Raw genomic sequence first — 115,343 nt, 5'->3', positions numbered from 1 at the left:
TTCCGCTTTTTGTATCGTAAATATATAATTCAAATGGAGTTTTACGTTCTTTCAGAGCATGTGGCATAAAAGTGGAAACTCTCGAATCATTTGAATTTAAATCAATTGCTTCCTGTGCATTCAAATTGTAATCTTCAGATAGAGTAATTCTTTTCTGTTCAACAACGGCACAACCATTTTGATCTTTTGCAGATGCAGAAACGCTGATTTCTTTTCCTTTATACGGATGAACAATTAATGTACCGTCTTCACTTTCAAAAGCATGCTTTTCAACGGTCCAATGAACAGGTGAATGATTTCCGGAAACCGTGAATCGAATTGCAGGAACCCCATCTTCATACAATAAAGTAGGATCAACGCTGATGTACAGGTCAGAGCTTGGTTTACTAACAGAAATCGTTTGTTTTTGATTTCCAACAACCAGGTCAATAGTGCCTTCATTGCTTGCTGCAAAGACTTTTTTAGTCCCTGGTTTTACAATGAGAATAGTTCTATTGTTTTGGATAACAGAAACCGATGAGTTGTCATTTGGATTTGCAATTTCAATCTCGTCACCAATACAATACCTGGTTTTGTTTGTGTTTGCTGGTAAGTAATTTGTTTTTTGAGCACCGCCATCATCAGAAGGGTTTTTTAAAGAACCTTGAGAGTTTTGCGTTGCCGAATTGGCTTCTCCTTTTGATGTTTGAACCAAATGATTTTCATTGTTTTGGTTATTGCCATTTTCAACAGGAGCTGACTGAGTGCCGTTTGACACTTGTTTTTCAGTCTGATGTGTATTTGTTTGAGGGCTTGTATACTCATTTTTATCCAAACGACCTTCCAGATGATTGTTCGTTTGTTCAGCAGTTGTATTTTGACTGATTACAGGTGCATTCTCTTTTGTTCGAGCAGATTCTGACTGAGAGTTCAGTGCGAAAAACAGTGCGGACCCTACAAGTACGGTACCAACTGAAGCTGCAACCCACCATTTACGGTAGAAAGGAGAAGGAGTTGTCCCGTCTAATCTTTTAGACAGAGATTCCCATGCAGCCTCGTTGTAGGGCAACTCATGGTTTTCAAGGGACTTTTTTATGATCTGTTCAATGTTCTTCATTGAGCGATTTTTGTAAATTTTTGTTTCAAATAATTTTGAAGGTTCATTTTGGCTTTTGCTAAATTAGATTTCGACGTTCCCTCACTGATTTCGAGGATTTCCGCAATTTCCCTGTGTGTAAATTCTTCCATCACATACAAGTTGAAAACTGCTTTGTAGGCTGGAGAAAGCTTGTTAATGGCTTCCATGGCAACTTCAGCTTTTAATGTTGTGATTTCCCATTCTTCCCCGAGTTCATCTTCTTCCGGGATGTATTTGAAATCATTGTCATTATCGCTAAGCAACCAATCTTTTTTAGATTTTCGAATCGAATCAATTGCACAATTCACAATAATTCTTCTCATCCAACCTTCAAAAGATCCTTTCTTGTCGTAACCTTTAATATGTTCAAAGACCTTAATGAAACCTTCCTGTAAAACTTCTTGGGCTGAATCTTTATCGCGAATGTACCGTTGACAAACAACAAGCATTTTCCCGTAAAACTTCTTGAATAATTGCTCTTGTGCCCTCCTGTCGGACGACTTACAGCCTTCAATTATATCTTCTAATTCCCAATTCTGTTTCACTGTCTCTTTTCAATAACGAAGGATTGTCAATAGGGTTGCCTCTTTAAAGGAATTCAAAATGTAAAATTCAAAATGATGAAGTGAAAACGGCCATCCGGATAATAGCCGCGCACTTGTTTTTGAATTTTGAATTCACAATTTTGGATTTTTAATAACCTGTTTACAAATAACGTGATTTCTGCACAAAATTTACAGTAGGAGCAAAGTTTTATTCTTAAATTCGTGGCGCTTTAAAGAAATAGATTTATCATTTAATTATAAAACAATGAAAGTAACAGTAGTAGGTGCAGGAGCTGTAGGAGCAAGCTGTGCAGAATATATTGCAATGAAAAACTTCTGTTCAGAAGTAGTGTTAGTAGACATTAAAGAAGGATTTGCCGAAGGTAAAGCAATGGATTTAATGCAAACAGCATCGCTTAACGGGTTCGATACGCAAATTACTGGAACAACAGGAGATTACAGCAAAACTGCAGGTTCTCACGTCGCTGTAATTACTTCAGGTATTCCCAGAAAACCAGGAATGACACGTGAAGAATTGATCGGGATCAATGCCGGTATTGTAAAGGATGTTACTGCAAACCTGGTAAAACATTCTCCGGAAGTTATCATTATCGTTGTTTCCAACCCAATGGATACAATGGCTTATTTGGTGCACAAAACTTCAGGTCTTCCAAGACATAAGATTATCGGAATGGGTGGAGCGTTGGATTCTGCAAGATTCAAATACCGCTTGGCAGAAGCATTGGGAAGCCCGATCTCTGATGTAGACGGTATGGTAATCGCTGCACACAGTGATACAGGAATGCTTCCATTATTGAGCAAAGCAACAAGAAATGGTGTTCCGGTAACGGAGTTCCTAAATGCTGAGCAACAAAAATACGTAGTTGAAGAAACGAAAGTAGGAGGAGCTACGCTTACAAAATTATTGGGTACTTCAGCATGGTATGCACCGGGAGCTGCTGTTTCGGTAATGGTTCAGGCAATTGCTTGTGATCAGAAGAAAATGATTCCTTGTTCATTGATGCTTGAAGGTGAATACGGTCAAAGTGACATCTGTTTAGGTGTTCCTGCAATTATCGGGAAGAACGGAGTAGAAAAGATCGTAGATATTACACTTACTGCAGATGAGCAGGCGAAGTTTGTTGAAGCTGCTAATGCCGTAAGAGAATGCTATATCTACGTTATGTCCCTCGGCATTCCGTCTTGTGAGACGGAGCCTCAGTCTTCGTCCGCTAGCGCTGACTCTCATTCATGCTTGAAAGACGGAGTACCTATGCTACAACTACGTTATGTCCCTCGGCTTTTCCGTCTTGACCAAAGCAGATCAAACAAATGATCGCTTCGGGTCGAGTGAGACAGAGCCTCAGTCTTCGTCCGCCACGGCGGACTCTTATCTATGCTTTATCTGTGGAGTATCTATGCTTTATCTATAGAGTATCCATGCTTTATCTATGGAATATAGTAGCTATATCCCGCGGCTTTCCGTCCGTCATCTGACCGACAGAACCACAGTCTTCGTCCGCCACGGCGGACTCTTGTTAAAATCTAGTACAATTATCGAGATAAGTACGGCATATACCCGGGATAACTACCTTGTAAAGTCGCTTGAATTACCGGGAGACAAGGATCAACTTTCCTGCTGAAGTATCAGCTCAGGGTTCCCAAGAAGTTTTACCAGCTAAAAAATGAAAAAATTAATAATTTATAGCTCCGATATCAGGATTATTCAGGTCAGGTCTTGGATAACCATTGATATCGAATGCTACTGTTGAAGGATTTCCGGTATTGTTTAAACTGGACGCTCCGTAGAACTTAAAATTGTCTTCACTGGGATTTATGAACAGAGGATTTGCTGCAGTACAATTTTCAAACATCGGGTTATTGAAACTGCTTTTCAGGATCACACATTTCCGAAAGTGAAAATTAAGGGTCAATCCTCCGGGCTGGATGGTATCAATGGCTAAATGCTGGCCACTACTTCCGTAAATGACACAGTTATTGAAATTGGCATTTGGAATATCAGCTACGACATTATTATAATAATTCGCAATTCCAACCGCAGGAGTTGTTCCTTCACCTGAACCATAACCCAAGAAGTCACAGTGATTGAAAGTGAAATCTGCACCTTGAATAACTAATAAAGAGTGAACACCCGTACTGTGAACCAATACATTTTCACCGTAAACTTTCGGTCCGTCGAATAAGAACAAACCATAACTTGCCGCATTCTTAATTTCGGTATTGGAGATGGTCAGGGTGGTTTGTGTAAATGTTGCATCACGCGAATCGACGTGCACTCCGGCTGTTGCATTTTTAATGATCGCATTATCAATCATGGAAGGCCTGGCTTCCTGGAAGTAGATTCCATAATATTGTCCGGCAACATCCTGGTAAGAGGCTTCGAGGCGATCACCCTGGATAATTACTTTGTTGTTATAATCCCCGTCGATATTCAGAGTGCCTTTGTAATTCCATAGAATAGAGTTTTTATGGAGATAAATTTTCGTGCCGCCAATAATATTGAGTGTTTTAGCAGAATCTACGAACGCAGCACCATAAATTACATGGGGTTTGTCGTTCTGCCAGGTTCCTTCATTCGTATCAAAGATTCCCATTCCGGTGTTGGAATAATGGTAATACATATCTTGTCCCCAGGCTACTAATTTTACATACTGATCTTCATCATTTGTTGTAAACCGCACCGAATCTTCTACCACGACGGGTAAATTCTGACCATTTACGCTCAATTTCACCTCTACAAAACAAAATAAACTGTCTCCGGAAGGAATTTCAAGATCTGAAAAACTGGTTCCCTGGAGTCCGTCGAGATTTAATTTAAATTTGGAGGCGGTTCCGCCCATTAACTGGACCTGGCTAATTTTTAGTGCTTTATTCTGATGATTGTAAATCTTGAAATACTTTGTAGTTGAGCCGATTGTGGTGAAAACGGTATCAAAAACCAGGGTGTCGTTCGAAAAGCTCAGATTGCCTTCTCCAAACAGGTTTTTCTTTTTACAAGCCGAATTACTGAACACAAGAGAGGCAAAAATTGCTGCTCCGAGAATGAGTTTAATTAGTTTCATCATGACAAAAGTAACGAAAGTGTAATAGCTTTTATTTTTTTTGTTGTGAATTAAAAAGTTTGATTATCTTTGCAAACCAATTTTCGAATAAGAACAAAATTAAGAATAACAACATATGAAAGCAGGTATTCACCCGGAAGATTATAGATTAGTAGTGTTTAAAGACATGACAAATGAGTATGCATTTTTGTGTCACTCTTCTGCTAATACTTCAGAAACAGTTACTTGGGAGGATGGAAATGAATATCCATTGGTAAAATTAGATATCTCTCACAAGTCTCACCCGTTCTTTACTGGTATTGTACAGTTCGTGGATACTGCAGGTCGTATCGATAAATTCAACAATCGTTACAGTAAGTATAAAAAGTAATTTCAACTACGAAATAGTAGCCCTGACACTAAATGTCGGGGCTTTTTTTTTGCTTTTTTTTGACCTTTTCGGTCGCATTTGAATTACCTTTAGTTAGGAGTTGGTTATATTTGTATCATGAGTTCACTGCATATTAAAGTTTTAGTTCTATTTATTTTTTGTGTCTTTAACCGGGTTTACGCAGGTTCAATCGACGAAGCATTCAAAGCCTTAAGTCAGTTCAATTATTTTGAAGCAAAGAAGCAATTTGAAAAATCGATCAAATCAAATGAGTCTGCGGCAAATTACGGACTCGCAGTTATATATTCCCGCACAGACAATCCGTTCCATCAATTGGATTCAGCATACGTTCGAATCGTTCGATCTGAAAAGGCATACGGTGCAATGAAGGACAAGCAAAAGGAGTCCCTCAAAAAATACAATTTCGACTATCTGGCAATTGAAAACCTGAGAAAGGAAATATCGAGCGGTTTGTTTAAAACCGTTTTAAAAAATCCTTCCGAAGAAGCATATGACCAATTCCAAAAGAAGAATCCCTGGGCAGCTGAGCAAACCAAAGCGATCTACGCCCGCGATTCAATTGCTTATCAGAAGGCAAAAGCAGGAAACACTTCGGCAGCTTTTGATCTTTTCCTGAAAAGATATCCCGAATCCGACTTTAAGAAAGAAGCTCTAAATAATTTTCACCGCTTGCAGTACAAGGAAAATACCGATGGAAAGACCATTTCCTCTTTCCTTGGATTTGAAAAACAGTTCCCGGGCAATCCCTATATTGCAGATGCACAAGACCAGGTTTATAACTTGAGTACAGTCCGGAACCAGGTGAAAGATTATGAACTATTCATAAAGACCTATCCGAAAAACAGGAATGTGGAAAATGCCTGGAGAAAACTTTACCAGCTTTACATGGCAGATTATTCGCTGGAGCGTTTGGAAAAATTTCAAAAGGAATACCCGGATTATCCCTACAAGGCTGAAATCACAAAAGACAAAGAGTTAAGCACGCAGCAAATCATTCCTTATAAGCATGCCGGACAATTCGGTTGGATGGACTTGAACGGGAAAATCATTATTCCGGCTCAGTACAGTACAGTTGGTTTCTTTAAGGAAGGTTTAGCCTGGGCTGAAAAGAGCGGGAAGTATGGTTTTGTAAACAAAGCCAATGAAGTTGTGGTCCCGTTTAAATTTTCGAGCTGTAATGATTTTGACAAGGGAAGAGCGATTGTACAGTTAGATACCCTGTTCGGAATCATTGACCGTTCGGGAGCGTACATTATTGAGCCTCAATACAAGGATATCGGACAATTTTCCGAAGGATTGATCTATGCGATCAAAGACAGTTTATACGGTTATTTTGATGGCTTGGGTTATCCGCGGATCCCGGAGCAATACGAAGAAGCATTTTCGTTTTCGGGAGGAATGGCTAAGGTTACCTTTAAAGGACTGGAGGGCTATATTGATGCCTTTGGTTCTTTCAAAGTAAAGCCCTTGTATGAATCTATTAATTTATTTGGTGATTCGGCGATTGTTATTGAGGGAGATGAAAGTTACAAGCTGGCGACTTTCCAGGGGAATGAGATCAAAACTATTCCAATAGAAGAAATCGGCATGCTTGTTTCTGACCGTGCGCTGGTTATATCGGAAGATAAAATAGGTTATTTGAATAAAAAAGGACAGACAGTCATTCCTGCAACCTTTGATTATTTCACCAATGCACGCTCAGAAGGAGAATTTGTTGGGATGTATGCGAAAGTTTCAAAAGCAAACAAATTCGGAATAATCGATCGTTTCGGGAAGCCAATGATTCCGTTTTCTTACTCTAAGCTGGGAGGAGTTTCCTCACTTATCTCCTTTGAGAAAGCCGGGAAATGGGGGTATATTGATTTGCAGAACAAGGTGATTGTTCCTCCTATGTATGAAGCGGCAGAAAGTTTTAAATCCGGTTTGGGGGTTGTTCAGTTATTGACTTTAAAAGGAGCAATAAATGCAAAGGGAGAAACTGTAATTCCTGTAGAACATACCACAATAAAGGCACTTGATGAATCACATTTCCTGGTTTCACTAGGGGCTTTTTATGGGATTTACACCAATAAGGGAAAACTTGTTGTTCCCCTCGAATATGTCAATATCCGCAAAGTTCAGGATGATTTTTATATCCTCACCAAAGGAACCGAATTGCACTATTTTTATGTTCCGGAGAACAAACTGATCAAACCTATTTTGGATTAAGGATGTCCGGATTAAAGAATTTCATTCGCTCGATCGTTCCAACTAAATTGTTGAACGCTTACCGGGAAAGGAAGAAGGATAAACAGCGGAAATCTATTCAGCAGCAAGCCGAAAAGGGTGAAGGACTTAGCCTGGAACAGTTAATCCGGGAGCTCAAGGAATGTGGGATCAGAGAGGGCGATTCCGTTTTGGTTCACAGCAGCTTTTCAAAGATCGGTTTTGTAGCAGGAGGTCCTAAAACTTTTGTAGACGGATTACTGGCAGTTATCGGAACAAGCGGAAATTTATTGATGCCCAGTTCTCCGAATGCAGGATACCAGCTGGATTATATTCGGAATTTAAGCGTGTTTGATGTACAAAACGATCCATCAAAAATGGGTGCGATCACAGAATATTTCCGGATGCTTCCCGGGGTGAAGCGCTCAGGAAGTCCGACAGAACCTGTTTGTTGTTTCGGACCAAACGCAGATTGGTTTACGAGCGGGCATTTGGGAGAATTAACTCCATATACCAAGAACAGTCCTTTCGCCCGTCTAGCTGAGGCTAAGGGAAAAATACTTTATATAGGGGTTACCCTGGATAATGCGGGAACTTCCCTGCATGTTTTGGAAGATGCGGTGGAAGATTTTAAATTTCCGGTCTACTTTCCGGAAGTATTTCGTGTTTCGGTGAAGCAGACAGACGGAACGCTTGTTCCCGTAAATGTGAAAGTTCACAACCCGGAGCAATCAGCAAAGCGCAGGTGTGACGAATTACTCCCGATGTTTGAAGCGGAAGGAGTTATGAAACGAGCAACTATCGGTAAAGCCAAAACATTGGTGTTTGACGCGGCTAAAATGCTGGAAGTGATGATAGATGAATATCAAACAAAGGGTGTAAGCATGTATACGCCAACCGGAGGGGAATTAAAGAAATAAGAGTTGTTAACATGCTTTGCGACTTTTGCTTCTAGCGGTTAAATATGCAAGTTTTTTAACCGCATAGAAAATGAGAACGCAAAGAACATGTTATTTTATGCAAGCATTGCTATTTTTGTAAAACCAAAAAAACAGAACATGTCAAACAGAAACTGGACAAGTATCAAGTCCTACACAGATATCAAATTCGAATTCTTTGATGGAATCGGGAAGATTACCATTAACAGGCCAAAAGTGTACAATGCATTCCGTCCGGAAACAAATATGGAAATGCTGGACGCTTTGGAAATCTGTCGTGAAAGACAAGATATCGGTGTAGTGGTTTTGACCGGAGAAGGAGATAAAGCATTTTGTTCCGGCGGAGACCAAAACGTGAAAGGAGTAGGAGGATATATTTCTGAAAACGGGGTTCCGCGATTGAATGTACTGGATGTACATAAAGCAATACGTGCATTGCCTAAACCGGTTATTGCAATGGTAAACGGGTATGCAATCGGCGGGGGACACGTTCTTCACGTAGTTTGTGATATCACGATCGCTTCCGAGAATGCGCGTTTCGGACAAACAGGACCAAAGGTTGGGAGTTTTGATGCCGGTTTCGGGTCTTCGTTTTTAGCGAGTCATGTAGGACAGAAAAAAGCACGTGAAATTTGGTTTTTATGTGAGCAATATACAGCTGATGAAGCAGAAAAAATGGGGATGGTAAATAAGGTAGTTCCTTTGAAAGACCTGGAAGATACAACCGTTCAATGGTGTCAGACCATTATGAAGCGCTCACCATTGGCTATCCGAATGATCAAACGCGGTTTGAATGCCGAGTTAGACGGACAAAGAGGATTGATGGAGTTTGCAGGTGATGCTACTTTGATGTACTATTTGATGGAAGAAGCACAGGAAGGAAAACGAGCGTTCTTAGAAAAAAGAGAACCGAATTTCCAGCAATTCCCTAAATTCCCGTAATTAAAAAAGAGGCTTCGACTCCGCTCGGCCTCCTTTTCGAAAATTAACAGCCGGTGACTGAGCGGAGTCGAAGGCACCGCGAATTCATTAAAAATGGCATTACTAGATATTGATGCTGATTTTCAGCGCATTTTTGGATTTAGTTTAAACGAAGGGAAGCAGTGGCTGGTCAAATCGGGTACCAACCTGATTTTTGCTGCAATTATTCTCTTCGTAGGATTCTGGATCGCTAAATGGACAGGCCGTTTGGTGGTGAAGATCCTGACAAGAGGGAAAGTAGACATCGGTTTGGTCACCTTTCTATCCAGTTTAGCCACGATCATTCTTAAAATACTGGTTGTCGTAACGGCAATCACCCAATTGGGAATCGAAATGACCTCCTTTGTGGCAATCCTCGGTGCTGCAGGTTTGGCAATCGGTATGGCATTTTCAGGAACACTTTCCAATTTTGCCGGCGGAGTCATGATCTTATTATTTAAGCCTTTCAAAGTAGGAGATACTATTTTGACGCAAACTTTACAGGGAACAGTAAAAGAGATCCAGATTTTCTACACTTACCTGCATACTTCTGATAACAAGGTGATTGTGATTCCGAATGGTCCAATCGCAAATGGTCCCCTTACTAACTTTACAAGAGCAAATGTAAGAAGAGTGGATTGGAGTATTCCGATTTCTTATGGAGATGATTTTGTGAAAGCGCATCAATTAATACTGAAGTATTTGTCGGAAGACAAGAAAGTAAAGAAAGATCCGGCTCCTTTTGTGGCGCTTGGGGAATTGGGTGCTTCCGTAATGATAACAGTTAGAGCCTGGGCTAAAACAGACGATTACTGGACCGTGTACTATGAATTGAACAGAAGGATCTACGAAGAATTTGAAAAAGAAGGATTGAATTTAACCTCTCCACAGGAACACGTGGTTCAAATGCAACAACCGAAAGCATGACAGATTTAAAACAGCATCCGATCATTCAGCAGTATATCATTTGGAATCGCTTTGGTGAACTGCTGGGAATGGATTTTGATGTGCAATCAAAAGGGCATGTGTTGTATAAAATGATGGTGAAAGAAAACCATTTGGCAACCCCTTTTGCAGCGCACGGAGGATCGGTTGCAGCATTAATAGACGCGGCGCTTGGAGTAGCGTGCTTAACAGAAGTTTGTGAGGATTTAAAAGTGGTATCGACCGTAAATCTGACCATTTCCTTTTTAAATCCGGCTCATAAAGACGATGTGTTATCTGCAGATGCTCGGGTAACCAAATCAGGAAAGCGGATTCTTTTTGTGGAAGGGAAAGTAACGAATCAAAAAGGAGAGTTGGTTGCTACAGCTTCTGCGACAATGAATGCTTACCCGGTTTCGAAGATCAGCGAGAAGGTTTTTTAGAATAATTATCAATGATTTAATTATCAATTATCAAGAGGAGGGATGCCTTTCTCGATAACTAACTATTCATAATTGATAAATTCCCATTCTGATTTTTTTCCAAATTTTCACCACCTCAACAGCTTCTTTTACATCGTGAACGCGTAGAATTGAAGCGCCTTTATCCAAAGCCATTGTATTCAACACGCTAGTTCCATTTAAAGAATCAGCTGCTTCGATACCGAGTGTTTTATAGATCATTGATTTTCTCGAAATACCTACTAAAACGGGGCAGTCGAACAATTGAAAAGCTTCCAGATGAGAAAACAATTCTAAATTCTGTTCGCTGTTCTTTGCAAAGCCGAATCCGGGATCGATAATCAGATCTTTAATTCCTGCAGCGCGTGCTTTTTCGATCTGAGTTCCCAGTTCGAGTATCACTTCCTGAAGCAGGTTGTTATACCTGTTTAACTGTGCCATATTTTGAGGTGTTCCGCGCATATGCATCAGAACGTAGGGGACCTGGTGGGATGCCACGAGCGAAAAGATCTCCGGATTAATTAATCCGCCACTGATATCATTGATCAGGTGAACTCCTTGTCCCAAGACATAATCCGCAACCCCGGATTGAAAAGTATCAACACTTATTTTGATCTCCGGGTAATATTCCAAAGCATAGGAAACGGCAAATTTAATGCGTTCGATTTCTTCTTTCTCTGAAATGTGCTCTGCTCCCGGGCGTGTTGAGTAACCTCCTATATCTAACCATGTTGCACCGTTTTTCACATGCAGATCAATCAGTTTTTGTTGTGTTTCAGGCGTTGAACTCTGGCTTCCGGCATAGAAAGAATCAGGTGTGCAATTGACAATTCCCATCACCTGCGGATCGGAAATAGTGAATAACTTACCACGGATGTTTAGCGCCCATTCTCGCGAATAATTTGTATTTTCAGACCTTAAAAATTCCATACTTACATAGATGATACAAACATCGGAACAATATCAACACATCGTACAGGGTTGTAGAGAAATTTTCCTGAAAAAGACTAAAGATTACGGAACTTCCTGGCGAATTGCCCGGGCAAGTAGTCTGACAGATCAGATCTTCATTAAAGCAAACAGAATCCGCACACTCCAGGAAACTACCGAGAACAAAGTTGGTGAAAGTATAGAAGGTGAGTTCGGTGCAATGGTGAACTATTGTATCATGGCAATTATCCAAACAAGATCAAATGAGCAATTGGGTCTTGAACTGTCGCAGGAACAGGCTTTAGCGCTTTACAACGAAGTGGCACAGGAAGCTTTTGAACTGATGGAAAAGAAAAACCATGATTACGGAGAGGCCTGGAGAGATATGCGTGTCAGTTCATTAACTGATATGATCCTGATGAAATTGCTGCGAATTAAACAAATTGAGGATAATGGCGGTCAAACGATCGCCTCCGAAGGAATTGAATCGAATTATTTTGACATTTTGAATTACTCTATTTTTGCTTTAATACACCTCACACTTTAACTCTCGGTTTTTATGAAAACTACCCGCACAATTTCAGGACATTCACTACCACTCAATGTCCTGTTTGTAATTTTAAACCTTGCCGGTCTGACGCTGACAACGATGGGTTTTCACGACCATTTTGAAGCTCAAAAATTACTTTTTGCAAGCATTGGAATTGTCCTGATGTTATTTTCAGCGGTAGCACTTATCTTTTTCAAGGGAAGACTGATGATCGCAACCGTTTCACGCGTTATTGTCGGAAGTTTGTTCATTGTTTCGGGTTTGATCAAGGCAAACGATCCGCTCGGGTTTTCCTATAAGCTGGAAGAATACTTTGAAGATGGTGCACTGGCTTACCGGATCAAGGAATTATTCGGTGCTCCGGGGTTTTCACTGGAATATTTCATTCAGCATGCACTGGTACTTTCCGTGATCATTTGTATTGCAGAGATTGTTTTAGGAGTACTGGTGATAATCGGCGGGAAAACACGCCTGGTAAGCTGGTTGCTGGTAATCATGATGTTGTTCTTCACCTTCCTGACCTGGCATACTTCAACTTGTGACTCGAAACGGAAATTTACAGACAGAGATACCTATTCATTAGTCGATGCAAAAGAATCGCAGCTCGCCGACAGTAAAATTGAAGAAGCCAAAACGAATAAAGATATCAAGATCATTTCCAGCAACTCGAAAGAAGTAGTTGTTGAAGAAATGAAAACTCCTCAGTGTGTTACGGATTGCGGGTGTTTCGGAGATGCAATGAAAGGTTCTGTGGGAAGATCCCTGACTCCGAAAGAATCACTTTGGAAAGATATCATTTTGCTTTACCTTGTAATCTGGATCTTTGCGGCTCAAAGAATGGTCCATGCAAATAATGTACGCCAGAACTGGATCTTTATCCCGCTATCGATGTTGCTAATTTCTGGGTTATCCTGGGTTTTTGACTGGTACTTCCCAATCATTTTCTCCTTGATTGCTATTCTTGCTGCATTGTGGGTTTACAGGATCAGGAATAAATTTATCGGGAATCATTATGGTTCGGCATTGATCGTGACACTTTTATGCGGGATTTTTATCTGGTATGTACTGAAATACGACCCTCTGCGGGATTACAGGTCCTATGCAGTTGGAAATTACCTGCCCGACCTGACTAAAAACGGTGATCCCGGAAAATACCAGAGCCTTTTGGTTTACAAGAATATCAAAACAGGTGAGAAGCGGGAATACGATGGTTCAAGCAAGGAATTCATGAACTCCAAAATTTGGGAGAAGACCAAAGAATGGAAATATGAAACGATGGTGAATAAAGAAATCATCCCGATGAGATTACCGTCTATTGACACGGCACAGTTCAATCCTTCCCGCAATATCAGAAATCTTTCCGAAGACGAACTGCAATTGGGGGCTGTGAAAAAACAACTCAAAAACCGGAAAGTAACAGGCTTGCGTTTACAAGACAATGTAACCAAAGAACGAATAGATATCCCCGAGTTTGAATACAATGTGGAATCTTATCCGACAGATACCTACACGGTAATGGATACCATCCAGGTTGAAAATCCGGAGTTATCTGATGTAAGTATCCGTGAGTTTTTGTTTACTGCACCGAAAGTTATCGTTGTTTTCTCTAAGAATTTGAAGGAATTTGACCTGGATCACTTAGGGGAGATCAAATCAGTTGCGGCAAAAGCGAAAAAAGCAGGGATTCCTTTCGTGCTGGTTGTAGGATCGGGAGATGAGGAGATTGCGGCATTTAAAAAGAAGCACAATTTACACGTTCCGGTATTTATCAATGACGGAATCGAATTAAAAGCAATCTCCAGGGCTAATCCGGCTCTGATGGTCTTGAGATACGGCCGTGTAAAAGGAAAATATACCGGTAATTCGTTACCGACATTTAATTGGATTCAAACTAATTTATTGGCAAAATAATGCGCTCAAAAATTGTAGCAGGAAACTGGAAAATGAATTTGTCTCAAAGCGAGGCAAAGCAACTGTGTAAAGAAGTAAATAACATGAACATCGGTTCGGGAATAGAAGTATATATTTTTCCGCCGATGCTTTATGTAAGTGATTGTAAGAGCTCATCAACTGTGGTGAAAGTAGGGGCACAGAATGCCTATCCGAAAGATTCGGGTGCTTATACGGGTGAGGTGAGCATGTGGCAATTAAAAGAAGCCGGAATCGATGCCGTATTGATCGGTCATTCCGAACGAAGAGAGTATTTTAACGAAGATCATACACTTTTGAAACAAAAACTGGATGCAGCCCTTTTTCATGGAGTTAAGCCATTCTTTTGCTGTGGGGAACCTCTGGAAATCAGACAAGACGGTTCTTTTTTGAAGTATGTAAAGAATCAACTGGAGGAAAGTGTGTTCCATCTTTCTGCAAATGATTTTGAAAAAGTGGTACTGGCATATGAGCCTATTTGGGCGATCGGTACCGGGCAAACCGCAAGTACGGAACAGGCTGAAGAGATGCATGCTGCCATCAGATCGTGGGTTGAAGAGAAGTACGGGAATACAATAGCAGAAAATACTTCGATTTTATACGGGGGAAGTTGTAACCCTGGTAATGCTCAAGCGTTATTCGCTTGCGAAAATGTAGATGGAGGATTGATCGGAGGTGCGTCTTTAAAAGCTGCAGATTTTTCCGTTTTAGTAGCTGAAGAAACATGGACTATTTTGAATTAACAGTAAATATCGAGCCAAGAGATCCCTGGTCAGATATTCTCGTAGCAGAACTTGCCGAACTTGGTTTTGAAAGTTTTGTAGAGACCGATTTGGGAATCCAGGCTTATGCACCTGTTCAAATTGGTGATGTTTCATCCATTTTGAAAGAAACCTGCATTCATAACAATGCCGAGATACAGGTGGATTGGAAACTGGAAGAGATTCCGCATCAAAACTGGAATGCAAGCTGGGAAGAATCGTTCGACCCGGTTTTGGTAGATTCGCGTTTGGCGATCATTGCTCCCTTTCATGAGGTAAGCGATTTTCCCGACAGGGAACTTATTGTGATCCAGCCACAAATGTCCTTTGGAACCGGGCACCACCAAACAACCTATTTAATGTCACAATTCGTGATGGACCTGGAAGAAATGCCTGCACGGGTTTTGGATATGGGAACCGGAACGGGAGTACTGGCAATCCTGGCTGAGAAAAAAGGTGCAACGGATATACTGGCTGTCGATATTGAATCCTGGTCAGTGGAAAACACCATAGAAAATGCGGCCCGTAACGGATGTACAAAGATCCGCGGGCTTTTGGGTGATATTGATTCCATTGAAGAAAAAGATTTCGGCGTGATACTTGCTAACATCAACAAAAATGTTTTGAAACGACATTTACCGGATTACGCAAAACTTTGTTCAAATAATGGCTTGCTTTTTTTAAGCGGGTTTTTCACTTCGGATGTTTCCGAACTGGAAGATGCTGCAAAACAGGCAGGCTTTGAATTATTGGAAGTCAGAGAGAAAGAAACATGGGCATCCATGAAACTTAAAAAAGTAGAAATATGAAAAAATGGGGATTCATTTTAATTGCAGTTTTGAGCGCTACCAACTTGTTTTCACAGTCTTATCCCGAAGACAGAGAAAAATTCGTGAAAGCAATTACTTCATTGACAAGTGATTATCTGGATAAGGAACAAAAAGACTTTTTGAAAGATGAGTTTTCTGTTACTTTACTGAAATCGACTGATTTTCCGGATAAATATTTCACCAAAATGGTTGCAACGGCTAATTTGATGGAAAGCAAACGTCTGAAAGCTTACCCGGAGATCTACAATTATGTGTTTTCCGTTTATTCATTCGTAAAAAACAAACAACCGGAAGCATCTTTCACTGCATGGCACAATACGGTGGATAAGTTACTGGATGCCAAGAATATCAATAAATTTAAAGACTTCATCGAAATGTCTGCCGGCTTCTTCTCCAAAGGAATGCTAGCAAGCTCATCCAATGAAGAATGGTATTTCTACGGAGCCTATGTTTTCGAATATACAGACAAACCCATCATTAAATTTACAAATGGAAGGCTGGTGTGCGGTTTCCCGAATAAAGGTGCAAAAAGAGACGAACCCCGTTTCCTGGATTCATTGGTTGTCTATAATACGGACGGAACCTACGATCCGGTATTAAAAAAATGGATCGGTAAAGGAGGAAAGGTAAACTGGGTGAAAGTTGGCTTGAAAGAGAATGAAACGTTTGCAGAATTGGGCAATTACGATGCTTCGATGAAATCCAACTTTATTAAGGCGGATACTGTTGCTTTGACAAGTCCGTTTTTCCCCGGAAAGAAAATAAAAGGAACATTGAATGAGCGTGCCTTCCGGATTATCCGTGAGGCCGACCGGAATTACCCGCAATTTATTTCCTTTGAGCGTAAACTGTCAATCAGCAATGTGCTTCCGGATATGGATTATGTGGGAGGTTTTTCATTGCAAGGGGCAAGTGTTATCGGAATTGGTAATGCTACAGAACTCGCCCAGTTGACCATTAAACGGAACGGAAAAAAATTCCTTGTGGCTAAAACTCAGTACATCGCTATTGAACCGGCTAAAATTGTTTCGAATGTTACCCAAACCACACTTTATATCGGAGAGAAGGATTCGATTACACATCCGGGAGTAGGTTTTATCTATACGAAGGATTCGAACATGGTTGAATTGAGCAGGGGGAAATCAGGAGTTCTGCAATCGCCATTTACCGATTCATATCACCAATTGGAATGGTATGTTCAAAAGGTGTCCTGGAAAAGAAGCGGAACAGACCTGTTTTTTACTTACGATTTTGGAACGAGCCAGGAACAGCGGATTGCGCGTTTTGAGTCAATGAATTTCTATGACGGAAGATTGTTCGACCGTCTCCAGGGAATGGATCAGACACATCCGTTGGCTGCATTGTACAACTATTGTTATAAGTTCGATGAATTCACTATCTCTGAAGGAAAGGCTGCAACGGCGCTTGGTAAAACTGTAGAGCAGGTTAAAACACAGCTTCTTGACCTGGCTTCTTACGGATTTATCAGCTACGATACGGAAAATAAGATCGTGAAAGTGAACCAAAAAACAAAGGTGTTTATTGAGGCAAGATCCGGGAAACGCGATTACGATAACCTGATCTTTGTTTCCGATATGCGACCGAAACCGAAGTTTTCACCGGAACAGTTAAAGGACAATCCGAATCTGCAAAAAATTGCAACCCAGGATTCCATTCTTGCTATTAAAAGAAGATCCATGCCGAATTTCGGAAGCATGAACTTGGGGACAATGGAAATCGTGCTTGAAGCGGTTGACCGTGTAACAATTTCAGATGCACAGGGTTCATTCGTTTTACCGGACAAAGCACAGGTTAAAGTGAGCAAAAACAGAGACTTTAAGTTCACGGGCTGGGCTTCGTCAGGGAAGTTTGAGGTGCATACTTTGGAAGCAAATTATGTGTATGATGCAAATAAAATTAACCTGATCAAAACGGATAAAAGTTACTTCCGTGTAAAACCGCTTTCACAGGCCGACGGGAACAAATCGATAGCTTTGGGTTCCCCGGTAAATGGAATTGTGGGTGAAATCGTCATTGATGACCCTACGAACCGTGCCGGAATGAAAAAGGAGATCACGAAATACCCGATCCTCAAATCAGTTAAACCATCCAGAGTATATTACAACCAGGATGAACTATTCAACGGAGCATACGATTCCGCACGATTCTATTACACCTGTGTCCCGTTTGAAATGGACAGTCTGGATAATTTCTCTGAGAAATCATTCCGATTGAAAGGTGAATTGGTTTCGGCAGGAATCTTCCCGGTGATCAAAGAAGATTTGAAGATCATGGCCGATTATTCCCTTGGATTCAGTACAGTTGCTCCGCCTGAAGGACATGTGTTTTACGGTACAAAGGCAATGTATAAGAACAAGATTGTTTTGTCCAATAACGGATTGCAAGGTTCCGGAATTATTAACTTCATCCATTCCACCTCGGATTCAAAAGCATTTACCTTCTTACCGGATTCGACCCTGGGATATGCCAAGTTTGAAAACAAACCGATTGAAGCAGGTGTTCAATTTCCGGATGTTACTTCTCCGGATGCATACATTACGTATGTTCCAAGACAAAATGTCCTGAAAGCATCTTCCACGCAGGAAAACGAATTGACATTCTTTGGCGGAGAAGCTAAAATGAAAGGAACAGCGATCATCCAGCCAACGGGAATGACCGGGTATGGAATTATTTCCATGCAAAAGGCAAATTTGGGTTCCGATGCATTTAAATTTAAACGTCACGATATTTATTCGGATACCTCGGTCTTTAATCTGAAGAATCCGTATCCTGAAGAAGGAGAAAGTCCCTTGGCCTTCTCTTCAAACAATGTAAATGCACACATTTCATTCAAAGACCGCAAAGGAGATTTTAAGTCCAATGACGGGGAAGAACTGAAGATTTTCCCTGTTATCAAATATGCGGCGAAAGTCGACATCTTTACCTGGTTAATGGACCAGGATGAAATGGAGTTGTCCAAAAAAGGAAGCTCTTCAGGAGATATTAATATTAACACGGATTTGAACCTGGCTCAGCCAAACATGTTCTCGATCCACCCGGATCAGGATTCATTGCAGTTTGCAGCTCCGAAGGTGAAGTTTTCCATGAAGAAAAAAATATTGTATTGTTCGAATACAACATTCATTGACGTGGCAGATGCCCGTATTTACCCGGATAGTGCGAAGGTGACGATCCATAAAAACGCTGTAATGGAGCCATTGCTGAATTCAAAAGTAGTAGCCAATTATGTGACCAAATACCATACATTCCTGAACGCAAACACAACAATTTCTGCCAGAAGAAAATACACTTCAGAAGGTGATTATCCTTATTATGATGCAGATTCTACCAAGACGCTGATTCATATGGACAAGATCGGTGTCGATTCAACCTACCAAACATTTGCAAAAGGAACAGTAAAAAGCGAATCAGGATTTAAGCTGAACAAGTATTTTGATTACTACGGTTCAATGAATGTGAAAGCAGCGAATCCATTGATCAGCTTTACGGGGGCAACCCGGATCAATCACAATTGTGAGAAGTTTGCAAAAAGCTGGATGTCGTTTACGGCGGAAATTGATCCGAAGAACATTCAGATTCCGGTTACGCCAAATATGAAAACACTGGATGGACAGGCTATTGCAGCAGGTATTGTGTGGAGGGATTCGCGTCAGAAAGACTCGATCCGTTTGTATCCGACCTTCCTTTCTTCCCTGGAAGATCCGAACGATCCGATCTTTATTACCGCTTCGGGAGTACTGCAGTATGATTTCTCTTCCAAGGAATTCCAGATCGGGCCAAAAGAGAAGCTATTGAACCGGAATGAACCAGGAAACTTTATCTCGTTGCATACGGAAAGCTGTTCCATGAATGCCGAAGGGAATATCAATATGGGAATGGATTACGGCGATATCACTGTAGATGCTATTGGAATGGTTTCTTATAACCAGCAAAGCGGACAGACCGATGTAAATGCTACACTGAAGCTGAATCTGCCGCTTGACCGGGGTGTTTTTGAAAGTGTGGGGCAACGTATTGTAGACTATGAAGGGTCAAAACCATTATCGTTTGAAACTACGAACATCGAACAAGCCTTACTGATGTGGGGAGATCGTAAAACGGCTGATAAGATCAAGTCGGATTACACCCTTTCCGAAGACAAGAAAGTAAAACGCTTGCCGGATGAAATGGAAAAATCGATTGTGATCACCGGAGTTCATTTGAAAAACATACCGATGACGAAAGATATCCGCGGTTTGATGTCGAGTCTTGAAGGTGCTGCAATTGTGAACTTGTATGGAAAACCGGTTATGAGACAGGTTGTATTCCGTGCTGCATTTGAACAGATCTACTCTTCAAACGGCGATCATTTTACGATGATGATGCAGGTTCCGGGCGGACCGGATTACTTGTTTGATTACTCGATGCTGAAACGCGACGGAACCCTGAATATCATCACAAGTGATTCAGAACTTGCGAATTCCATCAACGGGATCAAAGAAGACAAGCGCAAATCAAAAAACTTCTTATACCAAATCTCAACAAATAGCGTGTATTTAGGCAAACTAAATGCTATTTTTGAATAATGAACTGGACTGATTTTTTATGGGCTCTACCTGCATATTTTTTAGGATCAATACCAACAGCAGTTTGGGTAGGCCGTGCAAAATACGATTTAGATGTAAGAGAACACGGAAGTAAGAATGCGGGAGCCACAAATACCTTCCGCGTACTTGGAAAAAAAGCAGGCAGAGTTGTTCTGACTATTGATATTTTAAAAGGAATGCTGGCAGTACTGATACCTTATTTTGTACTGCCGGTAGACTTTTCTTCCCCACATTTAACACACATCCAGTTGGTGGCTTCCTTTATGGCGGTTTTAGGACATGTGTTTCCGGTCTTTGCAGGATTTAAAGGCGGAAAGGGTGTTGCAACTTCTCTTGGAGTAATTGTCGGACTACAGCCTTTAGCGGCAGGAATTTGTCTACTGGTATTTTTAATTGTCTTCATTACTACACAATATGTGTCTTTGGGATCAATAAGCGCAGCAATCGTATTTTCAGGTTGTTTGTGGTTATTTCCGATAAATACGTACGCTTTGCCTATCTTTGGTTCTTTGTTGGCGTTCATTGTGATTTTTGCCCATCGTAAAAACATCAAACGTTTAATCGATGGAACGGAAAGCAAAATGAACCTTTTTAAGAAATAAGCGTATTGCCTCTAAAACAAGATGTTGAGTTTGAAGTCATTTAGACTAATAAATGGTTGGTTACTACTATTTCTGTTTATCCAAACAGCTAAATGTTCCTTTGCTCAAGAAACCGAGGCCGATTTAAAGCTAAAAGCCGATAAACTCTTCAATGCAAAACAATTTGTTGAGGCAACACCGAACTTTCTGCATCTGATCGCACTCAATCCGCGATCCACAGATTACAACTACAAATACGGGACTTGTTTACTTTTTAATTCGCATAAAAAACAGGATGCATTCAAGTACCTGAATTTTAGTATCACAGATCCTGCTATTGCCCCCGAAGCTTATTTTTATCTTGGAAAAGCATATCACTTAAATTTCCAGTTCAACGAAGCAATTAAGAATTACAATATTTATATTCAAAAAAGTGCCGGCAAACCGAATCCCGAATTTGATACCCAGCACCAAATTGAAATGTGTCAGCATGGAAAGAAGTTACTGACAACGATCTCGGACCTGGTGGTTTTGGAAAAAAAGGAGATCGAATACAAATCCTTCTTCCGATTGTATAATCTGTCGCATATTGGCGGAGCTATCCTGATTACTGCAGATTACCAGTCTAAGGTCGATAAGAAGAAGAATCACACCCCATTGATCCACTTTCCGGATAAAGCGCAAACCATTTATTATTCTTCCTATGGTGATTCGGACAAAGGAAGTATGGATATTTATTGCCGCAAGAGACTTCCGGATGGGACTTGGGGACTTCCGGCCTTGGTTCCGGGAAATGTAAATACGAAGTTCGACGAAGACTTTCCGTATTTAAGCCCGAACGGAGAATACTTGTATTTCTGTTCCAAAGGACATAATTCCATGGGAGGATTTGATGTTTTCCGTTCGAAGTTCGATCCTGAAACCAGTTCGTTCGGCGCGCCTGAAAATATGGACTTCGCGATCTCTTCGCCCGATAATGACCTGTTTTATGTAGTGGATTCATTGGAGAAAAATGCCTATTTCGCTTCTGCACGTCAAAGTGAAAACGGGAAGATCCATGTATATAAAGTTCGCGTAGACCGCGTTCCCCTGCAGCTGGCCATTATTAAAGGAGAATTTACTTCATCTATTAACCCGGAAAACAAAAGAATAGCGATCAAGGTAGTGGAAACAGCTTCGGGAAATGAGATTGGTCTTTTTAAATCAAACGATAAAGGGAATTACCTGATCACACTTCCGAAAGGAGGAAAGTACACCTACGAAATGACGGTTGAAGGGAGTACAAGTGTACATAAGTCACAGGTTTCTGTCCCGTTTTTAAAGGAATTCAGACCTTTAAAGCAGAAAATACAGGAAGAACTGCTGAATAAGGAAGATGTTGTGCGGATTGTTGACCAATTCAGCGAAGAAGTGGAAGATGCACAGGGAATCCTGGCTGAAGTTATCCGTTCGCGTGCAGAATTGAATGTCAATGCGGGTAATTTCGATATCAATGAATTGGATGCCCAGAAAGAGAACAAAAAAGTATTGGCGGATATCGGTTTGGAAGGAGCCTCCAACCAGGAGATCATTTCCAAGTTTGAAAGTATTCAGCAAAAGCAGGAACAAAAACTCGACGGCTTAGTGCGTTTGGAGACGGGTTCACTGGTTGCTATTGTGGATAAAGCTATTCAGGCAGAGGCCCTACAGGCGGAGGTTAAAAAGGATGTTGCAAAAGCGAATGCAGCCGATACAAAAGAAGAAAAGAATGATATTTTATTGGCTGCGAATGATAAAGTGGCTAAGATCCTGGAGTTGAAAGAGGAAATTCAGCGGATCGACGCATTCGTTGACAGTATTTCCAAACTCATCCCGAAAGAACAGGAAAAACTGAAAGGTATTACGGAACTCAAGGAAGCCGTGAGCAAAGCAGTGGTTGATGAGAAGTACGACCAATTAAAAGAAGCGGTGGTTGCCAAAGCCGATTTGGTGAAAAGCATTGAGAGTGCAAAGGAGCCGAATCCTGTTGACAACCTGCTTGCCCAAAACGAAGGAATCGGCAAACAGTCCGAGCAGCTTAAGAAGCAATTGAACTCCTATAGAGAAAGCAGTGCTCAATTAGATAAGGAAATTGAGCAGCTTAAAACAGAACTGGCTTCTGCCAAAGCAAAAGACCAGCCGGCAATCCAGTCTAAAATCGATTCAAAAGAATCCGAAAGACAACTGGTGGCTGAAGAAGTAAAGCGCCTGGATGGAAAAGTGGCAGAACTTCACAAGAAAGAAGTTGGAAATACCAAGGAGATTACCTTTATCAATAATTTGCAGCATACGAATGAAAACCGGACTGCAACCCGGGCAGAGGCTGACACCAAAGTGGAAGCCATCAACTCCAACAATGTCCGCTCCCTGGAAGCCTACGTGAAAGAACAAATTAAAGCCATTGAGACGAGCCAGGTTACAGCCAGAACAAATGATGTGCTTACCCAGGAATCAAAAACACGTGTGGAAGGTTTTGAAAGCGATTATTCCATGGCCCAGGATGCGGTGGACAAGCAAACGGATCTGACTCACGAGGAAAAAGTAGCATTGAAGGTTAAAAACAATGAGCAACTGGATAAAAAGCTGACACAAGAATTGACGAAGATCGAAGAAGGATTGGTTAAAAATCCGGATGACGAAAAACTGAACGAGCAGAAGAATAAAGTACTGGCCCTCAAAACTGAAAATGCAAAAAACAAGGAAGTCATTCTTTCGGAATCACAACTTCCTGTCAATGCTTCAACAAACCCGGCTAAAGAACTCGCGGCTTTGATGCCCAATTATGATACGGAATTAAAAAACGCCGGGAATAATTCCAATACGGAAGAGCGTTTAAAAGCCCAGAATAAAGTGGACGAAGCCTTGCTTGACCAGGTTGATAAAGAGTTGGAGCAGGTATACGAGGCTTTAACGAAAGATCCTTTGAACCAAAAACTACAGGATAAAAAAGAGGCTTTAAGTACTTTGAAAAAAGACAAAGAAGGCGTGGTGAAGGAGCGCCAGGAAAAACTGGATGAACTGGAATCGGATCAGAACGAACAAATTGCTGCAATAAGCATTGAAAAGGAATTAAACCAGGTAGCTCCGGATTACGAGGAAGAAAAGAAAGCAATCGGCGACAAGAACGGAGTACCTGAGCTGAAAGCCCTGAATCAACTGGAGACCAAAACTATTGAATCGATTGAAAAGGAATTGGCTGTTTTGAATCCGAAGACAGATGCTGTGAGTACAAAACGCAAGGAAGTATTGCAGGATCTCAAGAAACAGTTCGAGGAAAACATTGTTTCCAGGAACGAAGAAATTAAAATATTGGATACAGCACTAGCTGTTGAACCGAAAAATACGGATGAGAAAAGTCTGGTGAAAGAAGTCCGGCCTGCTTATGAAGAAACGCTTGCAAAGATCGAAGCCAGCACTGCCCCGGCTGAGGAAAAATCCAAACTGATCATCGACGAAGAAACAAAGTTGCTGAGTGCAATTCAAACGGAACAGGACAAGGTAAAGAAGATTGTAGGGAATAATCCGACTGACTCCGTTGCCATCAACAAGTTGATAGGTCTGAATGAGTTGGAAACGATTCATGAATCCAAATTAGATGAGCAAAAGCAAACAGCTGTTTCACAGGCGAAAGGGAAACTGAAAGAAGAGCAGGTGCGTCAGGATGTGATGCCAGCTTATCAAACTTTGAGTACGGATGAAATTCAGGATCTGAGTAAGGAAGAGGCCCTGGAGAAGTTAGCAGAAGAAAAGAAATTACAGGCTGCGATCGAAAAGCAAATCGTGTCAAACAATAAAACAATCCAAAAAGGGTTTTCGGCTGAAAAAATTGCAGAGAACCAGGTTCTGACCGACTTGCTGCAACAGTCAAAAGAAACGGAGGAAGAATTAAAAGCTTCTGCGAATAAAACACCTGTTACTGTTAAAACAAGTACGGAAGTAGCCAGTTTGGAAAAAGTATTGGGAAGTGAATTTGCCTTTGCAATGACACAAAAACCAAGCAGTAAGGAGGAAGCAGGAAAACAACTGCAGATCTTAAACGAATTATCGGAAAGTATCGAATCTCAAATAGACGAGGAAAAACGTTCGGAGGCACCTGATTCGAAGAAAATTGAACAACTGGAAAAGCAACTGGACGAAATAAAAACCCGCAAGGGAATTATTGAACTCGAAACTCCGGAACCGGTGGCTGTTAAAACCCTTGTTTCCGGGAATCCGGAAGCTGACCTGGCGAAACTGAAAGAGGAGGAAGGGCAATTGAAAGCTCAGTTAACTGCCGCTTCTGCGAAAGAAAAAACGGAAATTGAAAAGAAGCTGACTGAAAATAAGGAAGCTCAGCAGCAAAGGGAAACTGCTATCCAGGAAAAGACGCTGATTACTCTTGGAACTACCAGGGAAGAGAAAAAACAGGCACTGGAGTCGGTTCCCGGTTCGGATCCTTTGAAAAATGTGGTTTTGAACCGGATTTCAGCAACAGATAAGCAGCAAGACCCGGTTTTGGAGAAGACAAGCCAGATCACTTTACTGGATGCAGCGACGGAATATTTGATCAGTGAGAAGATTTTTGAGGAAAGTACTCAGGTAGTTCAGTCGGAAGCGGCTTTAAAAGAGCAAAAGCGACGTTTTTCCATTGAGATCGGTGAAATTGAAAGCCTGCTTCAAAAGGCTGGACTTGATCCGGACAAGGAAAAGGAATTAAAGAATCAAAAACAGGTGCTGGAGGATGCTGTTGCGAAAATTGACGTTCAGCTGGCAGCGATCGGAAACGAGAAGAAATACGACGCGATTAATGATCCGGCTTTGAAGAAAACAGTTTCGGTTGAGGAGGAACAGCTTATTGCTTCAAACAAGGAGTATCCGAAACTGCGTGAGCAGCAACAGGAAATTAACCGATTGAAAGAAGCGGTGAATCAGGAGAAGAACAAACTGGAGGAGAAGCGCAGGGAATACGTTGCAGCGAAAGATCCGGCAGAGCGAACTGAAATTCAGACTCAGATCGGGCAATTGTCCAACGAGCTGAAAGCCAAAAACCAGGAAATTTCACAGAAGGAAAGTGCTTTGGATCTCGCTTTGAACGCGGTTGAAGGAGACAAAGAAGTATGGAAAAATGTACTGACACGCGAGGTTCAGCCTAAATCCGCAATTTCAACAACTATTGCAGATGTATTGGCACCGGAAGTTGGAACCGGATTTGAGATCAAGAAAGAAACCGCAATTGAACCGCGAGTTATTAAGAAAGCCATCCCGGTAGGAGTGAAGGCACCGACAGGCTTGGTATATCGCGTCCAGGTTGGAGCATTTGCCAAACCGATCCGGGAAGATTTGTTCAAGGAATTTACCCCGGTGACAGGTGAGAAACTCGATAATGGAATTACACGCTACCTGGCCGGTTACTTCGGAAATCGTCAGAAAGTGCTGGATGCACAGCAGGATATCCGCGCTTTGGGTTACAAAGATGCCTTTGTGGTTGCGTACTGTGATGGAAAGCGCATATCCCTGGCAGAAGCCCGGCAATTGGAAGAACAAGGCCTGTGCAAACCAATGCGCCAGGATTCGATCGTGATGGAAGTGATTCAAAACACCATTGCCCAGCTTCCTTCGGATACACTAGCGAAATACAAAACAGAACCGAAAGTAAGCGATTACAATAAGGCTCCGGGAGCTGTTACAGCTATGGCTATTGAGGAGATCAAAGGATTGTTCTATACCGTTCAGGTTGGTGTTTACAATCGTCCTGCAACGAAAGAACAGTTACACGATATTAATCCGTTGGTGACCCGCCGATTGGAAAATGGTCAGATCCGTTATTCCACGGGAACCTTCCGCTCCGTAGATGACGCCCGACCAAAGAAAGCAGAAGCCGTAGAAAAAGGTGTTTCGGATGCCTTCATTACAGCTTATTTCAATGGGGAGCGTATTTCACTGCAGGAAGCAAAGAAACTATTGGCAGACCAGGGAGAAGCAATCCTATTTAAAGAGCAGGAATTGCCGAAGATGCAGGAAGCTCCTGTAAGCGATCAGCTTGCAAAAGAGTACGCGAAGGAAAATCCGGTAAGAGATAAACCTGTTTTAAATCAGTATGTCTTGATCTCCAAAGAATCCTATTCGGAATATCCGCGGAAGATCATGAACCAGTTGCGCGTCCAGGGAGATTTCTATTTTGATCAGACAGACCTGCGCATTAAGACTCAGGCGGATGAAGCATTGCCGCGTTTGGTAAACACCACTGTTTTGTTTGATACCCTGGTGCAAATTCCATCTAAGGAAGCTGAATTGAATGAACCAAATACGAAGTTGGTTGTAGGAATATGGGACTTTAAGGAAATTCCGGGCTCATGGGCAAATTGGTTATTGCGATTGACGCTTCCGTACGAAATAAAAGCCAGTTCATCTGCCATTGAGGTTTCGATGAACGTAGAGGACGAAGAGCAGCGCAAACAGGTTGAGGCACTTTTTACTTCTCACGGAGCCCGTTTAAAATTGGAATGATCCCTTAGTTATTCGGACAAAAAAGTACTAACTTTGTAAAACAAACAAAACAGATGCAAACGCTTGAACAAAACGAAACAGAAGTCTTAGAATTACTCGTAGACCAGAAAGACCTAGTGGTATTCAACGACGATTATAATACATTCGATCACGTCATTGAATCATTGATCAAAGTATGTAAACACGAAGTAGAACAAGCAGAGCAGTGTACCTGGATCATTCATTTCAATGGAAAGTGCCAGGTAAAACGCGGTGAATACGAAAAATTAGAGCCAATGTGTACTGCGCTGTTAGAAAGAGGAATAAGTGCTGAAATCCAGTAAGAAAGAGTCGAAAGGCTGTTGATAATAAAGCAAACGGTAGAGCAGCTTTGAAAAAAAGCTTCAAGAATACTTGCAAAAACGAAAAAAGCACCTATCTTTGCACCCGCAATCGGTCATTGATCGAAAGCAAAAAAGGCTTCGTAGCTCAACTGAATAGAGCACCACATTACGGCTGTGGAGGTTTCAGGTTTGAATCCTGACGAGGTCACAAAGGGAAACAGAAATGTTTCCCTTTTTTTATGATATTTGAAAAATGAATAAAACGAAAACAACTCATAGTCTCCTTTGGATCTTCCTTATTACCGTGATCTTTCTCTTATGTGCATCTATGCTGTTTTTTTTGATTTCAATTTCAATTTTGATTTTCTATCAAGAAAAAGACTATGGGCCTCTAATTCCAATCCTAATTCCTTTTCCAATATTAATAATGCTTTATAGTCAACATTCGAGTCAGTGCTCATTCGTAACTGTAATGGAAGAAGGACTCAAGATACGTCAGCCTTTGAAGTTTCGAGTAATCCGTCTATCTTGGGAAGATATTCATGGTTATTCTACTTCCGTGATTCGGTATGGGACAGCTTTATCATCCTGGCCGTCACCGTCCCAATCGAAATCAGTTGTGATTTATCCAAAAAAAAGTCCGCCAATTGAACTCCTGCAACTCTACAATTTTAACTTGAATAAAACCTTCGGGTCTTTCAGAAGTCGTATGAAAAGTTTGGGTGGGGAACCTTTTGATATGGGCTTTTTTAAACGTAATTATCGATTTAGGGTAGATAAATTCTGATTTTCCAATTATTTAATTCAATCTTTTATTCTTAAAGTAGTGTTCTTTCTAACTTTTCACATTGTAAAACTCGTTCCAAATCTTCCATCAAAAAGTTTGACATTTTTCCGCAAGAGGTCACGAATGCATCTATTTGTCAAGATCACTGATTTTGAACCTGATCACCTGTAATGAACGCTCATTATGTCAATCACAAAAAGTGAAAACCTTGGATATATTTCCTAATATTACCTTATTTGCAAACTTAAAATCAACAATGGGACATCACATAGACGCAATAATTGGAAGGAAGGCTGAAACAAATATTGACGTAATAAAGAAATATCAGTTAGCTGCTGCATTTGAAAAAGAGTATACTATTATTATCCTTTTTGACGATTCGATGTATCATTGGTCACATATATTGGGTTGTGGTATTGAATCCGAAAGTGAAAATTTGAATTGGGCGAGCCCGATTGTATTTCAGATTGCGGAAGAAATTGGTTTTGAAAAATATGCAATCATTCAAACGAATTATTTTGGTGGTATGGGTGATCAACTCGCATCCCTTTATGAACATGGAACATGCCTGTTAAAAGAAACAGAAATAAATCATGTTTTGAAAGAGTTAGGGGTTGTGACAACAGGAAGAAATGATGAGTTTGACGAGCTAAATTTGGGTGAATACAGAGCTGCGGAATATTATTACTGGGATGAAAATAACTTCGCAGATGAGAGGCCAAATATGATAGCAGGAAAAGTTCCTGAGGATTATAAATATAAATTCAGGTAAAAAGCCAATAGTTGACTATAGAAATCATTGGGGTTCTAGCTTAAGCATCTCAAAATCCATGTCTTCAAGTTTTAAAACCCGTTCCAAATCCTCTATCAAAAAGTTTGACATTTCCCCGCAAGAGGTCACAAAAAGAAAAAGCGAATTACGAAAGTAGTTCGCTTTTTCTTTTGCCCTCAATCCTCGCTCTCACACTTTTTGAGTGCTATCCTTCGGCCTTTCTGTCTTGTAAGACAGAGCCTCAGTCTTCGTCAGCCATGGCTGACTCTTCTTTCAGAGTGAGTGTGAGGATTGAGAGTGGATGAGAAGTAGTAATGAATTCGGATTATCTCATAATTTGGAAAAACTCTCTATATTCATCAATAAATAAGCTTGACAATACCGTGAAAACACCATCCGAAATTAACCAACTAATAATTGAATTTGAAATTCGTGAAGAAATGGAAAGTTCATTTAAAGCAATACTTGAAAATCATACGAGCGAAGATTTAGATATTGAAAACAAAAATATATCAATCGAATCTGAAAAAATCGAGTATACTATAACCGAGTTTGGTTATCATAAATTCAAAGTGCAAATACTGGACGAGCGAAATATTGAAATAGGATATTTTGCTTTGGTAATATCAAAAAGCAACGAACGAATTGATGAGTTTTTTGTGATTTACTAATGTATGAGTCAGAATTCAATTAGTAATTTCTTATTTCATCATTCTCATTCTGTCTTTTCGGCTTTCCGTCTTACGAGCAGTGACGGGAATCCTTATCAGCTTTATCTTAAACAATTTAACTTATATTAATTTTAAATAATCTTATTGATAATCAATTGTTTATAGATTTAATTCAAGATTCACGAAAAAGTTTATTTGGAAAAATGAACAATGTTCATTTTATTTGCATTCAAATTATCTAACAATGAGTAGTGCAGATCGCAAAGCAAAGAAAAAGGAAGAACTGAAAGCCCTAATACTTGAAGCATCTATGAAGCTTTTTGTTGAAAAAGGCATTGAACAGACTACTATCCGCAATATTGCAGATGCCATTGATTACAGTATCGGCACTGTATATATTTATTTTAAGGATAAGAATGCCATTTTTCATGCTCTGCACACACAATGCTTTGCCGAACTTGGTGTGCAATTCAGGGTGCTGTATGATTTAAATGACCCGATGGAGCGCCTAAAAGCTATGGGCAAACTTTATATCCAATATGCAATGGACAATCCCGATAAATATGACCTGATGTTCAGTTTAAAAGCGCCAATGGAGTTTCTCAATGACACTCAGGCGAATGAATGGGAAGAGGGAACTGCTAGTTTTGAGGTATTACGAACAGTAGTGCAGGAATGTATTATGGCCGGGCATTTCAAAGGGCATAGGCTGGAGCCGTTGTCCTATTTGATTTGGGGTTGTGTGCATGGTCTTTGCAGCCTTGAAATAAGGGCAAGAACAAAAGGTGTTCTTTTAAAAAATCCGGATACAATTGTGGCAGACGGATATGATGAATTTTTAAAACTACTAGACAAACAATAATTTTTTTCCTTACAAGTGAACAATGTTCATATTATTAATTACGTTCAAAAAAAAATAAAATGAAACAATACATCTTAATAACCGGAGCATCATCCGGAATTGGTTACGAAATGGCTCAACAGCTTGCGGCTTTAAAATACAACCTTATCCTCACTGCCCGCAACGAGGATAAATTGGCAGCTATGCAGCAAGAATTATCTTCCAAATATGGAATTGTCATACATTATATAGCCAAAGACCTAAGCAAAACAGAGCAAGCGACTCAGCTATTTAATGAAATCCAATCATCAAACTATCAGGTGTCTCATTTGGTTAATAATGCAGGATTTGGCGACTATGGCAATTTTTTGGAAACCTCGTTGGAAAAGGAGTTGAACATGATCGATCTCAACGTCAGCAGTCTGGTTATCCTTACCAAGTTATTTGCTAAAGATATGGTAGCCCGAAAGTCGGGCAGAATCATGAACGTGTCTTCAGTGATTGCATATTTGCCTTTCCCTTACCAGTCGGTATATTCAGCCACCAAGGCTTTTGTTCTAGCCTTTTCGCAAACCCTCGCTGCTGAACTGGAAGGAACTGGCGTAGTGATTACCACGCTTGCCCCTGGGGTTACAGAAACAGCATTTATTTCACCGGAAATGCGGGAAACCAATCTTCTGAAATCTAATAAGCTTACCTCCGCAAAGACAGTTGCTAGCAAAGGAGTGAAACTTTTGCTACACGGAAAAGGAAAGAAGATTGTAGGTTTTCAAAACCGGTTCAATTCCATTTTAGCAGGAATATTGCCTGACCCGGTCATGATGAAAATTAAGATGAAGCTGGCAAGTGCCAAGAAACTTTAAGAAACGACACCGATCTGAAAACACATGACTGAGACGAAAAAAATATCAAGACGAGAACTAGTAAAACAAGGGGGACTTGCTTTATCAGTTTTAGCTTTACCTTTTCCATTAACAGCATTTTCAAATTTTAACGACATGACAGATAACAAAAATTTTGACGTAATCATAGTTGGCGGAAGCTATGCAGGACTTTCGGCAGCAATGGCTTTGGGACGAGCATTAAGAAATGTTTTAATCATTGACAGCGGTTTGCCTTGTAACCGACAAACACCTCATTCACATAACTTCATTACGCAAGACGGAGAAAAACCAAGCGTTATTGCGGAAAAAGCAAAAAAAGAAGTGTTGAAATACGACACGGTAAAATTCTTAACTGATCTTGCCGTTAGCGGAACGAAAACCGATAAAGGATTTGAGATTGTAACTCAATCAGGAAAATTATTTTCAGCTAAAAAACTCATTTTTGCGACAGGCTTGAAGGACAAAATGCTAAAAATTGATGGATTTTCTGAATGTTGGGGGATTACAGTAATTCATTGTCCTTATTGCCACGGATATGAAGTAAAGCATCAAAAGACAGGGATTTTGGCAAATGGATATGCTGCATTTCATTTGGCTCGACTCATTCGTAACTGGACAAAAGATTTAACTGTATTTACCAATGGAAAATCGGAATTGACACAAGAGCAAAGCGATGAAATCAAAAGACACAACATTTCAATAGTTGAAAAGGAAATTAGCTCATTGAAACACAAAAACGGAGTTGTCGAAGAAATAATTTTTTCAGACAATTCAACTTTTGAATTAGAAGCGATCTATTCAAGACCTCCTTTTGAACAGCACTGTAAAATCCCCGAATTATTGGGTTGTGAATTGACAGAACAGGGACTTATCAAAGTAGATGCATTTCAGAAAACAACGGTGGATAATATATTCGCTTGTGGAGATAGTACCAACCCTGTTCGTGCTGTATCATATGCTGTATCGACGGGGAATAATACAGGAGTATTCTTAAATAATGCAATGACAGAAGAAGATTTTTTAGAATAATATGCAGGTGAGTTATGAACTTCACATTTATCAATCGTTTCAAGTTGTAACACTCGTTCCAAATCCTCCATCAAAAAGTTTGACATTTCCCCGTTTTAGGTCACAAAGAAAGTCTAGCATTAATGCTAGACTTTTTTATTTCTAAAATTTATTCTTTCAAAATTCCACAGCTCAATCCGCCGCGGCGGAAGCACCACATTACGGCTGTGGAGGTTTCAGGTTTGAATCCTGACGAGGTCACAAAAGGAATCCCGATGTTTTAACATCGGGATTTTTTCATTTTCATCCTACCTGGTGTATCCTAGACTCATCCAAAAAACTTCTATATTCGTCTTTTATGCGTTAGATTCATTTAATCGTATTCTCATCTAATTAAAGTGTTATGCAGGATCAAAATGTTATTTCCAGAATGACTGATCATATTAATTTATATGATAGAGCGTTGACCATTATTAAAAGAAAAGGATATGAACTGTTTTTATATCCAAACAATAAAGATGATTCGAGTCTAGGAATATATTTTGCAAAAAAAGACAATCGGGACTTCAATGCGGAAGATCCTTTAAGACTTCTTGGAATGATTAATATATGGGAAGAACAAGGAGATGATTGGTGGGATAATCCGAACTATCCGTCAGAAAGAATCACTGATGAACTAATGAATGAGGTTTATCCGGATTCAGTTGAGGACTTTGATACTTTTGATAATGAAAAATATCAGGCACTTATACGAAAGTGTCAATCATTTTTTAGTTTAGGAATGTTCCCTGACATAGAAATAAAGTCGGATATTTCGAGAAAGGAATTATTTGAAATTATATCTAATCTTGGAAAGGATGAATAGCAATCACATAACAGTGGTTCATACAAAATGATTAATACGAGAATGTTTTTAGCACTTAATCTACAATTTTTCCAATTGCAACGCATGTTCTAAATCCTCCCATAAAAGTTTGACGTTTCCCCGCTCGAGGTCACAAAAAAAGTCTAGCATTAATGCTAGACTTTTTTATTTCTAAAATTTATTCTTTCAAAATTCCGCCGCTCAATCCGCCGCGGCGGAAGCACCACATTACGGCTGTGGAGGTTTCAGGTTTGAATCCTGACGAGTCACAAACGCTAAATGCCCACTATTGGTGGAGTAAATAGATTTTTATTCAATGCTCTCTTTACAAAATTCAAAAAATGACAACGGTGCTAATTTTCTAACCTTTTCAAAATCAGCTTTCGTAAGCGTTTCTCATTATCATCTCCCCATTGACCCAATGCAGAAATTATTGGGATCACAGTTTTTCCAAAATCCGTCAGGCTGTATTCCACTTTCGGTGGCACTACAGGATAAATAACTTTTGTAATCAATTCATGGTCTTCCAGTTCTTTCAACTGAATTGTCAATACTCTTCTTGAAGCATCAGGAATTTTTCGCTGTAACTCACTAGGACGTTTATGTCCTTCATTTATAAACCACAACAAACGGATTTTCCATTTACCATAAAGAACTTCACCAATAAGGTCAAGACCACAATTCAGGTTCAATGGAATTTTTCTTTCATGCATATAGCAAAATTACTGCAATGTTCCAAATTGTGCAATAGGGGATAATCTTATCCCTATGCAATTCGATTCTCCCTTATTGTCAGAAAGTTATATACATCCCAACTTTGTGCAAAAAAGTAAAACAATGGAACAAACATTTAATTTCAACAATGAGTTGTCGGACAAAATTGCCTTAGTAACCGGAGGCACAAAAGGAGCCGGAAGAGCAATTGCAGAAAGACTGCTACATGCTGGGGCAACGGTTATTATCACTGCAAGAAACGCACCGGAAAAAGAAAACAGCAAACTGCATTTCATTCCGTCCGACTTGAGTAAAGCAGAAGGAACACAAAAAGTAATCAGCGAAGTGCTGTCGGCTTACGGAAGGCTTGATATTTTGGTGAACAATCTTGGTTCTTCAAGAACACCTGCCGGTGGCTTTACTGTATTATCTGATGAAGATTGGGAATCAACCCTACAGGCTAATTTGCTTGCTCCGGTTCGACTTGACAGGGGATTTTTACCTCAAATGATAGATCGAAAAAACGGAGTTATTATTCATATAGCTTCTATCCAAGGAATACTACCACTGTATGACTCTACTTTGCCCTATGCAGCTGCAAAAGCAGGATTGAGAAACTATAGTAAAAGTTTATCAAATGAAGTTTCTCCTAAAGGTGTTCGGGTGCTAACTGTTTCTCCTGGATGGATCAGTACAGGAGCATCGAAAGCTTGGTTGGCTGAGATTGCAAGAAACGCCAATAGCACTGTAGAAGAAGCACAGCAAGGTGTAATGGAAGCATTGGGTGGAATACCATACGGCAGACCTGCCGAGCCGGAAGAAGTAGCTGAATTAGTTGGTTTTCTTGTTTCACCAAGAGCCAATTATTTAACAGGAACCGAATTTGTAATCGATGGTGGAACAGTACCCACAATTTAATAATCTAAAAAATGGAAACAATGAATTTACCAAAAGTAATAACCGATCTAGTAGAAGCGCAAAACAATTTTGACAGCGTTGCCTACGCCAATTGCTTTTCTGAAACAGGAGTGATGTTGGATGAAGGTAAAACCCATACGGGGAGAGTCGAAATCAAACATTGTATAGATGAATCAAACAAGAAATACAGATCCGTGATGAAACCTCTTGAATATATCGAAAACGGGAATTTAGGAGTACTGTCCGCAGAATGTTCGGGCACATTTCCCGGAAGTCCTCTTGTATTGAAATTTCATTTTGAGATCGTTGACGGACAAATTCAACACTTAAACGTAACAGATTAATATTAAACAGAGAGTGACTAATTTTAAGTCATTCTCTGTTTTTAAATACTTAAATGATGAGTTATTGTAACGCTATTGAAGCAATGCAGCAGGAAGAGAAGAAAGCATTGCATAAAAATTACCACGACAATTATTATGGTTTCCCTCTTCATGATGACAATGAATTATTCTGTCGTTTGGTTTTGGAAATCAATCAGGCAGGATTAAGCTGGGAAACTATTTTAAAAAAGGAAACGTCTTTTCGTAAAGCATATAGTAACTTCGATATTAGAAAAGTTGCTGCCTATACAGAAATGGACCGTGAGCGTCTTTTAGCCGATGCTGGAATTATACGTAACAAACTAAAGGTAAATGCAGCCATTGAAAATGCAAAAGTTATTCTCAACTTGCAAAAAGAATTCGGTTCATTTGAAAAATGGTTGGAGCATCATCACCCAAAAACAAAGGAAGAATGGGTGAAGTTATTTAAAAAGACATTTCGTTTCACAGGTGGTGAAATTGTTAACGAGTTTTTAATGAGTATAGGTTATTTGCATGGAGCGCATTCTGAAAATTGTCCGATTCATAAGCAAATACTCCAAAAGGAACCGATGTGGGCAAAAAAGTAAAAATGAAAGATGATGTTTTAACTGCATTGGACAGTTATTATGACAAGCAAGAATCAACAATAAAGGAATGTTTACTCGCTCTAAAATCAATCATACTTTCAGTTGATAAAAATGTCGTGCATACAAGAAAATATCAAATCCCATTTTTCTGTTACAAAGAATTCAATCTTGGTTTTTTATGGGTTAACAAAAAGAGGATTTTAGTTGGATTCGTTGAAGATAAAAAGATACTATCCCTACCATTAAAAGGACGCGGGAAACACAACGTAACAACTTTCGAAGTAAATCCGTTGGAAGACATTCCTGTTGACAAAATCAAACAAACTTTCAAACAACTGATTGAGAAATACGAGCACTAACCGAACAGAAACCTCGAAGCTGGATATTATAATTCGTATTTCATTTAATCTTTAAGTTTTTCAATAGTTTAAGTTGCAGAACCCACTCCAGATCCTCGGAATAATCCAACCGGCATTTCCTGACAAGTAATCGTTTTTTGACTAAATCAAAAGTCGTTTTGACTAAATGCATTTGTTAAAACCACAGCAACTTTGTAGCAACAAAAAACAGATGAAATGCAAAACGAAATGAAAAATTGGACAGTATCTGATATTCCTCATAGAAACGAAGGTTTGGCTGTAGTTACAGGTAGTACAGAAGGTGTTGGCTATCAGGATGCGCTGGCCTTATCAGCAGCAGGTTGGAATGTAATAATGATGGGGCGTAACGCTCAAAAAGGTGCAGAGTCAATTGCAAGGATACATCAGATTAACCCGAAGGCAAAGGTGAGTTTTGAAAAAATAGACCTCGCAGATCTGTCTTCAATCAAAGCCTTTGCGGAAAGAATGGCTTCAAAAGGACAAGCGATCGATCTTCTCATAAATAACGCCGGGGTAATGACACCGCCAAAACGACTAGTAACTACTGATGGCTTTGAATTACAGTTCGGTACAAACCATATTGGTCACTTTGCATTGACAGCCCAACTGCTTCCGTTATTGCGTCAATCCCCTGAAGCCCGGGTTGTAAGCGTTTCAAGTGTAGCGAACCGGGCAGGACAGATCAATTTTGATGACCTTCAGTCTGAATCTTCGTATACTCCGATGAAAGCATATGGACAGGCAAAACTGGCGAATTTGATGTTTGCTTTGGAACTTCAGCGACAAAGTGAAAAACACGGGTGGGGGATAAAGAGTATAGCTGCTCATCCGGGTGTTTCCCGAACAAACCTGTTGATAACCGGAGCAGGACGCTGGAGCTTTGCAGGGATAATGAGAACCTTTTTTCCGTTTTTATTCCAGCCACCCGCACAGGGAGCATTGCCGACCTTATATGCAGCCACTTCTCCGGACGCCGCGGGTGGATCGTATTACGGACCAAATAAAATGGGTGAAACCAGAGGATTTCCGTCCATCGCAAAAATACCGGCACAAGCAACGGATCTAACTGTTTCTTTAAAATTATGGGAAGTATCCCAACAGTTGGCAAAAGTTGAATTTTAGTAGTTGCAGTTTCGAGATCCAAAAACAAAGCAAAATGAACAAGCAAGTAAAACACACAGAAAAACTTCCGTTCGGTTTAATGATACTTTCCAATGCAGTACCACCAATTGGATTTTATCTCAGTTACAGATATAGAAGGGAGTTTCCAAAAAAGGCACGCACCGCTTTTATCAACGCCATGATGGGCATCCGCATTGGTTTGATCGGAGCTTATTTATTACAAACTTACATTTTCGTTTAGAACGAAATTCCTTTTCTTGTCTTACCACCGACTTTGATTTGATTAAGATATCCGTTTAAAAATTAAATTAGCTATACGAAATGGCAAATACAAAACCGCATAGAATAGAATCAATAACGGAAATACACCGTTTAATGGGGCTTCCAAAACCTCAGCATCCGCTCATTGGAATAGTTGATCTGTCAGGATTGAAAAATGAATCTGATATAGATGCCGTGCTATTTGACCTATATGTGGTGTCATTAAAAAGAGGTTGTGATAAACTTCTTTACGGGCAACAGAAATATGATTTTGATGAAGGTTTGATGGCGTTTATGTCGCCGGGACAAATTTTGCGCGGTGAAGAAAAAGGTGTGCCGTCAAAGCTTGAAGGTTGGATGTTGTTCATACACCCTGATTTCTTATGGGGAACTTCGTTAGCTCAAAAAATAAAGAAATACGAATATTTCGACTATTCTGTAAATGAAGCCTTGTTTCTTTCTGAAAAGGAGGAAACGATTATTAACGAAATAGCAAGAAACATTCAAAACGAGTATCATGCAAATATCGATAAGTTCAGTCAGGATATTATCATTTCGCATTTGGAAACTTTGTTGAACTATGCAGAACGTTTTTATCAACGACAATTCATTACACGTAAAGTAACCAATCATCAGATCCTTGACCGGCTGGAAAACCTGCTTTCGGAATATTTTAACAGTGATGACTTGGTGACAAAAGGGTTGCCGACAGTTCAAACTATTTCGGACCACTTAAACGTATCGCCAACATACCTGCGTAGCTTGCTTAAAACATTAACCGGAAAAAGCACCCAGCAGCATATCCACGACAAGCTTATAGAAAAAGCAAAAGAACTTTTGTCCACAACGGATTTATCGGTAAGCGAAATTGCATATGAATTGGGTTTTGAACATTTACAGTCGTTCAGCAAATTATTCAAAACCAAAACGAAACAAAGTCCGATGGAGTTTAGATCCTCATTTAACTGACGAAACCTATTTACTAAAACAAGCTTACTATTTCATTTTTAATTGATCCGCTTTTCTCACCCAATATTTGGCATTTTGGCTACAAATGGACGATTTATCTTTTTGACCTTTACATCCATATTTAAAAAGATAAAACAATGAATTATACATTAATAACAGGAGCAAGTAGTGGCATAGGTGAAGCCGTGGCCAAAGAATTTGCTTCAAAAAAACATAAGCTCATTTTAGTAGCAAGAAGTGAGGGGAAATTACAACAACTCTGTAAGGAACTTTCAAGTAGTTACGGTATCAGAACAGAATATATTGTAGCGGATCTTAGCAGGGTGGATGCTTCCAGAGAAATTTTTGATGAGTGCCAAAAAAGAAATCTACAAGTTGATGTACTAATTAATAATGCCGGAATCGGTTCAAGTGGAGAATTTCCGGACAATGATTTAAATACCGAGTTGGATATTATACAAATCAATTGTACTTCGTTAACGGCATTAACTCATTTGTTTTTACAGGAAATGAAAGCAAGAAAATCAGGCACGATCATTAATCTTGGTTCCCTGATAGCTTTTATTGCCAGTCCATATATGAGCGTTTACGCAGCGTCAAAGCATTTCGTGAAAATATTCACTTACTCCATTGCAGAAGAATGTAAGCCTTACAACGTTCATGTGATGTTTTTTAGTCCGGGGCTTACAACCTCTAATTTTATGAATACAAAAGCAACTAATAATGCCTGGGGTAAATCTCTTACAAGTAATGCAGCTACTCAAACACCGGGTCAGGTAGCAAGCGAACTATCGATGGCTTTTGATCAAAAAAAGGCATTTCGAATATCGGGAATAAAGAACAGAAGAATCGTTATGCTTACCCGAATACTGCCACTTCGTACCATTGCGCGGATATTTTCCAGGCAAAAACAGAAACAAATGGGCCTTATTAAATCTTAGAATTATTAAGTATATCTTTAAATATGAAATTGATGGTGCATCATATCGAAACAATCCAACAGCATCATAAGACTTTAGGCTACCCGGCATTAAAGCATCCTATGATGAGCATACACCGTTTTGAAGATTTACCTCCATTTCAGACCCGGGAAAAAGTAAGGTTTTCACTTGGTTTTTATACTATCAGTCTCAAAAAGGATTATGAATGCAAAAGCACTTATGGTCAAACAAGCTATGATTTTAATGAAGGAGTGATGGGTTTTACAGCACCCCGGCAAGTTTCTGCCATTGATGTGGATTTTACCAGTCCCAATGAAGGATGGTTATTGCTCATTCACCCGGATTTTTTCAAGAACACTTCATTTGCGGCTAAAATGAAGTCTTACACCTATTTTCATTATGCTGTAAACGAAGCCTTAATACTTTCCGACGAAGAAGAAAGTGAAATTGAGCATGTATTCAAAAGTATACAATCAGAGTATCACCGTCCAATAGACAGTTTCAGTAAAGATGTGCTCATTTCCAAGATAGACCTTTTACTTACATTGTGTAATCGATTTTATCACAGGCAGTTCATAACCAGAAAAACACCAAATAGTACCTTACTCTCAAAGTTTGAACTACTATTGGATGATTTTTTTAATTCTAAAGACAGTTTTGAAAGCTTTCCAACGGTGAGTTATTTTTCAGAAAAACTAAATATGAGCAGTAAATATCTTTCCGATGTTTTAGTAAGTCTGACAGGTCAAAGTACACTGAATCACATTCACAATAAACTCATTGATAAAGCGAAAGAAAAACTTTCAACAACAAATCTTACTGTGAATGAGATAGCTTATCAATTGGGCTTTGAGCATTCGCAGTCCTTTAGTAAACTATTCAAAAACAAAACAAACTTATCGCCCATGGAGTTTAGGCAATCGTTTAATTGAGGCATAGAATAAAGGCCCAAACTATGAGATTCTGAATTTCGATAGATGTTCACTTTTACCAAATGGTAAATTACAGGGTGAAGACAATCACTAATTTTGAAAAATGGAAGAATTGGTAGCATATATTTTGCAATTCGGCAACTTGAACAAGCATCAAATTGACCTTATTATCAGCAAAGTCAAAGAAATAGAACTTCGGAAGGAAGAGTATTTTTCAGAAGCAGGGAAAATTCCCCGACAAGTTGGTTTCGTTTTGGAAGGTGTTGTTCGTGGCTGTTATTACAACAACAGAGGAGAAGAAATTACACGTTGTTTTATAGCTGAAAATAATTTAGTGGTTGATTACGTAAACTTTGAATCAAATTCAGCTTCTGCCGAATACCTGCAAGCCAGTACAGATTGTAAACTGCTAGTGTTTTCGAAACAAGATTGGGAGGAACTTTCCCATACAATAGTGGGTTGGGATAACATCAAAAACAAAATGGTTCAAAAGTGCCTTTATCAAAAATCCAGAAAAAGTCCGGTAATTTCTCAAGACGCTACCACACGCTATTTGGAATTTTTGGAAAATTATCCAACGCTTACTAATCGGGTTGCTCTTTCTCATATTGCCTCATACTTAGGCGTTACGCAGCAATCATTAAGCAGAATAAGAAAAAACATCAAATGATTTGCTTTTTACCAAATGGTAAATGACTTCATTCTTTATAGTGAAATCTTTGCACTATAAATTTTTAAAACAAGCAAAAATGAAGACCGCATTTATCACAGGTGCCAACAAAGGTATTGGCTTTGAAACCGCAAAACAACTAGTGCAAAATGGATTTTACGTTTATCTCGGAAGCAGAAGTTGGGAGAATGGTACAAAAGCAGTTCAACAATTGAAAGCCGAAAATTTAACGACTGTTGAAGCCATTCAGATCGATGTAACAGATGATAATTCAGTAAAAAATGCACGAATTGAAGTGGGCAAAAAAACAGATAGCATAGACGTTTTGATTAACAATGCAGGTATCAATGGCGGAGCACCTTATACCGCACTTGAAGCAAGTAAAGAGCAATTCTTGTCTGCATTTAATACGAATGTATTTGGTGTGGCAAGTGTCACACAAGCATTTATTGATTTATTGCACAAATCGCCGGAACCAAGAATTGTGAATGTAAGCACAAGTGTAGGCTCTCTTACACTGCAAAGCGACCCTGATTGGATGGGTTATGACTTCGCAAAATATGCGGTGTATGGTTCATCAAAAGCAGCTTTAAATATGTTTACTGTACACCTGGCTTACGAACTCAGAGACACCCCATTCAAGGTAAATGCAGTTTGTCCCGGATATACAAAAACGGATTTTACAGGCTACAATGGTGGCGAAGTTGAAGAAGCAGGAAAACGCATTATAAAATACGCCTTGTTAGACAAGGATGGAGTAACAGGTAAATTTATCAGTGAGGAAACAAACCCGTTAACCGGAGATATTCCCTGGTAACGATTACCAATCCTGATGGTCACAAAAAGAAAAGAGCGATACGTGAGTGTCGCTCTTTTCTTTTGCCCTCTTCTCTCACACTCAAACTCACTCTGAATTTGTAGTGTATCACTCTTTTCTTTCAGTGTGAGTGTGAGGATTGAGAGTGAGGAGAATTGTAGTAAATCAACTATATTCGTCAACAAACAATTTGGTGGCAAGCGCAACAAAAGACAATAACAACTTAAAGAATGCAAGACATACTATTTGACTTTATATCAAAATACATTTCGCTGACTGAAGATGAAAAGAAAGCAATCGAGTCTTTGGACATATTTCGTTCTGTAAAGAAAGGGACAATTTTACTTGAAGAAGGGGAGAGATCGAAAGATAGCTACTTTGTTCTAAAAGGCTGTATTCGGGTATATTATGTTTTAGATGGTGAAGAAAAAACGACTGCTTTCTATACCGAAATGGAAGCATTTACTCCTCCTTGTGTAATAAGCAAAACACCCTCCGAATATTATGTAAGTTGCTTGGAAGACACCATACTTACAGTTTCAAATTCGGACATGGAAGCTGAAATAAACAGCAAGTTTCCAAAGTTCGAAACCATTTGCAGAATATTATCCGAAGAACTTTTAGCCAAACAACGGATAGACTTTGACAAGTTCAAAACTTCTTCACCCGAACAACGATACCTCAATTTATTGCAAAAAAGACCCGACCTTATTCAGCGTGTTCCCCAGCACCAATTAGCGAGCTATTTAGGTATCAAGCCTCAGTCATTAAGCAGATTAAGAGCACGAATTCTTGGGAAAGAAGGAGCATCGCTCCTGAAGACCAAGCGTTAGCACAGGGAGGAGCTAAAACATATTTCTTAACTTAAGTGAACGGTTTTTTGTGTTTAACCAATCTACTTTTGCTGTATCGTTTAACGTAAAAAGTAAAGTTGATAATTTATGGATACACAAAAAACACAACAAAAAGGGTTGGAAGAAATCAAGATCAATTTGAAATTAAAGCTTGCAGCGCTGTGGACAAGTTTTATGTTTCTATACATCTATATAGATCATTTTCATTTGTTCATGCCTGGCGTACTGGAAGATATGTTAGCAGACAAGGTATTTGTATTTGATATTACGCAAGGATTTCTTTTGGCAGCACTAGCCTCAATGACAATTCCGGTATTGATGATTTTCCTTTCCGTTGCCCTGTCGGCTAAAGTAAATCGCTTTACAAACATAATCGTGGCTGCGCTATATATTCCTTATACATTGTTTAATCTGGCAGGAGAAGTCTGGATACACATGGTATTTGGGGCTGTTGCAGAAGTCGCTCTTCTTGGCCTGATTATCCGTTATGCGTGGAAATGGCCCCGCATCTAATTTTGAAAATGCATGTACAGATTTGTGTGGGTAGACAGTAAATTTCTCCTTACAAATAACTTCTCCCATTTTTCTTTCCGATTTAAATTATATCTGTCAATTGCGCGATCAAATACAGTTTATTACTTTTAAATCCCGCTTTGGGTGTAGTAAATATTATCTAACAAATGACTTATCACACATTCCAACCAAATAGAGACTTAGACTCATTGATTAAGTGCTATTGGACCTTGGAGGTTCAGGCTGAATTCAATTCCGAAAAACAACGGATTATTCCGGATGGTTGTATGGAGTTGATATTTATTTTGGGCGATGATATCAGGCGGTATACTTCTGAAAACGAATTTATTATACAGCCACGGGCAATCGTGGTAGGACAGATTACAGAACCCTTCACGATCCAGCCTGTCGGGTATGTGCACTGTTTTGCAACACGTTTTTATCCGTATGGGGTTACGAACTTTATAAAAACACCGCTCAAAGATTTGGAAAACAAGGAAACTCCGATCGCGGAGATTTTCGGGCAAACAACTGCCAATGAGTTGGAGCAACAAATCATTCACGCTGCCGGTACACAACAAAGGATTGAGATAATTGAAACATTTCTGCTAAACATACTCAACGAAAAAGCTACGATTGACAACATCGTAAAAACTACTGTTGATGCACTTCTTGCAACGAGCGGAAGTTCGCCGATCAAATCAATTTTAAAAGAAGATTTATCGAAGCGCAGACAGCTTGAACGGAAATTTTTGAAACAAATCGGCATGAGCCCAAAACAATTGGGTAAAGTTGTCCGCTTGCAAACCGCCTTAAAACTGTTGCTCAACCAACAGACCGAAACATTTACCGAAATTGCTTACGAGAGCGAGTATTATGACCAAAATCATTTCATAAAGGACTTCAAGGAATTTACGGGCATCAGGCCAAAAGACTTTTTGTCGGACGAGCAAATGATTTTATCTTCTCTTTTTTACGCTAAGGATTAGCGTGTCGCATTTTTACTATTTCGAGCCCTTCGATCATTCTAACTTCGCATCAAAAATCAGATGATGAAAAGAACAATACTGAGCGCGGTAATCCTGCTCGCAATAGGTTTCTCGGCTTGTACCGAAACAGAAAACAAAGAAGGAAAAGCAGAAAATAGTCAAATTCAAAAAGAAAATAAGATGAATAATTTAGTTTCAATTGTAGAAATTCCCGTAGCAGATTTTTCAAGAGCTGTAAACTTTTACAAGGCAATTCTGGGGCTTGCTATTGAAGAGATGGAAATGGACGGGAATCAAATGGGGGTTTTACCGAACGAAGAAGGAACGGTAAACGTAGTTTTGGTGAAAGGCAAAGATTACAAACCGACAACAGACGGAGCGGTACTTTACCTGAATGCGGGGAAAGACCTGCAGCCAATGCTCGACAAAATCGAAAAGAATGGCGGACAGGTAATCTTACCGAAAACCGAAATCAGCCCGGAAATGGGATTCTTTGCATTGTTCATTGACACCGAAGGAAACAAATTGGGACTTCACTCCGCACAATAAAACAATTCACCGCGTCAGAGAAAAGATAACGTTTCGATGTTTTGAACTGCCAATGCTTTTTGCATTGGCTTTTTTGCGATCATTGATTTTGAAGGAATCGTTTCATAGTGTGTTTTCATGTGTGGTTATGCTGGAGAGTGAGAATTTCTTGTACATTAGCGTCCGAATGGATTATCAAAAACAACTGCCCATTTCTTACCTGCTCTTTACCAAAAGAGGAAGAATAAACCGACGTACGTATTGGCTGGTTTCCATTTTTATATGGACGATCTTTTATGTTTTGTATCATATTTTGGAAAAAAGTGTTTCTGTATCAGCCACATGGGTTCTGTATCCTTTATTATACTGGGCACTATTTTGTACCGCCAATAAACGCTTACACGATTCCGGAATGTCGGGGTACTGGCTTTGGTTGATTCTTATCCCGGTTTTCGGACCTCTTTTCCTGTTTATTGTTTTAGGTTTCAGAAGGGGAACACGAAAAGAAAATAAGTTTGGAACAAGTCCGAATCTGGCTTCGGACTATTATAAAAACCCGGATGCAGAACCAATCAAACATTTGAAAACAGGTGAAAAGATTGTGAATGATGTTTCGCGCTTAAATCCGGTTTTGGTTTCTAAGGTATTTATTCCCGGTTCAGCAGAAGATGTACAGGAAATCGTCAGGGAAGCTGAATCTCATATCTCTGTTGGAGGAGGGCGTTTTAGTATGGGTGGTCAAACGGCCAGCTCTTACGGAATTCACATCGATATGCGGGGAATGAATCGGGTGATTGCTTTTTCATCTGAAGAGAAACTGATCAAGGTTGAGGCCGGAATCCGTTGGTGCGACATCCAGAAATACATTGATTCACATAATTTAAGCGTGAAAGTGATGCAATCCTACGCCAATTTTACGGTTGGCGGTTCGGTGAGTGTCAATTGCCATGGAAGGTATATCGGGTATGGATCGGTAGTGATGTCAGTTCGTTCCCTGGATATTGTAACTGCAGATGGCAATTTAAAAACTGTTTCCCGAATTGAACATCCGGAATTATTCGAAGCTGTAGTTGGTTGTTATGGTGCGGTGGCAGTAATTGTAGCAGTTGAGCTTGAATTGGCGGAAAACGAATTGCTAGAACGCAAATGGAAGCTCATGCGGACAAATCAATACCTGGATTTTTTCCGAAGAGAAGTTCGCGATAACAAAAGCGTTGTTTTACATAATGGAGACTTGTATCCGCCAGATTTTTCGCGAATTCTTGGGGTGTCCTGGGTAATAACAAAAAAGAAAGTCACTCAGAAAACCCGCCTGATCACTCTCCGGGCTCAATATCCGGTTGAACGCTTTTTTATCAGTTCGTTCAGTAAGAACAATTTTGCCAAGTGGCGAAGACAGTTTATCGTTGATCCGATTTTATATAGCCGTAAGAAAATTCACTGGAGAAATTACGAGGCCGGTTATGATGTTGCTGAGCTGGAGCCGGCTTCGCGTGAATATAGTTCTTATCTTCTCCAGGAGTATTTTGTGCCGGTAGATCAGTTTGAAAGCTTCTCTTCAAAAATGGCTGAGATCTTTCGCCGATATAAGGTCAATGTAATCAATGTTTCGATCCGCCATGCGGTTCAGAATCGTGATTCATTGCTAAGCTGGAGTGAAGAAGAAGTATTCGCTTTCGTGATCTGGTACAAACAAAGTACCAATGAAAAAGCTAAGAATACGGTTGGAATATGGACAAGGGAACTGACAGATGCGGCATTGGATTGTGGCGGGACATATTATTTACCTTATCAACTCCATGCAACAGCCCTTCAATTTCACAAAGCCTTTCCGCATGCCAAGAAATTATTCCGCTTAAAACAACAGATCGACCCGAGTAATAAATTCAGGAATTCTCTCTGGGAGAAATACTATAACCCAAACGCCAATTATGAATAAACCGCAATCTGAGTTCAAAACCATTTTTGAAAAGACGGAATCGAGCGATCGGTTTTACAAGTTTCTGCAAGGGATTTTCCACTTGTATCCGGAAGATAAATTCCATCACCTGATTGCTGATAAGTCAAGCCAACTGACTACCGATCAGGCGATTTACGAAGCTGTTCAGAAGGACCTGAAAAGCATCACACCTTTTCTTTCGGCGCTTACTTATGCTTTGCCGGCATTGAAAAAGCAGAAAAAAGAAATGTCGAACCAGGTGCTTCAAATTCTGAAAGGAAAAAAAGAGATTAACGGTTACCTGGAAATTGGATCAACCGGAAGGTATATCAGTGAATTGAAAAAGCACATCCGGATCACCGGTCCGGTTTATCTGACAAATGACATTGCCCCGAATAACGGAATTGCGGATATCATGGAGCGCGGCAAGATCGCTAAGATCGGAACCTTTTTTCATTTGGATTATCAACCGCTTTCTCCGCAAATTGCAGATAATAGTTTAGATGTAGTAACCTGTCACATTGGATTGCATCATTGCCCGGTAGAATTACTTCCTGCTTTTGTAGAATCAATCAAACGCGTGCTCAAACCCGGAGGTTTGTTCATTATGCGCGATCACGATGTGAATTCAGAAGGAATGCGTGTTTTCGCATCATTGGTTCATACGGTTTTCAATCTTGGATTGCATGAAACCTGGTCGAAAAACCAGGAAGAATACCGTTCTTTCCGTTCGGTGGAAGAGTGGGTGAAGCTGCTGGAAGAATCAGGATTTACTGATCTTAACTTCCGTATTTTGCAATTGAATGATCCTTCTTTGAATACCTTGCTGGCATTTGCTAAAAATTGACGCTATGAGACGCCTGTTTTTGTTTACACTCATTTCTTCCTCACTGGCTTTGCTGACATTTTACATGCAAAAGCCGAATACCTATGTTGAGGACGAAGGTGTGCTGATCCCCAAAGAGTGGACAGCGAAAAATGAGCACCCGCAAACACCATCCAAATACAGGCGAAGAGTTGACCAGGCAATGTTGAGCATTCCGGAATGGTATCTCGTTTTCAGTCCGAAAGAACAGGGGAATTATTTTGAACATACAACAGCAAGTTCATTTCCGTACATGCGTCAAAACGCACAGATTTGGGACATTCACAAGATCGTGAAAACATATACGGATACAAATCAGACCAACTATAAATACAACGGGGAGTACCAGTTGATGATTTATATTATCAATTCCAGTTGTTCGGCAGAATACGTTACCAAGGCATGGTACGAACGCGTAGTAGGAAGATTAACAGATACCAAAACAGTTGAAACGGATGAAGACCGCTTTACTGCCCAATACACCAAAGATTACGTAGCATTTATCAATGATAACTTTTGGTACGAATTTGATTTTAAAGATCGCTTGAAAAAGCTGTGGACGGAAACTTCTTTTTTCGACAGTCATTTTCTTCGCAAAATGGAACGGAAATATTTCCTCACTTCGGAACTGATGGTGAAATGGGGATATGGTAAATTGATCAAAATGGGGGCAGAGACCATGCACGGTCCCGACGATACCTATACCATGGTTTTGGTGGACAAATTACCGGGAAGGTTGAAGAAGAAATACGATGTGCTTGAAAACTATCCTGATAAAAGTGCACTCCTGCGTTTGAACCGCTATGCCCGGTTTAATCCTGAGATTGTTCAATTGGCAGAAGATAAATTGACCTTCAGGGAAATAGCCGGTAACAATGCGGCAATTTTTGTTTCCCTCAAAGTTCCTTCGAACAAATTCTTTTCGCTTAGTTATACCGAAAACATTTTCTCACAGCCTATTCCTTCCGAACCGAAGAAGAAACGAATCGTACTCGCAGTTCTTGTGAAAGACTTAAATCGGATGCTGATGAAAGCCAGGGAAGAGAATTACGAAGTAGAGCACATTTTTGATTATTGAAATGAACCTTTACCTTTTCAACAACAGACTGTTTCTACTTCTTCTTTCATACATTATGATTTCGTACCTTTGAAGTATAAACGCATTAACCGATTCAATATGTTTAAAACAGCTTTATTGATAACATTCCTGTTTGCTTCTCAGATGCTACTTGCACAAAAAGAGCCTAAACGGCAAACAATCACCATTAAAACACCTAATACATGTGATCATTGCAAAGTGTGTGAAACATGTGGCGGGAAACTGGAAGGCGATTTGGTCTTCGTGAAAGGAATTCAATTGGTAACTTACAACGAAGCGGATCAAACAACAACCGTTGTTTACTGGACGAAAAAAATCACCCCGGATAAAATCCGTAAAGAAATTTCGTTGCGCGGTTTTGATGCCGATGAGGTGAAAGCTGATCCGGAGGGTTACAAGCAACGCGATGCGTGCTGCAAAGGAGGATAAGCATAATCTGTTCTAAATTTCTCACTAAGTACCTGGGAATTTTCCCGAAAGTCCGGTACAGCTGTTGAAGCAGTACTGAGATAAAAATGTAAATTTGCCTGCCTGGACAATTAGCATTTATAAAATTGAATTATTTAAAAAGTCAAATCCACTTTCTGGCATCGACACCAAGAAGATTACTGGTTGGTCTTATTTTATGTGTGTATTTGTGCTTCATTATTATTGTGCTTCAACCCTTTGATACGAGCCAATTCGATGCGGAGTACAAAAAACTGCTGCTTTCCGGGTATGGTATCCTTGCCGGGATTGTATTTATTATCCAAGGCCGCATCGAAAGTATCGGTTATTTCAAATCCGGACGAATCTGGTCTGTGCGTAATGAGATCATTTCTACATTGCTCTTTTGTTTTTTTTCAGGCACGATACTCTATATGTATAACAGAACGATTGTAAATAATTTCAAAAGTTATACTCTATGGACCTATTTACGTTTTTTAAGTGTTACGGTCCTTTGCATGATCCCTGTTTTTATTCCCCCGATGATCTATTTAAGACAGAAATTCGGTGAACGAATCATTCCGCCGGCAAAGAATTCGTTTGTATTGATCGGAGAAAACAAGAACGAGGTTCTGACAATGGATAAAGACGACTTATTGTTTGTCAAAGCAGTAGAAAACTATGTGGAGGTGTGCTTGATGGATAAAAATAAAAAAATCATTTCCGTTACGTTCAGGCAAACGCTGTCGAATGTGTGTGAACAGCTACCTTTTTTAGAGCAATGTCACCGTTCTTATCTTGTCAACATCAACGCGGTAAAAGAAATTATTGGTAATTCGCAGGGTGCAAAAATCGCCTTTGTTGTCGGTGAAAAGGAAATTCCATTATCGAAGACCTTTTATAAGCAGATAAAAGCAAAGCTTTTGGAATTATAAATGATGAATTATCAAGTTTGGGATGTACTTGATAATTGAGAACTCAGTCATTTATAATTTGACGTTAGTTATTTCGTCAAAAAAGCTAATCGTTTCATCACTTTTTGAGCACTGGCAAGCAATTTCATATTTTCTTTGAGCCCGTATTTAAATCCCGTTAACACATGCAAAACAACACAACAATGAAATTCTTCGTTTTGAATTTCGTACTGCTTTTTCTTTTTAATACCTCTTTAGCCCAAAACAATCCCTCACATTTTAAAAGTGATATAGATTTTGGCGGCGGCACGGTAATCTCTACTTTTTTAGACGTACATACGGCCAAAAACCAATTCACCATCACTTCCCCCAAAAATGCCGATGTCCGCATGATGGGAGGATTCAAAGCAAGACTGGGAAGACTGGCGGGGAAATTGCCTAAAAAAGGGACCATCATACGCATCAAAGGCACACCAAAATCCGACAGTTTATTTGGCGAGGCAAGTATTCCTGTGTTCGGGAAACTATCTTTTAAGGGAACGACGGATCCGCTGAAAGGAACCCTAAGCGGGGTCTTTCTAAAAGCCGACGGAACATCCGTTGGAACAGTACAAGGTGTGAGTTCCGCAGAAGACAAGTTCAACTATAGCACACTTTATCCGCAACTGTTAAAAACAATCCGGGACAATATTTATTCAAAGAATGTCCTGCAGACGAAAGAATGGAAGAAATTCGAAAAGGAATTTGAAAGCCTGGGCAAGAGAGCTCATGACGATATTGAACTGTTCTTCGGCTTTAATGTACTAACTCCAAAACTTCCGTTCACCCATTTGACCTTACTGATTGGAGAAGATCAGGCGGAAGAAGAAGCAATAAGTCCTGACGATGAGAAACAGGTAAGCACCAATAAGTCAGTTATTTTTGAAGAAAAAAATGATTCTACAGCCTATTTGCAGATTAAGAACTTTAGTAGTTCGGCAGAGGAACTGGCTGCAGTCTTACCCGGAATCGTTGCAAATAAGGCATACAAAAACCTGATCATAGATCTACGGAACAATGGAGGCGGTGGTATTGATGCCGCTTTCGCACTGGCAAAACACATTGTTACGGAAGATTTGGAAGTGGGGTATTTCCCAACCAATAAATTACCCTACATAGGTTATCAGTCCGAATTATTCCGCACACTAAACGAACTTCAGCCAAAGAGCACCGAAGAATTCGGGAATGAATTAAAAAGAACACCCGGGGTTAAGCTTATTTTCAGGAAACCTGTGAACCCGGTTTTCACTGGAAAACTCTACGTTTTGACAAATGGTGGAACGGGAAGTACCTGCGAACCGATCGTTTATGCACTGAAAAACAATAAAAAAGCGACCATTATCGGCGAAAGAACAGCAGGTGCTATGCTTGCGGCATCTCCGTTTTTCGTGGAAAGAAAGTATATGCTGTTAATACCTATTGCAGATTTTTATACGAACGACGGTGTTCGTTTGGACAAAGTGGGAGTGTCTCCGGATATCGAAGTGAAATCAGAAGATGCTGATGAGAAAGCGCTTGAAATCATTAATAATGAGGTGTCGGTTAAATAATTTAGCTGCCACGCTCACTCTTTTGTAAGCGTATTAACTAAAAGGTTTACAAACTCAAACAGAGAAGCCCTGACATTCATCGTCAGGGTTTCTCCAGTTTATGAATCGCTTGTTCAGAGTTTTTGTAAGCATGTTAACTAAAAGGTTTACAAACTCAAAACAAAAATCCTGTCCAGGAGCTTTACTTACTGTCTAAATTTCCTTTATAGCAACTCCTGCAGACGCAGTGTCAACTTAAATAATTAGTTGTCCGACTCACTTTTTTGTAAGCATGTTAACTAAAAGGTTTACAAACTCAAAATAAAAGCCCCGACATTCATCGTCCGGGCTTTTCCTTTTTACTTCTACTGGAGAATTATCATAAGTCAGGGGGAAACCCTTGTATACGTTTTAGTTTTATTTGGTGAGTTTTGCGGCATTAAACACGTTGAAACACTATTTATGAAAATTCAGAAATTTACAAATTCGGGATTATTGCTGCCCATACCGCGCCGATCTGGAAAAAAGTTTTCATTGTCTGCATTTGCTCTTCTTGCGCTCTCAGGTTCTGCCTGGAGTCAGCAGAACACCGGAGCTGCGGCACTGGAAGCAACAGGTACGGGAGGTTCGGTAAGTGCCACGCTGGGGCAGATTTCCTACAGCTCAATCACTTCGCCGGCAGGAACAGTGAGCCAGGGAGTTCAGCAGGCCTACGAAATCTTCACGCTCGGGGTTGACAAATTTCCGGATATTCAGCTTTCGGTAAACATTTTTCCCAATCCAACAACAAATTTGGTCACTTTAGCCGTCGAAGGCACAAGCGATGGATTGTCCTTCGTCCTGACGGATGTTACAGGAAAACAACTTCAGCAATCACCATTGGATGGCCCTTTTACTTCCATCCGGATGGAAACATATCCACCGGGAACTTATATACTCGAAGTAAGAGGGGCAAAAAACATTCAAAAAACATTCAAAATCATTAAAAACTAATACATGAAAAAAATCATATTACTTGTAGCGGCAGTAATTGTTACAATTACTCTCCGGGCACAGACTCCGCAGAAAATGAGTTACCAGGCTGTCATCCGCAATGCGACGGGGCAATTGATTAACAATACCACGGTAGGAACACGAATCAGTATCAGACAGGGCTCGGCCGGTGGAACAGTTGTGTTTTCAGAAACACACAGTGTTTCTACCAATGCGAACGGGCTTATCAGTCTGGAAATCGGTATGGGAACTCCTGTTACAGCTTTGTTTTCCGATATTGACTGGGCTAACGGGCCTTATTTTATTCAAACTGAAACGGATCCGACCGGTGGAACAAATTATACTATCGAAGGTGTCAGTGAACTGATGAGTGTACCTTATGCTTTATTTTCCGCTAACGGAACACCCGGTCCACAAGGTCCTCAGGGTGCAACCGGTCCACAGGGAATCCAAGGCGATATGGGGCCACAAGGTCCTCAGGGTGCAACCGGCCCGCAGGGAATCCAAGGCGACATGGGACCACAAGGAATTCAGGGTGACACCGGTCCGCAGGGAATTCAAGGTGATACAGGGCCTCAGGGTCTCCAGGGTGCAACCGGTCCGACGGGTCCAATGGGTCCGATGGGTCCGATGGGAATGGGAATGCCGGGAATGCCTGGTGCAACCGGTCCAATGGGACCACAAGGTCCGGCTGGAAATGATGGACTTGACGGCGCAACAGGACCAATGGGACCACAAGGTCCTGCCGGAAATGATGGATTAGACGGTGCAGTTGGTGCAACAGGATTAACTGGTCCACAAGGGCCACAAGGTCCTCAGGGTGCAACCGGTCCGATGGGTCCAATGGGTCCGATGGGAATGGGGATGCCGGGAATGCCTGGTGCAACCGGTCCAATGGGACCACAAGGTCCGGCTGGAAATGATGGACTTGATGGCGCAACAGGACCAATGGGACCACAAGGTCCTGCCGGAAATGATGGATTAGACGGTGCAGTTGGTGCAACAGGATTGACTGGTCCACAAGGTCCACAAGGTCCACAAGGAATTCAGGGACCAGCAGGGACAAATGGAGCAACAGGGTTGACTGGTAGTGGCTATGGCGGAACATCCAGCTCACCAAAGACACTTGGAACGGGTCCGGGGAAATCATACAATACACAAGCCGGTATGGCTTATATTGCCGGAGACCGCATCAGGTTGGTAGATCAGACAACTATCACTAATTATGTCGAAGGGACCATTGTATCCTATGTGGGAACCACGATAGTTGCCAATATTGATGTTGCCATAGGTGCACTCGGATCGGCCGTAAATAGCTGGAATATCAGTCTGGCAGGGATCCCGGGAGCAACAGGAGCAGTTGGACCTCAGGGACCGCAAGGGCCTGCCGGACCAATTGGAGGAACCGGAGCAACCGGAGCAGTTGGACCGCAAGGGCCTGCAGGGTTGCTTTCAAGTGGAACAGCTATTGGAAACACAAGCTACTGGAATGGTACTACATGGGTACTAAACAGCAATTCTATTTACAACAACGGAACAAATGTGGGGATAGGAACAAATGTTCCTGCAGCAAAACTGGATGTAAACGGAAACGCAAAAGTTGCAGGTAGCCTGGATGTTTCTACCACGACAGGGGCTTTGATTCTTCCAAGAATGACTACTGCTCAGCGTAACCTGCTTACAGCTGTTGCGGGAATGATGATTTTTAATACGGATGTGACAAAATTCCAGGGATATGCATACTCACCATCAACAACGATCACCGATCAATCACAAATGGCTGGAGCCTCGGGAACTGGTCTCGCATTCGCCGGGCAAAGCTTTACTGCAGGTGCGACAGGGATTTTTCAAAGTCTCAGTGTCTCTGTTTACGTGGTAACGACACCAGGTAGTTATACACTCAACATCCATAACGGTGTGGGAACAGGGGGAGCAGTACTGTCCACACAAACTGTTACGGTGAATTCATCAGGCATGCTTAACTTCGTATTGGGTACTCCGGTAAATGTAACTGCCGGAAATCAATATACTTTTAATTTCATCGCCATAGGCGGAGCAAATGCAGGAGCAATTACCTCAAGTGGCAATGTATACCCAGGCGGTTATATGCTTAACATGGGTGCAGGAGGCGGTTACGATACGCTATTTCAGACTTTCGTTACCTTGCCTGCAACAGGCGGATGGGTTGATCTTCATTAAGATACTCTAACGATTATTTTTTTTACGTTCACAAATGAAAAAGCCCGGACATTTTATCGTCCGGGCTTTTCCTGTTTTAAGAAACGCTTGTTCAGAAGCTTTTGTAAGCATGTTAACTAAAAGGTTTACAAACCCAAAACAAAAAACCTGTCCAGGAACCTTACTTACTGTCTAAAATTTCCTTTGTAGCAACTCTTGTAGACGCGGTGTCAACTTAAATAATTAGCCGCCACACTCACTCTTTTGTAAACATGTTAACTAAAAGGTTTACAAGCTCAAAACAAAAAGCCCGGAGATCTATCGTCCGGGCTTTTCCTGTTTTAAGACACGCCTGTTCAGAGTTTTTGTAAGCATGTTAACTAAAAGGTTTACAAAATAAAAATCCTGTTCGGGAACCTTACTTACTGTCCAAAATTTCCTTTGTAGCAACTCCTGTAGACGCAGTGTCAACTTAAATAATTAGCCGTCACACTCACTCTTTTGTAAACATGTTAACTAAAAGGTTTACAGACTCAAAACAAAAAGCCCGGAGATCTATCGTCCGGGCTTTTCCTGTTTAAGAAACGCTTGTTCAGAGTTTTTGTAAGCATGTTAACTAAAAGGTTTACAAACTCAAAATAAAAGTCCTGACATTCATCGTCAGGGCTTCTCCAGTTTATGGACCGCTTGTTCAGAAGTTTTTGTAAACATATTAACTAAAAGGTTTACAAACCCAAAACAAAAATCCTGTTCAGGAACCTTACTTACTGTCCAAAATTTCCTTTGTAGCAACTCCTGTAGACGCAGTGTCAACCGAATAGATCATTGCTACTCCCTGGGTAACGGATGCCTGCCCGATGACGTTCATGTTTTGCTGGGATGTTACTGCATTTTCCATCAAAATTCCCAGGCTATGAGCCATCGTTTGATAAAGAGTACCCATAGCCATTGCCGGGGCTTCTGCCAGAACTTTTACGTTAGTTTGAGTTACTGCATCAGTAATTTGAGGATTGACGATATCTGCCATAATGAAAAGTGATTTGAAGAATAATAAAAAAATAAAATGTTACTTGTTGTTGACCGTTTTGATTGCATTTTCCGCTTCAACGGCCAGTTGGCGGATCATGTGAATATAACCCGAAGAAGATTCCTGGATTGCTTTCAGTACAATGTCCACATTCTGAATAACCGTTGCATCATTCGTGCTTTTCGGATTGGTGATTTCAGACACGGCTTTTGCGGTTGATGCCGCGAGGATCTGCTGTAAAGCCTGCTGATTGGCAACCATTTGCTGCATAAGCAGGTTTACGTTAAAAACGAATCCGGCCAGTAACGTTTGCTGTAATACTTCAGTTGTGTTCGCCGGAATAGCATCCGGACTTGGGGAAGTGTTTGTTGTCATAGTGGTATTTAATTGTTTGCCAAAGTAATAAATGTTTATGATTCTTCCTACTTTTTGCCGAGGCCTAAAAAGTAGGACAAATCATAGTTCCGAAGGAAAATCTGCTTGAGGCGTAGCAGCTTGAGGAATCCATTTAATGGCCTTACGTCCGTCGCGTAAGAGAACAAACGGAATGGAGCGCAGCCGAACCCCTGTTTGAGCTCAGACATCGGATTCTTTGCAAAAGAATTCGTTAATGTCGTGGTGAGTTGGGGTGCAGGCAGTGAAATGATGTGTAGTTCTCAAGTGAGGGATGTACAGCCTTGCCCTTTTTGTTTCTTTTTGTGTCAAGACAAAAAGAAAATAAGATCATTCTAAGCCTACTTCAGATCTTATTTTTCTTCTTACTTTTTTCCGAAGCAAAAAAAGTAAGCAAAAATGCTTTTCCTGCTTGCCCGTCAAGCAGCCTTCCCTTTCTGACCGATTAACGGAAAGACGGGATCAGGATCCCAAATACAACCACACAGTAGTTTTACAAACACTGCGTGGATTTGCACTTTCCGGAATCGGTTGCCGAAAGGAAAGGCTTTATTCTTCGATCGTTCGTTCCTCAGTGAAACAGCAATTTCCGCATCTATGCAAGAAATAGGAATCCGCAATCGGGGGATTGTGGTCTGCTGAGGCAATTTCAGATTTCCCCCTTTGGAGGGGGATTAAGGGGGAGGGCGTTCCTAATCTTACTTAGAACCCATCTCCTTCACCACCTTATTCATCTCCCGAATCAAAATTTGATAATGAACTAGTGATATTCTAATCAATTATTTAAGATATTCATTCTCAATGAATAAATCCATATTTTGTTCAAGCATTGGAACTGTAAAGAGAATTTTAGGTTCACTTAAGCCACCATTTATTTTTGTTGAGAGATTAATCAAATCCTCTAACTCCCTCTTTGTGAATTCTGAAAAAGCATTGTAAATCCTTGTTTCATCGTTAAACTTCTCAAAGGAAATATCGGCTTTTCTCGCGGAGATTTGTTTCTCGCTCCAATTCTTTTTCATCCCTAAGTAGTCGATCTTAGCAGATGCATGAATGATAAAGTATTCTTTAAGCTTCATTGTTTTTACCAACTTATCAATCAAGATTGTATTTTCTTTAGTCGGCATTGCAAGTGTAGGTGGTGCTGGTAGATCTTGAGCATAAGTTCCAGCTGCTAAGAAGATGAAACTAAGTAAAGCGAGCTTTTTCATAAAATGAATTTAGGTAAAATAGATTTGTTTGGGTAAAGGTAGGAGAATTTTGGTTTTGGAAATAATTAGAGTGTCTCAATAACTACGATTCGTTTTTTATCTCCAACAATCGTTGTGTGCCTTTTGTTTGCATGCAGTACAGCTGTCCATTGCCCTTTGACAGCCGAACCTCTTGCCCGGACATCCGGATAACCGATGGCTTTAAGCAAATCTGTCTGTTTGGCTTTGAGGTAATACGTCGCGGAAACAATCACGGTATCTTTAAATTCAACAGCGATAGAAAAATGCTGATCCTGTTGATACACGTTCTCGAAAAATACTGTTCCGGTAGGAACGTTTGCGGGTAATTTTGTTGTGCAATTTTGCTGGAATAGAATCTTGGTTCCAACAGGTAATTCTTGAAGCTCCTCCAGTTTCCACTTAGAAACGTAGTAATATTCAGGTTGTGTTACGGTAACTTGACCGTGCGAAAGGAACGAGATACAAAAGAAGAAAAGAAGAGCGAGGTGTTTCATGGTTTTACTCAGAATTGGCAATCAGTATCTTTTGATGGTTGGTTAACCGAACGTTTAGGAAATAAATTTAGCAAATAGTTTTGGATGAGGTAAAGGTAGGGGAATTTGGAGAGGAGATTGGGAGAAAATAAGATGTTTCCAAAATTATAAGTAGTATTGAAGATCGAAAGAAACCTAATAGTTAATAGAAGTATCGCATCAACCAAAACCTTCATATAGTTTACTTATGGAAATCAATAAAGAACAATTACTCCAACTAAAATCCGGGGAAAACGAGTATAAGCAATTTTACATCGATAAGAATTACGACCATAGTGAATCAATTTTTGAACATATTCAGCAAACTGTTGATTTACTGATCAAAGAAATAGATAACAATACACCTGTTGAGGAACTTCATGCATTCCTGAGAAAGCGGTTTCTAAAAATGGGCTGGCACAAATTTCTTGAGGATATGGAATATGTGAGACCGAATGATCCGGAAAATAAACTCCACGATGCCGTGAACAAGTCTTATTACGACCGGATGGCCCAGGCAGTAGGATTGGACAATTTTCTGGAATATGCGATTAAACCGTCTAAAAGGGCTGCATCTTCTGCAAAATCAAACCATGATCTCTCAAAACTGGATGAATTGGAAGAATTCCACGGAAAGGAAATGGTGCAGCAAATTAAGAAAGCATTCGAAGAATGCCTCCGGGAAATTGATTCCATGAAAGATTCTGCGCTCGAAAAGGAACTCGTTATTCAACACTTCAAAAAACTTCTGGACTTTATCACTGATGACCTGGATGTCTATGATACCGATGACCGGGAAGCAATAGCTGAAGTGGTGGAAGATTGTTTAATCAAGTATGGATTTTCAGATTCGGATGGAATGCTGGGGAAGTATGTGTAGGGAAAAGAATGTGGTTTTCCGCAAGTGGAAATGTGGGAAATACTGATTCTTTAAAGAATAGATTTTTGTTTGGATTAAATTAATAGTTTAGAGCACTGAAACTTAGCAATGCCAATCAATTTGGCTGTTAACTTATCATGTAATAACTACTTCAACTTATGAAACAGAACCCAACCATATATAAGATAAGTAAACAACATACTTTAGAAAATGTACATGAAGGCGTTTTAAAGCATTTGCGCCAGAATAACAAAACCTTTAAGGAAAAAGATTTTCAATTAGTAGATTTTGAGGTGAAATTAATTGTGATTGAATCAGATGACAAAGATTCAGAATGGTCTGAATTTTTTCCGTCAGAATATATTGAGGACATTTCATTACAATATAAAATGCCTTCATTGGTTTTATTAATCAGCACTGAAGTCGGAATTTATTCCGTCGTAGGAGGAGCATTTTATCAATATGTATTGCCGTTTTTAGACAATTCCTACGGTTTAAATACTTATTCAAGAATAATGAATCCTATTCAAGATCGAATTATAACAATTAATACAAGAGGCGTTACGGGACTTAGAGCGGGAATGAAAGAGCAATTTAAAGATAATTACCGAATTATGGATTATATTAAATTCGGTAAAATACCTACAGAATTGAAAATAAGATTGTCGAATGAGACCGCTGATTTGTATTTTGATCAATTTCTTACATCAAGATCACCACAAATAATCCTAAGTATCTCTTCTGGGTTTAACATAAACAAAAAACTTTCATTTATTGAACTTGGAAATCTTATCAAAATATTAGTGCATATAGAATCGCTTACTCCAAACGATTTTTTCAGCTCATATAAAGAAATAGATGACAAGAGCTTTATTTCAAAGTCTCTAGCTCCGGCATTATTAAATAAACTCTTTAATGAAAGAATTGATATTATTGACGGGAAAACATCAAATTTTGATGTGTGTTATCCGAATAAGGTGGAAGACTTTTATAGTGCTGATGAGTATGAAATAAAAATACAAGAAGTTAAGTATAAATTTGAAAAAATAGGAAGGACATCTGATAAGAGTGAAATTCTTCGAATATTATTTAAATACTTAGCAGAAAATGGTTATGATAGAAATTTAAAGTCCTTCAATAAAAAAATCTACAACACTCACATACTAACTTATAAAAATCAAAAAAGCACTCATATTTTAAAAACGACTTTAATTCATCATTTGAATACTGAAATATATATTCCTGATGTTGGGACATTTATTTACTTAGATTCAAAATGGTATAGATTGAGAGAGATATTTATTGAAGAAATGAATGATAGATGCGCAGAAATAATATCCAATAACAATTTAAATAATACTATTCTTAATGAAAAATGGCAACTTAAAGTAAATGGTAAAAGGGAAGACGAAGATGTTTATAATGCTAAATATTTAAAAGATAATTATCTTGTTCTTGATGGAGTAATTATTGATTCAATTGAACTTGCCGATGTCATTCATATTCAAAATAATTGGCTGTATTTGTGTCATGTAAAGTATGGTTTTAGTACAGAGATTCGGGAGTTATATAGTCAGATTGTTTTGTCTGCTAGAAGACTTAAAAATGATCTTAAAGATGAAAACAATATATATATTAAAGCAATTTATAAGCAGTTAGAAGAGAAAGGTAGAAATGGTGGGTTAACTGAGAAAGAATTCGTTCAATTGTTTAAAACAAAGAACATCAAGTATGTTATGTCAATTACAAGTCATTTGAAAAATAAAAGTGTTACTAATCAAATAAAGAAGTATCCATCAAATATTGCTAAATTATCTTTGATTCAATGTTTTACTGAAATGGCGACAGAATATTACAGTATAGAAATGGAAATAATTGATAATAGTGAATGTTTCTAGCGTAACTGACAAACACAAAAACTCAAATTATATATGAAGATGGATGAATCAGATGAATTGGAATACTACAAACAGCGTAAATATTACGAAACAGAAAAAGATAGGATGGCGCTTAGAAAAAAAGCAATTTTAGTATCGGTAATCTCTGCCATTTTTGGACTCATAATTATTTTAATAAGGGAAGTTTTTTATAATCATTTCGGTAGCTTGATTGGTTCAATATTTGTTGTTCTTGCAAGCATTTGTCTTGTAGCTGGAGCAGGTTTATTACTCCTTATGTATTTACAATCTGGAAATCGTGTTCAAGAAATAAATAGTGAGCGAGATTTGAGACTTGAAATTGTAGTTGAAGAACTAAGACTAGAACTTATTAAGCTTAAGAAAAAAACAGGGATCATTGATAATAAGGATGATTTAAGTGAATCTATAAACAGGATAATTGAATCAACCATTACGGACCATTTCCTGCAAACAAAAATTGAGAAAGCCTATAGCGAAAAAATTATTAATCTGTCGAAACTGAATAAAATTTATGATGATGCTAAAAGTATGGGACTCCGAATTGACAGGGAAATTAATATTCTTAGAAAAAGCGCAAATTTGAATCTTGTAATAGGAACTCTTACTACAGTATTAGCAGTGTTTGCCCTTAGTTATGAAATATTTATGAAGAATATTGATTTTAAAGATTCAGTGAATTTATTATCACATTATCTGCCACGAATATCTTTAGCTGTCTTTATCGAAATTTTCGCCTTCTTTTTCTTGAAATTGTACAAGTCAAATTTAGCAGATATCAAGTATTTTAATAATGAAAAGACAAATATAGATTTCAAGATTATATCTTTAAATACGGCTTTGCAACAAAATAACGAAACCTTATTGAAACTAATAATCGACGAATTAGTTAAGACTGAACGCAACTTTAAATTGAGAAAAGGAGAATCTACTGTTGAATTGGAGAAGTTCAGAAATGAAAGTGAAAATAACAAAACTCTATCCGAGCTTTTAAAAAAGCTCTCGGAAAAAATCTAAAATAATTACTATCAGTCTTAGTGGTAAGTTAGTGAACATGTTAGTAGCGAGCTGATAAGGGTACTGTTTTCTTTTTTTATTTCGAGATAAATATATTCGAATTGAAAAAAAATATATCTTTATATCAATATGAAATGATCCATTTCGGTTCAATTCATTCCTGAATATTCTAACTGAAATTTAAACCGAGCACATTTTGAGTACTGCCCCCAACATTACTCATGGTTTGTATGTTAATTTTAGTAGTGTAGAATCATTACAATTAATAGAAATCGGTGGGGAGGTTTAGGTATTAAGCGTTATGAATTTTCACTATTTAGTCAATCTAATGAATGACAATTATTGGGTATTTGCTACTCTCTCGATAATTATTATCATTAAAACAATTTCAAGGTGTTACGGATATTATTGTGATTACCAAAAAACGGTTCACACTAACAACACTCAAATTAAAATGGAGCAATTGAGGCTAAAAAATAAAAAATGCTCAGGTACAGATGCCAAAAACAATCTTAGAATAGATAAAAAATCAAGTTGATAAAACTTGGACTGATCTTCAACAGTTACCACAAGTAATTCTTCTTAATGTCTTTAAAGAATTTGTTCATGCCTGAGTACGGTCTTCTCATTTATTCAATGTTAGCTTCAATCCATTCAATCTCAAATGCAATCCAACGTATCTCCCTCAGTTATCACCAGCAACTCGTCCCGACTCTTCTGCATCTTGCTCGTGCTAACCAAATCTCCCCAAAAAAAACTCCTTTGAACCAATTCCCCCCAGCATTGTACCGCCCTTTCACAAACCAGTAAACAATGCTCCTTCAACAAGTACTTACCGCCGGGTGTATCCTCTTTTACAGTTGCATCGCTGCACAGTCCCTGTTTGACCGGATCGATCCGGTTCCCGCTGAAAATCCGGTTCTCGCTAAAGATCCGGATACCTTGTATTACCCGTTTAATAAAGCCGGCCTGCAGCTGGTTATTATCAATACCTACGATCTTTGGAGGAAAACGGGCGAACTTTACGATCAGATGTACCCGCGGAGCGGATCCTGGTTTATGGACCACGGCTCCATGCCCAGGAATATTTACTTGTGGCGCACCAGGAGCGGAGAGATCGTCAAACGCTACCACAGTCCGCCAACTGATTCGTTGCACCTGCGGAATACCGGCTATACCAATCGGAGCAATTTTGAGTCAATCGGGGTAGATGTACGGGATTACCATGACTTTTTCGGCCGCTTTAAAATCTATGGAGAAAACAACTATGAGGGCCTGGTCAACCTGGAAGGTGAAATCGTGCTGCCGGCCGTATACGAGTATATCTGGGGTCCGCACGTATATGCAGCCTTAATCTTCGGCGAACTCCCCGCTAAGCTCCACGTTAGAAAAGACGGTAAGGTGGGCATGCTGAATGCAGATCTTACGGAGTTGGTTCCGCCGGTTTACGACAAAATCAATGAATACGAGTTGACCGGAACCCATTTCAAAGTGATCAAAGACGGAAAATACGGAGCCATCGATCAAACCGGGAAGGTACTCGTGGAACCAAGGTTTGATGAACTGAGTCTCATTCACGACAGCATAGTTATCGGCCTGGTCTACCACGACTCTGCAACCTTGCAAAAAATCCGCCGGAATAATCATTGGGACGAGGGATACCAAATAAAAGACTGCCGGGTGTTCGATCCGGATTTCCGGGTGATCGCGGACCTCAAAGACTACGAATACATCTGTTACTGGGCAACCAATCAGTTTATTGTCAAAAAGCACGGGCAATTTGGGGTGCTGAGCCCCACGGGCTCGGTGGTCATTCCGTTGGAATATGATCGCATGGTCTTCACAGAAGGGTATTTCCTGGCAGAAAAAAAAGGCCGCTGCGGGTTGATCAATACCGCAGGGAAAGTGGTTTTGCCCATAGACTTTACCCAAGTGGAAATTTACGGGAAAGCGGTGTATGTGGTCAAAGACGGGCTCACCGGGGTGTACAACGATCAGTTCCGGCTCATTGCAGAACCACAGTTCACCGAAAGGAGGTGGGAGATGGGCCGTTATATCCTGACCCGGCCGGATGGCTCCGAAGGATTTGTCGACCATAGCTGGAAAGAAGACGCTTATTACCAATCCCCGGAAGGAACCATTCAGAAACTGTAAAAGCGCTGCCGCAGGCTTAGGTCGATTTTATCCTTACGTGCTTCAGTAAACAAGACTCTGGCGTGTGCTAAGCAATCTTCCAGTTTTACAAACTTATCTTCTGATTATTCAACCCAATCTCTGCTCGTTACAAGGCAATCTTTCGAAGCTACAAATCAATCTCCTGAGCTTACAAGGCCATCTCCCGGACCTGCAAACCAATCTCTAACCATTACATAGCGATCTCCACTGGTTACAAACCAATCTCCCGGAGTTACAAGACGATCTCCCGGCTTTACAAAGCCATCTCGCGGACTTACAAGATCATCTCCCGGGGTTACAACGCGATCTCCCGGTTTTACAAGTCCTTTTCCCGTTCATTCAAAATGCCAGTTTGAAAAGCAGGATCCGTAGTTTGCTCAAACAATCCCGCGAATTAACTTCTGTTAACGAATGATCCATAATAAGTTGGGGCACTTTTTCATTATGCACTTTATGAACCCCACAAATCGGGAAAACATGAAAAGAACCACTTCAAACAAACTGAGCATGTACGGGAGCGTACTTTCAGTTTTGAACGACCAGCAAACAAGCTGGCAATCCATTCCGGCATTCGCAAGTGCTAAAACAGCCTTTGAAACCAAATTGAATCAGCTTCGCTTGCGGGTTACCGAACAGCTTGGTGCAACCACCGGTGTAACCCTCGAAAAAAGACTCCGCATTACGGATCTCCGCGAACGGATGCTCGTTGTACAGCACGCGCTCTTCCTGCTGGGCCGCGCCTCGGGTGATGTATTGCTGAAAGAACGCAACCACCAAACCAAAACAGATTTGGACCGCCTGGCACTCAACGAACTGGCTGCCCGCTGCGCAGAACTGAAACAGGACATCGATACCTACGGAACACAATTGGCGCAATACGGTATCACCACACAAACCATCGATGAACTGATCCCGCTACTGGAGACAGTGAGCGAAGTCAACAACAGCACCCGCAAAGCAATTATCAAACGGAAGGGAATCACGCAATCCATCAGGGAACTGGAGCACGAACTCGATGAACTGCTCCGCGAAGAGCTCGACCGGCTGATCCTGGTGTTTAAACAAACCGCCCCGAAGTTCTACCACGCCTACGAAAGTGCCCGCATCACGATCGATTACGGCAGCAAGGGAAGCAGGGGAGATGAACCTTTGAATCCGGCAGTTTAAGTTGAATAAATGAATTAAAAAGAAGTCCCCTGGCACGTATCGTCGGGGGATTTTTGTTTTTATTTAAAAAGTTGAAGCGTAAAGGATCTGATCCGCAACCAGGGGATTATGCTCCGCAGTAGCAATTTGAGAAAAAAGTATTGATTTTCATTCCGCGAAAGTTGAAAGAGTGCATAAACAGGCAGAAGGAGAAGCGAAAAAGGCCCTTACGCTGAAAGTGCCTGAAAACAACTGAGTGGAGCGAAAAAAAGCATTCCCTGTTTGAGCCGACGAAGGAGGCGAGTTTCGAATGCTTTCGCGAAACGACAGGTAGTTTTCCAGCTTTCGAGTACAGGCCTAGCCCTTACCTCACAACTTTCGCACTAATCCCGGACGTCCGGGATCGTTGTTCGGTCTTTCCGCCGCGGCGGACTATCGCTTTTTCTTGCTTACTTTTTGGGGCAATGCCAAAAAGTAAGGCTTTATTCTTCGATCGTTCGTTCCTCAGTAAAACAGCAATTTCCGTATCTAAGCAAGAAATGAGAATCCGCAATCGGGAGTAGAACCCTCCGCAGAGGCAATCAATGAAAACTGTTTTGATTTTTGTCCCGCTAAAGTTGAAAGAGTGAGTATCATACTCCTTCATGAGGAGATCGAGAGGGGTGGCGGTCACATAGCATAGAGGCCACCTCCCTTAATCCCTCCTCAAGGAGGGAGATTTGATCCGCTTCCTCTCTTGAGAAGAATCCGCCGTGGCTGGTGAAGACTGAACATGGTCTGAAAGACACAATGCGAAGGTAAAAGGTCGCAAAGTTTTAGCTGCATTCTTTGCGCTCTCTGCGTCTTTGCGGTTTATATAATCTGCGTCATCCGCGCTCCCGATAGCTATCGGAACTGGGAAACAAGAAAAAACCTTCAGGAGGAAGCAGTTTCCGGCTAATAAGACTTAATTTAGGTGAAACTTGTTTCGTTTATGGATGTCAAATTCGAATTAATAATTGGTGCAAAGCTGATCCTGGCCCTTCTGTTGGGAGGCTTGGTTGGTTTTGAAAGAGAGCAGAACAATAAGTTTGCCGGTGTACGAACCTTTGGTGCCATTGCAGTGGCGGCCTGTATTTTCGTGGCAATTGCAGAACACCTCACCGATGATACTTCGGCCATTGCGCGGATCATTGCAGCGATCGCCACAGGAATTGGGTTCATAGGTGCCGGGCTTATCTTTCGGTCCGGGAATGAAACACACGGATTAACCACTTCAGCGGCACTTTGGGCAACAGCCGGAATCGGCTCGGCAGTAGCGGTCAATATGTTTATCACAGCAATTGTCGGCTCCGGAATTGTTTTTTTCCTCCTGCGGATGAACCGCTTCAAATGGTATAAAAAAATGATAGAAGAAGGGGAGCTTCCCGACAAAAAGGAAGAGTAACCCGGAGGATCTTCAGGCTTCCTCCCTTGAGGGAGGACCGAGGAGGGTGGCACTATCAAGGGGAGGTACTGAGAACAGCAGTTGTTTTTATCAATTTTTCAAAGCATAATAGCTCCGAAGGAAAATCTGTCTGCGGCGTAAGCTGTTTGGGGAATCCGTTTAATGGCCTTACGTCCGTCGCATAAGAGAACAAACGGAATGGAGCGCGGTCGAACCCCTGTTTGAGTTCAGCCATCGGGTTCTTTCGTAGAAAGAATTCGTTAATGGCGTTTGCGAGTTGGGGTGTAGACAGCGAAATGCAGCGTAGTTCTCAAGCGATGGATGTACAGCCTTGACCTTTTTGTTTCTTTTTGTGTCAAGACAAAAAGAAAAGAAACATGCGAAACGCAGTGAAGCACAAAATGTGGTGGTGCTATCGTTCGGCTAAGTTTGTGATAAACAAAAGAGACTGTCTAAAAAAATAGACAGCCTCTCTTTTGAATTACATCTTTGTATAAATTATTCCTTTACGATCAGTTTCGCTTCACCTTCGTCTATTCTCAGCAGGTAAGTTCCCTTTACCAAATGCTGTACCGGCAAAACAGTAAGTGTTTCGAATGTTCCTTCATGCAGTAGCGTCCCGCTGACACTATACAATCGGTAAGCATGCGGAAGTTCGTCGGAGGGTTTAATCGTCAGGGAACCGGAAACAGGATTCGGGTAAGCGCTGAAAATACCATTTTGAAAATCCTTCAAGCCTGCAAAACTGATAATTACCGAATTGGAGCCGGTTGAACACGACCAGTTATTTTCCGCCACAACAGTATAAGTTCCCTCCGCTATATTCTGAAGGATATTGTCCGGGCCTTCTGCTACCGGCTGGCCGTTCAGTGACCAGTGATAAGAGGCAAACCCGGGTGTGGCCACGAGGCTATGCTCATCCTGGACGATACTTACTTCCGCTACAGGATCAATGAATACAGAGTCGTTCCCGGAGCGGATTTCCAGGTTGTCGAGGCTCACGTTGGCATTGGAAGAGTCCGATTTTTGAGTACTTGCCATAAAATAAGCTCCGTTTGCCCAATCCGATGCAGTCCAATAACCCGTATTTCCGTTCATCTCCGACCAGCGGATCCGCACAGCGCGGTGATCATCCAGTAAGCGGATCTGCGCATTCATTGCAGCGGAAGATGCAAAATGTTTATCAAATTCAACACGCCATTCAGCATCCCACAAATGCCATTTTACGCGAAGCGGGGTACTTCCGTCCCAATCGGAAAATTGCCCGGAGAAAAGCGTGTCAGTTATTCCTGCCTTCGAAGCAATGATTGCCGCATGGGTAGTGGAAGCTGTTCTGAAAAGTGCCACCACCAATCCTTTTCCTTCGCCGGTTTGATTGAATCCGTTATTGATACAATAAGCCGAATCGCTGCTGTATTCCCAGCATCCCAAACGGATCGGATCATTACCTGCCGATCCTGTCCAGCCGGTGTTTGCAGAGAGGATCGTTCCGTAGGGGTTATTCCATTTAAACCCGGAAGTAGTTTTGAGGTAGGCAGAAGAATCACTGGTTGCAGGATCTGCATCCAGCACGCACAGACCACCGGAGACTGTTGCTCCGGCTTTGAAATAATCCGTTCCTGTTTCGGGTTGTACATTCGTAAAATCGTCTTTCTGTATCATCACCTCCGGGTGTTCCACGAAGTTGATGGCGTCCCGGAAGTGTTGGGTAGTAGTGGCGCAATGATTTCCGGCGGTTTCCAGGAATTTTCCCTCAAAACCGTTCTGTTCGAAACCATTGTAGTAGATGTTCATGATATCTCCTTCGCGGTAATCGTTAAACGAAGTCATGATCCCATAACGCTGGTTGAATCCTTTGATGTAGTCTATCTCACTTTGGTAAAAATCAAAAATGACTTCATAATGTCCGTCGGGATCCTGTGTTTCATAATCTTGTGCTACTTCCGTCGGGTAAGCTGATCCGCAGATCGGAACCGTTCCCTTGATCCATTCGGGATAAATATAGGCCAGCGTTTGCGCCATTCGTGCACCACCCGACTGACCGGAGGTATAGATGCGGCTGGTGTCGATATTGAAGAGTTCTTTCATCCGGTAAACCGCCGCCCACGCATTACCCAAACGGATATCAAGCTGCTGGGAGTTCCCGAGATTATCACCCGCAACCCAGATCAGTTTGTGTGATTCCAGTACGGGTATCCATTCCGGTTTTATTCCGCCGTCATTGGTGGAAGAGATATAGGTGATCAAGCCGTAGGGTTCGGAACCGTCGTAGCTTGCAGGTACATAAACATCGAATGTAGCAGTTGGAAGGATGGAGGAAGGATCCGGGAAGAAACCATTGTTTCCCAAGCCGGTGTTGGATTCGAAAATGACCGAGTTATCCTGCAGATCACCCAATACCTGGTTGAAAATCGATCCTGTTCCGTAAGGACTGGCCTGCCCGAACAGTCCCCCGGCCTGCGTCAGCAAAATGAAGCCGAGTAATGAAGTTCTCTTTAACATAGTTTTGAAGTTTTAGTATGGAAACAAAGTAGCGATTAAACTTATCGGGGAATTTCTTCAGGGCTGTTTGTCCGGGTTTTGTCGTGAAAAGAAAAAAGTATTGATTTTCGTTCCGCTAAAGAGGATTTAAAATTCCCCCTTTGGAGGCGGGAGAGTTCGCGATAGCGAATGAAGACTGAGACTAGCCTGAAAGGCGTTAGTCGATGGTAAAGGGGGAGGAAGGATACTTCAATCCACTTCTTCCTATGAAGTCCGTCCCATGAGGAACGATACGGGAGAGATCGAGAGGGGTGACGAAGAGCCGTTTGAAAAACGAAAGCTCTGAGGTAGGAGTGAAATGCAGCGTAGTTCTCAAGCGATGGATGTACAGTCTTGACCTTTTTGTTTCTTTTTGTGTCAAGACAAAAAGAAAAGAAGATCATTCTAAGCCTACTTCAGATCTTATTTTTCTTCTTACTTTTTTCCGAAGCAAAAAAAGTAAGCAAAAATGCTTTTCCCGCTTGCCCGTCAAGCAGTCTTCCCTTTCTGACCGATTAACGGAAAGACGGGATCAGGATCCCAAATGACAAGCACTTTCCAGAATCGGTTGCAGAAAGGAAAGGCTTCATTCTTCGATCGTTCGTTCCTCAGTGAAACAGCAATTTCCGCGTCTATGCAAGAAATAGGAATCCGCAATCGGGGGATTGTGGTCTGCTGTAAAAATCAATGAAAACTGTTTTGATTTTCGTTGAAAGAGTGAATAAACAGGTAGTTTTCCAGCTTTCGAGTAAAGGCCTAGACCTTACCTCACCTCACAACTTTCGCACTAACGCTTGTCGTTGTTCGTCTTCAAAAGCTATCGCTTTTTCTTGCTTACTTTTTGGGGCGATGCCAAAAAGTAAGGCTTTTATCTTTGTTGGGTCATTCCGTACTATGAATCCCCCGAAGGGAAAAGAATAGAGCTTTGAAAATTGTTGTAAGAAGAGGATTTCAAGTCTCCCTCTTTATGCTTACGCCGGAGCTTTAGCATAGGCGCAGAGGAGGGATTAAGGGAGGTGGCATAGAGAATCACTCAGCAGATCTACTTCAGATCCTTCAAAATCGGATTCATCTCCCGAATCGAAATTTTGATAATGAACGAAACATCGAAACGGCTGTATTGGAAGTCTAACGATCTTTTATGAATCTTAAAAAAATAGTCGTCTTCGTTTTTATACTTATTCACTTTTATGGGAAGCCCCAATCGGAAGACGTATTCCTTTTTTCTGCTTTTCCGGAAACAATGTATTTTCCGTTTAACGAAGATAGCTTACAACTCATTATTATCCCCCATTACGATCATTGGCTGCAGAAAGGAACACATTATGACCGGATACATCCCCGGGGTGGATCGTGGTTTGACCATAAGACTCCACCAATAAACATCTACTTGTGGCGAAACAGGAAGGGTAAAATAGTCAAAGCATACAATACTGCAGTGGATAGTGCTCATATAGATGGAATGCAAATAGGGTTACGCAGTACGGATTATATCAATCGGACTGATTTTTCGTCACTTGGGCTTGAATTACGTGATTTCAGTGAGTTTAACCGCTGCTTTAAGTTTTACGGTGAGAACAACAAAGTGGGCTTGGTTGATATAAAAGGTAACATACTGGTTTCAGCAGGTTTTGATAATATTCAGAGACTTTGGAGTAGTTACGGAGCTAGCAACATACTGCTCGTTGAAAAAGACGGCAAGATTGGTTTGCTGGATTCGGACTTAAAAGAATTGTTTCCACCTGTTTTCACTGAATATCCGGAGTGTATTGGACATTACATCAAAGTCGTAAAAAATAAAAAATGCGGATTGATCGATGAAAAGGGAACTATGCTGATCGATCTGGTATATGATGAGGTAAAGCCCATTCATGACAGCCTGTATATTGGCCTGATTTATCAGGATAGCAGTGAGCTTGAAAAACTCAGGCTTAACACACATTGGAATTGGGGATACAAAGTAAAAGATTGCACGGTGTTCAGTAAGGATTTCAAAGTAATCACCGAATTGAAGAATTACGAGTATATCTATTATTGGGGAATCAAACGGTTTATTGTCAAAAGGAACAATCAGTTTGGTGTTTTGAATCACAAAGGCGAAACAATAATCCCGCTGGCATACGATGAGTTATCGGTTGATAATGGTTATTATCTGGCCTACAAAGATTGTAAATGTGGGTTGATTGATATGAAAGGGAAGCTTGTTTTACCTATAGAATTTGAAAGTGTGGAATTTTACGAAAAAGCAATTTATGTAACTCAGAACGAACTGATCGGGGTGTATAATGATCAATTCCGCCTCATTGCAGAACCACAATTCAAGGAAAAAAAATGGGAGATGGGCACATACATTTTAATCCGGCAGAATGGCTCCAGGGGATATGTCGTCCACCTGAAAACGAAATGTCCCTACTATGAATCTCCCGAAGGGAAAAGAATAGAGCTTTGAAAATTGTTGTAAAAAGAGGATTTCAAGTCTCCCTCCTCAAGGAGGGAAACTGAATCAGTCTCCTAATCTTGAGAATAGAAGTATTATTGATAGAAAAATAAAGAGGATCTCAAGACCTCCTCCCTGCGAGGGAGGATTGAGGAGGGTGGCAACCGCATCGCTTGTAATTGAAGAGGCAAAAGAGATCTTAAATCCTTCTCCATGGAGAAGAGCGAGCATCTTGCTCGTGCTTTTTAGAACCCTATCTCAAACTTCGAATTAGCAGATCTAACTGGTATATTGACCAATCCCAAAAAATGGTTTATATTCGAATGAAACAGCCGATTAGTTGATATGTTTAAAAAAGGACGAATATGAAACTTTCTTCAAAGGCAGAAAAGATCCTGGATCAGATCACCGCTAAAACCATGCTCGGAGAATTACGGAAAATTGCCAAGGAGATCAAAAAGGATCACGAACTGGCAATGGAACTGTGGTCAACCGGGAAATTTTTGCCCCGGCAGCTGGCCATCCTGATCATGGACAACAAGCAGCTTTCACAGGATGTAATTGATAAACTGGACAAGGACATGCAGGCTCATCCATTGAACGAGCGGAATCAACTCATAGATTGGCTGATGGCAAACCAGCTTTCGAAAGACAAAAAATTGATAGCGCTGATGGAATCCTGGGAAAACAGCCCTTCTGCACTTCAAAGACGCGTCTTTTGGTATTACCAGGCACGTTTGCGCTGGATGGGACAAACGCCGCCTCCGAATACCGAAGCATTACTTGCTGCCATTGAAAAACAAATTGAAAAAGAAGAACCCGAAGTACAATGGGCAATGAATTTCGCAGCTGGATGGATTGGAGTTTTTGATAAAAAATACCGCACACGTTGTATCGAAGTGGGAGAGAAAACGGGGCTTTATAAAGGCCAAATGGTATCAAAAGGCTGTACTCCTGATTATTTACCGGAGTTCATCGCGATTGAAAGCTCTAAAAGAAATTTATAATAAGTATTTCTCCTGCTTTTTGTGTCGGGTAATCGGGCAGGATTGCAATTTTATTAATCTGCGAAATCTGCGCCATCTGCGTGAAAAAAATCAAGGTGTCAGCACTGCATAGCTTTATATCGGTTTGAAAACAAGCTCTTAACCAACAATTAATTAACTAGTTTGAGTTGTGATTTTTTTTGTAAGTTAGCACCCATAAAAAAATCAATCAAATGAAAAGAGCTACTACTCAAAAATGGAATTCCATTATTAAAACGGCAATTGCATTATTTTCTATTCCTTTTTTACTTGTTTCCTGTGAGAAAGAGAATTCAGAAGATGTAAACCAGGACAAGATCTATACCGATTACGAATTATTCTATGATAAGAATGAGGATAAAACGGTGGTTGTTGCCCGGTTTAAATTCGGAGGGCCAACCGGAACAAACCTGGAATTAACCAATGGTGCAACCGTTACTTTCAATGGTGACGCAATGACTTACAATGGTTTTTATGTAGGTCACGTAAAGGAATATGCCGGGAAAATCTCTTCAGGCACCTTTAATTACAAAGACGTAGACGGCACCGAATTCATCAATGCAACTCCAACATTGGACAGCGTTGCTTTCCAGCCGAGTTTCGACACCATTGTGAAGTCACAGGCAAATACCTTTACCTGGCTTGGAAGTCCGCTGGCAGCAAACCAATCCGTTGGTATCTTTATCGGTTCATGGGTTTGGGGACAAGATGCCCTGTTCTATCAAAACCAGTTGGGAGCCACAAACATTATTATGGGAGTAAATGGATTGAGTTCACTTTCCTTAGGGACTTCAACTGTTTATATGGACAGAACGAATGAAACGAATGTAAGCCAGGGAACCAGTGAAGGCGGAAAGATCCGAAGCAAGTACCGTGCATTGAATAAGGTGATTCAGGTTGTACCTTAGGACAATAAACAATAGAACTTAAATAGAGAAGTGCAATTACATAAGTGATTGCACTTTTTTATTGTTACTTATCCTTCCGGGAGAAAAGAAAAAAGTCCCGGCATTAATGCCGGGACTTTTTCTAAACTTATTCTCAAACTAACGGAATTCTACTGTTTAATAAAGCTTGCAGATTTACTGTCAGTTGCATTGAAACAGCGAATAAAATAGACTCCGTTTTCAAGATCCGCAACATTTACTTCAAATTGCTCCATTCGGGTTTCAGCAGAGTGAAATACTTGTTGTCCCATGGAATTATAGATAACTACTGCATAAGATGTTTCGCTGTCGATATCAATTTTAAATACACCTCCGTTTGGATTCGGGTACAATTTGATGTCCTGTTCGTCAGGATTAGACATAAAGCTTAAGTCCGGGGAATCACTTTCTTCGGAAGCAGGTGCGACCATCTTGAATGAATTCAAAAGATCCGGGTTACAGCCATGAATAAATGCCAGGTAATAGTTGTTGACATTATTATCCGGTGTTAAGAGTGTATACGACTTTCCTGGGGTGATTACAATAGACTCTGAGCCTCGGATGATCCGCTTCTGATTGTTCAAGATTGTTGAATTTATAGTTATTGTGGTCCCTTCCCAATAGTTGTTTGGTGTACCTGCATTGCAATTTGTACAAAATGACACACTCAAGGGGCTTGCAGGACAATACAAATTTGACTTCCAGATACCCCTGCCGAAAGTACCTGCTCTGAGTGTGTTTTCAGCATAATTTATTTCCATTTGAGCTGAACGGATTTTTGGATAGTTGACTCCGTAATACTCCCATTGGGTGGAACTTGCCGATCTGTAATAGACTCCTCTATGCGTGTTAATATAGATTGCATCGTTTGATTGGCGGTCCATAATCATGGAGTGGCCGATGTCCTCATTTGGAATTCCAGTTGAATAATTTGACCAGGAAGTACCGTTATACTTCAGGACTTTCATATCTGGATGATCAGGGATGTAAACCCCGACATACACCACATTCGGATCCCAAGGACTGGTTTCGATGGAGTGAAAAGTCATCTTTTCCTGCTCTGCAACTGTTATTCCTAAGCCAGCCCACGCAGATGCGGGAGTAATGGTGACCCATTGCGGGTATTGAACATTGTTCACGGTGTAAGTAGCCATATTGTGATTCAACCAGCAATCATCGATGTCTGGTCCAATGTACTTAATTACCGACGGTCTGCTGTTTACTCCGCCGTCAAAAGTGAAATGCAAACTGTTTTTTGTAAGCGGTGAAAACGACATCGCACTTGGATTTCCCCAACCCTGAATTCCAAAAGCACCTGTTATTTGCTCAATTCCCGAAGGCCATATTTTTAAAACGAAATAGCTAGCAGTATCATTAACGGGATTTTTAATATACTGGTGAATCCCGGAACGGTGTTTTGCTCTGAAAATACGATTCGGACGGTAGGGATCCTGGAAAAATGGCCGTCCGATGAATCCTATTTCTCCATCAGTCATGGTTTCCGACTTCTCAAATGAATTGGATCCTGCTACCGGAAGATAATATTTTTTCAAGGCACTCCAATTAACTCCTTGATTAGTGGTTGTTCTATATCCCACATGATGCGGAGGACTAGAATAAGAAGATTGATCCGCTATGATGTAATTTTCATCGAATTTATCAATCAATGGACCATCAGATTCCCATACCGGGAAAGTTTGGAGAGGGACATAACTGCTGCTTGAAGATGAGAATAAATCCAAATTAACAATATCCTGCTGTTCAATTGCGTAAAGATCCGGGTTGGAATCGGTTCCGGAAAAACCATTCACCAATGCCACGTTCAGTTTGTTATTGATTCCTGTAAAATAAACATTATCAATATTAGTGAAAGGTGTCTGGTTATCTGCCCTGGCAACACCTCCATCACACGCAACGTAAATTTTTGAGTTCACGATTTTAATATAATGGATATCCATATGAACATAACCATTTGTTGTTTGGGTATTTAGCGTACGGACATTATAGTTTGAATAGTTTGTACTCAGGTAATGATAACCTAAATACATTCCACCAAACCAAAGACCATTATTTGTCTGATCATAAGCAAAAGCCATACGGGCATAAGACCCTGAAGAACCTCCACTTGCTGAACCGATAAAAGTGGTGGCACCATAGCCAACTGCTCCGGTTGCGTTGGTAACAGTAATTTTATGCAGGTATGCTTTTTCTCTTTCTGTAACTTCATTTAGATTATTTAAATAAGTATCGATCATCAACGCATAAGCATAAACATAGGTTTCATTTGCAGTAGTTTTAATACAAAGTCTTGCCAAACCTTTTTGAACATAGGTAGCCGGAACGGAATAATTATTCCCGATCTCCGTAAAGGTGAGTCCATTGTCTGTAGACCGTTTAACGGACATTGCTCCTTCAGGCTGATAAACACCTGTATTCAGAGCGCCTCCGATAAATAAATGCATACCTACGCTAGTTGGGACAAACACTATGTTTTCCACGTAATTCGTTGTGATCTGTGCCCATGAAGTTCCCATGTTGGTGCTTCGAAACAAACCCATGGAAGTACAGGCAAAAACCAGGTTTGGAATGGAAGGGTGAACAGTAACAGTGGGAATGGAAAATTTAAGATTATTGGGATTGGGTAAGGCACCGCAAGCCGTAAATTGATCCGTTACAAAATTGTATTTATAGATCCCGGTAGAATACCCGTGGTGTCTTCCGTCTCCGGGAAGACTGACTTCCCCCAAACGACCAAGTACAAAGGCATTGGATACTAAAATTTCAGATGAACTGATAAAGGTAATGGTTGAAATTCCATTTGATCCGATCGCATTCGATGCCTCAATAGTCGTCCAGTTTGCACCGTCGTCAAAACTTTCCCAAAGACCTGCAAAGGGGCCACCTGCAAACAAGTGATTCGAATTAAGAGGATCTACCTCAATAATTCCCACTTGTGATGTTTCGAATAAGTTACCGTTTTGTTGATTGGTCGATACAGGACCGACATGCTGCCAATTACTCTGTGAGAAAGAAGAAAAACTTAGGATCAGCAGAGTACTTAATATAAAATAGGATATACCTCTCATAGCCGTAGTTTTAGTTGTTTTTTAATTTTTCAACTTCTGTTTTAAGTTCTGAGATTACTTTTTGTTGGTCAATAACGTAAAGTGTCAACTCTTCGATTTTCTCTAACAACAGGTTAGTCATTTCAGCAACCTCAAATCCTTCCGCAGATACTTCTTTCGCCGAAGGAATGTTTGGTAAATGCTTGTTCGTTTTCAGGTAAACATCCAATTCAGGTAAGCTCATTCGTTTATAATTAGGTTCAAACACGTAGTCAGCCCAGTTAATGGAGTTTCTAACTGCAATTTTAACCTGGTCCGTTAGAATTCCTCCCTGTACATATAAGCGGTATACTCCAGGTAAAGCAGTATTGTCATCACCGATCAGGCATTTACCGTTCACATGAAAATTGGTTTGCGGGTTATTTGTATTGATCCCCACATTTCCATTGTTGTGCAAAAACAAGTAATAGTTACCAGATCCACCCGGATTTCCGGTAGGTTTCCAGAAATTTAACCCCTCTCTTCCCGGCGTATAGGCATTGTACTCGAGGCCCCAAACGTTGGTTGTTTCAGTCGCATCACCGAATATAATGTTCCCCGAACCTGATTGCCCGGAAAGCTTCAATTGTTTTCCGTGCAGATGTAAACCATGCGTCGGATTGTCAGTACCCAAACCAAGATTTCCACTGGATTTAAATACGATTCGCGGAGCTGAAGTAGTTGTACCGTTTATAAAGACCATATCCGAGGTTGCCTGGGGATTGGCAGCATGAAATATAGTTGATCCTCCACCAAAACTCAAACCCGAAACAGGTGTGCTCGTAAAGGCTATTTTAAAATTGTTCATATGACCGATACTTGTCCGCTCCAATAAAAAGGGTAGCCCGGTTGAAGTTTGTACATGCAGTAAAGCCCCTGGAGCTGTTGTGGTTCCGAGACCCACATTTCCGGTGCGGTAGATGTTTCCTGTGGTTGTGCCGGTAGCACCCGCCCATTCCTGAGCATTAACAAAGTTTACAGTGCTAATTAAGCTAATTAGGATAAGTGTTTTTTTCATGAGATTTGATTTGTTTGTTGTTAGATAATACACAGTGATAGAGTAACTGATCAATAGACCAAAGAGAAGCTATTTTTTATTCTTCGTGATACCGAATAATGGAATTTTTGACCAAATCTATTTCCGTGTAATCATTTCCGGTTTGGCGTACGAAGAACCCGGAATCATGAGGTTTGATTTATTTTTAGATATTCGTAATAATACCATAGAAAACAGGATGGTTAATGTCTGTTTACTTTGAGATTATATAAATGCTTTCAGTTTGATAGCTATTGGGATTCTTTCTGATATCATCTGAATCAACGAAAGGTACCTCACAGGCTCCAGGAAAGGCCTCTGTGTATATCTATATAGATTCATAGAAACAAATTAAAAAAAATAATCTTATACTTGTCTTGATTGATCACTAGAAATAAAACCCTATCACAAATGAATGAGAAACTTTACCAAATACCATGAGAAATCTTCAGTTGCAGCTTTTCGGTTCGCCACCCTGAATCTGAAGTAAATGATTTCCCTTACTTATAATCTAAACTTAAAACAAAACACACGCTATGAAAAAACGATTACCTAAAAGGGTGTTTATATCCCTATTGATAAGCCTGAATCTGCTCTTCGCCTATGGACAGCAGGTTCAAAAGTCATCGAATGCCCATTGTTATTTTGATGAGTTGATGCATGAACAGATCAGAAAAAATCCTGCGGTCCAGGATCGAATAAATGAACACGATCTGTGGATCAATGACTTTATTCGGGAAAAGAAAAAGAATTCTGCCCAGGGAACTGAAAAATCACTGAGCGCCAACCTGATTATTCCGGTGGTTGTATATGTGGTTCATCAGAATGGCCCGGAGAATATTACGGATCTCCAGGTGACGAGCCAGATAGATGCTCTGAATGACTACTATGACAATTACGGAATTCAATTTTGTTTGGCTACTAAAAACGGGCCGCAGAATTTGATATCGATGAGTATTCCTTTGGGAATCACCAGCACGACTCCGGGGATCTTTCATTATGCGAATTCCTCATTGACAAATCACAATGTCGCGCAGCAAACCGCATTAATGTCTATTGGAAGTACACTGCCGGCAGATAACTATTTAAAGATCTGGGTGGTGAAAGGAATTACATCCAATACCTTACCTCCGGGACAAAAAATATTAGGATACGCTATGTTCCCGGATCTTGCTACCAGTGCCACAGATGGTATCGTGATGTCTTACGATGCTTTCGGAGATGTAGCCAGCTGTTCTTGCAGTACACTGGAACCATACAGTCAGTTGGGGCGGATATTGGTACATGAAACAGGACATTACCTCGGACTTTACCACACTTTTCATGGCGGTTGCCAGGGTATGACAGCTTCCGATTGTTCAACAGCAGGGGATAAGGTGTGTGATACACCACCTGTAAATAGTCCGAATGCCGGCTGTCCGGTTGCTACATGGAATACCTGCAACGAATCACCGAATTTACCTGATGACATTCATAACTACATGGACTATGTTTCCGAAGGTTGCATGACCGGTTTTACAAATGGTCAGAATGACCGGATGCTGGCGCAGATTAATTTGTTTCGTGCCAACCTGGTCAGTTCAGATAACCTGGTTTATACAGGAGTTAGCTGCAATGGTGGTCTTCTGGCAGATTTTACAGTTAGTAATTATAATCCATGCGTAAACACAGCCATTAATTTTACAGCTATTGCAAGTCCGGGAGTAACTTATACCTGGGATTTCGGTGATGGTACAACTGGCACCGGATTAACTGTTTCTCATACCTATACCGGTGTTTATCAACCGGCAAGCGTAGTCTTGACCATTAATAATGGAACGAATTCAGTATCATCTACTCAATCAGTATTTATAAATTCCTGCTCACCGGTAAATCTGGACCAGGGAAATTGGTATTTTGGACAAAGAGGAGGATTGGACTTTAGTTCGGGAGCACCAGTATATGACAATGCCGCTTTTGTTCATGGGAATTACATTGATGAGGCTTGCGCCGTACAAAGCAATGCGCAGGGTGACTTGCTGTTTTATACGAACGGAATTAAAGTATGGGATGCGAATCACGCCGAAATCAACGCTAGTGCGCCACTTAAATCGGATCTTTCTGCGCATAAGGGGGCACTGATTTTACCCAATTTGGCGAATCCAAACCAATATTACCTGTTCACAAAAGATGCAGGTGCCTATGCCGGAGCGACAACCGAACCCGGTACGGATGGGTTCAGATTCAGTATTGTGCAAATAAATGCAGGATTAGCTACAATGACTTCCAATTGGAACGTTCCAATTACAGGACCTGCTGGTCTTGGTTATCAGATCGGTCTCGATGGGGCATTAATGGGAGGCGAAGGAATTACTGCCGTAAAATCATGCAATGGTTACTGGATTTTGACAACCGGTAAAAAAGGCAGTCAGTATTATATCATGATATATAGTTTGACATCTACCGGTTTAACTTTTCATTCCGAAACTTTATCGCCTTTCAATCCTTCCCAACAATCGCTTGAAGCGTCCAGGGACGGAAAGAGAATAGCTATCGGATCAGGGTCAGGTAATACCGCTTTGGGATTGGCAGTATTTGATTTCGATCCATTTACAGGAACGCTCTCTAATCAGATTCTTCTGAATAATATCAGAAGCTATGGTCTTTCATTTAGTCCGGATTCCAAGTTGTTGTATTGCAGTGCCTGGAACACCGGTAATCTGTATCAATATGACCTTACCGATCCTTCACCAGCAACATCCGGATTGGTGTTTTCCAATTCGGGATCTAATACAGCTTGTGCTATGCAGCTTGGTCCGGATGATAAAATCTATCTTTCCAGCGGAACAAATTTTGTTCAGGTAATTCATGCACCCAATGTAAGAAATACAATCGCTACACCGAATGCTTGTTTGCATACGGCAACCGGCCCGCAAATGCAAACGAATCTGACCCATAGTATGCCCAACTTGATTGATGCAACAGGGAGCTTCGTGTTTTTGGATTCGCTATTCTTTGAACAAATAGCTTGTTTGGAATACCAGTTCGACAATCAGCTTTGCTCCAATACCTGGAGTTGGAACTTTGGGGATCCGGCATCCGGAACATCCAATACATCGACCCTGCAAAATCCGATTCATGTTTTTTCTGCTCCGGGAACGTATACCATTACAGTAAGCGGAGGAGGAACAACTCTTTCAACAACTGTTCAGATCGGTACATCTTCCAATATCGCAGGATCTCAAACCATTTGTTTCGCAAATAGTGCTACCGGGAATTATGTAACAAACCTGCAGCCAGGCCAAACAGCCCAATGGTCGATAAGCGGAGGCGGAATTGCGGGTCTTGACAATCAATCAGACGTTACGGTTATCTGGACGACTTTACCAGGAACCGTCTCGTTGACAGTTACGGATAACATGACCGGTTGTACGTCAAGCTCCTCTATGACGATTACCGAGTTTTGCGATACCTGCGACTGTACACTTAATCCGGATTTCGATTTTATTATCGACAATACAACCTGTGAGGTCACTTTCACCGGAGAACATGGTGGTGGTTCTTGTTTGCAAGACATTACATATAGCTGGACTTTGGATGGAGTACCTGCTACAGGAAGTAATATTACACATAGCTTCCCAACTGCGGGATCTCACCAGGTTTGCCTAACTGTAACAGCTACGCTAGCAGGACAAATATGTTCGCAGCAGATCTGTAAAACGGTAGTCACAAACTGCACACCTCCATGTGATTGTGATTTGAAACCTGTGTTTACTTATTCGGTTGACGGGACTTGTACTTATAGCTTTGAAGGATTTACAGGTGGTCCGGCTTGTTTGGAATTCGTAGAATATGAATGGAATTTCGACGACGGAACGATAGTTAGCGGACAAGCACCCACTCATGTGTTCCAGGCACCCGGTCTTTACAATGTTTGTCTGAAGGTTACTGTATATGATAACAAAGGTAATGTTTTGTGTACAGACATTATTTGTGAACGAATAGATGTAAGCTGTACGGTTAGCTCTTGTCCATGTGAATTGAAACCAGCGTTCAGCTTCTCGCTGGATGAAACAACTTGTACTTACACATTCGAAGGATTTTCCGGTGATCAGGAATGTTATGAATTAGTAGAATACCATTGGAATTTTGGTGATGGAACAACAGGAAACGGTCAAACCACTGATCACCAATTTTCAGCAGCCGGTACTTATACTGTTTGTCTGGAGGTTATTGTGCGCAACAGTAAAGGGGTGATTCTTTGTTCAAAAACCTATTGCAAAAAAGTAACAGTAGTCTGTGTAGGTTGTGAATGCAAATTGAAACCGGAGTTCGGATACTCCTTAGACGAAGCAACGTGTATGTATACATTCGAAGGTATTTCAGGTGGACCGGAATGTTTGGAATTCGTAGAATATCACTGGGATTTCGGTGATGGTACTACATCTATGGGGCAAGCAGCCGGTCATATTTACGGTGCATCTGATAGTTACAACGTGTGTCTTACAGTAATTGTACGAAACGATAAAGGTGATATTCTTTGTGAGGAAAAAATCTGCGAAACAATCGAGGTGACGTGTAAATCCGAATGCGAATGCAAATTGGAACCGCTTTATTCGATGACACAAACCGGAAGTTGTGAATTTCTCTTCACCTACGCCTCGGATCCAACGTGTGTCAATATCACTGAGATCAAATGGTTGGTAGATAATGTTGAGATGGGATCCGGACAGAACTTCGTTTTCCAGTTTCAGGTCAATCATAGCTATTCGATTTGTATGGTAGTTTCCGGAGTAGCAAGCAATGGCGAAAAATGCGAGAATAAATATTGCCAGGATTTCTTCTATACGGATTGTTACATGTTTGGTAACAAATCAAACAATTTAGATCAAGGTTCTGTCACTTCGGGACAAGAGATGCAATTGTATCCGAACCCGACAAGCGATCAATTCCAATTGAAGTTTATTAACTCCTTTGACGACAAGGTTGAGGTAGTACTCAAATCCATGGACGGGAAAGTAATAGGAAATACTACCTATACAAGCCTGAGGGGATCAAATGAATTGACTGTTCAGTTACCGGATATGATCTCAAGCGGATTCATTATGGTTGAAGTGAGGGCTGGAAACAAGGTTTACATTGAAAAACTAATGGTTTGGAAAAAGTAAAGACCAAGCAACCGATTTAAACAAAACGCCCCGACATTCATCGTCGGGGCGTTTTGTTTTTTATTAATATATCTGGCAATCAATGAGTAGTCAGTTTATTTAACTTTCACAACCACCTTCCCTTTTGCCCGGCCGCTTGCTATATACGACATCGCTTCATTGAGTTGATTGAAAGGGTAAACTTTATCAACTACCGGCTTGATGGTACCTGCTTCAATCAGTTTGGTGATTTCGGCTAATTGCTTTCCGTCAGCCCGCATAAAAAGAAAAGAATATCCAACATTCAGCTTCTTTGCCGCTTTCCGGATTCCGGAACTGATCAGTGACAGGACAAATTTCAGAAACCAGGAAGTTTTCATTTTTATTGCAAATTCGGGAGTGGGTGGACCGGAGATGGAAATGACTTTTCCGTTCGGTTTGACTACTCGCAGTGATTTTTCAAGCGTCTTTTTGTCCTGGCTGTTTAAAACAAGGTCATAATCTTTCAAAACAGCCTCGAAATCCTGTTTTTTGTAATCGACCAAAATATCCGCACCAAGTGTTCGCAACAGGTCGAAGCTTTTCTCACTGGCAGTGGTTGCAACTTTGGCTCCAAGATGTTTTGCCAGTTGAATGGCAATCGTCCCGACTCCTCCCGAACCGGCCTGGATAAAAACCTGCTGTCCTTTTTGGAGATTTGCTTCTTCCACCAAAGTCTGCCAGGCAGTTAAAGCTACCAGCGGAATGGATGCGGCTTCTTCCATGGAAAGGTTTTCCGGTTTGTGTGCAACATCTTTTTCGTCAATAGCAATGAATTCGGCAAAGGTCCCGATGCGGTAGTCGGAAGCCCTGGAATAAACTTCGTCGCCAACATTGAATTTGCTGACTTTTGAACCGACTTTACTTACGATACCAGCCACATCATGTCCGAGGATCAGTGGGAGTTTGTAAGGGAGCATCAGTTTGAACTCACCCGACATAATTTTAGAGTCGAGGAGGTTTAAACCGGCAGCGTGGATTTCAATCAATACATCGTGTTCCCTTACTTCGGGAACAGGCATGTTGCTTAATACTAAACTTGCGTTTTTACTGTATTTATTAAGGACGTATGCTTTCATAATTGGTGTTTTTTCTCCGAGGATTCGTTGCGCTTCGGATTTAATTCAATATATTCGCTTGCGTTTTGCAAGTGTAATATTACAAATAACTTTTGAAATGCAAGTGGTTTTTTAATAAATAGTGTAATGGATACAAAAAGAAGGTCGGATTGTCCGATCAGTTGTTCGCTGGATATTTGGGGAGATAAATGGTCTTTGCTGATTATTCGTGACTTAATGTTTGCGATGCAGTGTACTTATGGGGATTTCCTCAAATCGGAAGAAAAAATAGCAACGAATATTTTAGCAAACAGGTTACAAATGCTCGAGGCAAACGGGATTATTACCAAGTTAACGCACCCGGAAAGCAAAGCAAAGGTTCTCTACCAGCTCACCGAAAAAGGAATTGATCTTTTGCCCTTAATGGTTGAAATACATCTCTGGGCAGATAAATACTCCGTGATTCCGCCTGGAAGAAAGGAATTCCTCAAAGAAGTAAAAAAGGACAAGGAAGCATTTATTAAATCCGGTATTAAGGAATTAAAAAAGAAGCTGGTGAAGGAAGCGTAAGATGATCAATTCTTCGTCAGCATCAATTTCCGGGTTTCTTTTCCGTTGGTGATGGTCAAAAAATAGATTCCGCTATCTAATTCCGAGGCTGGAACAGTAATACTTTCTCCGGAGGATATACCTGAAAAACTGCGCATGAGAATTTCTTTGCCCTGTAAATCATTCAGTGTAATGCTGAATTCTTTTTTGTCCCATTTTCCCGAAATATTCCATTCCGCGGATGAAGGGTTTGGATAAGCGGCAAAAGCAAAGGTTTCATGCTCGTTAATTGCGGCAAAGGGATCGAAGACCAAAAAGGAACCCATCATTCCGTCATCTTCGTGATGCAGCAAATGGCAATGATACATATACGGCACCATTTCATCCGAGAAGGTGGTAAAGCGGGTGATGAATTTAACGCTGTCTTCAGGCATGACCAAAACAACATCTTTCCAGCCTTGCTCACTTACGGGCGGAGTAGTTCCATTCTTTTCAATGATGTTAAACTGAATGTCGTGGATGTGGAAAGGATGAGCGATCAGGGTATTGTTTTTTAATGTCCAGAGCTCTGTAGAGTTAAGCGGAACCATAATATTGACCGAATCCATGTGAAAAGTGGTATTGTTGATTCCGAATGGTCCTTCTGCACGATTTGGAATGTCGCCCGGGAGGAGAGTAATGGTGTCGAATACCAATGTTCTGTTAATCGTTACATCCATTTCGCTGAAAGGAAGATAGGGAACCAGGCTCGTTGGAATTGTAGTTACGGGATTTGCAGTTTGCGGTACAACGGTAAATTCCGCCAGGTTAAAATCGGCACCATTCAGGAAGTTTTCCATATACATGTCCATGGTATCTGCTCCGGAACCAACCGAGGGGGAACCGAAAATTCCATTAGGCATTTCGGAGCCGTAACTCATCAGATTTAGTGTCTGCCCGTTCATTCCGCTTAGATCAACAAGGATTTCGGAACGTTCGCCCGGAGCGAGTAATAAACGTGTTAATGCGTTAGGAGTTGCTGTTAAACCTCCGTCTGTGGCAATCTGGTAAAAGGTCATATTATTGGAAAACCCGAAATAAAATGAGCGCATACTGCTGCCGTTTAACAAGCGCAAACGGACTACCTGTGCAGGCAGATCAGCTGCAGCATGCAACGTTCCGTTCACAAAGACTGCTGTATCCATGTGATCAGCTATGGCAATCTGGTTAAGGACATCAAATGCTTTCGTTTGTACGATCAGCGGAATGTCGTCTACTCCATAAGCCTGGGGTAATGCCAAAGCAAGTTCGGCAGGATCGTGAATAATAAATAAACCTGCGAGTCCCTTTCCAACGTGCAATTCTGTTTTTCCTTCGCCGTGCGGATGATACCAAAAAGTTCCGGCATTGTTTAAGATCTCAAATGAAGGACTCCAGGTAGTTCCAGCGGGAATCGACTGATGAGGTCCACCGTCATTTTCGGGGGCTACATGTAAACCGTGCCAATGCATGGTCGTTGCAACGTTTAAGTTGTTAATGACATTCAGGGTCACAACATCATTCTTGTTGACAATAATGGTCGGCGAAAGAAACGAACCGTTGATACCGTAAGTCGGGGTAGGATTTCCCGGGTAAAGTTGGGTATTTCCGGATTGTATAGTGAGATTAAAGGAAGTTCCCGTCAATGCAGGCGGGATATAAAGCGCATTTTGCGCAGAATAATTTCCTGAAATGCAAAGGAACAGGAATAGCAATGCCTTTGTAAAAGTTAGTTTGTTGAGTACCATATTTTTTGACGAATAATCTTGTTGTTGCCGCTAAGCACCAGGTAATAAAATGCAGATGGGAGAGCTGGAATAGCCAGGGGTGCGCCTGGTGAAATGCCTGCCGAGAAAACTTCTTTTCCACTTAAATCGAGTAGGGACAAGTTTGCATATCCATTACCGGTTTCAGTTAGCTGAAAGTCATTTCCATTTAACGTATATGCGGGTTTTGAATCGGGTTTGTCCGATCCGGCAGTTGATCCTGCGTGTATGATCCATGTCAGTGTATCAACTTGCAAGGGCGAGCTGATCTCGTAAATGAGGTAACGGATGATACCGGTCCCGGAGTTTGTATTCGGAAAACAGTGAACCAGCATAAACCCGTCATCACCGGGAAGTACGGGTAAAGTTGTTGAGCTATCTATCAGTGACGGATAACAGGTAGTATTGTCACAAATTGTAGCAGTCCAGTCAGCCGGAAAGGAAAGTGATAGTTTTTCCCAGACGAATTGAAGGGTGTCATTACCCGGATGAACTTGTGTAATGTTCATCGTTACCGAATTGTTTACTGTTGTATTGGCAACCAGCGTATTGTTCGGCGAATGAAAATAGGTTTGCGAATAAGCGCTACCGGTGGCCGTGCTTAAAAACACAACCACCAGTAATTGCTTATAGATTTTTTTCCCGGAATCAGCGAACCACATGAATTTTCTCCGTAATCAGGGTTTCGTTCATTTGCAGGTTCAAAAGATACGTTCCGACAGGAAGACCCGTCAGATCGATCTGTTTTTCGATCAATCCTTTGTTCAGTTTTTCTTTTTCAAATGACAGCACTGTTTTTCCCGAAAGATCCGTTAACTGCATAATGAACTCTGCACCCTGCAGGGCTTCGAAGCTCAGGTTTACAAGATCCGAAGCAGGGTTGGGGTAAGCACTGAAGTTTTGGACAAGGTTTTGCTCCGGTAATCCTGCTGTAAAATTCGTCAGGATTAAATCCCGCATGGTTGTTGTATCCGAAGTGTTGAAATCCTGGGTCACAAAAAGTACATCGTGGTTGTTTCCACCCAATAATACAACAGTCGGCATCCCGAAACCACCGTAATAAGCAACCTGGGCAGCTCCACTATCCATTGCCTGGAATAAGGGCAAATTGTTATTTGTTACCCAGCTGGCAGAATAAGCGCAAGTGGTGCTGTTTTGGTAAGGAAATGCATAGGCTTTCACTAATCCGGGATGAGTGGAGTTGATATTGTTTGCCATAGTTTGCATTTTGGTTGCAACCGGCGGACAAGAACCACAGTTCGGCATATAAAAAATGAGCATCACGGCCTTGTCTGCATCCAGGTCAGAAAATAAGTCGACATTGTTTCCGTTGCAGTCAACTCCTGAAAAGTTCATAGCAGTTGTTTGGCTGTTTGCCAGGAATGTAAGCAGTGTAAATGCAGCTGCCGACAGATTTTTAAAAAGTATTGTTTTCATAATGTTTTGAGTTTATTTTATTTAATGCCTTCCAGTTCCATGTGACATACCGGACAGGATCCTGCTTTGTCGTAGACCTTTGCACCTTCACATTTCATAGGACATTGATAAGAAGTGTATTTCTCACTCGCTGAATCACAGGAAGTGAAAAAAAGGGATACTGTCAGACTAAGCGACAGGAAGAGTATATTTTTCCGCATTTTTATTCATATTGATTAATAAGTTGAGACAATTCAGGCATTGCCTGAGAAGTTTCTCAAGATTATATGATGAATACGCAGTGTTTTAAATGAAGGGGAATCCTCAGTTCGGGAGGAGGTGCATTGACAGAAGGCCGAATTGTCTTCGGAACATACAGTTCGCGATCAGCTTCTATAGAAAATGTCTGATAAGTAGTTTCAGGAAGTACGGATGCAATTAGTAAAATAGAAGAAGATGTTTTCTGATCTACACTGTTCTTTTTAAAACAAAGCTGAACATCTTCACAACATCCCCTTTTCATCGGTTTGCCTTCACAGCAAGATTTGTGTTTGCTGAAACCGATAAGAGAAACCTTCTGAACTTTGCCTCCGCAATAATGGACATTTACTGTCAGCCTAACACTTATCAAAAAGTAGAAAGCAGCAAGAAAATATACCAAAAGCGTTTTCATATGCTAAATATAAGCTCTTTGAATGAGATGAAGGAAACAACAAAATTCAAAAAGAATCTTAATTATAGGAAAGCTAAGACGTGGTTTTTTAACTTCGTGTTTAAAAAAGTTGTTTTAAGACAATGTGAGTTTTACATTTGTTAGTAATCAAATGAGCATGAAACGGATTCTTTCACTGGTAATAATGGTCTTGTATCTCCTTCCGGCAACCGGAATGACGATATCGACACACTATTGCGGCGGGAAACTGGCTGATGTTTCTTTGTTTGGTGCAAAAACAAAAATGACTTGTTCCTGTGGAACCGGAACTGTTCCTGAGGAAAACAATGTGCTCCTAAAACGGAAATGTTGTGAAGAAGTCATTTTTTCTTTAAAACTTGAAAATCAGCTAAAAGAATTTGTATCCTATCCTAAGATTCAGCATTCCGGTGTATTGGAAGAAATAAAATTCCATTTTGATTTCAATCGGAAGGTATTGAATGTTTCGCTGAAAACAGCTTTAACCTACTGTCCGGACCTTCCTCCCGGCAGGTACAAAGCACCGATCTATATTCAGAACGATTCTTTCCTGATATAGGATTTAGCCGATCAGCTTTCTACCGCCTTTATGAGGGGTAATCCCTTTAATTATTCAATAAAAAAATACATTATGAAAAAATTACAGCACCTCATGCTGGGAATGTTCTTGATAGCGACATTCTCCGCCTGTGCAGCCCAAATAAAAAACGCAAAGACTGAAAGCTATAAAGTTTCAGGGAATTGTGAAATGTGTAAAAACACCATCGAAACCGCAGCCAGTAAGAAAGGAATTTCTTCGGCTGAATGGAATAAGGACACGAAAGTATTGCGTCTTACCTACGATTCCGTGAAAAGCTCTGCATCCGAAATCCTAAAGAAAGTGGCCTATGCCGGTTACGATAACGAAGCGTTCCTGGCGCCGGATGAGGCCTATTCGAAACTTCCGGAATGTTGCCGCTATGCCCGCAACAAAAAAGAAGTACAGGTTAGCAGTGCTGTGAAAGATGCACCGAAGAGCGATGCCATTGTGAAGAAACAGGAGAAAGCGAACACACTTTCAACGGTATACGATCAGTATTTTGCCCTGAAAGATGCTTTGGTAAAAGATGATGGCAATACTGCCGCTTCGAAAGCAACATCCCTGGTTAAATCAATTAAAGTGTTGGATATGAAAGCGATGTCGGCTGAAGAACATACCGCATGGATGAAAGCAGAGAAGGATTTGCTGACACATGCCGGAGAAATTGCCGAAACAAAGGACATTGCAAAGCAGCGGGAACATTTTTCCCTGCTTTCACAAAATATGGTTGGCCTGGTTAAAGTATTCAAACCGGGCAAAACCGTTTACCTGCAACATTGTCCTATGTACAAGGACGGAGAAGGAGCTGATTGGCTGAGCAGGGAAAACGCAGTGAAAAATCCTTACTACGGAAGTTCTATGCTGACTTGTGGAAAAACAACTGAGACTATCCGCTAAGAATGAAGATCTATATTAAAAACATGGTATGCGACCGTTGTAAAATGGTAGTGAAGTCTGAGCTAGAACAGCTCGGGCTTCACCCTGTTACGGTGGAATTGGGTGAAGTAGAACTGAAAGAAGAACTAAGCGGTGAAGACAAAGAACGGGTGAATTTACGTTTCGGTGAATTGGGTTTCGAACTCATTGACGATAAGAAAAGCAGGTTGATTGAACGGGTTAAGAACCTGGTGGTAGAACTGGTGCATTATTCCGCTGATCAATTGAATATGAACGTGTCGGATTACCTGACGCAGCACATCCCCATGGAATACAAGTACCTGAGTAATCTCTTCTCAGAGATTGAAGGAACAACCATTGAAAAGTTTTACATCAGTCAGCGCATAGAACGCGTGAAAGAATTGCTCATCTACGACGAACTTTCACTCAGCGAAATTGCTGATCAGATGGGATACAGCAGTGTGGCTTACTTGAGTACGCAGTTCAAAAAAGTGGTGGGATTAACACCCAGTCGTTTCAAGAGTATCGGGGATGTCAAACGTAAACCGCTCGATTTGTTGTAAATGTCATAACTCTATCAGGAAATATCATAAAGCATATCCATCAATTTCAACGGAACTTTGCAGTATAAATTGAAAATTATGGAAACAACAGATCGTGAATTGCTTTACATACCGCTGGAAGGAGTGGAGAGCGAGCATTGTGCACTCATTGTTGATAAAGGACTGACTGAACTCGAAGGTGTCACTACACATAAGGTAGAACTGAACAACAAACGAGCGGTTATCAACGAAACCAAAGCCTTCAACATTCTGCCGAATGCCGTAAAAACAATTCGTGACCTCGGGTATGGTGTTACAACGGTGAAAAAGAATTTCCCGGTATTGAATATGACGTGTGCATCCTGTGCTGTCAGTGCCCAAAGCATCCTGGAAAGTACCAAGGGAGTTGTCGGAGTATCTGTAAACTATGCGAACAATGTGGCGGCCGTTGAATACATTCCAACGATGACGAACCCAAAGGAGCTGCAAACAGCCATGCGTTCGATCGGGTATGACCTGATGATCGACGAAACAGAATCTGCACACGATACATTGGAAGAACTGCACAGTGAAAAGTTTCGTAAGTTGAAACTGAAAACGTTTGGTGCGATCTTATTGTCGGTTCCGGTAGTTGTTATCGGGATGTTCTTCATGGACATTCCTTATGCGAATTATATTATGTGGGCGTTTTCAACCCCCGTAATTGTTTGGCTTGGTAAAGATTTCTTTATCAATGCGTGGAAGCAGGCAAAACATCGTTCAGCAAACATGGATACGCTTGTTGCACTGAGTACGGGAATTGCTTACCTCTTCAGTGTTTTCAATACTTTATTCATGGAAGTCTGGCATAGCCGCGGATTGCATGCCCATGTATACTTTGAAGCTGCATCGGTAGTGATTGCTTTTATTCTGCTGGGTAAGCTGCTTGAGGAAAAAGCCAAGGGGAACACTTCTTCGGCATTGAAAAAACTGATAGGCCTTCAGCCCAAAACAGTAACAATTCTCAATTCCAGCGGTGAAACGGAAGAAATTCCGATCGTGAATGTCAGCATCGGAGATACCATCGTTGTAAAGCCCGGTGAAAAGATTGCCGTCGACGGAAGGGTTATTTCAGGAAAATCCTTCGTGGATGAAAGCATGTTGAGCGGAGAACCCTTAGCTGTAGAAAAAACAGAAGGCTCAGAAGTATTTGCCGGTACGATTAACCAGAAAGGAAGCTTTCACTTCAAAACCGAAAAGGTAGGTGATGCAACGATGTTGGGCCAGATCATTAAAATGGTTCAGGATGCGCAGGGAAGTAAAGCGCCCGTTCAAAAACTCGTGGACAAGATCGCGGGGATCTTCGTTCCCGTTGTGCTTGGTATTTCCATATTAACCCTTATTCTTTGGGTAACACTGGGTGGTGATAATGGCTGGACACAGGGAATTCTTTCTTTGGTGACTGTTTTGGTGATCGCTTGTCCCTGTGCCCTGGGACTTGCAACTCCGACTGCCATTATGGTTGGAGTAGGTAAAGGTGCTGAAAACGGAATCCTGATAAAAGATGCCGAAAGCCTTGAGCTTGGGCGGAAAGTAAATGTTGTGGTGCTCGATAAAACGGGAACGATTACAGAAGGAAAACCGAAAGTTACGGGTATTCAATGGCTGAACGAGGATGAATCTGCTCAGGCTGTATTGTATAGTATTGAAAAACAATCGGAACATCCGCTGGCGGAATCAGTGATTAAATACTTGGTTCATAGCGAGACTCTTCCGGTACATCACTTTGAGAGTATTACCGGCTTCGGGGCGAAAGCAGAGGTTAAAGACAAAAGTTACTTTGTCGGGAATAAAGCCTTACTCGATCAAAACGGAATTGCAGTTGCCGGTGAATTATCTGAGGCAGCCAATAAGTGGCTCGCAGAAGCCAAAACCGTCATTTTCTTTGCTGATAACGCACAGGCACTTGCAGTCATTGCTATTTCCGACGAGATTAAGGAAACATCCGTAGAAGCTGTTCGCCGCTTGAAAGAATCCGGCATTGAGGTCTATATGCTCACAGGTGATAATGCGCAAACAGCGAAGGCCATTGCGGAGAAGGCGGGAATCAGTCAGTACAAAGCAGAAGTGCTCCCGGCCGATAAATCCGAGTTTGTAAAACAGTTGCAGCGGGAAGGAAAAGTTGTAGCGATGGCAGGTGATGGGATCAACGACAGCAATGCTTTGATGCAGGCCGATGTAAGTATAGCAATGGGCAAAGGCAGTGATATTGCCATGGATGCAGCCAGAATGGTTATTATCTCTTCCGACCTGGCTAAGATTCCGCTTGCATTCCGCTTGTCAAAACAAACAGTTTCGGCGATTAAGCAAAATCTCTTCTGGGCATTTATCTACAATCTAATCGGAATTCCGATTGCAGCAGGAGCACTTTACCCCGTGAATGGTTTTTTACTCAATCCCATGATCGCCGGTGCTGCGATGACTCTCAGTTCATTAAGCGTTGTAAGCAACAGCTTGTTATTGAAATTCAGAAAGCTGGATAAGTCGTGAAATCATAAATCGCTCAGGAAATACTATAGGTTTTAATCCACTTCTTCCTACTGAGGGTTCTGTCCCGTGAGAAATGATACGGGAGAGATCGATAGGGTAGCAGTATGGAGTAAAAGCAATAACCAATATAAATTATCATGAAAAAAAAACAGTTTAAAACAAGTATCAAATGCACAGGATGTATCGAAAAAGTAACACCCTTTTTAAGTGAGGGGCTCGCTCCGGAAGAATGGGATGTAGACATCTTCAACCCGGCTAAAATCCTGACTGTCAATTCAGATAAAATGACGGCAAAAGAAATAGAAGAAAAAGTAAGACAAGCCGGATTCCAGATCGAACAGATCGACGGAAAATAGGTTCAAAAGTCTCCTTTCGTAAGTGAATAAAGGCTTAAATGACGTAAATTGTATGTAATGAAAAAACGAATATTATTAATAGTGGCGGTAGGGATGTACCTGGGAGCTTTTACTCAAACAACGGTGCGATACGATCTGTACGTTAGGGATACCACAGTTGATTTTACGGGTAAAGAACGACATGCTTATTCCGTTAACGGTAGTATTCCAATGCCCGAATTGCATTTTACGGAAGGAGATACTGCTGAAATTTGGATTCACAACGAGTTGAAAACAGAAACTTCCATTCATTGGCACGGGCTTATTCTGCCCAATGAGCAGGATGGGGTTCCCTATCTCACAACTGCACCGATTAAAGCGGGAACCACTCATTTGTATAGATTTCCCCTGGTGCAAAATGGAACTTATTGGTATCACTCACACACAGGTTTGCAGGAACAAGGAGGAATGTACGGAGCTTTTATTATTCATAAAAAAGAAAAGTCATCCATACCGGAATACACCGTTGTTCTCAGCGACTGGACCGATATGAAACCCTTCGAAGTGCACCGGAGACTGCACATGGCCAATGATTGGTCTGCGATCAAAAAAGCCGTCGTTCAGAAAGGTGCTGTCCAAAGTTATGGCGATGCAATAATGAATAGAAGTTTCAAAACGAAAGTAGGGAACGAATGGAAGCGCATGCTGGCAATGGATGTCAGCGACGTATACTATGACCGCTTTCTTACGAACGGGAAACCGGAAGTAGAAGTTCCACGGTTCAAAGCAGGTGATAAGGTCCGGATCCGGATTATCAACGGAAGTTCCTCGACGTATTTCTGGATGAGGTGGTCGGGCGGAAAAATGGATGTTGTAGCCAGCGACGGATCGGATGTAGTTCCTGTTCCTGTTGATCGCTTTATCATTGCTGTTGCCGAAACGTACGATGTTATTCTCACAATTCCTTCGGAGAATACAGCATTTGAGCTGCAGGCAACTTCAGAAGACCGGATCAGGAGCACCTCATTGTGGCTCGGAACAGGAGTGAAGCAATTGATTTCTCCCTTGCAGCCATTGAAATATTTCAAAGGAATGCAGATGATGAACGACATGATCAAAATGGACGGGAATCTGGACGATATGGGGATGAATATGAGTTTACAGCAAATGGATATGAATGTGGTCATGTATCCGGAGATCACCGGTGCAGAAGAGAATAAGAAAAGCAAGCATCAACACATGGATATGACCGGCGGTGATCAGTATAACAGCAACGCGCTTTCGGATATTGTCACTCTGAATTACAACATGCTGCGTTCGCCGGTAAAGACCACTCTTCCGGATGCGCCAACCAGGACTTATAACTTTGAGCTCACGGGAAACATGAACCGCTATGTTTGGAGTATAAACAATAAAACCGTTTCCGAAACAGATAAAATACTCATTAAGAAAGGTGAGAATGTGCGGATGATCCTTTACAACAATTCCATGATGCGTCACCCGATGCACCTGCATGGTCATTTCTTCCGGATCGTTAACGGCAACGGGGATTATTCACCCTTGAAGAACGTGCTTGATATCATGCCGATGGAAACAGACACCATCGAGTTTGCGGCAACAGAAAGCGGAGACTGGTTCTTTCACTGCCACATCCTCTACCACATGATGAGTGGTATGGGACGGATTTTTACCTACGAGAATTCGCCACCCAATCCACAGCTTCCTAATCCCGATAAAGCACTGAGGAAATTATATGCCGACGACCGGGAGTTTCACTTCATGTTTCAGAATGATTTTGCAACGAATGGGAATGACGGTGAAATGATGCTGCAAAATACCCGCTGGAATTTTCAGGCCGAATGGAGATTGGGTTATAAGGACATGCATGGTTATGAAATAGAAACCCATTTCGGCCGGTACATCGGTAAAATGCAGTGGTTCTTCCCATATGTGGGCTTTGATTGGCGTTACCGCAAAATGGAAGCAGGCGAAACCGAGCGGAACCTGTTCGGACAGGTAAATACCAAGGACCGGCGCAAAGCAGTCTGTTTCGGTTTGCAGTATACTTTGCCCATGCTTGTTATTGCCGATTTACGTATTGATACGGACGGAAAATTACGTCTGCAATTGATGCGGGAAGATATTCCCCTGACCAAGCGCCTGCGTTTAGGGCTGATGTATAACTCCGACTTCGAATACATGGCCGGTTTAAAATATGTCCTGAATAAATCATTTTCCTTGTCAGCTCATTTCGACAGCGATATGGGATTTGGCGGAGGATTTACGTTTACGTATTAAACACTAAAATATACGATTATGAAAGAGCAAATGCATGAACAACAAACCAAACACCAAAACAATCATCAGATGTCTTATAAAAAGTTTATCCTGATGATTATCCTGTCTTTCTTTGCGATGTATGTGCTGATGTACGCCATGGTGGATCGCCTTGAAAATGTTATTCCCAATATTAACCAGTTCTATATGGCCGGTCTGATGACTGCTGCCATGGTTATCATTGAAATGCTTCTTATGGGAAAAATGTACCGGAACCGAAAGATCAATGCACTGATCGTGCTTATCGGCTTTGTTGCAGTAGCAGCGTTTTGGTTTGGAATTCGAGAGCAAACTGCTGTTTCCGACAAAGAATTTGTAAAGTCAATGATTCCGCATCATGCCGCTGCAGTGCTGATGGTTAAACAAGCAGATCTGAGTGATCCGGAAATCAGGAAGCTTGCCGGCGAAATTATTGAAGCACAGGAAAAAGAAATTGCTTTCATGAAACGAAAACTAAAAGAATTGGATCAATAGCTCAAAAACAGCTAGTTGTAAGACAAGCTCTTTTGGTATAACTGTAAAAACAGAATTTTATAGTTTGCATTCTTTTCGTAATATTGAAAAAAAACCATTATGGCTGCTTTTCGATTCCTTTGTTTGTGTTTTCTACTGCCACTTACCGGATTATCCCAAATTCCGTATACTTTTCAGGTAAATGTTGGTCAGGAGGTAGTTACCGGAGAAACGGATGTAACACATCCTATTTTGGATATCGGAAGTATCAACGATGTTTTTGACGGCAATACGACTACATTGGCTCGAACTGCTGCAATCAATCCAATGGTTATCACCCTTGATTTTAATCGAGTTGTTGCAATTGGAGATAATCGCATCATGAATGGTGCCGGCAATGGAGAATGGACGCTTGAATGTGCCAATTCCTTAATGGATCTCAATAATCAGACCGGTTCTTACCAGTTGCTTGTCAATCAGGTACAGATAGCAGATAATATTTGGAATAATCAAACAATCAATGCTTCAGCACGCTTTTTACGCCTCACGCTTGAGCGCACAACTGGAGATGATTACGTGCATCTGCGCGAATGGGAAGTGGAAGCCAGTGTGCAGACCGAAGTGGTGGATATCTGTATGAGTCCTTCTCCAATCAGAATTTTGCCGGGCTCTGAGTTTGAACCAGGGACATTCATGCTCGATTCTTCCGGAGCTTACCATTCGGTAGATCCATCTTTATTTGCCTGGACTTCGAATCAACCGGCTTTGTTCAATGTGAATGCGAATGGTCTGATCTCCACAACCGGGATCTCAGGTATGGGCTCGGTAACTGCTCAATTCCTTACACTGACCAAACAAGCTTCCGTCACCGTAACGCCTATCATTGAGCCACAGCTTGCCAATACCCGGCAAGTGAATGTGGCATTGGTGATTATTGATCCGGCTTCACCTGTCTTTGGAGGAAATACCTTTTCAGGATATCATTCCTGGGAGAATCCTGCGGCACTTTCCCAGCACTTGTGCGATAGCTTAAATGCTGCCAGTGGAGGTGTAGTGAATTACTTTATTTCCGAAACGCATTATACCGAAAACCTGTATACCCTGTTTGGTAATTCCGCCATTGACGCAGATAGTTTGGCGCAACTTTTTCTGGAACCGGGCTGGACAACCCTGCATTATGTGGCAGAAACTTTGGGACAAAGTGAATTCCTGTATAATCAGCTTTTGACAGATTATAATTTTTGTATGCTGAGTAACAATGAAACAATCGATGAGGTGTGGGTTTATGCTATGCCTTTTGTTGGCTTGTACGAAAGCAGGCTTACCGGTAATGGAGCTTTCTTTTATAATTCCCCTCCGCTTACAGGCAATTCATGTACTGATCATTTGCCCATTATGGGATTCAACTATGAACGTGGTGTAGCAGAAGCCTGGCATAGTTATGGACATCGTGCAGAAAATGCTATGATTCATTTGTTTGGGGAATGGAATAATAATTCACCTGCCAGCAGTTTTGACTTCTTTACCTTATTAGAAACACATGGGAGTGACAGTGGGCATGTGGGCAACATCCATTTTCCGGTGAATGCAACTGCAGATTATGAATACGATAATACGAGCTACGTCACAAGCTATGCCTCCAATTGGTTCACTTACCCTTTTTTGTTTCAGGAAACCGAATTAGTCAATTGCGAAGAATGGAATTGTTCGCATTTGGGATATATGTCCTGGTGGCATCGGCATCTTCCCAACAAAGCATGCCTTGACAAAAACGGATTTCTGAACAACTGGTGGAGCTATATTATTGATTTTAATGAAGGCCGGGAATTGGAAACCCAGAATTCACTCTGTAATTGCGATCTGTTTGCTTACCTGGGAAACACTGAATGGCAAACTGCCGTACCAAATGTTTTTCCTAATCCGACAAATGGAAACTTATTTGTTGAGGTGGATGAAAAAGTAAATCAGTTGATCCTTTTCGATCAAAGTTACCGGCAAGTCATGTTGCTGAATCAACCTCAAGACAATGAGGTCGATGTTTCCGGCTTATCCGTCGGCGTCTATTATGGACAGTTGCTGCTTGAAGATGGTTCCACTGTGTCGTTTAAGTTTGTGAAAATGTAAAAATGATTCCGGATTGATTTTTCATAATGACTTATTAACCAAAGATATACCGCGATACTTTTTTGTCCTTTTTTGGATTATTGGCTATATTTGGGTAAACGCTAAAACGATCTGCTATGAAAAAAAGATACCTGATTTCCCTAACGTTTTTTTGCATTTCTACCACTAATTTTGCCCAGCATATGGCCGATAAATGGTATTTCGGTAACATGGCAGGACTCGATTTTTCAGGTGGAACACCGGTTCCCATCACAAGTAGTCAAATGGCCGCAGGGGAAGGTTCTGCGTCTGTATCTGATCCTGTAACGGGTGATCTCTTGTTCTATACGGACGGTATCAATGTTTGGAACGCTAACAATACCATTATGCCGAACGGATCCGGGCTTATGGGCGGAATTTCTTCTACCCAGGTAGCACTGATCGTTCCGAAACCTGGAAGCAACAACGATTATTACATTTTTACAAGCGACCAGACAGGAGGATCACTTGGGCTTCGCTTTTCGACAGTAAACATGTCTCTTGACGGTGGAAACGGAAATGTAGTGGCTAAAAATGTATTGCTGCAAACGCCGGTAACAGAAAAAATAACCGCTGTAAAACAACCTGGAACAGCAAATTACTGGCTTGTTGCTCACGGCTGGAACGAAGATGCATTCTATGCGTACAAAATTACGGCATCGGGTATTTCCCAGGCAGTAGTGAGTCATTCGGGAATTGTACATAATGATTCGGTAATTCAAAACAGTTATGGTCAGATGAAATTCAATACCTGTGGTGATCGCCTTGCACTTGCAGCGGGTTATCTGGATAAAGTAGAGATCTTTGATTTCGATGTCGCTACCGGGATGGTCAGTAACCCGCAAACGATTTCCTATTCCGATCATGTATACGGAATTGAGTTTTCTCCGAACAGCGATTTGCTTTATGTCAGTACTTATGAAGCTGGCGGAACATTGCTGCAGTATGATTTAACATTGCCGAATACAGCTGCTATGATCGCTGCAGTACAAATAATCAGTACAACTCCTGATATTTATCCTTTGCAGCGCGGTCCGGACGGAAAGATCTATGTAGTGAAAAGTTACAGCCAGTATGTTGGAGTGATCCAGTCGCCCGACTTTGTAGGAACGCTTGCCTGCAATTATATCGACAACGCGATCGACCTGGATGCAGGATCGATGGGTCTTAACTCCGGTATCGGTTTGCCGAATTTCGTAACTTCTTCCCTTGGCGGAGCTTCGTTGTGTCCGGGCGCTTCTGCAGGTACCGGTGAAAATGTACTACAGGCGAATCGTGTTTTCCCGAATCCGTCGAATGAAAGTTTCACTTTCGTCATCAAAGACAATTCATCCCGGACAGAAATAGCCATTACCGATGCTTCGGGCAAGCTGATCGAGATACATGAAGGTCTTGCTGGAACGACTTTCAGTTTCGGAGAGAATTATGTTGCGGGAGTGTATTTTCTCCATATAACAAATGAGTTTGGAATCAATGGTGTTCTGCGGGTGGTGAAAACTAACTAATGAATCAGAAAGATGTTATAAAAAAAAGCCACCTTCGGGTGGCTTTCTGCATTTAAGAATGTATTTGATAATGAATGATTTTGTTATCGTTTGATGCCGAAATCTCTTTTGCGGATCTTGCACATCCGGCTGTCAGAAACATGGTGAAATACGATTCCTTCATGTTAGGTTTTGCACTGCTTATTCCCTTTGTCTATGTGTGAAATATGCAATTTTCTTTTATAAAATGTAAGGGATTCTACTCGGATAGTACGGAACTTTAAGTATCAATTTTTTTAATAATTAAAAAGATAGCATATGAAAGCACAGTTACTAAAACTCGGATTTTTTGTTTTGACAATTATATCCGCCAACAATCTAATGGCCTTTACCGCAGTTGCTGACGGTAACTGGTCTGATGCTGCTACCTGGGGTGGAGTAGCTCCTTCCGGAAACGTAAGTAACCAGGACATCATCATTCCTTCGGGAATTGAAGTGAACCTGGATATCGATGTAAGCTTTTCGGGGCTTCTGAATAGTTTTACGGTAGATGGAACATTGACCAGTTCTACCGGTAAACAGTTGTCCATTCAGCTGGGAACTTTTAACGGAAGCGGGGATATCGACATTGAACGAATTGAGTTCAGCGGTCTGTTGACTACTTATTCACATACCGGTGATCTGACAGTTGGTACCTTTGTTAATGCGGGATCCTTGCTGACTATTACATCCCAGCTGTCTGTTTCGGACACTCTGAATCTGGAAGACGGTTCTCTGACTTTAAACACAGGCGGGAATCTAAGTCTTGATTCGAGTGCAATGATCCTGCGTAACGATGGTTCACTGGCTACGAGCGGCGGAGTTTTTAATTCCGGCAGTTCTTACCATGTACGTTATATCGGCGGTTCCAAAACTACCGGTATCGAAATCAATTCACTGAGTTTACATAATGTGGAGATTAATCTGGATGACAACAACACAGTTCTTACAATGGGGAGCAATATGCAAATCCATGGAAGCCTTAACCTGAACACCGGGATATTGAATGTGGGAGCTAACGATCTGGAAATCCAGGGAAGTATGGAAATTCAATCCGGTGCGGCACTTACAACAACAGCTGCTTCCAATCTGATGATCGAAACTGCAGGTAATTTAAATTCAGGATTGGTATTTACTTCCGGGTCATCTGTGGATCAATTAACCATTGAGTATACCGGCACAGGATCCGTAGAGCTTGAAAGCGAATTGGCTGTTGCAGGAGAGTTGCAACTGCATGAAGGAACCCTAAGTGTTGAAGGCGGAGGGACATTGACTATGAATGCAGGAAGTATGGTACATGTGGAAAGCGGGAAACTGGAAAGCAATGGAGGTACTTTTGTAGGAACTGCTGCCTACGATGTAACTTACGCCGGTGATTCAAGCTATACAACAGGTCAGGAAGTTACGGGATCCGGATTAAATGACCTGGAGATCAACATCCAGCAGGGAGACATTGTTTTAAATGATAATGTGACTGTAAACGGGGCGTTGGAATTAACTAACGGAAAACTCGATTTGAATGGGAACGACTTGGTACTGAACGGAACCTTTGACCAGGAAATGTCGGCTGCAATTATCGGAGATACAAACTCCGACCTGCACTTAAACATTACGATGATTGGCAACGATACTATCTATTTCGACGATTCGAATCACAACCTAGAGCAGTTGGTAGTTGACTTGACAGGTGGAAATATAGTATTGGGATCAAAACTTCAGATCCACGACGAGCTGACAATGACAAGCGGAAGCATTCAATTGGCAAACGACAACCTGGTAATTGAGCAAAATGCGAATATTACAGGTTACAGCGATACCCGCTATATCATTACAACAGCAAGCGGGAAACTTCAGATGTATGTAACCCCTTCATCTCCATACCTGGTATTCCCGGTAGGAACAACGACCAGTTATTCACCTGCGAGCATCCAGCAGGCATCCGGATCAGCTGCCGGCAACTTTATGGTCAAAGCATTTAACGGAGTATATACCTACGGAACCGAAGGCGGAGGATACAATACCGCTACCGGTGCAAGTCTGGTAAACAGAACCTGGTTGGTAGAATCAGATGCAGGAACTGTGAATATGAACCTGAAATTGGGCTGGATGGCTACTTCGGAAGTAAACGGTTTTGACCGCAATAATGCCTACATTGCTCACTATACTTCGGGTAACTGGGATATGCATGCATCAGCAAGTGCAGTATCAGGTGCAAACAGCACATACGAGATCGATCGCACGGGTCTTACCAGCTTAAGTCCGTTCACGGTAGCCGACGAAAACTCCCAATTGAGTGTGGATGAGGAAACAGCATTATTAAATATTAACCTGTATCCGAATCCGTGTGTCGATGGATTGAACATCAGCTACGACAGCAATGAACAATTCACTTACCAGGTTACAGACGCTGCAGGAAGAATCTACGCAGCTGCTGACAAAGGCAATAACCAGTTAGATGTATCCGGTTTGAGTTCAGGGGTTTACCTGTTGAAAATGACCAACGTGGAAAACAATAAAGTAGCTGTCAGACAGTTTATTAAGAAATAAGGAAGTTCCTTGAGTTGGGAAATCCCTTTTCGCTTGCGCGGAGAGGGATTTTTTGTTAAGGAATGAGAGTGAATCCAAAGCAGATTTTCAATCGCTTCGGATTAAAAAGAGAGCACTGCTTCCATTGACGCTTTGGTCAGGGTTTTCAGCACTAAAGTTTCGCAGTGTAAAAGGTGGGGTACCTCAGGTTATAACTTCTGTTGAAGTTACCTTCGTCTTCAAGTGCTATCGCACTTTCTTCTATGCTTAATGGTGGGAGTATCTATGCTTAATCTATGGAGTACCTTCGAATAAAGCAGTCTATATTCCCGGTTTTTCCGTCTTGACCAAAGCAGATCAAACAAATGATCGCTTCGGATCGAGTGAGACGGAGCCTTGGTCTTCGTCAGCGGTGACTGATCCGAGATGCTTTCAGACCATTCACAGATCAAGTGAAAGACGGCATGATGGTGAACCGGATGAACAAGGAACCGGTTGGATTGAAAAAGTTTTAAGAGAATAAAAACTTCATTTCCCTTCTTTCCAACCGCTCCAGTCATCGTGGTCGCCCCTGGAGATGTTTCTCAACATTCCATAGCCTAGTATGGCGGTAAAAATAATTCCGATGATTCCATAGCGCGAATATCCGAACCAAAAAGGACCAATCTTGTTGATAATGAAGAGCGCCGATCCACCGAGCAATGCAGCGATCACCAGGGCACTAGCAATTTGTTTGGAAATACGGTTCAGGGTATGAACCAAGGGATCGATCCCCTGGTGGTTCAGGTTGACATTTATTTTTCCTGTATTAATCTTACGAATAGCATTTTTCAGGTCACTCGGAAATTCTTCCATGTAATTGGCTATCTCATAAAGTCCGTTCAGAACTTTCATACCCAGTTTGAATGGATTGAGTTTTTTTGCAATAGCAGAAAGGAGGTAGGGCTGAGCAATTGCCAGCATATCGATTTGCGGATCGAGGTTGCGGATCAGGCCCTCGATGGTAACCATGGATCGGGCAAGAAGAAAGAAATGTGAAGGGACCTTTAAATCGTAGCGAACGATGATATCTTTTAGCTGCAGCAATACATTTCCCATTTCGTTTTCATGGATGCTGTTAAAACCGTAATTGCATACAAATTCATTGATTTCGTATTCCAACGCACGCAAATCACGAATGGAGGTTGTATCTGACATTTGCATTAATGCCCGGATGATCTTTTTCACATCTTTGGATTTCACAGCAAGGAAAAGACGACCCAAAATTTCGATATCTTTTGGAAGTATGCTGCCCATCATACCGAAATCGAGGAAACAGATGTGCCCGTTCGGAAGGACGAGTATATTTCCGGGATGCGGATCTGCATGGAAAAAGCCGTACTCAAAAACTTGTTTGATGTAGGTCACTGCCAGCTTATGTGCAACTTCTTTCCGATCGTATCCTTTCGATTCCAGGATTTTGCTGTCATTTACTTTTACCCCGGAAATAAACTCCATGGTGAGAACCTTTCCTGTGGTGTATTCCTTGTATACCTTTGGAGAGTGAGTCGTATTGTCGTGCGGGTCTTCGGTGATATTCCGGGCAAAGCGCTGGATACTGACTGATTCGTAAATAAAGTCCAGCTCCTTCAAAATACTTTCCTCGAAATTTCGAACGAGTCCCTGGGGATCAAAGCTTTTCAGGGAAGGGATTCTGCGTTCAAAAATCCCGGCAAGCATATACATGATCTTGATATCCTCCACGATAATTGCGCGGATTTCAGGTCGTTGTACTTTCACGGCGACCTTTTCACCTGTTTTCAGTGTCGCTTTATGCACTTGGGCCATTGATGCGGACGCAAAAGCCTCTGTTTCATACCAGGCAAATAATTCGTCCATCGGCTTTTTCAATTCGGACTCGATCACCTGGCGCGAAATTGCTCCTGGCAGCGGAGGTACACTATCCTGCAGCTTTTCCAATTGAATAATCAGTTCAGCTGGAAGAAGGTCTGAGCGATTACTGAGAATCTGCCCGAATTTAATAAATGTTGGTCCGAGCTCCTCGCATACCAGGCGCATCTTTTCGTACTTGCTGTACTTTCTGGCATCTCTTCGTGAAGCCCGCGGAATCAGCTTTCGCAGCAGGGGAAATCTCCTGGTTTCGATCAGATAAGAAACAATATCCTTATAACCATAACGGACAAAAATCCGGAGGATATGGTTGAACCGAACGAAGGATCGGTAACGTCGCTTTATGGAATCAAACAGCGCCATCAGTGCCACCTTTATTTTCGAGGTGATTGATACGCGCTTCCGCCAATGCCAAATTTTTACTGATCTCGTCCAGTTTATTTTCCAGATCCTTTAACTTGTCGGTATGAGTAATATTTACCTTTTCGTAAAAGGCAGCCACCATCTCACCGATGCGTGTTTCCAGCTCTTCCTGAACCTCTTTTGCTTTTAGTTGCACCCGTTCCGTAAAAGGAATCTCGTTACCATGCTCATCGAGGATCTTCTCCGACATGAATTCATTAATCTTATCACGTCCCTGTTCCGACAATTCCTTTAACTTCTCCATGAGATGAGTCTCCTTTGAGATTGCATACAGGTTTGCAGACAATGCTGCCAGTTCTATAAATGTTTTTGCTTTCATTGAGCTAATTTCCTACATTTAAGACAAGAAAGAAATGATAAATATCAGTACCCAGTATGATTTTTGTTTCCCAATGCCTTAAGCGCAAATTTTATTTTTACCGCATAAAGTGAAATACGGAACAGCCAGCAGAATGACTGACAGTTTTTAATTTAAACAGCAAATTCATGAATACTCAATTACCTGTATCAACGATCATGACTTCACCGGTGGAATGTGTAGGTCCACAAGAAAAAATTCTTGTTCTGAAACACATCTATGAGAAAGATCGTTTTCATCGCCATATTCCGGTTACGGAAAATAATATGCTGGTTGGTATGGTGAGCCTGGTCGACTATATGCATGCGATCGGAGATGCTACATTAGACGATAATGAACCGGTTTATTCATCGAAAACGGTTGCTGATGTCATGTCTCTTAATCCAATCTCAGTAGACGAAAGCACTTCGATCGCTGATGTTGGAGCACTTCTGGCAAAAGGTGAGTTCAGTTCAGTGATTCTTATGCGTGATAAGCAGGTGAGCGGCATCGTTACCACTACGGATCTGATCCGTTTCTTTCTGAAGGAGCAGGATTGAGTTTTTCTTCTTGCTCAGCTTAGTTCGTTTTCGGAAGTAATACCCTTGGCGAAGCAATCCAGGTTGTACATAGTGGTTTCGCAAATATTTTTCAAAGCTGTATCTGTCAGAAAGCCCTGGTGTCCGGTAATCAGTGCATTACGGAAGGACATGAGCCTTGCAAGGATGTCATCCTGCAGGATGTCCTGTGAATGATCCTCAAAAAATAAATCATGTTCGTTTTCGTAAACATCCATCCCAAAATAGCCAATTTGTCCACTTTTTATTCCTTCGATCACTTCATTGGTGTTAACCAGGCCACCACGAGCTGTATTGATCAGCATTACCCCAGCTTTCATTTGAGCGATATCCGTTCGGTCAATAAAGTAGTGGGTTTCTTCGTTGAGTGGCAGATGGAGGGTGATGATATCAGATGACCTGTACAATGTTTCGCGATCCGTATACATTACCTGGTAGCGTTGTTTGATCTCCTCGTTCTGGACCGGATCAAAGGCCAGCAGTCGGCAGCCGAAACCATGCAGAATACGTGCGATTGTGGAACCGATCTTACCGGTACCAATGATCCCTACAGTTTTTCCGTTCATATCGAAACCAGTCAAACCGTTCAAAGAAAAATTCTGTTGAATGACACGGGAATGCGACTGGATCACTTTCCGGTTGAGGGCAAGCATCAGCATCACAGCATGTTCAGCAACAGAGAATGGTGAATAAGCAGGAACGCGGGCTACACGCATGCCGAGCTGTTTTGCTTTGTTGAGATCCACATGATTATATCCTGCAGAGCGTAAAGTGATGAAACGAATACCATTCCGGTGCAACAATTCGAGCACAGGCGCGGATGCATCGTCGTTTGCAAATAAACTTACGGTATCAAATCCCTTACTCAGTGAGGCTGTTTTATCGGAAAGCACCTGGTCCGAAAATAGTAACTGGTGTTCTTTGCTTTTGAACTTTTCGAAATATGGCTGTTCATATGCATGAAAGCTGTAGAGTATCATTTTCATTTTCTTCAGATATTAACAGATCCGTTATTCATAACAGGAAATACGACCTCAGGGTTTAGGATTTAATTTTTTGTCCATTTTTTCTTTCAACTTAGTTGGAATCGGGCGGCAGTCACAATTCTTTTCGTGTTCCAAATGCCAGTTTTCGCGCTCGTTTTCAGTTGGGTTTTTGGGCATTTTGTTCTTCAAATGCCATTCTTTGTTTATGCTCATAGTAATTAATCTGAATCATCTTGATCAAAACCTGTTTTGCAGTGCTCAAAATTTGATGTTATTACAAAGAGAAGGAAATGTAAGATAAATCAAACTGACCCTTGTCAAATAAAACAGTGATATACATCATTTATTGGTGTACTATTTAATTTGTTATAAATCAACATGTTATTTAGTTGATTCACGAGTTGAATTCTTTTGGAGATTGAATTAGTTTGATGATACAGGAGAGTTACTTGTATACATGCGGAAAATCAACTTTCAGTCTGACGATGGTCATTGTTTCAGTTGGCAGGTTTAATGACTTTTGGTATCAAGTCTAAACCGATTGTAACCGGAATTTCAGATTCCTTTAATTACGGATCATAAAAAAACAAACAAATGGAAACTCTTCAGATTGAAATCTATAAATGGGATGGCTTGTCATGGATGGTAAGCGATTCCGGTTCGGCCTCATTGGAAGAATTCAACGAGCTGAAAAGCATTCCCCAGTAAGAACGATATGTCTCAGAATCTAAAAGGAATTGTAACTGAGATCGGAGATATCACCCGGTTTACGCTCAGATTTTTCGGGGTGTCATTTCGAAAGGGATATGAATTCAAGGAAATGCTCCGGCAGTGCTTTTTTCTCGGGTACAAATCGCTTGGACTTGTAATAATAACGGGCTTTATTATCGGTTTGGTTATCACTATTCAGTCACGTCCGACACTTGTTAAATTCGGGGCCGAAGCCTGGCTTCCCGGAATGATCTCTGTTTCTCTTGTCCGGGAGATAGTTCCGGTGATAACTGCATTGATCTGTGCCGGAAAGATCGGTTCCGGGATCGGTGCTGAACTGGGGTCAATGAAAGTGACCGAACAGATTGATGCCATGGAGGTTTCAGGGACCAATCCTTTTAAATATTTGGTTGCAACTCGAGTAACAGCTGTTACATTGATGGTTCCTTTACTGGTTGTTTTTGCGGATGCAATTTCACTTTACGGAGGGTATCTTGGCGTGAACCTGCGCGGTTCGATCAGCTGGAATCTCTATTGGGCACAGGTATTGGATTCTCTTTCTTTCGGAGATATTATTCCATCAATTGTCAAAACATTCTTCTTTGGCTTTGCAATTGGTATTATAGGTTGCTATAAAGGCTATACCACCCAACGCGGAACCGAAGGTGTAGGATGGTCGGCTAATGCGGCGGTAGTTATTTCCTCATTGCTCGTTTTTATACTTGACCTGGTGGCTGTTCAGATTACGGATTTATTGCAACTGGTATGAATTTACAAAACCAACATATTCAAGATACTGTAAACAGCGACATAGTCGTTCGTTTGGAGAAAGTTTGCAAATCATTCGGGAACAATCAAGTACTTCGCGATTTTAGTATGACCCTGGAAAAAGGTCAGAATATTGTTATTCTTGGGAGATCCGGTTCCGGAAAATCGGTTTTAATTAAATGTATTATCGGTCTGATTAAACCGGATTCGGGAGTTATTCATGTATTACAGCGAAATATCTCGGGCATTGGACTTCATGAAATAGATAAAGTGCGTTCCCGGATAGGATTCCTTTTTCAAAGCAACGCATTGTATGATTCGATGACTGTTAGGGAGAATCTTGAGTTTCCCCTGCGAAGACACCGCCGGCAAATGGAGGAAAAGGAAGTGAATCTGCTTGTCGAGAAGGCTCTGGCCAATGTTGGTTTGCCAAACACTGCAGATATGATGCCCTCTGAACTTTCAGGAGGAATGCGAAAAAGAATTGCATTGGCGAGGACCATCATTCTTAAGCCTGAAATAATATTGTATGATGAACCGACGACCGGTCTCGACCCAATTACAGCCAGGGAGATTAGTGATCTTATTGTTGAACTTGGACGCAAATACCAAACTTCTTCGATTATTATATCTCATGATATGAATTGCGTGAAAAGGGTTGCGGAAAAGATTATTATGCTGATCGACGGAAGATGTTATGAAGAAGGTACATATGAGCAACTCCGGCAATCGGGGGATGAAGCTGTACGAAAATTTTTTGAGCCATGAAAAAGGAAACAAGTAGAAATATCAGGTTGGGGATTATAGTATTGATCGGTTCTTTGGGAATCATTTCAGCACTTTATTATGTCGGGAGCAAACAAAGACTATTTGGCTCTACAGTTCTGATTAAAGCCGAATTTTATAATGTCAATGGTCTCCGGAAAGGAAATAGTGTGCGTTTTGCAGGAATTGACGTCGGTACTGTTGATCAGATCGAAATAACGAGTGACACATCTGTTATAGTCCTGATGTCGATTGATTTGGATGCCTGTCGGTTTATCCGAAAGGATGCGGTAGCAGTAATTGGAACAGACGGTATAATGGGAAACAAAATCATTAACATTCATTCGTCTCATAGTACCGCAGCTATTATAAAAGAAGGAGACAAACTGCTGACTTTGAAAACGGTAGAAATGGATGCTACACTCCGGACGCTGAACAACACCAATCAAAATTTAAACGCCATATCAGCAGATTTAAGAATGCTCTCCGGAAAACTGAACAATGATCGATCATTATTGAACTTGCTGCTTGATCCAACGGTATCAGAGAATGTTCAATCAGCAATTACCCATTTCAGGTATACAGGAGAGAATACAGCCGTTATTACAGGTGATCTGAGGAATATTGTTCGTGCTGTGAATGAAGGTAAAGGAACCGCGGGATTACTTCTGAAAGACACGGCATTGAGAACTAATTTCGAGCATATGATTGTCAATATCCGAACACTCTCAGATAGTTTAGCCATCATTTCCGGAAATTTTCAAGTGATGTCGGAGAGTCTGAAAAACGGGGAAGGCCTGGTTCGGGTTTTATTCACGGATACGGAATATATTAAACGATTGGACTCTGTATTGACACATGTTGAAAATGGAGCGGGTAATTTTGACGAAAGTATGGGGAACCTCAAACTTCGTTGGCCATTTAAAGCGAAGAAAAAGAAAAAGAAATAAAATTTAGGGATGTAATCCTTCTGACAGGTGAAATCGCGCTTGCTTTTTTCCGCAGAATCAGTATATTCGAAACAACTATTCACAATTACCCGTGCATGTATACTCACGTTAATAAGGAACAATCCTCAAACAATGAATCGGAAGACAAGCAGCATAAAGGAAATGCAGGGCATGTTTCTTTTCAGCTCCAGGATAATCGTCCGGATGCAATTGTTCAGAAAAAAATACAGGAAACAGCGAACCAAAGTTCGAAAGCACAAAAGATCGGACAGCTGCAGAAACTGGCAGGTGAAAATGCTGTCGGTAAAAAAGTACGCTTCACTAAGGCTATTCAATCCGTAGAAATAGGAGAGCAGCAAACCGAAGCAGAACAAACGAATGAGGCCCCTGTACAATTACAGCTGAACCAGGGAACAGCTTACCGGGTTAATCACGAAGAGGAGGGAAGATACAAGACCAAAACCGGCCTTGTGAATCAAAAAGCAAGGTCTGGCAGATTCCCGAAGACAGTGCAAGGACAGGTTTACCTGGTAGTTGGATTCAACGTCAATGGGACATACACGCAGCTTCAGCCACTCACTGCACGCGGTGCCAATTTTTTCATCCCAACCGGTAACGATGCGTATTATGACCCGGAACCTGAACTTGATCCGTGGAATACCCGGGACAATACCGAACTGTTTGAGGTAAGTGGGAATGCTTACAATAACCAGGCGCCGGATGCCAAGGATGTTACACAGGGTGAAATGGGAGACTGCTGGCTTATCGCACCGATGATGGCAATGACCATGTCGAATTACTGGAATAGTCACATTGCTTCACTGATCCGGCAGAACGGACAGGATTACGATGTAAAACTGGGAAATACGGTAAATATCAATTCGGGAATGGGAGCACAGACGCAAATGGTTACCATATCCGGCTGGATTCCTGCTGTAGATGTGGGTACAGGACAAAAGGAGTTTTTGTATGCGCAGCAGCAATTGGGTTTACCGGCGAAGATATCGGGTGGAACTCCCACACCGGTGTGGCCATCATTGCTTGAAAAAGCTGCCGCGAAAAGTTACGGAGGTGGCTCCTATCAGGGACTCGATGATAAAGATGCCAATATCGGGTTTCAGCTGCTCGGTCATACCCAGCCTCAAACACTGATCCCACCTGGTGCAGGCACTCAGCCGTATGCGAATATGATCCTGGCAGTAGGGAGCGATGCTGCAGCTACTGCTACCACTAAAAAGGTCACAGCAAGCAGCGAGACCTTATCGACCGATGCGAGTGATGATGCGCTGATGAATGCAGCTTTCCTGGGCTTGATCGAGGATCACGTCTATATTATTCTGCCGGCATCTTCTGTACAGAACCTGGTATTAAAAAATCCGCACGGAAAAAAAGATCCCACTGCACCCATTCCACAGGCTAAGGTCGATGATGTGATTGCGCGAATAGATTACCTTCCCGTTCCGCCAGTGCAGCAGCCCCAGGCTCTTCAGCAGCAAGCTCCTCAGGTTCAGGTTCCACAGCAAAACATGCAAGCTCCGCCACCTCAGGCCCCACCTCAAACTTTACAGGCTCCGCCACAATTGGCAAGCGCTGTTCAGCAGGCGCACCAGCAGATTCAGCTTTTCAACCAGCAGCAACAAGTACAGGCAGTACAGCAAATACAGCTGCAGCCTGATCAGGTCCAGGCGCAATTGCTCCAGCAGCTGCACCAGATTCAACAGCAATTCGCTCAGTTCCAGCAGCAGCAGATTCAGCAAGCAAGTCAATCAGTTCAAAATCCTGCTAAAAGACAAAAGACCGACCCGGATGAAACGTTGTGATTGTGTTACTATAAATAAAAAAGCCCGATCCCTCTATAATTGGGACCGGACTTCTTAGGTTTATAAAAAGCTATGTTTAGCGCACGTCGAATTGTACCCGGCGGTTTTCCGCTCTTGCTTCAACTGTTCTAAGCGGATTTTTAAGCTGGGTTTCCCCTTTGGCTTCCGTTGTAAGCCTGTCGCCGGATATCCCTTGTTCAATGAGGTAAGCTTTTGCAGCATCGGCGCGTTGCTGTGAAAGGGTCATGTTGTATTCTTCCGATGCACGGTCATCCGCATGCCCTGTTATATGCAGCTTGTAAGAAGGATTGTCTTTCATTACTGTTGCAATTCCTTTGAGCATTTGTCTAAAGGATGGAGAGATGTCGGCTTTGTCAGTTGCAAATTTTACTTCACTTTGCTCTATGAGTGCAATGGTTGCATTACTGCTGTTCGGTGAAATATTCCCGGTGCGTTCCGGACAACCTTTCATTGCAGGAGAACCTTTTTCAAACGGACAATCATCCACGTCGTCAGGAATATTATCCCCGTCACTGTCACGTGGTGCCATGGTACGTCCTTTGGTATCGACCATAGCTCCGGCTGGAGTTCCCGGTTCTTCATCGAGCCAATTGGCAACACCGTCTCCGTCATCGTCACGTTGTTGTTGCTCCAATCTCTCCACACGCTGCTTAAGGGATTCTATTTCATAGTTTTTGTCTGGTACAAATACCCAATCGGCGTGCTGTGCTCTGCGCCCAATATAGTATTCCAGCCCCAGAGAAACATTGATTAGGTAACCGTCTACGCCCCGGCCATTGTTAGGAGCCTGCAGGTCATAAGTGTAATCCTGATAAATGTTTCCGATGACCGTTCCGTCCACGTAGAGACTAAAATGTTCGGATAAGCGAATCTGCGGTGTAAGCCCGATGATAGCATGCATGATGTGATCCGGATTAATCAATGCACCGTTCAGGACAGAATAACCTCCTCCCATGTGAAAGAGCAAGCCTATCCGGCGGGTCCAGGACTGAAAATCCATGATATTTCCGAGATTGGCAACTCCTTCCAGTGATGCACGGTAATATTCAGAAGAAAAATACCGGGATCCGGGACCATCTCTGAAGTTGTCATAACCCAAGCCAAGCCGCAATCCGAATTTGGTGTTGATCGCATACCTGAATCCTAATCCTACATGAAAGAGATTGAGTGTGGCGGCATCATAACCGGGACTCGTCGGATAGATCGGATTATTCAATCCGAATTCGGCATTCACTGAAAAATGGTTATAGGTTGTGTCTTGGCTGTAAGCAGTGAATCCGGATAATAACAATAATGTAAATACGTATTTCATATTCCGTGGTTTAATGTATAGCCAATTTTAAGAAATCTGAGCATGTTTTATTTTACACACATGGTGATATTTATTACATATTTTACATATCTTAATTGTTTGATCGATGTCTTGTTATGCTTGAATAAAGACTCTTGTAATTATGCAATTCTTTTCGGAAATCATTCGGATTGGAAAATTTGTCTCAAAACGCAAAGGTCGTCAGTGATTAAGAAAAACATATTGTAGTTTTAAGGCAAAATAAACTGATGCGCCTGATAATACTATGTTGCCTCCTGCCAATGCTTTCCCTGGGGAAACAAAATCCCAAATGGAAGCAGGCAGAACTTTTACAAAAAATCCGCACGGCCAAAAGTGATGCAACTAAAATTCGCTTGTATGAAGATCTGTATGATGTATATATGGATTTTGATCAGAAACGGGCATACCACTGCCTGGATGAAATGTACAAACTGGCAGCACAGACACATTCAAAGAAAGGAATGGCGAAAGCGGAGGGTTTGAAAGGATTGTATTTCTATACGATTCAGAAAGCAGATTCCGCTATGGTTCATTTTCGCAGGGAATTGAATTACCTTTCAACGAAACAAGATGTTGAGAGAGCAAAGGCTTACTGTAATATCGGTTTAATGTTCAACACCATGAACAAAACAGATTCGGCGCTTGTTTACTTCAGCCGTTCATTAAAGATTTGCAGGAAAACTGATTGCGGGAACACTTATTGTGCTGTTTTAAATAACCTGGGAATGACTGTTTATACCCTGGGAAATCCAAAAAAGAGTGAGGCTTACTTTAAAGAAGCATATTCCTGTGCCCTTGAGCAGAAAGAAACCACCGATTTACCGAGGATAATGAACAACCTGATCGTAGCTAATATAAGCACCGGAAAAGGAAATCCGGAAGAGCTTTTCAGAAAGCTGCTGCAAAAAAGTAAGCATCCGGTTTCAAACGACCTGAGGGGTACTGTGTACATGAACCTTGGATCTTACTATTTCCGTAACAACAAGTGGCCCCTTGCCAAAAAGTATTTCCTTCTTTCGGATTCTATTTTCCGGGAAATCGGGCAAAGAAACCCGGAAATCATGCATTGCCTTGGAAACATTGACCAGTATCAAAAAAAATATGGAGAGGCATTACGTCACTTCCAGACTCTTCAGCACGAATTTCCCTATTACGGAAAGTCAGGGAAGCTTTACCGCGATATGGCCCGCACCTATGCTTCAATGAATAAATTGGATAGTGCGGCTTTTTACTATGAACTTGGATTAACAACGGCCGATTCCCTGAAAATGCAAACGGTTTCGGCAGCTTTGGAGGAAACACAGAACAACCTGGAATTTTTGCGCAAGGAAACGGAAATCCGTGAACTGACCCTGCAGCAGAAGATCCGGGAAAGCAACGAACTGCGTGTCCGGATTATTGGAACGGGTATTATTGCAGGTTTAGTGCTTCTTACGGTTATTGCTGTATTGTTTTTCAGGAAAGAACGCGGAAAACGAAGATTGAATGAAGCTCTCGTTGAACGTAAGAACGAACGTATCCGCGAATTCGGTGACAAAGTGGAAAACAGGAATAAAGCGATTGCGGAAATTGAACGGAAATTTGCAGAATACCGCGACAAACAGGATATGCAGGAACAACTCAAGGAGGATGTGATCGATTCCCTGTTCCTGGATGGAGATAAAGAAGTCTTCGGATATTATTTCGAAGATCAGCACAAAGGTTTTTACGAAGCATTGAAAAAGGTTGCGCCTTCCCTGACCAATAATGACTTGCGCCTGTGTTCACTCACACGGATGCGTTTGAGTTTGAAAGAAACCGCTGAAATTTTAAATCTTTCTGTTGATGCGGTCAAATCTGGGCGTTACAGGGTACGTAAAAAGCTGGATTTGGAAGCAGATGAAAACCTTTCTGATTTTCTTAATCAACTGACATAGATCTTTTTAATGGATCTGTCACCTTTTCAATACCTGGTTTTTTGTGAAAGGTTAATGGAACAGGCGATCTTTGACGAAATCAGAAAAATACTATGAAGAAATTATTTTTAGCAGTTTTGCTTTTTAGTCCTGTCGGCGATGTATTCGCTCAGCAACTGGATTTTGCACGCACACAGAATCAGGTCGGAACAGAGGCTTCCATTAAAGTAATCCACGATTATTCGAATCAGCTTGTTTTGACAGGTATTCGGCAAATCATAGCTCCTTCAGGCGGAACAAACGGAGCTTCCAACACTTGGGTAAAGAAATACGATACCAATGGCATGCTGCTGTGGTCGGTTGAAACCAATTATACCGGAACGGTTAACCAGCAAGGTGCTCAGGTAACTGGTGTTTCTGTTGATCATGAGAACAACATTTACCTGACAGGTGTCTTCCTTTCGGAGTCCATTACGCTTGGGGGAGTGAATTACTCTGTGCCGGCCAACGGGAACCTGGATCTCTTTTATGCCAAAATCAATTCGGCGGGTGTTGTGC

General features: G+C 41.3%; 95 protein-coding genes, 1 tRNA gene and 1 pseudogene (2 of these 97 only partly in view). 74 read left to right on the top strand and 23 right to left on the bottom strand.

All coding sequences use genetic code 11. From position 1 onward, the window contains the following. Both K0S23_RS04765 and K0S23_RS04760 read right to left on the bottom strand, forming a co-directional pair. A protein-coding gene (locus K0S23_RS04765; protein WP_300355013.1) for a hypothetical protein crosses the window boundary here: on the bottom strand, positions 1–1,096 show its 5' portion. 170 nt of this gene lie to the left of the window's left edge; 1,096 of the gene's 1,266 nt are visible here — the first part of the coding sequence; the start codon lies at positions 1,094–1,096; its stop codon lies off the left edge, out of view. Continuing rightward, a complete protein-coding gene (locus K0S23_RS04760) occupies positions 1,093–1,662 on the bottom strand; it encodes an RNA polymerase sigma factor (RefSeq protein WP_300355010.1) in 570 nt (189 codons plus the stop codon). Before K0S23_RS04760 ends, K0S23_RS04765 begins: the two co-directional genes overlap by 4 nt. Positions 1,663–1,927: 265 nt before the next feature. Here K0S23_RS04760 and K0S23_RS04755 point away from each other — a divergent pair. Beyond that, positions 1,928–2,830: pseudogene (locus K0S23_RS04755) on the top strand (malate dehydrogenase); the annotation flags it as partial. A 526-nt stretch (positions 2,831–3,356) separates the two neighbouring features. On the opposite strand, the gene K0S23_RS04750 reads toward K0S23_RS04755, so the two are convergent. After that, complete coding sequence (locus K0S23_RS04750) at positions 3,357–4,748, bottom strand: right-handed parallel beta-helix repeat-containing protein (protein WP_300355007.1); 1,392 nt, start codon at positions 4,746–4,748, stop codon at positions 3,357–3,359. Between the two features lie 112 nt (positions 4,749–4,860). On the opposite strand from K0S23_RS04750, the gene K0S23_RS04745 reads away from it, so the two are divergent. The 6 genes from K0S23_RS04745 (at position 4,861) to K0S23_RS04720 (ending at position 10,606) form a co-directional block, all read left to right on the top strand. Next, a complete protein-coding gene (locus K0S23_RS04745; protein ID WP_300355004.1) occupies positions 4,861–5,115 on the top strand; it encodes a type B 50S ribosomal protein L31 in 255 nt (84 codons plus the stop codon). A 117-nt stretch (positions 5,116–5,232) separates the two neighbouring features. Beyond that, on the top strand, positions 5,233–7,344 hold the full coding sequence (locus K0S23_RS04740) for a WG repeat-containing protein (RefSeq protein WP_300355001.1): 2,112 nt from the start codon (positions 5,233–5,235) through the stop codon (positions 7,342–7,344). A 2-nt stretch (positions 7,345–7,346) separates the two neighbouring features. Next, positions 7,347–8,261 (top strand): AAC(3) family N-acetyltransferase, encoded by a 915-nt coding sequence (locus tag K0S23_RS04735; RefSeq protein WP_300354998.1) that lies wholly within the window; start codon positions 7,347–7,349, stop codon positions 8,259–8,261. A 138-nt stretch (positions 8,262–8,399) separates the two neighbouring features. Beyond that, positions 8,400–9,221 carry a 1,4-dihydroxy-2-naphthoyl-CoA synthase gene (gene menB / locus K0S23_RS04730; protein ID WP_300354995.1) on the top strand — a complete coding sequence of 274 codons (822 nt, stop codon included), beginning with the start codon at positions 8,400–8,402 and terminating at the stop codon, positions 9,219–9,221. Between the two features lie 93 nt (positions 9,222–9,314). Then, on the top strand, positions 9,315–10,166 hold the full coding sequence (locus K0S23_RS04725; RefSeq protein ID WP_300354993.1) for a mechanosensitive ion channel domain-containing protein: 852 nt from the start codon (positions 9,315–9,317) through the stop codon (positions 10,164–10,166). Next, a complete protein-coding gene (locus tag K0S23_RS04720) occupies positions 10,163–10,606 on the top strand; it encodes a PaaI family thioesterase (RefSeq protein WP_300354991.1) in 444 nt (147 codons plus the stop codon). The genes K0S23_RS04725 and K0S23_RS04720 overlap by 4 nt, the downstream gene beginning before the upstream one ends. A gap of 66 nt (positions 10,607–10,672) precedes the next feature. Here the strand turns inward: K0S23_RS04720 and folP are convergent, their stop codons facing one another. Next, a complete protein-coding gene (gene folP, locus K0S23_RS04715; RefSeq protein WP_300354990.1) occupies positions 10,673–11,554 on the bottom strand; it encodes a dihydropteroate synthase in 882 nt (293 codons plus the stop codon). 10 nt (positions 11,555–11,564) lie between these two features. Between folP and K0S23_RS04710 the strand changes: the two genes are divergently transcribed. The 15 genes from K0S23_RS04710 (at position 11,565) to K0S23_RS04640 (ending at position 33,467) form a co-directional block, all read left to right on the top strand. Continuing rightward, on the top strand, positions 11,565–12,101 hold the full coding sequence (locus K0S23_RS04710) for a DUF1599 domain-containing protein (RefSeq protein ID WP_300354987.1): 537 nt from the start codon (positions 11,565–11,567) through the stop codon (positions 12,099–12,101). A 12-nt stretch (positions 12,102–12,113) separates the two neighbouring features. Then, a complete protein-coding gene (locus K0S23_RS04705; RefSeq protein WP_300354984.1) occupies positions 12,114–14,015 on the top strand; it encodes a DoxX family protein in 1,902 nt (633 codons plus the stop codon). After that, a complete protein-coding gene (tpiA, locus tag K0S23_RS04700; RefSeq protein WP_300354981.1) occupies positions 14,015–14,776 on the top strand; it encodes a triose-phosphate isomerase in 762 nt (253 codons plus the stop codon). The genes K0S23_RS04705 and tpiA overlap by 1 nt, the downstream gene beginning before the upstream one ends. After that, positions 14,758–15,603: a 50S ribosomal protein L11 methyltransferase gene (prmA, locus tag K0S23_RS04695; RefSeq protein ID WP_300354978.1), complete on the top strand. Its 846-nt coding sequence runs from the start codon at positions 14,758–14,760 to the stop codon at positions 15,601–15,603. Before tpiA ends, prmA begins: the two co-directional genes overlap by 19 nt. Then, positions 15,600–20,210, top strand: coding sequence for a hypothetical protein (locus tag K0S23_RS04690; protein ID WP_300354976.1), 4,611 nt, complete (start codon positions 15,600–15,602; stop codon positions 20,208–20,210). The genes prmA and K0S23_RS04690 overlap by 4 nt, the downstream gene beginning before the upstream one ends. Further along, the gene (gene plsY / locus K0S23_RS04685) at positions 20,210–20,833 is read left to right on the top strand and encodes a glycerol-3-phosphate 1-O-acyltransferase PlsY (RefSeq protein ID WP_300354973.1); all 624 of its coding nucleotides are present in this window, start codon (positions 20,210–20,212) and stop codon (positions 20,831–20,833) included. Before K0S23_RS04690 ends, plsY begins: the two co-directional genes overlap by 1 nt. Positions 20,834–20,863: 30 nt before the next feature. Next, positions 20,864–27,316, top strand: coding sequence for a hypothetical protein (locus tag K0S23_RS04680; protein WP_300354970.1), 6,453 nt, complete (start codon positions 20,864–20,866; stop codon positions 27,314–27,316). Between the two features lie 53 nt (positions 27,317–27,369). After that, entirely contained in the window at positions 27,370–27,639 is a 270-nt protein-coding gene (locus K0S23_RS04675) for an ATP-dependent Clp protease adaptor ClpS (protein ID WP_300354967.1), read from the top strand. Between the two features lie 134 nt (positions 27,640–27,773). After that, positions 27,774–27,847: transfer RNA gene (locus K0S23_RS04670), tRNA-Arg, on the top strand. Positions 27,848–28,625: 778 nt separating this feature from the next. Further along, positions 28,626–29,198, top strand: a complete 573-nt coding sequence (locus tag K0S23_RS04665) for a hypothetical protein (protein ID WP_300354964.1) — start codon at positions 28,626–28,628, stop codon at positions 29,196–29,198. A 383-nt stretch (positions 29,199–29,581) separates the two neighbouring features. Then, the gene (locus K0S23_RS04660; protein ID WP_300354961.1) at positions 29,582–29,869 is read left to right on the top strand and encodes a hypothetical protein; all 288 of its coding nucleotides are present in this window, start codon (positions 29,582–29,584) and stop codon (positions 29,867–29,869) included. A gap of 244 nt (positions 29,870–30,113) precedes the next feature. Then, the gene (locus tag K0S23_RS04655) at positions 30,114–30,731 is read left to right on the top strand and encodes a TetR/AcrR family transcriptional regulator (RefSeq protein WP_300354958.1); all 618 of its coding nucleotides are present in this window, start codon (positions 30,114–30,116) and stop codon (positions 30,729–30,731) included. A 59-nt stretch (positions 30,732–30,790) separates the two neighbouring features. Next, the gene (locus K0S23_RS04650) at positions 30,791–31,573 is read left to right on the top strand and encodes an SDR family oxidoreductase (protein ID WP_300354955.1); all 783 of its coding nucleotides are present in this window, start codon (positions 30,791–30,793) and stop codon (positions 31,571–31,573) included. Between the two features lie 135 nt (positions 31,574–31,708). Then, positions 31,709–32,623 carry an NAD(P)/FAD-dependent oxidoreductase gene (locus tag K0S23_RS04645; RefSeq protein WP_300354952.1) on the top strand — a complete coding sequence of 305 codons (915 nt, stop codon included), beginning with the start codon at positions 31,709–31,711 and terminating at the stop codon, positions 32,621–32,623. 382 nt (positions 32,624–33,005) lie between these two features. Further along, entirely contained in the window at positions 33,006–33,467 is a 462-nt protein-coding gene (locus K0S23_RS04640) for a hypothetical protein (protein WP_300354949.1), read from the top strand. A 353-nt stretch (positions 33,468–33,820) separates the two neighbouring features. Here the strand turns inward: K0S23_RS04640 and K0S23_RS04635 are convergent, their stop codons facing one another. Continuing rightward, positions 33,821–34,180 carry a helix-turn-helix domain-containing protein gene (locus K0S23_RS04635; RefSeq protein WP_300354946.1) on the bottom strand — a complete coding sequence of 120 codons (360 nt, stop codon included), beginning with the start codon at positions 34,178–34,180 and terminating at the stop codon, positions 33,821–33,823. A 124-nt stretch (positions 34,181–34,304) separates the two neighbouring features. Here K0S23_RS04635 and K0S23_RS04630 point away from each other — a divergent pair, with 124 nt between their 5' ends. The 23 genes from K0S23_RS04630 to K0S23_RS04520 all read left to right on the top strand — a co-directional run bounded on the left by K0S23_RS04630 (position 34,305) and on the right by K0S23_RS04520 (position 55,030). Next, complete coding sequence (locus K0S23_RS04630) at positions 34,305–35,099, top strand: SDR family oxidoreductase (RefSeq protein WP_300354944.1); 795 nt, start codon at positions 34,305–34,307, stop codon at positions 35,097–35,099. 20 nt (positions 35,100–35,119) lie between these two features. After that, a complete protein-coding gene (locus tag K0S23_RS04625) occupies positions 35,120–35,443 on the top strand; it encodes a nuclear transport factor 2 family protein (RefSeq protein WP_300354941.1) in 324 nt (107 codons plus the stop codon). Positions 35,444–35,499: 56 nt separating this feature from the next. After that, positions 35,500–36,051 (top strand): DNA-3-methyladenine glycosylase I, encoded by a 552-nt coding sequence (locus K0S23_RS04620; protein WP_300354938.1) that lies wholly within the window; start codon positions 35,500–35,502, stop codon positions 36,049–36,051. Positions 36,052–36,053: 2 nt separating this feature from the next. Next, a complete protein-coding gene (locus K0S23_RS04615; RefSeq protein ID WP_300354935.1) occupies positions 36,054–36,410 on the top strand; it encodes a DUF1801 domain-containing protein in 357 nt (118 codons plus the stop codon). 228 nt (positions 36,411–36,638) lie between these two features. Then, positions 36,639–37,553: an SDR family oxidoreductase gene (locus K0S23_RS04610; RefSeq protein ID WP_300354932.1), complete on the top strand. Its 915-nt coding sequence runs from the start codon at positions 36,639–36,641 to the stop codon at positions 37,551–37,553. Between the two features lie 34 nt (positions 37,554–37,587). Then, entirely contained in the window at positions 37,588–37,794 is a 207-nt protein-coding gene (locus K0S23_RS04605; RefSeq protein ID WP_300354930.1) for a hypothetical protein, read from the top strand. An 80-nt stretch (positions 37,795–37,874) separates the two neighbouring features. After that, positions 37,875–38,783 (top strand): AraC family transcriptional regulator, encoded by a 909-nt coding sequence (locus K0S23_RS04600; RefSeq protein ID WP_300354927.1) that lies wholly within the window; start codon positions 37,875–37,877, stop codon positions 38,781–38,783. 137 nt (positions 38,784–38,920) lie between these two features. After that, positions 38,921–39,724 (top strand): SDR family oxidoreductase, encoded by an 804-nt coding sequence (locus K0S23_RS04595; RefSeq protein WP_300354924.1) that lies wholly within the window; start codon positions 38,921–38,923, stop codon positions 39,722–39,724. Between the two features lie 32 nt (positions 39,725–39,756). Then, positions 39,757–40,656 (top strand): AraC family transcriptional regulator, encoded by a 900-nt coding sequence (locus K0S23_RS04590; protein WP_300354921.1) that lies wholly within the window; start codon positions 39,757–39,759, stop codon positions 40,654–40,656. A 103-nt stretch (positions 40,657–40,759) separates the two neighbouring features. Next, positions 40,760–41,326 carry a Crp/Fnr family transcriptional regulator gene (locus tag K0S23_RS04585; RefSeq protein WP_300354918.1) on the top strand — a complete coding sequence of 189 codons (567 nt, stop codon included), beginning with the start codon at positions 40,760–40,762 and terminating at the stop codon, positions 41,324–41,326. Positions 41,327–41,405: 79 nt separating this feature from the next. Then, positions 41,406–42,143, top strand: coding sequence for an SDR family oxidoreductase (locus K0S23_RS04580; RefSeq protein WP_300354915.1), 738 nt, complete (start codon positions 41,406–41,408; stop codon positions 42,141–42,143). Between the two features lie 230 nt (positions 42,144–42,373). After that, positions 42,374–42,976, top strand: coding sequence for a Crp/Fnr family transcriptional regulator (locus K0S23_RS04575; protein ID WP_300354912.1), 603 nt, complete (start codon positions 42,374–42,376; stop codon positions 42,974–42,976). A gap of 108 nt (positions 42,977–43,084) precedes the next feature. Continuing rightward, positions 43,085–43,510: a DUF6326 family protein gene (locus tag K0S23_RS04570; protein WP_300354909.1), complete on the top strand. Its 426-nt coding sequence runs from the start codon at positions 43,085–43,087 to the stop codon at positions 43,508–43,510. Positions 43,511–43,677: 167 nt separating this feature from the next. Then, positions 43,678–44,499, top strand: coding sequence for a helix-turn-helix domain-containing protein (locus K0S23_RS04565; protein WP_300354906.1), 822 nt, complete (start codon positions 43,678–43,680; stop codon positions 44,497–44,499). Between the two features lie 63 nt (positions 44,500–44,562). After that, positions 44,563–45,048 (top strand): VOC family protein, encoded by a 486-nt coding sequence (locus K0S23_RS04560; protein WP_300354903.1) that lies wholly within the window; start codon positions 44,563–44,565, stop codon positions 45,046–45,048. 166 nt (positions 45,049–45,214) lie between these two features. Then, positions 45,215–46,966 (top strand): FAD-binding protein, encoded by a 1,752-nt coding sequence (locus K0S23_RS04555; RefSeq protein WP_300354901.1) that lies wholly within the window; start codon positions 45,215–45,217, stop codon positions 46,964–46,966. Further along, on the top strand, positions 46,959–47,813 hold the full coding sequence (locus tag K0S23_RS04550) for a class I SAM-dependent methyltransferase (protein ID WP_300354898.1): 855 nt from the start codon (positions 46,959–46,961) through the stop codon (positions 47,811–47,813). The genes K0S23_RS04555 and K0S23_RS04550 overlap by 8 nt, the downstream gene beginning before the upstream one ends. A gap of 4 nt (positions 47,814–47,817) precedes the next feature. Beyond that, complete coding sequence (locus K0S23_RS04545; RefSeq protein ID WP_300354895.1) at positions 47,818–48,909, top strand: hypothetical protein; 1,092 nt, start codon at positions 47,818–47,820, stop codon at positions 48,907–48,909. 99 nt (positions 48,910–49,008) lie between these two features. Beyond that, complete coding sequence (locus tag K0S23_RS04540) at positions 49,009–49,359, top strand: hypothetical protein (protein WP_300354891.1); 351 nt, start codon at positions 49,009–49,011, stop codon at positions 49,357–49,359. Positions 49,360–49,484: 125 nt separating this feature from the next. Beyond that, positions 49,485–50,291: a LytTR family DNA-binding domain-containing protein gene (locus tag K0S23_RS04535; protein ID WP_300354889.1), complete on the top strand. Its 807-nt coding sequence runs from the start codon at positions 49,485–49,487 to the stop codon at positions 50,289–50,291. A gap of 182 nt (positions 50,292–50,473) precedes the next feature. After that, positions 50,474–51,859 carry a S41 family peptidase gene (locus K0S23_RS04530; protein ID WP_300354886.1) on the top strand — a complete coding sequence of 462 codons (1,386 nt, stop codon included), beginning with the start codon at positions 50,474–50,476 and terminating at the stop codon, positions 51,857–51,859. A 441-nt stretch (positions 51,860–52,300) separates the two neighbouring features. Further along, on the top strand, positions 52,301–52,831 hold the full coding sequence (locus K0S23_RS04525; RefSeq protein ID WP_300354884.1) for a T9SS type A sorting domain-containing protein: 531 nt from the start codon (positions 52,301–52,303) through the stop codon (positions 52,829–52,831). Positions 52,832–52,834: 3 nt separating this feature from the next. Further along, positions 52,835–55,030 carry a hypothetical protein gene (locus K0S23_RS04520; RefSeq protein WP_300354881.1) on the top strand — a complete coding sequence of 732 codons (2,196 nt, stop codon included), beginning with the start codon at positions 52,835–52,837 and terminating at the stop codon, positions 55,028–55,030. A gap of 739 nt (positions 55,031–55,769) precedes the next feature. On the opposite strand, the gene K0S23_RS04515 is transcribed toward K0S23_RS04520, so the two are convergent. The 4 genes from K0S23_RS04515 to K0S23_RS04500 all read right to left on the bottom strand — a co-directional run bounded on the left by K0S23_RS04515 (position 55,770) and on the right by K0S23_RS04500 (position 58,155). After that, positions 55,770–56,036 carry a RebB family R body protein gene (locus tag K0S23_RS04515; protein ID WP_300354878.1) on the bottom strand — a complete coding sequence of 89 codons (267 nt, stop codon included), beginning with the start codon at positions 56,034–56,036 and terminating at the stop codon, positions 55,770–55,772. Between the two features lie 39 nt (positions 56,037–56,075). Further along, the gene (locus tag K0S23_RS04510) at positions 56,076–56,411 is read right to left on the bottom strand and encodes a hypothetical protein (RefSeq protein ID WP_300354875.1); all 336 of its coding nucleotides are present in this window, start codon (positions 56,409–56,411) and stop codon (positions 56,076–56,078) included. A 797-nt stretch (positions 56,412–57,208) separates the two neighbouring features. Beyond that, positions 57,209–57,640, bottom strand: coding sequence for a hypothetical protein (locus K0S23_RS04505; RefSeq protein ID WP_300354872.1), 432 nt, complete (start codon positions 57,638–57,640; stop codon positions 57,209–57,211). 65 nt (positions 57,641–57,705) lie between these two features. Next, positions 57,706–58,155: a hypothetical protein gene (locus tag K0S23_RS04500; protein WP_300354869.1), complete on the bottom strand. Its 450-nt coding sequence runs from the start codon at positions 58,153–58,155 to the stop codon at positions 57,706–57,708. A gap of 226 nt (positions 58,156–58,381) precedes the next feature. On the opposite strand from K0S23_RS04500, the gene K0S23_RS04495 reads away from it, so the two are divergent. The 6 genes from K0S23_RS04495 (at position 58,382) to K0S23_RS04470 (ending at position 66,733) form a co-directional block, all read left to right on the top strand. Next, positions 58,382–59,053 carry a hypothetical protein gene (locus K0S23_RS04495; RefSeq protein ID WP_300354867.1) on the top strand — a complete coding sequence of 224 codons (672 nt, stop codon included), beginning with the start codon at positions 58,382–58,384 and terminating at the stop codon, positions 59,051–59,053. A 158-nt stretch (positions 59,054–59,211) separates the two neighbouring features. Then, positions 59,212–60,951, top strand: coding sequence for a DUF6119 family protein (locus K0S23_RS04490; protein ID WP_300354864.1), 1,740 nt, complete (start codon positions 59,212–59,214; stop codon positions 60,949–60,951). A gap of 39 nt (positions 60,952–60,990) precedes the next feature. Beyond that, a complete protein-coding gene (locus K0S23_RS04485; protein ID WP_300354861.1) occupies positions 60,991–61,986 on the top strand; it encodes a hypothetical protein in 996 nt (331 codons plus the stop codon). Positions 61,987–62,799: 813 nt separating this feature from the next. After that, positions 62,800–64,140, top strand: coding sequence for a WG repeat-containing protein (locus K0S23_RS04480; protein WP_300354858.1), 1,341 nt, complete (start codon positions 62,800–62,802; stop codon positions 64,138–64,140). Positions 64,141–64,638: 498 nt separating this feature from the next. Further along, a complete protein-coding gene (locus tag K0S23_RS04475; protein WP_300354855.1) occupies positions 64,639–65,328 on the top strand; it encodes a hypothetical protein in 690 nt (229 codons plus the stop codon). A gap of 952 nt (positions 65,329–66,280) precedes the next feature. Continuing rightward, a complete protein-coding gene (locus K0S23_RS04470; RefSeq protein ID WP_300354853.1) occupies positions 66,281–66,733 on the top strand; it encodes an MgtC/SapB family protein in 453 nt (150 codons plus the stop codon). Positions 66,734–67,231: 498 nt separating this feature from the next. On the opposite strand, the gene K0S23_RS04465 is transcribed toward K0S23_RS04470, so the two are convergent. Beyond that, on the bottom strand, positions 67,232–69,235 hold the full coding sequence (locus K0S23_RS04465; RefSeq protein WP_300354850.1) for a T9SS type A sorting domain-containing protein: 2,004 nt from the start codon (positions 69,233–69,235) through the stop codon (positions 67,232–67,234). A 1,261-nt stretch (positions 69,236–70,496) separates the two neighbouring features. On the opposite strand from K0S23_RS04465, the gene K0S23_RS04460 reads away from it, so the two are divergent. The 3 genes from K0S23_RS04460 (at position 70,497) to K0S23_RS04450 (ending at position 73,623) form a co-directional block, all read left to right on the top strand. Beyond that, positions 70,497–71,702: a WG repeat-containing protein gene (locus K0S23_RS04460; RefSeq protein WP_300354847.1), complete on the top strand. Its 1,206-nt coding sequence runs from the start codon at positions 70,497–70,499 to the stop codon at positions 71,700–71,702. A 353-nt stretch (positions 71,703–72,055) separates the two neighbouring features. Then, a complete protein-coding gene (locus K0S23_RS04455; RefSeq protein WP_300354845.1) occupies positions 72,056–72,697 on the top strand; it encodes a DNA alkylation repair protein in 642 nt (213 codons plus the stop codon). Between the two features lie 212 nt (positions 72,698–72,909). Then, on the top strand, positions 72,910–73,623 hold the full coding sequence (locus K0S23_RS04450) for a hypothetical protein (RefSeq protein ID WP_300354842.1): 714 nt from the start codon (positions 72,910–72,912) through the stop codon (positions 73,621–73,623). A 149-nt stretch (positions 73,624–73,772) separates the two neighbouring features. Here K0S23_RS04450 and K0S23_RS04445 read toward each other — a convergent pair whose 3' ends face one another. Continuing rightward, positions 73,773–76,727 (bottom strand): T9SS type A sorting domain-containing protein, encoded by a 2,955-nt coding sequence (locus K0S23_RS04445; RefSeq protein ID WP_300354839.1) that lies wholly within the window; start codon positions 76,725–76,727, stop codon positions 73,773–73,775. A gap of 10 nt (positions 76,728–76,737) precedes the next feature. Then, positions 76,738–77,763: a hypothetical protein gene (locus K0S23_RS04440; protein WP_300354836.1), complete on the bottom strand. Its 1,026-nt coding sequence runs from the start codon at positions 77,761–77,763 to the stop codon at positions 76,738–76,740. A 554-nt stretch (positions 77,764–78,317) separates the two neighbouring features. Between K0S23_RS04440 and K0S23_RS04435 the strand changes: the two genes are divergently transcribed. Then, on the top strand, positions 78,318–82,928 hold the full coding sequence (locus K0S23_RS04435; RefSeq protein WP_300354833.1) for a PKD domain-containing protein: 4,611 nt from the start codon (positions 78,318–78,320) through the stop codon (positions 82,926–82,928). Positions 82,929–83,023: 95 nt separating this feature from the next. On the opposite strand, the gene K0S23_RS04430 is transcribed toward K0S23_RS04435, so the two are convergent. Then, complete coding sequence (locus tag K0S23_RS04430) at positions 83,024–84,025, bottom strand: NADP-dependent oxidoreductase (protein ID WP_300354830.1); 1,002 nt, start codon at positions 84,023–84,025, stop codon at positions 83,024–83,026. Positions 84,026–84,151: 126 nt separating this feature from the next. Between K0S23_RS04430 and K0S23_RS04425 the strand changes: the two genes are divergently transcribed. Next, positions 84,152–84,574: a helix-turn-helix domain-containing protein gene (locus K0S23_RS04425; RefSeq protein ID WP_300354827.1), complete on the top strand. Its 423-nt coding sequence runs from the start codon at positions 84,152–84,154 to the stop codon at positions 84,572–84,574. A 5-nt stretch (positions 84,575–84,579) separates the two neighbouring features. On the opposite strand, the gene K0S23_RS04420 is transcribed toward K0S23_RS04425, so the two are convergent. The 5 genes from K0S23_RS04420 to K0S23_RS04400 form a co-directional block, all read right to left on the bottom strand. After that, positions 84,580–86,319 (bottom strand): multicopper oxidase domain-containing protein, encoded by a 1,740-nt coding sequence (locus tag K0S23_RS04420; RefSeq protein ID WP_300354824.1) that lies wholly within the window; start codon positions 86,317–86,319, stop codon positions 84,580–84,582. Then, positions 86,301–86,999, bottom strand: a complete 699-nt coding sequence (locus K0S23_RS04415) for a T9SS type A sorting domain-containing protein (RefSeq protein ID WP_300354821.1) — start codon at positions 86,997–86,999, stop codon at positions 86,301–86,303. The genes K0S23_RS04420 and K0S23_RS04415 overlap by 19 nt, the downstream gene beginning before the upstream one ends. Further along, complete coding sequence (locus tag K0S23_RS04410) at positions 86,986–87,774, bottom strand: T9SS type A sorting domain-containing protein (protein WP_300354818.1); 789 nt, start codon at positions 87,772–87,774, stop codon at positions 86,986–86,988. The genes K0S23_RS04415 and K0S23_RS04410 overlap by 14 nt, the downstream gene beginning before the upstream one ends. 17 nt (positions 87,775–87,791) lie before the next feature. Beyond that, on the bottom strand, positions 87,792–87,974 hold the full coding sequence (locus tag K0S23_RS04405) for a heavy metal-binding domain-containing protein (RefSeq protein WP_300354815.1): 183 nt from the start codon (positions 87,972–87,974) through the stop codon (positions 87,792–87,794). Positions 87,975–88,036: 62 nt separating this feature from the next. Then, positions 88,037–88,426, bottom strand: a complete 390-nt coding sequence (locus K0S23_RS04400) for a hypothetical protein (protein ID WP_300354813.1) — start codon at positions 88,424–88,426, stop codon at positions 88,037–88,039. A 157-nt stretch (positions 88,427–88,583) separates the two neighbouring features. Between K0S23_RS04400 and K0S23_RS04395 the strand changes: the two genes are divergently transcribed. The 11 genes from K0S23_RS04395 to K0S23_RS04345 all read left to right on the top strand — a co-directional run bounded on the left by K0S23_RS04395 (position 88,584) and on the right by K0S23_RS04345 (position 102,329). After that, the gene (locus tag K0S23_RS04395; RefSeq protein WP_300354810.1) at positions 88,584–89,003 is read left to right on the top strand and encodes a hypothetical protein; all 420 of its coding nucleotides are present in this window, start codon (positions 88,584–88,586) and stop codon (positions 89,001–89,003) included. A gap of 72 nt (positions 89,004–89,075) precedes the next feature. Then, positions 89,076–89,921, top strand: coding sequence for a DUF3347 domain-containing protein (locus K0S23_RS04390; protein ID WP_300354808.1), 846 nt, complete (start codon positions 89,076–89,078; stop codon positions 89,919–89,921). A gap of 2 nt (positions 89,922–89,923) precedes the next feature. After that, entirely contained in the window at positions 89,924–90,484 is a 561-nt protein-coding gene (locus K0S23_RS04385; protein WP_300354805.1) for a helix-turn-helix transcriptional regulator, read from the top strand. 78 nt (positions 90,485–90,562) lie between these two features. Beyond that, entirely contained in the window at positions 90,563–92,992 is a 2,430-nt protein-coding gene (locus tag K0S23_RS04380; protein WP_300354803.1) for a heavy metal translocating P-type ATPase, read from the top strand. Between the two features lie 137 nt (positions 92,993–93,129). Then, positions 93,130–93,348 (top strand): hypothetical protein, encoded by a 219-nt coding sequence (locus K0S23_RS04375; protein ID WP_300354800.1) that lies wholly within the window; start codon positions 93,130–93,132, stop codon positions 93,346–93,348. A gap of 57 nt (positions 93,349–93,405) precedes the next feature. Beyond that, entirely contained in the window at positions 93,406–95,625 is a 2,220-nt protein-coding gene (locus K0S23_RS04370; RefSeq protein ID WP_300354797.1) for a multicopper oxidase domain-containing protein, read from the top strand. 18 nt (positions 95,626–95,643) lie between these two features. After that, on the top strand, positions 95,644–96,138 hold the full coding sequence (locus K0S23_RS04365; protein WP_300354794.1) for a DUF305 domain-containing protein: 495 nt from the start codon (positions 95,644–95,646) through the stop codon (positions 96,136–96,138). 99 nt (positions 96,139–96,237) lie between these two features. Then, the gene (locus K0S23_RS04360) at positions 96,238–98,241 is read left to right on the top strand and encodes a T9SS type A sorting domain-containing protein (protein ID WP_300354791.1); all 2,004 of its coding nucleotides are present in this window, start codon (positions 96,238–96,240) and stop codon (positions 98,239–98,241) included. 116 nt (positions 98,242–98,357) lie between these two features. Continuing rightward, positions 98,358–99,764 (top strand): T9SS type A sorting domain-containing protein, encoded by a 1,407-nt coding sequence (locus tag K0S23_RS04355; protein WP_300354788.1) that lies wholly within the window; start codon positions 98,358–98,360, stop codon positions 99,762–99,764. 74 nt (positions 99,765–99,838) lie between these two features. Next, the gene (locus K0S23_RS04350) at positions 99,839–99,967 is read left to right on the top strand and encodes a hypothetical protein (protein WP_300354786.1); all 129 of its coding nucleotides are present in this window, start codon (positions 99,839–99,841) and stop codon (positions 99,965–99,967) included. Positions 99,968–100,061: 94 nt separating this feature from the next. Further along, on the top strand, positions 100,062–102,329 hold the full coding sequence (locus K0S23_RS04345; RefSeq protein WP_300354784.1) for a T9SS type A sorting domain-containing protein: 2,268 nt from the start codon (positions 100,062–100,064) through the stop codon (positions 102,327–102,329). A gap of 507 nt (positions 102,330–102,836) precedes the next feature. Here the strand turns inward: K0S23_RS04345 and K0S23_RS04340 are convergent. Then, a complete protein-coding gene (locus tag K0S23_RS04340) occupies positions 102,837–104,561 on the bottom strand; it encodes an AarF/UbiB family protein (protein WP_300354782.1) in 1,725 nt (574 codons plus the stop codon). Further along, complete coding sequence (locus tag K0S23_RS04335; protein WP_300354779.1) at positions 104,548–104,940, bottom strand: hypothetical protein; 393 nt, start codon at positions 104,938–104,940, stop codon at positions 104,548–104,550. Before K0S23_RS04335 ends, K0S23_RS04340 begins: the two co-directional genes overlap by 14 nt. A gap of 167 nt (positions 104,941–105,107) precedes the next feature. Here K0S23_RS04335 and K0S23_RS04330 point away from each other — a divergent pair, with 167 nt between their 5' ends. Further along, the gene (locus K0S23_RS04330; RefSeq protein WP_300354776.1) at positions 105,108–105,518 is read left to right on the top strand and encodes a CBS domain-containing protein; all 411 of its coding nucleotides are present in this window, start codon (positions 105,108–105,110) and stop codon (positions 105,516–105,518) included. 14 nt (positions 105,519–105,532) lie between these two features. On the opposite strand, the gene K0S23_RS04325 is transcribed toward K0S23_RS04330, so the two are convergent. After that, the gene (locus tag K0S23_RS04325) at positions 105,533–106,522 is read right to left on the bottom strand and encodes a 2-hydroxyacid dehydrogenase (RefSeq protein ID WP_300354774.1); all 990 of its coding nucleotides are present in this window, start codon (positions 106,520–106,522) and stop codon (positions 105,533–105,535) included. Positions 106,523–106,570: 48 nt separating this feature from the next. Then, positions 106,571–106,735, bottom strand: coding sequence for a hypothetical protein (locus K0S23_RS04320; protein ID WP_300354771.1), 165 nt, complete (start codon positions 106,733–106,735; stop codon positions 106,571–106,573). A 502-nt stretch (positions 106,736–107,237) separates the two neighbouring features. On the opposite strand from K0S23_RS04320, the gene K0S23_RS04315 reads away from it, so the two are divergent. The 4 genes from K0S23_RS04315 to K0S23_RS04300 all read left to right on the top strand — a co-directional run bounded on the left by K0S23_RS04315 (position 107,238) and on the right by K0S23_RS04300 (position 111,536). Continuing rightward, a complete protein-coding gene (locus K0S23_RS04315) occupies positions 107,238–108,002 on the top strand; it encodes an ABC transporter permease (RefSeq protein ID WP_300354768.1) in 765 nt (254 codons plus the stop codon). After that, the gene (locus tag K0S23_RS04310) at positions 107,999–108,769 is read left to right on the top strand and encodes an ATP-binding cassette domain-containing protein (protein WP_300354766.1); all 771 of its coding nucleotides are present in this window, start codon (positions 107,999–108,001) and stop codon (positions 108,767–108,769) included. Before K0S23_RS04315 ends, K0S23_RS04310 begins: the two co-directional genes overlap by 4 nt. Then, positions 108,766–109,716, top strand: coding sequence for an MlaD family protein (locus K0S23_RS04305; protein WP_300354763.1), 951 nt, complete (start codon positions 108,766–108,768; stop codon positions 109,714–109,716). Before K0S23_RS04310 ends, K0S23_RS04305 begins: the two co-directional genes overlap by 4 nt. 95 nt (positions 109,717–109,811) lie before the next feature. Continuing rightward, entirely contained in the window at positions 109,812–111,536 is a 1,725-nt protein-coding gene (locus K0S23_RS04300; RefSeq protein WP_300354760.1) for a C2 family cysteine protease, read from the top strand. A gap of 76 nt (positions 111,537–111,612) precedes the next feature. Here the strand turns inward: K0S23_RS04300 and K0S23_RS04295 are convergent, their stop codons facing one another. Beyond that, a complete protein-coding gene (locus K0S23_RS04295; RefSeq protein WP_300354757.1) occupies positions 111,613–112,869 on the bottom strand; it encodes an OmpA family protein in 1,257 nt (418 codons plus the stop codon). 248 nt (positions 112,870–113,117) lie between these two features. Between K0S23_RS04295 and K0S23_RS04290 the strand changes: the two genes are divergently transcribed. Continuing rightward, complete coding sequence (locus K0S23_RS04290; RefSeq protein WP_300354754.1) at positions 113,118–114,806, top strand: tetratricopeptide repeat protein; 1,689 nt, start codon at positions 113,118–113,120, stop codon at positions 114,804–114,806. Between the two features lie 92 nt (positions 114,807–114,898). Beyond that, a protein-coding gene (locus K0S23_RS04285; RefSeq protein ID WP_300354751.1) for a T9SS type A sorting domain-containing protein crosses the window boundary here: on the top strand, positions 114,899–115,343 show its 5' portion. The gene runs 1,253 nt beyond the window's last position; only the first 445 of its 1,698 coding nucleotides appear in the window; its start codon is at positions 114,899–114,901; its stop codon lies beyond the right edge, outside the window.

This window comes from Fluviicola sp. (assembly GCF_029266855.1).
Taxonomy (GTDB): domain Bacteria; phylum Bacteroidota; class Bacteroidia; order Flavobacteriales_D; family Crocinitomicaceae; genus Fluviicola.
This window is presented reverse-complemented; position numbering and strand designations above follow the sequence as displayed.

Bases quoted from the DNA above. Each gene is read 5' to 3' on its own strand.
- K0S23_RS04435 (WP_300354833.1), top strand. From the start codon at position 78,318: ATGAAAAAACGATTACCTAAAAGGGTGTTTATATCCCTATTGATAAGC.
- K0S23_RS04615 (WP_300354935.1), top strand. From the start codon at position 36,054: ATGAAAGATGATGTTTTAACTGCATTGGACAGTTATTATGACAAGCAA.
- K0S23_RS04640 (WP_300354949.1), top strand. From the start codon at position 33,006: ATGCAGGATCAAAATGTTATTTCCAGAATGACTGATCATATTAATTTA.
- folP (WP_300354990.1), bottom strand. From the start codon at position 11,554: ATGGAATTTTTAAGGTCTGAAAATACAAATTATTCGCGAGAATGGGCG.
- K0S23_RS04690 (WP_300354976.1), top strand. From the start codon at position 15,600: ATGAAAAAATGGGGATTCATTTTAATTGCAGTTTTGAGCGCTACCAAC.
- K0S23_RS04530 (WP_300354886.1), top strand. From the start codon at position 50,474: ATGAAATTCTTCGTTTTGAATTTCGTACTGCTTTTTCTTTTTAATACC.
- K0S23_RS04420 (WP_300354824.1), bottom strand. From the start codon at position 86,319: ATGGTACTCAACAAACTAACTTTTACAAAGGCATTGCTATTCCTGTTC.
- K0S23_RS04740 (WP_300355001.1), top strand. From the start codon at position 5,233: ATGAGTTCACTGCATATTAAAGTTTTAGTTCTATTTATTTTTTGTGTC.
- K0S23_RS04590 (WP_300354921.1), top strand. From the start codon at position 39,757: ATGGTGCATCATATCGAAACAATCCAACAGCATCATAAGACTTTAGGC.
- K0S23_RS04350 (WP_300354786.1), top strand. From the start codon at position 99,839: ATGATTTTGTTATCGTTTGATGCCGAAATCTCTTTTGCGGATCTTGCA.
- K0S23_RS04570 (WP_300354909.1), top strand. From the start codon at position 43,085: ATGGATACACAAAAAACACAACAAAAAGGGTTGGAAGAAATCAAGATC.
- K0S23_RS04290 (WP_300354754.1), top strand. From the start codon at position 113,118: ATGCGCCTGATAATACTATGTTGCCTCCTGCCAATGCTTTCCCTGGGG.
- K0S23_RS04400 (WP_300354813.1), bottom strand. From the start codon at position 88,426: ATGAAAACGCTTTTGGTATATTTTCTTGCTGCTTTCTACTTTTTGATA.
- K0S23_RS04445 (WP_300354839.1), bottom strand. From the start codon at position 76,727: ATGAGAGGTATATCCTATTTTATATTAAGTACTCTGCTGATCCTAAGT.
- K0S23_RS04585 (WP_300354918.1), top strand. From the start codon at position 40,760: ATGGAAGAATTGGTAGCATATATTTTGCAATTCGGCAACTTGAACAAG.
- K0S23_RS04500 (WP_300354869.1), bottom strand. From the start codon at position 58,155: ATGAAACACCTCGCTCTTCTTTTCTTCTTTTGTATCTCGTTCCTTTCG.
- K0S23_RS04355 (WP_300354788.1), top strand. From the start codon at position 98,358: ATGAAAAAAAGATACCTGATTTCCCTAACGTTTTTTTGCATTTCTACC.
- K0S23_RS04440 (WP_300354836.1), bottom strand. From the start codon at position 77,763: ATGAAAAAAACACTTATCCTAATTAGCTTAATTAGCACTGTAAACTTT.
- K0S23_RS04365 (WP_300354794.1), top strand. From the start codon at position 95,644: ATGAAAGAGCAAATGCATGAACAACAAACCAAACACCAAAACAATCAT.
- tpiA (WP_300354981.1), top strand. From the start codon at position 14,015: ATGCGCTCAAAAATTGTAGCAGGAAACTGGAAAATGAATTTGTCTCAA.
- K0S23_RS04465 (WP_300354850.1), bottom strand. From the start codon at position 69,235: ATGTTAAAGAGAACTTCATTACTCGGCTTCATTTTGCTGACGCAGGCC.
- K0S23_RS04375 (WP_300354800.1), top strand. From the start codon at position 93,130: ATGAAAAAAAAACAGTTTAAAACAAGTATCAAATGCACAGGATGTATC.
- K0S23_RS04650 (WP_300354955.1), top strand. From the start codon at position 30,791: ATGAAACAATACATCTTAATAACCGGAGCATCATCCGGAATTGGTTAC.
- K0S23_RS04405 (WP_300354815.1), bottom strand. From the start codon at position 87,974: ATGCGGAAAAATATACTCTTCCTGTCGCTTAGTCTGACAGTATCCCTT.
- K0S23_RS04625 (WP_300354941.1), top strand. From the start codon at position 35,120: ATGAATTTACCAAAAGTAATAACCGATCTAGTAGAAGCGCAAAACAAT.
- K0S23_RS04560 (WP_300354903.1), top strand. From the start codon at position 44,563: ATGAAAAGAACAATACTGAGCGCGGTAATCCTGCTCGCAATAGGTTTC.
- plsY (WP_300354973.1), top strand. From the start codon at position 20,210: ATGAACTGGACTGATTTTTTATGGGCTCTACCTGCATATTTTTTAGGA.
- K0S23_RS04390 (WP_300354808.1), top strand. From the start codon at position 89,076: ATGAAAAAATTACAGCACCTCATGCTGGGAATGTTCTTGATAGCGACA.
- K0S23_RS04410 (WP_300354818.1), bottom strand. From the start codon at position 87,774: ATGAAAACAATACTTTTTAAAAATCTGTCGGCAGCTGCATTTACACTG.
- K0S23_RS04455 (WP_300354845.1), top strand. From the start codon at position 72,056: ATGAAACTTTCTTCAAAGGCAGAAAAGATCCTGGATCAGATCACCGCT.
- K0S23_RS04385 (WP_300354805.1), top strand. From the start codon at position 89,924: ATGAAGATCTATATTAAAAACATGGTATGCGACCGTTGTAAAATGGTA.
- K0S23_RS04675 (WP_300354967.1), top strand. From the start codon at position 27,370: ATGCAAACGCTTGAACAAAACGAAACAGAAGTCTTAGAATTACTCGTA.
- K0S23_RS04575 (WP_300354912.1), top strand. From the start codon at position 42,374: ATGCAAGACATACTATTTGACTTTATATCAAAATACATTTCGCTGACT.
- K0S23_RS04545 (WP_300354895.1), top strand. From the start codon at position 47,818: ATGAGACGCCTGTTTTTGTTTACACTCATTTCTTCCTCACTGGCTTTG.
- K0S23_RS04595 (WP_300354924.1), top strand. From the start codon at position 38,921: ATGAATTATACATTAATAACAGGAGCAAGTAGTGGCATAGGTGAAGCC.
- K0S23_RS04345 (WP_300354784.1), top strand. From the start codon at position 100,062: ATGAAAGCACAGTTACTAAAACTCGGATTTTTTGTTTTGACAATTATA.
- K0S23_RS04630 (WP_300354944.1), top strand. From the start codon at position 34,305: ATGGAACAAACATTTAATTTCAACAATGAGTTGTCGGACAAAATTGCC.
- K0S23_RS04395 (WP_300354810.1), top strand. From the start codon at position 88,584: ATGAAACGGATTCTTTCACTGGTAATAATGGTCTTGTATCTCCTTCCG.
- K0S23_RS04310 (WP_300354766.1), top strand. From the start codon at position 107,999: ATGAATTTACAAAACCAACATATTCAAGATACTGTAAACAGCGACATA.
- K0S23_RS04335 (WP_300354779.1), bottom strand. From the start codon at position 104,940: ATGAAAGCAAAAACATTTATAGAACTGGCAGCATTGTCTGCAAACCTG.
- K0S23_RS04480 (WP_300354858.1), top strand. From the start codon at position 62,800: ATGCTCCTTCAACAAGTACTTACCGCCGGGTGTATCCTCTTTTACAGT.
- K0S23_RS04495 (WP_300354867.1), top strand. From the start codon at position 58,382: ATGGAAATCAATAAAGAACAATTACTCCAACTAAAATCCGGGGAAAAC.
- K0S23_RS04725 (WP_300354993.1), top strand. From the start codon at position 9,315: ATGGCATTACTAGATATTGATGCTGATTTTCAGCGCATTTTTGGATTT.
- K0S23_RS04470 (WP_300354853.1), top strand. From the start codon at position 66,281: ATGGATGTCAAATTCGAATTAATAATTGGTGCAAAGCTGATCCTGGCC.
- K0S23_RS04325 (WP_300354774.1), bottom strand. From the start codon at position 106,522: ATGAAAATGATACTCTACAGCTTTCATGCATATGAACAGCCATATTTC.
- K0S23_RS04380 (WP_300354803.1), top strand. From the start codon at position 90,563: ATGGAAACAACAGATCGTGAATTGCTTTACATACCGCTGGAAGGAGTG.
- K0S23_RS04340 (WP_300354782.1), bottom strand. From the start codon at position 104,561: ATGGCGCTGTTTGATTCCATAAAGCGACGTTACCGATCCTTCGTTCGG.
- K0S23_RS04540 (WP_300354891.1), top strand. From the start codon at position 49,009: ATGTTTAAAACAGCTTTATTGATAACATTCCTGTTTGCTTCTCAGATG.
- K0S23_RS04490 (WP_300354864.1), top strand. From the start codon at position 59,212: ATGAAACAGAACCCAACCATATATAAGATAAGTAAACAACATACTTTA.
- K0S23_RS04315 (WP_300354768.1), top strand. From the start codon at position 107,238: ATGTCTCAGAATCTAAAAGGAATTGTAACTGAGATCGGAGATATCACC.
- K0S23_RS04300 (WP_300354760.1), top strand. From the start codon at position 109,812: ATGTATACTCACGTTAATAAGGAACAATCCTCAAACAATGAATCGGAA.
- K0S23_RS04330 (WP_300354776.1), top strand. From the start codon at position 105,108: ATGAATACTCAATTACCTGTATCAACGATCATGACTTCACCGGTGGAA.
- K0S23_RS04580 (WP_300354915.1), top strand. From the start codon at position 41,406: ATGAAGACCGCATTTATCACAGGTGCCAACAAAGGTATTGGCTTTGAA.
- K0S23_RS04750 (WP_300355007.1), bottom strand. From the start codon at position 4,748: ATGATGAAACTAATTAAACTCATTCTCGGAGCAGCAATTTTTGCCTCT.
- K0S23_RS04600 (WP_300354927.1), top strand. From the start codon at position 37,875: ATGGCAAATACAAAACCGCATAGAATAGAATCAATAACGGAAATACAC.
- K0S23_RS04360 (WP_300354791.1), top strand. From the start codon at position 96,238: ATGGCTGCTTTTCGATTCCTTTGTTTGTGTTTTCTACTGCCACTTACC.
- menB (WP_300354995.1), top strand. From the start codon at position 8,400: ATGTCAAACAGAAACTGGACAAGTATCAAGTCCTACACAGATATCAAA.
- K0S23_RS04720 (WP_300354991.1), top strand. From the start codon at position 10,163: ATGACAGATTTAAAACAGCATCCGATCATTCAGCAGTATATCATTTGG.
- K0S23_RS04550 (WP_300354898.1), top strand. From the start codon at position 46,959: ATGAATAAACCGCAATCTGAGTTCAAAACCATTTTTGAAAAGACGGAA.
- K0S23_RS04520 (WP_300354881.1), top strand. From the start codon at position 52,835: ATGAAAAAAATCATATTACTTGTAGCGGCAGTAATTGTTACAATTACT.
- K0S23_RS04370 (WP_300354797.1), top strand. From the start codon at position 93,406: ATGAAAAAACGAATATTATTAATAGTGGCGGTAGGGATGTACCTGGGA.
- K0S23_RS04620 (WP_300354938.1), top strand. From the start codon at position 35,500: ATGAGTTATTGTAACGCTATTGAAGCAATGCAGCAGGAAGAGAAGAAA.
- K0S23_RS04510 (WP_300354875.1), bottom strand. From the start codon at position 56,411: ATGACAACAAACACTTCCCCAAGTCCGGATGCTATTCCGGCGAACACA.
- K0S23_RS04295 (WP_300354757.1), bottom strand. From the start codon at position 112,869: ATGAAATACGTATTTACATTATTGTTATTATCCGGATTCACTGCTTAC.
- K0S23_RS04735 (WP_300354998.1), top strand. From the start codon at position 7,347: ATGTCCGGATTAAAGAATTTCATTCGCTCGATCGTTCCAACTAAATTG.
- K0S23_RS04745 (WP_300355004.1), top strand. From the start codon at position 4,861: ATGAAAGCAGGTATTCACCCGGAAGATTATAGATTAGTAGTGTTTAAA.
- K0S23_RS04485 (WP_300354861.1), top strand. From the start codon at position 60,991: ATGGATGAATCAGATGAATTGGAATACTACAAACAGCGTAAATATTAC.
- K0S23_RS04565 (WP_300354906.1), top strand. From the start codon at position 43,678: ATGACTTATCACACATTCCAACCAAATAGAGACTTAGACTCATTGATT.
- K0S23_RS04610 (WP_300354932.1), top strand. From the start codon at position 36,639: ATGAAAAATTGGACAGTATCTGATATTCCTCATAGAAACGAAGGTTTG.
- K0S23_RS04515 (WP_300354878.1), bottom strand. From the start codon at position 56,036: ATGGCAGATATCGTCAATCCTCAAATTACTGATGCAGTAACTCAAACT.
- K0S23_RS04460 (WP_300354847.1), top strand. From the start codon at position 70,497: ATGTATTTTCCGTTTAACGAAGATAGCTTACAACTCATTATTATCCCC.
- K0S23_RS04605 (WP_300354930.1), top strand. From the start codon at position 37,588: ATGAACAAGCAAGTAAAACACACAGAAAAACTTCCGTTCGGTTTAATG.
- K0S23_RS04415 (WP_300354821.1), bottom strand. From the start codon at position 86,999: ATGTGGTTCGCTGATTCCGGGAAAAAAATCTATAAGCAATTACTGGTG.
- K0S23_RS04475 (WP_300354855.1), top strand. From the start codon at position 64,639: ATGAAAAGAACCACTTCAAACAAACTGAGCATGTACGGGAGCGTACTT.
- K0S23_RS04425 (WP_300354827.1), top strand. From the start codon at position 84,152: ATGGATACAAAAAGAAGGTCGGATTGTCCGATCAGTTGTTCGCTGGAT.
- K0S23_RS04525 (WP_300354884.1), top strand. From the start codon at position 52,301: ATGAAAATTCAGAAATTTACAAATTCGGGATTATTGCTGCCCATACCG.
- prmA (WP_300354978.1), top strand. From the start codon at position 14,758: ATGGACTATTTTGAATTAACAGTAAATATCGAGCCAAGAGATCCCTGG.
- K0S23_RS04450 (WP_300354842.1), top strand. From the start codon at position 72,910: ATGAAAAGAGCTACTACTCAAAAATGGAATTCCATTATTAAAACGGCA.
- K0S23_RS04505 (WP_300354872.1), bottom strand. From the start codon at position 57,640: ATGAAAAAGCTCGCTTTACTTAGTTTCATCTTCTTAGCAGCTGGAACT.
- K0S23_RS04645 (WP_300354952.1), top strand. From the start codon at position 31,709: ATGACAGATAACAAAAATTTTGACGTAATCATAGTTGGCGGAAGCTAT.
- K0S23_RS04710 (WP_300354987.1), top strand. From the start codon at position 11,565: ATGATACAAACATCGGAACAATATCAACACATCGTACAGGGTTGTAGA.
- K0S23_RS04430 (WP_300354830.1), bottom strand. From the start codon at position 84,025: ATGAAAGCATACGTCCTTAATAAATACAGTAAAAACGCAAGTTTAGTA.
- K0S23_RS04635 (WP_300354946.1), bottom strand. From the start codon at position 34,180: ATGCATGAAAGAAAAATTCCATTGAACCTGAATTGTGGTCTTGACCTT.
- K0S23_RS04305 (WP_300354763.1), top strand. From the start codon at position 108,766: ATGAAAAAGGAAACAAGTAGAAATATCAGGTTGGGGATTATAGTATTG.
- K0S23_RS04320 (WP_300354771.1), bottom strand. From the start codon at position 106,735: ATGAGCATAAACAAAGAATGGCATTTGAAGAACAAAATGCCCAAAAAC.
- K0S23_RS04655 (WP_300354958.1), top strand. From the start codon at position 30,114: ATGAGTAGTGCAGATCGCAAAGCAAAGAAAAAGGAAGAACTGAAAGCC.
- K0S23_RS04555 (WP_300354901.1), top strand. From the start codon at position 45,215: ATGGATTATCAAAAACAACTGCCCATTTCTTACCTGCTCTTTACCAAA.
- K0S23_RS04705 (WP_300354984.1), top strand. From the start codon at position 12,114: ATGAAAACTACCCGCACAATTTCAGGACATTCACTACCACTCAATGTC.